Origin of the sequence: Rhodococcus sp. 2G (assembly GCF_001886355.1) — a bacterium.
In the GTDB taxonomy this organism is placed as follows: Bacteria; Actinomycetota; Actinomycetes; order Mycobacteriales; family Mycobacteriaceae; genus Rhodococcus; species Rhodococcus pyridinivorans.
On the sequence record NZ_CP018064.1, the window covers coordinates 115,164 to 230,506 of the forward strand.

Genomic DNA, 115,343 nt, shown 5'->3' on the forward strand with positions numbered 1-115,343 from the left:
TCGACTCCCGGTTCGCAGTATCCCTGAGAAGCGAAATAATAACGTCGTCGACGCGATTGCAGCCCTTCATTCTTCCACGAGAGTCGACCACGAGGGAAACGTATTCTCGCGGTAGTGATCGGCTAATTTCCACAGCTCGCCGCGTAATCCCGGAAACAGAATCGAGATCGTAGTCACAGACGTCGAAGACGATCAATTTCTGCCCAGTCATTGCACCGTACTCAAATCGTCAATTGAATTGATGTTCACATAGTCCTGGACATGGATTGCCTTTGATTCCCGCCATGGCTCGTCGTGCTGGTTTTGAAATCCATCTATAAGTCGGTCAAGCTGGTTCGCGTTAGCCACGAGTGCAGCCCACGCATGGTTATATCGCTCGTCTTCCGCAGGTGGTTTCTCCATGTGCGTGACAACATGCTCATTGGCCGTGTCGAGCTCTATACACCCCTCAGCAGGGCGGGCGCTCGCCGGGATTCCTGCTACCAGAACGCCGATCCCTCCGTCCTGGACATTTTTCAAGGCACCCACAAGGACGGCGTCGGCGGCGGTCAGTATCTGATCCGCGAGCAGATAGATGACAACTCCACTGTCGATCCACTGGCGCGCTGCTGATAGAACATTCACGTTGACGTTCGGTGCGTCTGCCCGCTGGAGGCACATCCCGATCGGCACCTTCGGATACCGCTCGGCGACGTGCGCGAGGGTCGCACCTCTGCTTTCGTCACCAACAATTATTACCCGCGGTGAGAATTCCTCCCCAGAAATCGCATTGAGCCAGGGCTCCAAGACTCGATCAACTACCGCATGACCGGTCGGCAGCAAGTGAAGTTCCTTGGCGTATCTAGCGCCGAACCGAGTCCCCTTCCCCGCTGCGGCAACGATTATGTTCACAACGGTAGGAGGCATTTTGCTCATCGTTGCTACCTTTCGGAGCTAGTACTCTTTTGTATACATCGCCCGGACCAGTCGCCGGCCCGCATTTTGGTCGTCGCGATATTCGGTGCGACGATGCACACACGACGAATTCCTCAGTACTAGCGTCTGCCCCGCGTTGAGCCGTACCCTGGTGCTTGACGAAGGTATTTCAAGCATGTCTTCGATCACTTTGAGACCGATCTCAAGCAGTTCGTTTTCTCTGAAATCTCGCGGCCGCCATACGTCAGTGTCTGCTTGACCGTATCTCGTGATCACAGGCCGCTCACACCCGGGGCGATACGCGAACGCCGGACCAATACGCTCGGCACTGATTCCCTCCAAAGTTGCCCGTTTGGCCAGGATATGCTCCTGGGTGAGCAGTTCGGCAGCCTCGGGATGTTCTTCTGCCAAAGAGAGGAATATTGAGGAAATATCCGCGACGACTGTCTCGCCACCTTCCACCGCAGGGCTAATGCAATGCAGGAGCGTGGTATTCACGACGCCGATCGGCTCGAGGAGTGCGTCAACGTGCCACGGCAGAGAACGCGAGCGAGAAAACGCCGGGTGGACGTTTTTTTTTGGATTCTCCGCTTTGAGTTCTACGTACTGGTTGTTGCCCAGAGAATCTGTTGCATAAATTCTATACAACTCCGGAATGTAAGGACGTCCTAAATTCAACGCTGTTTCGACTGCGTGCAACGCCTCATAAGCCGGGCGGTCGTCTGGGTGCTGATATATTGTGAAGTAGTCGGTCTGGCTGGCAATCTCCATCCCGCCGAAGGCCGTACCTGTCGTTGATTTCGTACGTGTCATTTCCCCTCCTGTTCAACTGTCGCGCTCCCGTCACACTCGGCACAGCCGCAATGCGGCCGCCGTACAGGTATAGACTCAAGGGTCCGCCTCGCCGATTAATACGAACCCTCCCCGCTACAAATCCAAGGCCGCGCTGGTACTCGGGTGCGCTTGTCTATTCACGACAGTGTCACACCCTGCACTTGATCGGTTCACCAACAGTTTCCGTCCACACACGCGGACGCCTCCCCACTCCTTCCGCGCGACATGAGGCCGCGGGCGCGTTCAATTCGGTAGGATTCCCCGGCTGCATGGATCGCAGCGCACTCACAGCGCACATTCGAACTTCAAAAGTTCGAATCCTTCGGAGGACAGTATGTTAAATGTACCGTCACAACAAGTCCTGACTGCGTGCTCCAGACAGGTTGACAGACAACGGAGCGACTCATAGCATCGGGTCCGGTTTGTCCTATCGACTGCACACCCTGGGGAGGGGGAGCGCTATCTTGGAGTTTTTCTCAGCCGTGTAAATTCGACGGGAACCACTATGCTCATAGACGTCGTGTCGTATTCGATCCTCGGAGATCTGAAAGAACCACTTGGACCTTGGTTATTCCGTGCGTCTTGGGTAGGTCGATTCCGAAATCCAACGGGCCTTGGTTCTCTGGCAGCAGTCTACGCCGCGTGGATCGAACTTCACGTTAACTACGGTTCCGGCAAAAGCCGGCCCCGCGTATCGGCGATCCCATGCAGCTATGCGCGTCACCTCGAAGGTGTGTTTGTGCGCCAAGTATCGCGAAGACTATGAATGGTGTGGCTGCGGCACCGTAGCGAGTGGGGACGCGCCTAGACTCATCCCTGCAACGAATTCACCCCTGAATGTGCTGGTCGAACAGCTACGTCTAGTGTTGATCGGCTCGCTATTCGTGCTGCCGCAGTCAGACCGAGGGAGCAACGAGGCGTCCCTTGCTGGCACGTCGTTATCGAAAGAGGGTAATCCCTGATGGATCGCGCTTCCTATGCCGAACGTATCGCCGATGTACTCTCTGGTACGCACGGTGCGAAGGTCGGCTACCCGATCGGGTTGTGTACGGTGGAGGTGCTCCGCACCGCCCAGGTGGGTTCGGGCCTGCTACGCATCACCTTCGGTGGCGAGGAGCTCGATGGATTTCATAGCTATGTGCCCGATGAGCATGTACGTCTAGTGTTTCCTGATGAGGAAGGGGTTCTGCGCCTCCCCCAGAAGGACGAGCTTGTCCTGAAGTGGGGAACCCCGCGACCGGTGACGCGTGACTACACGGTGCGCCGGTTCGACGCAGCCGCTCGCGAGTTGGACATCGATGTCGCGATTCACCCGGGGGGCCTGGCCTCAGAATGGGCGCTAAGAGTGAATCCCGGTGCCCGAGTGCATATTGCCGGACCTGTTGGAGGGCTCGTGGTGCCCAAGACCTACGACAAGTACTTGCTCGCTGGTGATATCACAGCCTTGCCTGCCATCGCCCGTTGGCTAGAGTGGTTGCCACAAGACGCCTCTGGCTGGGCCTTCATCGAAGTCGTGCATCACAATGAGCAGATCCCGCTGGACGCACCCGACGGTGTCGAAGTCCACTGGTTGCACCGCGGCCGTTCGGGGCCGGGGACGGACGGCACATTCGAGAAGCTGGTACGCAGTGTCGAGATACATGCCGATCAGCGAGTCTATGCCTGGATCGCGGGCGAATCCGGCGCGATCAGACCGCTCCGACGTTGGGTGCGTACCGAACTCGGCCTCGGCCCACAGGATTGCCTCATTACGGGCTATTGGCGACAAGGCGTGGCCGGTTACGACCGGGACGAGTGAGCTCGATGACACACCAGCGCCATGTGACGCCACCCCGGCCAAGAGCGCTTAAACCCGTTGATACGCAGCAGAGTGCGTGCTCTTTGGTGATTGTCGGCGGGCTTTCCGTATGGCCCCCGACTGTGAGTTCGCCGGCTACGCGGTGCGTCGCTAGCGTTCGGTCGAACGGAGCAGCGGCTGTGTTCAAAGTCACGGCAGGCGACGGCTCATGACCGGGTTCGGAAGGCCGGTCGTTGTTGTCACTGGCGCGGCCGCCGGTATCGGCGCAGCAATTGCATCAACGCTCGCACCCGACGCGCGGGCCTTGGCACTTTGGGATCAAGCCGCCGGAGTGCATCGCGTCGCGCGCGAACTCGGCGGTGCAACAGAGGCATCCGTGCTTGCAGACGAAATCGACGTGACAGATGGGGCGGTGGTCTCGAAGGCGTTCGACCGGTTGATCTCCGAGTTTGGCCCTGCGCACGTGGTGGTGCATGCCGCTGGAATCATGCTGCCGAGCACGGCACTGGACACGTCCATCGAGGATTGGGCCCACAGCCTCGCGGTCAACGCCACCGGCACCATGAACGTTGCCCAGCGCGCAGCCCGGGACATGGTCGCAACAGGTTACGGGTCAATCGTCGTTGTATCCTCTAATGCCGCAACTACTCCCCGTGTCGGCATGGCTGCATACTCCGCATCGAAGGCCGCCGCCACGGCCTTCACCCGTGCCCTGGCGCTTCAAGTTGCCCCTTACGGCGTTCGGGTCAACCTGGTCTCCCCTGGTTCCACCGACACGGCGATGCTCCGCGGACTCCACGCCACCCGCGAGCCCGTGGGCATAGACGTCGGGAATCCGCCCCTTTCCGACAGTGCACTCACGACCCTGATCGAGGGCGATCCCGACTCCTATCGACTTGGAATTCCACTGCGGCGTATAGCTACTCCCACTGATATCGCCGCAGCTGTCCGTTTCTTGGTTTCCAACGACGCCCGACACATCACTATGCACGATCTGCGGGTCGATGGTGGGGCCAGCCTCGATATGTGATGCGAGAGGATGATCGACATTAGTGACAATCAAGCCGGCCGTGCGCGGCCGACCTTCGTCATGGCTCGGCCCCATCGAACAGTAATCGCGCACGGTCGAGGAGAGCGCTTTGACTCCGCAGCCGAAGCTGCGGCACACCTGCGCAACGGACAGAACGACATGATCGTCGGTGCGCTTCCGTTCGTACCCGATGAGCCAGCCGCGTTATGGGCGCCCGAACGAGTGTCTGTCACTGCCGAAAGGTATCGACCGGCATCATCGAAAGCGTTGCCGCCCTTCGAGTTCGAGGATTCCATCCCATCGCCGGAGGAGCATGCCCGACGAGTCGCATCGGTAGTGGGGAAGTTGTGCGACGAGGAAAACTCGCTGCAAAAGGTAGTGTTAGCCAGGGCAATTCATGCGCGTGCGGAACAACCGGTGGAAGCCGTCGAGCTTCTGGATCGGTTGGTATCTACTGATCCGGCAGGCAATGGATTCCTCGTGGACCTATCCGCTGCGGGTGACCTCTATCGCGGCAAGCACCTGGTGGGCGCCAGCCCCGAAATTCTGATCAATCGAAACGGCTCCGTAGTGTTCAGCCACCCTCTCGCCGGTTCAACCAATCGCGAACCTGATCCCAGAGCAGACCGGGTCGCCGCTGAGATTCTGCTCGGCTCAGCCAAAGACCTGCGAGAGCATCAGTACGTCGTTGATCAGGTCGGACGTTGCCTGCAAAAGTTCTGCGGCAACGTCGACATCTCCGGCCCGAGCCTTACAGCCACGCCGAACATGTGGCATCTCGGCACGACGATCACAGCGACGGTTGCTGACGCTGGCCCCTCGGCCTTGGAGTTGGCCGCGGCTTTGCATCCAACCCCTGCTATCTGCGGCACTCCGACGACGGAGGCAGCCCGCGTGATCGCCTCGCTCGAGGGCCGTCGCGGGTTCTATGCGGGCGCTGTGGGTTGGTGCGACAGCGACGGAAACGGTGAATGGGTGGTCAGTATCCGCTGCGCCGAACTCTCCTCCGATCAACAACGTTTGGTAGCCTACGCAGGTAGCGGGATCGTCGCCGGCTCTGACCCGCATGCCGAATTAGCGGAAACCACAGCCAAATTCCAACGCGTGCTTCGGCCTCTGGGGATCACTGAGGCTTCCGTCGCGGTCACCTGATTGAGCCCAGCTGGCCCCGCCGAAGCCATCGATCGCACCATCATCAGGGAGACATACCATGCCAATCCCCCCAATCGTCCCGTACTCGCTGCCGGACGCTGACGAGCTTGTCCCCAATCAAGTCCCGTGGAGGATCGACCCTGCCCGCTGTGCACTACTCATCCACGATATGCAACGCTACTTCATTTCGGCGTACGACAGCACCGTGGACCCGATGCAAAGCGTACTGGTCAACCTCGCCGAAATCAGAAAGCGCTGCCAGGAATTGAGCATTCCTGTTATCTATACGATGCAACCCGGCAACCAGCACCCCTCCCGCCGTGGCATTCTGGCCGACTTTTGGGGCACCGGCATGACTGTCGGATTCGACACTGAAGTGGTCCCCGAACTGGCCCCATCCGCCGGGGACATTCAGGTGACCAAGTGGCGCTACTCGGCCTTCCAACGCACCGATCTGCGCGACCTGCTGGCCTTCTACAACCGCGACCAGCTTATGGTTACAGGCGTCTACGCCCACATGGGCTGCATGCTCAGCACTGCTGAAGCGTTCATGAGCGACATTCAGCCCTTCATGGTCCTCGATGCCACAGCCGATTTCACGCGCGACGAACACTTGATGGCGCTGAACTACACCGCCCGCCGCTGCGGTGTTGTCCTGTCCTCGGCTGAGCTGTTGGACCAACTGACCGCCGGTTCGTGCGTAACGACTCGTTTCGGCGATTCCAGTCGGTACGTCCGCTGACATGAAAAGTCGGAAGCGAAGCCGGGGAAGCTCCGTCGTCGACGTACCACATGTCGATGCGTCGACAAGCCCACAGCAGCTGCTGTGGCGGACGATGGTCGCGCACCCCCAATACATGGTCCCCGCGGTCACGTTGTCCGCGGCACATCAGGTCGGGGTCATGTTGGTACCGGTAGTGGTAGGTCTCGCCATCGACCGCGGTGTCACCACCGGTGACAGCGCTGCATTGATGGAGTGGATAGCAATCCTCGCCATCGTCTTTGCAGGGTTGTCGTTCAGCTTTCGATATGCCTCTAGGCTCGGTTGGATCGCAATGAATTTCGTCGATCATGGCCTGCGCATGCGGATCTGCGACCGTGCGCTGGATCCGAATGGAATGGGCGGTAAGCGCAGACTCCCCGGGGAGCTCCTCGCGATCTCCTCAAGTGACACACATACGGTGGCGAGAACAAAAGGCGTATTGATCTACCCGATCGGTAACCTTGTTGGGATCTGTTTCTCTGCCGCTGTGCTTCTCACCATTTCCCCGCCACTCGGCATAGCAACATTGGTCGGGGCATGCGCGGTAGTCGTACTCTCCGACCGGATCGGAGGTCCGCTCGCGGCGCGCGTCGGGCAGCAGCAGGGTGCGGCGGCGCTCGCGGCCGGGACTGCGGCGGACCTGATGCACGGGATACGTGTGATCAAAGGCTTGGGCGCCGAGGACACGGCCGTCGACCGTTACCGGGCCCGCTCTGAGCGAGCGCTTGAGGCAACGCTGCACGCGAATAACGCCACTGCGGCATTGTCAGGCACATTGACTGTTTTCGCGGGCGCCTTCGTTGCCGGGATCGCAGTCTTCGCAGGTCTGCAAGCGGTGAACGGGAGCATTGACATCGGCGAACTGATCACGGTTGTCGGCCTCGCCCAGCTGATTACTGAGCCAATGAAGTCTATTGCCAAACTCGCGAGCGTTATGTGGGCTTCCGGCAAGGCATCAGCATCTCGCGTCTTGTCGGTACTACAGGCACCTACGCTCCTTGAGGACCAGGGCGACCGCCCGTATGTGCCGGGCCCGCTGGTGTTACGTCTCGGGGACGCCGACATCGTGGTGCGGCCGGGGATCTTGACCGTGCTGGATTGGGCATCGAGTCAAGTCGCTACCGCGACGTCGGCCCTTGCGTTGAGTGTTTCTTCTCCGCGTGGGATCGCCAGGATTGGCGATACGGATGTGCGCGACATGTTGCCCGAGCAGTTGCGGCAGTCCGTTCTGGTGGCCCCTCACGCCGGTGACTTGTTCGAAGGGACCGTCCTGGAGAACGTGGAATTGGGCGCCAAACCCGAGCGGAGAGTCAGCGCCGATGTTGCGCTGCTGGCAGCAGGCCTAGACGACCTTGTCGCAGACGATGGACTAGACGCACAGGTGGGTGACGCCGGAACTGCACTGTCCGGCGGGCAACGGCAGCGTGTGGCATTGGCTCGGGCCTTGTACGCAGACCCAGATGTTCTAGTCCTCGATGATCCCACTACCGCGGTGGACTCGGCCACCGAAGCTGTCATCGTCGCCCGTGTGGCGAAGCTTCGTGCGGGACGCACCACGCTCGTGTTCACCGGTTCTCCTGCGTGGCATGCTGCGGCCGAGGGGCTGGACGCGTGAGTACCGCTGTCACGGGAACTTCCCAAGTGGTACAGGCGACAGCCGCCACGACCAAGACTTCGCAAACACAGCTCGCTGTCGCCTCGGGGCGCCAGGTGCGCGCTGTTGTCAGTGACGCAGCCCGACCACATATGCTGCGGATCGTCTTCGCGGTGATCATGCTCGTCGGTGGCGCGACGACTGCCTTGGTGACACCGCGCCTCATGGGATCGATCGTCGATCTAGCCAGCAATGGTGATCGGCTCATCGTGTGGACCGGCACCACCGCTGTCTGGTGGGCGGGCGGACTAATGGTCACGGCCACTGCTGCGTCCGCACTGCTCACGTCGTTCGGCTTCATTTTGATGGCGGGGGCCGTGGACCGCGTGATCGCGAGGTTGCGCGAACGCGTCATTGGGAGCGGAATGCATCTGCCGCTGGCCCGACTGGAACGGGTCGGCGCCGGCGATCTCATCGCCAGGACCACCGATGACGTAACAATGCTCACCGAGAACGTCTCCCAGGTACTTCCTGCGGTCACCGGCGCGGGGTTCGCGGTGGCCGTCACAATCATCGGGATGGCGGCGTTGGATTGGCGATTCGTCCTTGTCGGTCTGGTGGTGCTGCCGGTCTACGCGTTTGCGCTGCTCAGGTACCGTCGCTCTGCACCTGGGCAGTATCTGGAAGAACGCCGTCGCCGGGCCAGGCGGGCAGCCGAGTTGTTGGCCTCGTTGCGCGGCTTGTCGTCGGTACGCGCGTTCGCACTTCAGTCCGACCGTCGAGCTCGTATCTGGGAACACTCATGGGCTGTGGTTCGGTTGTCTATTTTGATTAGGGTCATCAACAACCGACTGTTCGGACGGGTCAACTTCGCCGAGTGGATCGGAATGGCGTTACTGCTCGTAATCGGGTTTCACCTAGTGCGCGATGGTGAGGTGTCGGTCGGGGCGGTTACTGCGGCGACACTTTACTTCCTTCGGTTGTTCGGTCCGATCGGACAGCTCCTGCTGGTCGTGGACCCGATCTCGTCGGCATCAGCGTCGCTGCGACGGATGGTCGGCGTGATCGTCGAGACCGCCCAGGTACCAGTCGCGGTCCCACTGGCACACTATCCGGGATCCGAGCCTGGCCCGATATCCGGCCATCTTCGCGCCACGAACGTCCGTTTCTGCTACGGGGACCGTGAGGTGCTCAATGATGTGAACCTCGACGTTACTTCCGGACAGTCACTGGCAGTGGTGGGTGTGTCCGGCGCTGGGAAATCGACGCTTGCAGCGGTCCTTGCGGGTCTGCGAACGCCCACATCAGGGATTGTTCGCTTGGGCGATACCGACATCGCGGATCTCGACCCCGCGGTTCGATCACGATTGATCTGTATGGTCACCCAAGACGTGCACGTCTTTTCCGGCACCCTGCGCGAAGACCTGACGCTGGCCAATCCGGGTGCCACTGACACAGAACTCGACAATGCGCTCCGCGCGGCCGGTGCGGAGGGATGGGTCGCAGAACTCGAAGCGGGGCTGGACACCATGGTCGGTGTGCAAGGTACAGTGCTCACACCGGTACAGGCTCAACAGGTGGCTTTGGCGCGCGTGGCGCTGGTTGATCCCGCCGTCGTCGTACTTGACGAGGCGACCGCAGAAGCAGGTTCGTCGGGTGCCGCGGAGCTGGAATCCGCCGCACTGCGTATTACCCGTGGCCGTACCGCAGTAGTGGTCGCACATCGCCTCGAGCAAGCCGCACATGCCGACGAGGTGATCCTCATGCGACACGGTCGAGTAATTGAGAGAGGCACACACGAACAGCTGATTGCAATGCGCGGCGAGTACGCCCAGTTGTGGAGTGCGTGGTCGTTCGGACGTGGTCAGTCGACCCGGGGTCAGGCCGCGGAAGGTGCCGAGTGAGCCCCACCTTGGACTCGAGCCCACCAGACTCCGCCTCAAATTACTTGTCACAGTTAACAATGTGGCGATAAAGGAAAATAATCACCAACGTTGCCTAGGTATCGGGACGATCTCGCCTCGCACCTCGACCGGCGATAGTCCAGGGGGAAGTATGACCAACGAAAAGGTTACCGACCACGTCCCGTGGCCTGAGGAGACAGCGGAGCTCTACCGCGCAACCGGCTGCTGGGCAGGCATCACATTCGGGCAGATGCTAAGTATGCGTGCTGCCGAACACGGAGAACGTCTGGCTGTGCGCGACCCGGTTCGCGATATCACCTACAAAGAGCTCGACGCCGCTGCTTTCTCGCTGGCAGCTGGCCTGGATGCGCTCGGTCTTCAGACAGGTGACCGTGTCGTGTTGCAGGTGCCCAACACGGTCTACTTCGTCGAAGTCCTATTTGCCCTCTTCCGGCTCGGAGTAGTACCCGTTATGGCGCTTCCAGCGCATAGGCATGCGGAACTAGCCGCCCTGTCAGAAGCTAGTGGCGCGGTTGCGATTATCGTTCCCCACGACACGACCGGCTTTTCTTATGAGGCCCTTGCCTATCGAATCCGTCGTGAGGTGCCGACAATCCAACACGTGATTACCGTAGGCCCCGACGGCGTCCATGCTTCCTCTACGCAGACCGGCCTGTTCGACCTACGGCTGGCGCCGGGGAAACAGCAGCCTGAACCGGCTGCTAATGCTGTTGCTTTGCTCATGCTCTCTGGTGGCAGCACCGGAACTCCCAAACTGATCCCACGCACCCACGATGACTATCTATACAGTGTTCGCCGCAGCGCAGAGGTTTGTGGACTCGGACCATCGAGCGTTTATCTGGCGGTCCTGCCCGCCGCGCACAACTTCACATTGAGCTCACCCGGCATACTCGGGACGCTATGGGCGGGCGGCACGGTTGCGCTGACCGCCGATCCATCACCAAGCGGCGCATTGTCGTTTGCCAGCCGTACCGGAGCAAACCTGACTGCGCTAGTGCCGCCACTGGCAAGGCTTTGGGCAGATACCGCGGAACGATCCGCACAAGTCGATAGCGCGCTCGCTGTTATCCAGATCGGTGGCGCGCGATGCTCCACAGAGCTCGCTGTCCGGATCCGCAGTGCGCTCGGAGTGCAGGTTCAGCAGGTATTCGGGATGGCCGAGGGACTCGTCTGCTACACACCGCTGGACGGACCGGACGATATAGTGCTGAACACCCAAGGAAGGCCGATGTCGGCCCTCGATGAGGTGCGAGTTGTTGATGACCTGGGTGTTCCCGTCAATCCAGGGGAACCCGGCCACCTCATGACCCGAGGCCCGTACACAATCCGCGGCTACTTCCGAAATCCCGAAGCCAATTGCCGGTCCTTCACCACCGATGGCTGGTACCGCACTGGTGACATCGTCAGTGCCAGCCCGGAAGGCAGCTTGACCGTCCACGGTCGCACGAACGACCTCATCAACCGAGGGGGAGAAAAAGTCTCCCCGACCGAGCTCGAGCGTCAGTTGCTCCGGCACCCGGCAGTTGGTGATGTCATCGCGGTAGGTCTGCCAGACGAAACCCTCGGTGAACGCATCTGCGTCTTCATCGTGCCGGCTGGACTCACCGGACCCTCCCTCTTGGAACTGCGAGCCTTTGCACGACAGTCCGGACTGGCCGACTGGAAGCTCCCAGATGAAATTCGAATAGTCAGCGACTTCCCCAAGACGAGAGTCGGCAAGGATAGCAGGGCCGCTCTTCGAAATTCCTTGCGCGGCTGAACAAAAAGTTACAATTATAAGATGTCAACCAACCAAAGGCGGTCCATATGCCTGCAGCTATTTCCCCTGAGCAAATGAAAGAGGATGTCGCATCCGCACTCGGCGTCACACCCAAAGAAATATCCGACGCGACGAATCTCGTGGACGCCGGCCTCGATTCCATCCGTTTGATGCAGTTGGTCGAGAAATGGCGAGCGGAAGGATCCGCTGATGCAGACTTCGCAATACTTGCAGGAACTCCGACGCTAGGAGAATGGGTCGCCGCAATCGTCGGAAAATGAAAACATCTAATTTAGCCGCCAGATCCTGAAGGTCGAAGTCTCGGCTGGCGGGGGCTGTAATCCAGCGGGGTAAGATCGCTGGGGAGTCTTCATCGAGGCTTCTATCGCACGTCTGCACTGTTGTTAGCGTGTACTGCAAGAGTCACTCCTTGCCAGGGGAGCTGTGTGCAGCGGAGATGGACTCGACGCTGTGATTACGGAGGGATGCAGCCGCGGAGGGTATGGCGTCGGGGCGGCGATTGTGCGGTACAGAGACTGCGCAGTTAGATGGGCGAACGAAACCGGAGGATTCAGACTTGACCTTGGATTCCAGGTGCGCTCGCGCAGTTGTCGCGGGGATGGTTCGACTGTGTTCAGTATTGCACTGCCCGTGGATCGCGGAGGCGACAGACGCCGGCGGTGAAGTCAGGGTACGCGCCGCGGTACGGAATACGGTGGCGCAATCGACATGGAGATCAATCGTGCGGTCGAATGTCAGCATGTCGACGTCGATGATCAAGGAGCCGGTCGCGGGGTCGATTCTGTCTCCTACACCGACCGCCCTGTGTGTGCTCAGCTCGAAGCAGATGCCGGCGCCATAGCCGCCGTTGATGGGACCGTTGTTGAGCTGTTCCAGGATCACTCGGACGCCCGGCAAGTTGGATCGAAGCCGTCCTCCGCGGCGTCGACTACCCCTGGCCACGTGGTCGAGGGTGAGTTCTGCGACTCCGCTGCATTGCCTTGCGCGTAGCAGAATCGAGCGGACATCGGCCTGTTTCCATACCTAGTCCTGCAACGACGGTTTGTGATGCCGTCGCTTGTAGTGACTGACGCGGGCTCTGGCTTGGCTGATGCGGCGTCAGTTCGATCAGTTCCACAGGTGGGCGAAGGCGTGCTGCACGGGGCAGGCGATACGATTGAACAGTCGTCGAATCTCATTGACTGTGCATACGCGGCGGTCTCGGAGTCTCACGCCAATACATGCGGTCGATCGGCTACTACTGATGGGCGTCGTACCAGGGACGGACGTCGTATTACTCGTCCCGGTCGTTGCTGACGAGGCTCAGGGAAAATCCCCGGCTGTGCTCAACGAAAATCCCCACCCGTGAGCGGTGTTCACTGTAGCGGTTGCCGGGTCCCGATGGTGGCTTTGCGGAGGTTCTCCGAGCGTGCGTGATGATCGCGCAGCCGGTAGGAATCGCCGTCGAGGTTGAGCACCACCGAACGATGCAGAAGCCGATCGAGCATGGCGGCGGCCACGGTTGTGTCACCGAGGACCTCACCCCATTCCCCGACACCCCGGTTGGTGGTCATGACGATCGAGGTCTTCAGATAGCGTTGCGCAACAACCTGAAACAACGCCGAGGCGGCCTCACCCGGCAACGGAAGGTAACCGAGTTCGTCGATCACCAGCAGGGTCGGGCCGGCGAAGAACCGCATCGTCGTCGCCCACCGACCCTCGATCGCGGCGCGATGACAACGAGCGGCGAGGTCGGCGGCGGTGGTGAAATAGGTGCGATATCCGGCATGGACCGCAGCGCGGGCCAAACCCACCGACAGGTGCGTTTTCCCGACCCCGGGCGGGCCGATGAGCAGCACATTCGTCGCTGTTTCCAGGAACCGGCAGGTCCCGAGTTCGGCGATGAGCCGTCGGTCGAGGTTCGGGGCGACATCGAAATCGAAGTCCTCCAACGAGGCCGGCGTCGGCAGGCAGGCAAAGCGCAGTCGGCCGGCCAGACGCCGGGCCTCGGTGGCGTCGACCTCGATCGCCAGCAACTGCTCGAGGGCGGCGGTCATCGACAGGTTGTCCTTCTGGGCCCGGTCGAGCACCGACGGCAGCGCTTCGGCGGCGTCGTGCAGTTTGAGCACGGCCAGATGACCGCGCAACCGCTGGTAGAGACTGGCCGCCTCGCCGGTATTCGGCGGCGGGATCGGGTCCGTCGTGGCCGGTGTGCTGTTCATGCGAGGGTGTTCCTTCCTCGAGCGGCCCGCTCGTAGGTCGACAGATCGATCACCGTCGAGGCGGAGGTGGCCGGCTCCGGATCGGACTCATCGGACGACGACGCTGCAGCCTCGGTGGTGCTGCGACGCAGTGCTTGTGCCGCCTCGACGGCCTCGGGTCCCGGTGGGATCCGTTCTTTGCGGCGGTGCGGGCGACCACCGGTTCCGGCGGCGGCCATCGCGACCTGTTCGAGCGCATGGACGTGCCCGTGGTCGCGGACCATCACCCCGGCTCCGTCCGGCGCCAGGCGGTGTCGTGCGATGGTGATCTGCGAGGCGGTGACGATCTCGATGACCTGCGATCCCAGCACCCGGGTGACGGTGACCTGCGCGGACGCCAACTCCGGCGGCACCGAATACCGGTTGCCGCGATAGGACACCAACGCCTGCCGCGACACGACCCGGGACTCGGTGAGGATCGCCGGATACGGCACTGTCGGCGGCGGCGACAACGCTTCGGCGGCGGCCAGGGCGCCCACGGTGGTGCGTCCGTCGGCGGTGCGGCGGGGGCGGGTGTCGCTGCGCACCCGGCAGAACTCGTCCAACCTCGCCTGCGCCTGCTCGACGGTGACGTCGTCGGGCAGGGTACGCCACCAACGTTGGGCGGCAGTATGGTTGGCTTTTTCGACGACGCCTTTTCGGTTGCCGGCCCGAGGTGGACAGATCGTCACCGTCACACCGTAGTGTTTCGCGACGCCGGCGAAGCTGGCGGTCATCCGCCCGCTGTCGGGATGACAGACCGTGGTCATTCGGTCGAAGCGCCAACTGCGGGTCAGGCCACCGAGACCACGGCAGATGCGGTCGAGACCGTCGACCAGATGCGGCTGGGTCATCGCTGGCGCCAAGACCCCGCGCCAGCGCCCGGAATGCGCCAGCGAGCCGACCAGCAGATGCGCCATCGATCCCCACCCCCAGGATGCGGGTGGGTTCGGCAGATCTACCCAGTCCCACTGGGTTTCCTCACCGGGTGGGTGTTCGATGACCGCGTTCGCTCGGTCGGTCGCGCCGGCGCAGTGCTCGCACACCGGGCGGAGGTCGCGGTCGCGGATCTGCCGGGTCAGCGTCTGATAGGACATCCGGTAGCCGAGTTCTTCGAGTTCGTCGCACAGGGTCCGCGCCCACAGATGCGGATCTTCCCGTAGCCGGCAGGTGATGTAGTCGACGAACGGTTCGAACGGGTCGGGTTCGGTGCGTTTGCGCACCCCAGGGGTGCGTTCGTTGTTCAGATAGGCCCGGATGGTCTTGCGGTCGCGGCCGGTGTGTCGGGCGATCGCCGAGATCGTCCAGCCTCGTTTGCGCAGGGCGTGTACTTCCACATCGTCCTCCCATGTCAGCATGAGAATGCGGGTCTCCTTCGACTGGCTGATGTGTGGTCAGAGACCATCAGCATCGGAGGAGACCTGCCCTCGTTGGCGGTGCCACACGGGTGGGGAATTTCGATGAGCGTTACTGGGGAATTTCAGCGAGCGCCGTCATTACCGTTCTCGGCCGGCGGGCAACGCTCGTTCGTGTTCCTTGAGGATGGAACGGTCGTCGAGGTGTCGTCCTGCGGCTCTCAACCGTACCGAGGGGTCAGCCGCGGGTCCGTCGTCGGGGACTGGCAGGCCCGGGGCTTTACATCATTTCGGTGCGCTCCTGGGCGCACTCCTGAATGGCGCGGATCGCCTCACGGATCTGCGGGATCTTGCGCAGCAGCATGTCGAGGTCGTCAAGAGCCTCGGAGAATGCGGTCAGTTCCCATAGATCGTCCATAGAGTCCACGCCACCTGGCAGACGGCAACCGATCCCGACTACCGCGATGGGATCGTCATCGCGGACCGGCGCGGAGTCGGAAGCCGCCGCGCGTCTGTCTTGGGTGTCCTTGACGAAAAGGGAGTTGGCCAGCGCGCTGATCGTTGGGTGTTCGAACAGGACACTCGGATCAATGGAGCGGCCTAACGTCTCGGATAGCGCGCCGAGAAGTTCGACAAGGCCGCGAGAGCTGAGGCCGAACTCGAACAACGGGCGATCCACATTAATCTGTGCAACCTTGATGTCGGCACGGCGGGCGACTTCGTCGATCACCCAACCTTGGACCGATTCAGGGGTCCATCGGTCCGCTACTTCAGGTTCTGTGGGGGCTGACGTGTCGACAGACGGACACCACTACCGTATGGTCACCGCCGCGGCGGGCATGTCCGGGCTCGATCAGATCACCGTTGAGGTAGGCGGTGCGGCATGCGTGGCGTTGGATCTTCCCGCTGCTGGTCTTATGAATCGTGCGGGGTGAATCAGAACCACTGCGCGCAGACGTAGACCGTGTTCGGAACTCACCGCTCTACGAATGCACTGTGCGATCTCAGCGTGCTCGGAGACATCCGATGTCCTCGCTTCGGCGACCACTACCGGCTCTTCGCTTTCGACGCCGGTATCGACCGAAAACGCAGCGACGCACCCAGGCCGGACGGTGGGATGAGCTGCTTCTATCGTGAGTTCGACGTCCTGCGGGTAGTGGTTCTTGCCGTCGATGACAAGCAGATCCTTGTGACGGCCGGTGACGAATAGTTCCCCATCTTGGATGAACCCGAGATCACCGGTACGGAGAAACCCTCGCCGGCCATCGGCGAGGTGAGCGTCGAAATCAGCGGCGGTGCGCTCTGCATTGCCCCAATAGCCCGCTGCCACGCTGGGACCGGATACCCAAATTTCTCCTTCCTCGCCGTTCGCGCACTCCGCCACCGGTGCGTCTGTCTCGACATCGTTGCGCTTCGCGATCACTACATCGGTACCGGCAGGGGGTGTCCCTACGCCGACAACCTCGAGGGCAGTCTCCGAACGGCCGGATTCGACCGCCGATGACCGTTGCAGGAAGGACGGCACTGTTCCGATCGTGTTTCCGGTGACCAGCAGCGTTGCTTCAGCCAACCCATACACCGGCTGGATAGCGCCCGGCCGCAGCCCGGCCTGCGCGAACGTTTCAGAGAACTGTCGAAAGGTATTGGACCGCACCGGTTCAGCGCCATTGAAGGCGGCCGCCCAATGAGAAAGGTCTAGGGTTTTCAACCACTCCGGCGAGGACTTACGGACACACAGTTCATACGCGAAGTTCGGCCCCCCGCTGAGATAGGCTTGGTAGGTCGACACCGCGGTCAGCCAACGCTTGGGATCCTGAAAGAAATGAAGCGGAGAGAACAGCACAGAGGTCAGCCCGGTGTAGATCGTATGGAGCACCGCGCAGATCAGCCCCATGTCGTGGAACATCGGAAGCCAGCTAACTGCCAGAATGCCGTGCTGCGATGTCGCCGTGGCCTTGGAACTGTGCATGACCTCAGCAATGGACTGCTGGTTATGCATCAGGTTGCCATGCGTGACCATGACCCCCTTGGGTGCGCTGGTTGATCCGGAGGTGTACTGGAGGAACGCAATCGATTCTGGGTCTAGTTGGGGGCGAGACCAGGACTGCGCGAGGTCGGATTGCACCTGATCGGTCGCGATCCACGTTAGAACTGATAGTTCCTGAGTTTGGTTCTCGGCAGCGGCAATTCCCGCGATCAGACCGCTCGAGGACAGAACGACGTTGATGTCGGCGTCAGCGATAACCTGCCGCAGTCGGCGCATCGAGCGTTCGAAGTTCTGCATTTCCGGCAGTGGTGCCGGAACTGCGATGACACCGGCCGCCAAGCATCCGAGAAACCCGCTGATGAAGTCGAGGCCCGGAGCGTAGAGAAGGAGCGCTCTCTGACCTGCAAGGCCACGTAGCTGTAGATCGGCTGCGATCGCACGTACCTGAAAGTCCAGGTCGGAGTAGGACACGGTTACAGTCGGGCCGTCGACGTCGCCTGTTTCGAGGAAGTGATAGGCCGGGCGGTCAGGGGTCTGCGACGCGCGTGACAACAGAACGTCAACCAACGAGGGGTCCGACAACAGAGATCAATCCTCCCTGGGAGGTAGCTGGGCTGCCTCCCATAAGCGTGTTTAACTGGGGAAAGAGGGTTACGACTTGGTGATATTCGGGCAGCGTTCGCTGTCCGAGATGAGTCGATCGAGAGCTAAGAGATCGACGCGGGCGAGGAGCGGGGAAGCATCCCGATCCCGTGCTCGAGCTTGGGTGGGAGCAAGTAGTCGACGACGACTGCCAAGTCACTCAAGAAGGCTGCTGATTTACCGAGCGCAGGTAAGGAACACAGATAGTTCGTTACATGGGAACCAACCACTACGTGGACTTCAGCCGTGTGATCGTCGTCGGTGGTCACCTTCATCGTGCCGGATGCAGTGTTCATCGTCGCGCCATGCACGGCAAGAACCACTGAGGTTGTCAGTCGACCCGGAGGCATCGCAAGCAAGTCATCAATGCACGCGGCTTCAAACACGGACGCGTACGCCAAGAATGACGCATCCCGGTTGTTGAGTTCCCACCGGGAGTCTTGATTGTGTCCGGACGTGTCCTCAGCCCCTACGTGATCCCAGGGCGCCGACCAGCTTCCGAGGTAATCGAGGCTGCCGTGACGGTACTTCGAGTCAACCAACACGACCCCGGGAGGCCCGATAACGACATGGTCGACGTCGACATTCGTCCCTGGGATTGAACGCGAGTGCAGCACTGTCCATTCCGGCCCAAGAGTTGCAAGCTCCGCTGCCGTCCACTGTTCAGCCTCGATGCCCAACTGCAGGTTGGCCGAGTTCATAGACGGCGGATCAGCGAATCCGGAGAGTGCCGGCGCAAGGTTGCTTCCGGGCTTCATCGGGATGTTCGAACGACGTGATGCGCGCCGCGCAGCCCACCATGTCCCCATGTCGGCTCCTGCAGCGATCACTGCGGCAGGTCCGATGGTCGCGATCACTGCGGAGGCGACCTCGCCCGCGCCGATGCCTAAGACCAGTCCCGCAGGGGCGCACCACTGGGCAATTACCGCAGTGGGTGTACGAGGAAATCGCAGGCGGCGAGCAGTGAGAACAGCAACGGTGCTGGCCACGATCGCTCCGATCGCGACCAGCTGCGCCCATCCGGCATCGAGGCGGGATCCAATCACCACCGTGACAACTGCCGCAACGGCCATGGATGCAACCATTACGGCGGCGCCGTACCAGGCCATTGCGTAGTTCGGGCCTTAACCCCTGACCTTGGACACGGTGTCATTTCGGTTATGCCGCTTCCGCGAGGGTAGCGGAGGCAGCGGCTTCGTAGGCGTTCGGGCTGATATTGCCGATCGCGGAGTGGCGGCGCCGGGTGTTGTAGCGGTTCGCCCAGCGGAACACGGCGCGGTAGGCAGTGGCCGCGTCGGGAAACGCAGAACGGCCTTCGAGGAGTTCACGTTTGAGGGTCGCGTTGAACGACTCGGCGAGGGCATTGTCGGCGGACGATCCGATCGCCCCCATCGACTGGGTCACCCCGAGTTGCTCGCAGAGGGCGGCGTATGCCTTCGAGGTGTAGACCGACCCGTGGTCTGAGTGGAACACCGAACCGGTAAGGGAACCGCGCTCGCGCCGGGCGGCTTCGAGCGCGCCCTCGACGAGTTCGGTGCGCATGTGGTCGGCCATCGCCCACCCGGTGAGCTTCCGCGAGCCGAGGTCGATGCACGAGGCGAAGTACAGGTTCGTGCCGCCCTCGACGGGTAGGTAGGTGATGTCGCCGACGTAGCGGCGGTTCGGTTCGCCGGCGGAGAAGTTGCGGCCGATCAGATCGGGGAAACGCCGTCCCGACTGGTCGGGGATCGTGGTGCGCACGCGACGGCGCAGCCGGACGCCGGCTAGGCCGTGCTCGCGCATCACGCGGGCCACCCGCTTGTGGTTGACCCGCCCGTCCGCGGCCGCACCCTCGTTCAGGTCGGCGGTGATCCTGGGTGCCCCCGAGGCACGGTCCCCGCCCAGCGCCGGGTCCTGCAGCACCCGGATCCGCTCAGCCAGCGCCGCATCCTCGGCTTGCCTCGCGGCACGTCCCGGCGCAGCGGCCAGCCACGCATAGAACGACGACCGGGCGATCTCGATGACCTCGCACAACCGCTTCACGCCCCAGGCGTCCTTGTGGTCCTCGACGAACTGGAAGCGGTTCACCAGTTCGTCTCCCCGGCGAAATACTTCGCCGCCTGGCGGAGGATGTCCCGCTCCTCAGCGAGCTTGGCCTGCTCGACCCTCAACGCGGCGTTCTCCGACTCCAGCCGCGCGATCCTCGCCGTCTGTGACTCGGGCCGGCCTCGGCTCGGCGCGACCGGCGCTGCACCCGCCGTCATGGTCCCCGAGCCCAGCTTGTCGACCCACTCCTTCAACGCGCCCCGAGACACGCCCAGATCCGCCGCGATCCCCTTGAGCGTCGCGCCCGGCGTGGACTCATACAAGTCCACCGCCCGACGGCGGAACTCGTCGGTGTAGTTCTTTCTGGCCATCCTTGGATTCTCGCTTCCCCCAGCAGTGTGCTGGATTCCACGTGTCCAAGATCAGGGGTCAAGCTCCTTCAGACCTGCAGCCGCAAGAACGGTGACGGTCAATACGGCGGCTGCGCTTCCGGTGTCGTCGACGAAGCCGGTGATGATCGAAGCAAGTGCAAGAACAGCTATCCCGATTGCAGCGCACACCACAGTAAGGCGCGCCCACCGGTACCGCATTTGTGCCCGTTGGATGCCACGCAAGCTGCGCGCGGCCGCCTCGACGGGGTCGCTTATGGGGCGAGGGCGAGTGCCCCGGCGACGAATGTTGCTCATGCGGGACACGATAGAAACCACCATTCGGGCATAGGCCTTACTTGCGACATCATCACGGCGTCGCGTTCTATGTGCTGGATTGTTCAGCGCTGGAGGATCGATGCGAGACGCCAGCCTTCGCTGGCGCGTTCAAGGCTGACTACCAGATGGATTGGCGCAAGCTCTTGTGACGAGAACTTCGTTGCGGTTGTTTGCTGCACAGTCACGTAGCGCAGCGCGCGGTCTGTATCGGAAGGCCTCTGTTGGGGACTGATCTCTGCGGTGGCCGTCACCAAGGTGTTGGTGTCTGCCCAACGCTGCCACTCACGCCCGGGACCCGTGGGTGGTTGATAGTCGCGGACGCCGGCTGCCATCTCCTTGCTGAACAGGGAGCTTGCCCTGACCATGGCGTCGTTTGGAGTTTGATCGACTGCCGGAAGATAGGAGTACATCGTCTCAAGGACCGCAACAGCGACCTCGTCTGGATCGTCGACATCGACGGTGGAGGGGTCCAAAGTGGGTAGTTCGCTCGGGATGGTGTTGCTGGGCTGGGGGGTCGAAGTGGCTGTTTCCCCCAAGGGGGACATGCCGTCCTCGCTGGTCCCACACCCCACCAGTGTCAGGCTGGCTGCGATGGCAACGGCGGTCGCAATTCGCGCTCGGCGGGTCATCCATACCTCCGAATATTTTCTGCATTAGCTAGGTCGAAGTTGTTGATGGAGACGGCCTGCCCGAAAGTAGGAGCTTCGATGACCTTCCCATCTCCTACCCAAATCGCAACGTGGCTTGTGCCGTTCGAGAAGACCGCATCGCCCGGCTGGATGTCTTGCGGTGCGATTTCGCGTCCCTGGGTGACCTGCGCGTGGGTGGATCCGTGAGCGGTCGCAGCATTGTTTGATGCCTGCGCGGTGGCGTATTCGACGAGTCCGGAGCAATCGAAGCCCGGCGAGCCTGGGTTTTGAGGGTCAGGGATGCCGAGAGTTGGCCCGTTCTCATCGCCGCCACCCCATACGTACGGTTGCCCGAGTTGCCGCATCGCTGCTTCGACGACGACCCGGCCGAACTCGGATCCTCCGGTGACAGTGGGTGGCGAGTCCGCTGATCCGGGAGTGGGTTGGGCGTACTTGTTCATTTTGGTGCGCACGCTAGGTACGTAGGCCTGCGTCTGTCCGTATGGGGGGATTCCGCCGTACCGAATGACTGCGCCGGGCCCGGCGTTGTAACTCGCAGCCACGAGGTCGAGCAGGTCACCGCGTACCTGACCGCTGTCGATATGCGGTTTGAGGTAGTCGGCTAGATGGCAGGTGTAGTGGCCGGCCGACAGGATCGAATCGTAAGCGTTGAACGGATCCGGGGCTGTGGTCCCCCGTTCGGTTCTGCCGCTGCGATCGAGTCCGGAGTCGCGGCCCCATTGCGTCCACGTCCCTGGCATGAACTGAGTCATGCCCTGAGCGCCACCGGTGTTGACACCGTCCCCTGCGCTGGTGACGCCCGGATCCCATCCCGATTCCTGATCGATGATCGCCGCAATGAACGGGGGTGGGATGTCTGCGCATACGGAGCCTGCTTGCGCGATGATGTCCGCATATTCCGGGGGGACAGCGCCAGGCGCCAGACCCATATTCACAACGCCAACAGAACAATCGGGGTTCGCCCCGGCCGCCATCAACAGGCCGGAGGATCCGGCTTGTGCCTGCTCACTTGCCCACAAAGCTGCGACAGTGTCGACCGCCTGTGTTTCCCAAGCCATGAACTGGTCTTGCAGACTCGCCCGTTCCGGGTGCACACCGACAATCACGTCGGCTACGGGTTTGGTAGCCCAATCCGGGTTCTGCTCGCTGTACGTGCGGAGACGGTTGAAGAACTGGGTGGCGGCGTACTTGGGATTGGTGAGGTTATCGATATTCGATTCACCTAGGGGCCGTTCAGCAAAGATGCCGACCGGTTCGGTGCCGTTACGGGGTTGGGAGATGAAGTTCGTTGCTTGACCTGCCAAGGTGGTGGCAATGACGGCGGCGCGTGCGGCCGGCTCGAGATCGGACTCACGAGCTGCAGCGATGATGGCAGCGACGTTGCCCTGTTGCTCGACGTTGAGTGTCTGCTGCTGCTGTGCGCCGGTCGGGGGGTACGGCCGCATCGCCGCGAGCTCAGCTTCCGACACGTCGGCGCCAGAGTGCCCAGGCTCGGAGCCAGCACCGGGGTTTGGTTCAGCCCCGACTTTGAACTTCGACAACCACGGCATGGGGTCCACACCCTGGCCGGCAGCCCACCCTCCGGGGTACATGCCCAAGTGCAGGTGGGCGCCGGAGCTCCATCCTGAGTTCCCGACATCCGCGATGTGCTGACCGGCTTTGACCTGGTCACCTTTCTGGACGTAGACGTGTCCGTCGTCCATGTGTCCGTACAGGGAGTCGACGACCTGACCGTCGATGTCGTGTCGAATGACCACCCAGTTGCCGTAGCCGCTGGCAGGTCCGGCTTCAGTGACCACACCGTCGCCGACCGCGTAGATCGGCGCACCGTGGATGCCGGGAGCGGCGAGATCTGTGCCGTCGTGGTTGTTCGTGCCGACACCGATATCCCGGTACCCGAAGGAGCTGGTGACCACCATGTTGTGCTCGTCGAGGGGAAGGCCCAGCACACCAGCTGTTCCCCCTGGTCCGCCCTGTGCGATGCGTGGGACGGAGAAGTCAAGGCAGGAGCCGTTCGCAGCGGTTCCGGCGGCCCCCATCGCGCCGGATGCTGCGCCGAGCACTCCCAACAGCGATAGCGCGACCATGAAAGCGAAGGTCACGGCCATAGCGATGAATGCGAGAACTGCGCCTCCGGCGATGAGAAGCCGTCGGGACTTTTTCTGCCGCTCTTCCTTGCTGTCGGTTGGCTTCGGGATGATGCGATACAGAAACGTTGCTGTGCCGCCGGTAGATGCTGTCAGCGCCCCCTCGACTGAGCGGTTGATCGCTTTGCCTGTTGCATTTTTCGCCCGCACCGCCCCCGCATGAACGGATCTCGACGCGGCAGCCACTCCCCTGGGTTGCTCAGAAGCTGGAGGCTCGTGGTGCCGGCTCCTTCGCTGTGCCGAGACGGAGGTATTGCCTTGTGCTGCGACCTTCCGTCCCCTTGAGGGGGGTCGACGACCTGCGAGGTCTCCGTTACTTCTGACGTTGTCGTCGTTGGTCACCGCGGTGCTCCCGCGGTCGGCGGGGGTGCGTCGACCGATGTCTCTGTGACTGCGACAACCTGCGGAAAACCCGACTTGGTCAATGTCAGCGCCACGTCGTATGTCAGTGTCTGGGTTTCGATCTGATCGATACGGTCGTTCATCCCCAGTACGAGTCGGCTGATCGTCACTCGTGTGACGGCTGATTCGCTGTCGTCGCTGATCCAGGTGTCAACGACGTGCTCGACGCGGGAATCGAAGGCCTTCCTCTGCTCATTCCACGTCCAGGACCAGATCCGGTTGATCGATGTCTGCATCTGGCCGATGAATTGTGGAGACGCCACCGAATCCCACCGCGCGAACCATTCTTCAGCGGGATCGAAGTCCCACGGTATGAAGGTGGTCCACCCGACGATGAACCGTTGCGCAGCTGCCTCGGCGGCTTCTGCGGAGGCCCCGCGAATCAGGTCCGGCGACGCGTAGGGATGCTGATGCTCTGGCGGTGTCGCCGGCGTCGTGGTGGTTAGCCCCGAGATCGGGGCGGTCGATGACGGGATCGACGTCGAATCACCATCCGAGCTTGAACAAGACACGACCGTCGTGACTATGCAGGCCAGCGCAGCTAGCGTTACATGCCGCTTCATCGGCGATTCCCGTTCCCATGGCCATTGCGAATGAAACTGAATGCCATTGCGACGAAAGTGAACCCGATACAGGCCACAGCGATAAGAGTGATGGCATTTGCGATCTGCTGCATCGTTGCCGAAGGGTAGTTCCAGGCGGGAATCAGCCCAGCAACTAGACCCAATACCAGGATTCGGAAGCCTCGCTGCGTACGGAAACGCTGTGCGCCGTGACGTAACTCCGCTGGGGTTCGCCTGCCCCATTCACGCGCGGTCGCGGAGACCAAGCGCCAGTATTGTCCCCAGGTGAGGGGCGCAGCGTTCTTGCCCTGTTGGTTCATCTGTGTACCTCCGATGCACGCATTGTTGCGGGCGTCGTTCGGGTGGTTCGGGGTCACAGACGAACGTGGGTGGCCGAGGGAAAGCTTGGGGATTAGAACATGCTGCCCAGGAATGCAGCTCCCGCGATTACGACCAGCATCAAGAGAACGAGAGGTGCCCAGGTGCTGCTGTCGATCCCGCGGATCGGAGGCAGGTTGTTCACGAGTCCGCGCAGGTTCATTGGATCGGAAACGCGATCAAAGCGATTCCGATCAGCTATCTGACCGTCATCGTCATCGTCACCGTCGCTGTCACTTCCGCTTTCGGCTGCAGCGGTATCGAAGTGTGCCCAGTCAGTTGAAGAGGCGGGCATGCGGACCACGGGATGGTGCCCCGTCGCCTTACGCTGCGCCGTCAACACCTCGTTGATCTGGGCCTCTAGGTTGAGCAGGTCAGTTTCGGCGAGTCCGATAACAACCTGGTTGACCGCGGTGCCGTCATCGAATGTCATCTGCAGATCAGCGTCGAACGGATTGTCCTGGTCGTAGAAGATCCCGAATTCGGAACCGGCCACGGTCAGTCCCTGTTGCCGCTGGCGAATCTGCTCGAGCCGTTCACGTAGCTCGTGACCCGTGGGTGGCGGGGACTCGTGGTCGCCGTATCCGAATCCGTTCGGGGTTGTGTGGTTCATTCACTGGCCTCCTGATCGTCCCGGCTCCGGCGATTGCGCAACGATTCCCGGTAGTGGTCCATCGCTTCCTGATGCTCGCGTCGCTGCTGTGCGGCCCGGGCTGCGCCAGCCCGTGCACGAATACCGCTTCGGGCAAGCATTCCTCCACGGCTTTGGCTGGCCGCGACCCAACCATCGCGCGTTTCCTGCGAGATGTACGCGCCGTGGGTGCGCAGCGCCAAACCTCGTGCAGCATCCAGCGCGACCCCGCCGGCCCTCGCCGTGCCTGCGGCTACACGGCCGCCGAGCTCCTCAGCGCCGACGACAATGCGGCTGTTGCGTGCAGCGGCGCTCGCAGCGGCAACTGTGCCGACGGCGCGCTGTTTGGCGGGTTCTACGACCGGGCGTGCCGCGAAGGCTGCAGCGTCGCCAGCCTTGCGGGCGGCAGCCCCGGCCGCCACCCGTGCAGTTCGTCGCGGCGCCGTCGGCGCGGCGGTCTTGGAAAGCGGATCGGGTTGCGAGGGACTGGATCCGTCTTTGTCACGACCGTTGCGGCGGTACCCGGCGGCCGCCATGACACTGGCAGTTCCGAGCGCCCCCATCGTCGCTGCCTGCATCGTTCCTGCAGCATTGACCTGGGTAGCGCCCTCTGGTCGGGCTGCGGCTTCGACCTTCTTCATAGCGACCCACATGCCGATCAGTACCGCCACGCTCCAGAGCAACTTGAATCCAGCGGCGGCGTTCGAACTGAACACCAGACCGAGCATGAAGACCATCAGGGTGCACAAAATCGAGTAGACCGACGCCATCACGATCGCGTAGACCATGTCGTCAATCCAGTTCTTCATCATCTTGCCCTTGCCCGGCAGTGCCGCCCAGGTCAGGCGCAGCGGGCCAAGAATGAACACCACCAGAAGGGCTACGTGCCACCACAGGGCAATCAGAGACATGGCCGCGATACCCACGCACGCGATCACCGTCCCGAACAGAGCGGACAGGGACTTCGCGACGTGAGGCATGGTGCCGCTGCCGGCGAATGCGACCAGCGTGGCAGCCGCATCGTCCGGAGTCAGCGGGCCAACGGACTGTTCGTCGTCCGCCATCCGGTGCAAAGATGCCGCAACGGCGTAGTAGGGGTCGCAACTACTCAACGCCTCGAAGCTGTCGTCGCCGTCAAGGCAATCTGCGCGAGCGCGGTCGATGCTGGGGCCGCCGGTATGCACCAGTAGGTACGACCGCATGTCGCTACAGCCGTTGTAGTTGTTGTAGCAGGGCAGGCCTTCGCCTTCGTCCCCGCGACTGATCACCGATTGACTTTGCGTCGGATCGCGAAAGCGCGTCGCCTCGTCGTCCGGCTCGATTACCGACTCGCCTGCCCTGCCGAATTGTCCGATCGCCCAAGGCTGGTACAGCAAGGTCTCCGCCAGTACACACGAGGTGTAGCGATGCCCGAGGTCAGTCACCTGTCCGTCGTTCGTCGCTGCGGGGGACTGGCACATCATGTCCTGATCTGTCTGCGTGTTCAGGATGTTGAAGATGCCGTCAGCGAAGGCGCTGCTGAGCATTCCACCGACGTGATCACCGAACGCCGCGACGGTGTAGAAGCCATTGCCTTCAGGCTTGGCCCACGATGCGACGGTGACACCGCCGTAGAAGACGCCTGCCACAAGCGCCACCAACAGCGACATGCCGACATCGCCGAGGCCACGACGGACACCACCGTTGTTCATCGCCCGAACCGCAGCGGCGATGCCGGCGATGGTGATCACCACAGCCATCATCAAGACGAAGATGCTGTACAGCTCGCCGACGACGGGAGAGACGCTCTGGTACAGACCTTGGATCGGGTTCTTGGCCTGTGCATACTCCTTCAAGGCAATAGTGGACTGGAGCAGGTAAGCGTTGATCTGCATCAACTGATTGCCGATGAGAGTGGAGATCCACGGCATCATCGCGCAGTTCTCTTCACCGTCCGCGTTGAGTTGCCAGTTCACCCACTTGACGCCGCGAAGCCCACTGATCTCGTAAAGCGTGTAGCTGTCCATCGAATGGTTCGACGCAGTGGCGGCACGATCGAATCGGCCTGCATCCTTCGCGAAGTCGGGTACACCACCGTCGGAATTCTGTACCTTGCCGAGGTTTCGATTCGACAAGAACTGCTCAGGCCCCGATCCGGGCGGCTGACCACTGAGATCCGGCCGCGTAATGGCGCACACGACGTCGGACATCGCACCACTTGCGGCACCCGTAATCTTTCCACCGACCCAAGAGATCGGATTAGCCGAGACCTCAGGAGGAATGGCAACCGAAATCGATCCGAGCAGCACCACCGCGATCACACCCAACGCGATGCCACGTGCGCCTCTTCGAATCCACCGGGACAGACCGGTGAGGGCCTCACGTGTACGCGCGCCCTTGCGATCCCGCCACAGCACCAACGCCAGCGCCGCGATGACACTGACCATGTAGCTATAGCCGGCCGCCGCGGTCCCGGGCCACAGCAACGCAACGGGGAACGATGCCATCACAACCGCATGCCCCACCGCAGTGGTCCATCCGCGGTGAACCCCCGGCGACCGCATCACGTATGTAGCGGCTAGCACCATGAGCAGACCCACCGGGTACAACAACACGACATCGGCATGAGCCATGGCGAAGACGGGACCGACAGCGACGGCGACAGCGCCGACCAGCGCCGTCCACACCGCAGTGGACAGCGCCGCGCCGGTCACCTGCGGAAATCGGCGCGCTCCGTACCAGAGAGCTACCGAGCCCAGACCCACCGCGGACAGTGCGACCAAACCGCGGAGACCCCCGATCGAGAGCAACGCAGCGGCACTGACCAATAGCGTGAGCCCACGCACCGTCCAACGATCGATCGTCGGTGCGTGCCGAACGACGAACGGGTGCAACGCAGCCGCAGTACGAGCTACGGGGCTCATCATCGCCATAAGTTGTTCCTGTCTGGTCTAGGTGGTCAGCAGGGTGTCGAAACCGTCGAACTCGAAGCTGTGGTCATCACCGTCCGGAGCAGTGATCGCCTTGCGGCTGACACCGCTGCGCACCCCTTCGAGCGTCGTCGGGTTGATGGTCCAGTCGTCCCCGTCGTCGGAGATCGGAGTCGACTGAGCATCCGCCATGAGCGTCGCGTTCGTCTCGGAGGCGTTGGACAACTCGACGAACATCTGGTCGACCTTGACCACCGACACTCGGTTATCGACGTCTCTCATTACACACACGCCGTTTCCGAGCTCTCCGCCCTTCGTTGAGGGCAAAAGCCGCCGCGCGAGTTCACTGCGCTCCGCGTCGTCGGCATCGGAAGTGTCCCGTAGCAGCTCAAGAGCCGCCATGGCTTCGGCGCGGCCCTTCTGCATGAACACGAAGACCGTAGAAAATTGATTCTGATCGGTCTCTGCCGCATCGGTCATTGCTCGTTCGATCGCAGCGATGTCCTTCGCTTGCTGCGAGATGAACACCACCACGAAGTTCAGCGAGCGTCCCTGGCGCAGTGCGCGTGCGATCAGGTCGCGACCGGCTTCCATTGCTGTGACGATGTACGCCTCGTCGATGAACAGCGCACGGGGCCGCCGGCCCTGCCTGCCGGTGTGGGGACTCACGGACTCGTGAACGTCACCGAAGAAGTCGTTGATGCGGTGCAGCGCAGTGAAAATGGCCGCTGCCGCGTCACGTTCTTTCTCGCTCCACTGGTTGGGGGATTTGCTCGGGTCCGGCGGTGTGAACTGGAACAGAGTGATCACGGTCCGTCGCTTGCGGATACTGCGGAACCCCGACGTTGCGTCCGCACCTCCGAACAGCAGCCGCGCGTACGGTGCCCGAGCGGCGTTGTCCAATCGCGCATAGAGTGCCTGCATCCGTACGAGTTCCTGCTTGGCATGCAGCCGGGAGTTCCAGTCGTTATTGCTGGCGTCGGCGGCTTTCTGATACAGCTCGATCTCTTCGCCGAGAGCAGATGCCAGTTCGGACAGGCTCGGGATGTACGTTTCACCGCTGGCAGATGCCTTCCGGTACATCTCCTTCAGTTTCTGGAAGCCGGGCTCGAGCTTGTCTCGGTCGGCGCGCTCAGGGATAAGCAACTCGAGCTGTGCGCGAGCGAGGGCTTCCCCCGCTTCGTAGGTATCTGTCAGCGCCCATGCGCTGAGCATTCCCGCCGGACCACCGTAGAGGTTGATGATGTCGGTTTCGGCCCAGAATTCAGCGTTGATGGGCTGGAACCGCGACTGCGGCGTGCCGAGAATCCCGCGGTTGGCGTGCTGCTCGAACTCAGGATCGGTGACCTGGGCGCCGAACGCGATGTAGTAGCAGAACCGTTCGATGTCGTTCTTCGGGTCGGCAGCGACGACCTGGGTGCCGGACTCCGACATCCAGAAGAACAGCATCAGGGCCAGCGACGACTTGCCGCCGCCGGAGGCACCGATGATGCCGATGCCGGCACCGTGGTTACGGGCGACCTGGACGTGGGGATCGAAGTGGACGACAGCGCCGTTGTCGACGCAGTAGCCGATCACCGGTCCGCGCCATCCGAGTACGTGACCATTGCGATGAACCTCGACCGCGTCGCCGACGTTCGGTGACGAGTCCAGGCGGGCCAGCGCCAACGCCTCGATGTCTGTCCACCGCGTGCCGAGGTCGATACCGAGGGTGTAGTCGCACAGGTTGACCTTGCCGACATGAATGGGATCCGGGTCGCCGGGAAGCTGCTCACGTAGCAGGGCGTGCTGGATGTTCAGCGGCTGCTGCAGTTCGATGTCCTTGATCGCGGCCTTGACGTCCTGTACCGCTCGAGCGAGTTCTTTTCGAGACGGTGCTGAAATGGACAGGCGTAGCTGACCTATCATCGCCGGGGAGGGGTTCACATCGAGGTCGGCATCGAGTTCGACTGCATCGCCGTACACTTCGGCGAACTTTGCGTCATCGATCTTGCCTGCTTGCACACGGTCGTCGGCCTCGTCCTTGATGAACCCGATGCGACGCTTGGCCATCTTTTTCCAGGCGTCCGAGGACATGAGCTTGAAGCGCCAACTGACTTCGACTTGGTAGGGAAGCGTGCGAAGTACCCGTCCCCATGCGTTGTGATAGTCGAACGGCATCACGGCGGGGCTGTCCGCGACTACGAGAGTGGTGACATAGGACTTGCGGCGCTCACCACCGTCGTTGGACGGTTCGATGACCTCGACCGCGTCTGAGAGGTTGCGGCCCTCGAAGTCGATGACCTGGTCGAAGAACCCCGCGCGCCAGGGTCGGGTGGACACGTAGTCGCTTTCGATCGGTGGCTGGAAGTTGCCGTAGAGAGGCTTGCGGATGAGCCAAACGAGGTCTGCGCGGCTGATTGGTTCAGCGCCGACCAAGGACAGCCGCGCATGCAGCTTTGCAGCGGCGTCACGGAACGGCTCGAGATCGCTGGATCGGAAATGCTCTTCGGCGACGTGGTCGGCGGAGTTCAGGATCAGAGTGATCGGATCGAGCATCGTCGGTCCCTTGAAGGTGCCGAGACGTACCATCAGGATCCGCCGGGGTTCCGGAGCAGCCTCGGCAACGTGCGGGGCGACCTTGTTGGCCAGCAGTTTCTTGAACAGGCGACTGGGGTCCCAGACCGCGCGATTGAGTTCGGCTTCCCAACGGCTGGTGTCCACAGGTTGGTAACGGACCAGTTCGTGGCACACGATCGACGCTGCCCGACCTTGTTCGGCTTCTGCGTAGGCCAGCAGCTGGCGGTAGAAGTTCGCAGAGCGGTCGAAGGCTTCCTCTTGTTGCGCGTTGGACGCGAAGTCATCCGATGTGCCAGGCAGGAGCACTCCCGTCCACATGCCGTCATCGATGAGGAACAAGCCGTCTTCGGCGTAGCGAACTCCGAGGCGTTGCCGATCGGCGCGTTTGACAGCCTCATTCGTCTGAGGTGCCCTGCGTTTGCGCACCCACACTGTGATGACGCCGGGAATCACACCTGCGGCCACGAGGAGTAGCAGCACCAGAATGATCAATGGTCTTCTCCCTGCCCTGTCGGATGTCTGGTTTATGCGTCGAGTAGCTGGTCGTAGGTGATGCGCGGTGGCTTCTTCTTCGGAACGAACGACTCCCGCCTGGTGGGCTGGGGGTCATAGATCGGCGCTTTCACCGTGCGGCGGAGGTCGATCTTGGCCCATTCGGGACGCCACACGATCGCTACCCAATGCAGATCACCGGGGTTTTTGTTGGCGCCGCCACCTGCGAGCAGGTCGGGGTTCTTGAACCGTTGCGCCCATTGCAGTCGCATCCATTGCAAGGGTGACTCGTCGCTGCCGAAGCGGAGTTGGGCAACGAAGTAGGAAACTGCGAATACGAGTAGCCCGCCAACAGGCAGGACTACGGCCCGCTGGTCGAGTATGCCCCCGAGTGGATATAGCACCACCATGCTGAGTGCTGTGACCGCGCCGGCAACGCCAGCTAGCTGCGCGTCGACGCCCCCGATAGCGACCAGGGAAAAGTCCTTACCGAGCCGCCACATCTTGTTGCGGTGGTTCATCACTCGCGTGCGGTCCATTGCGTAGCGGCCTTCAACAGGCATGGTGCTCCCGTCAGCTATGAGGTCTGGGTGCGGTCATTCGAACTGGACAACGCTGTTGTTGCTGTTCGCGCCGGTGACTTGCTCTCCGGTGTCGACCATGTAGGTGGCCAACACGGGGCCGCCGCCGATGACCAGTCCTGCGGCGAGGACGCCGATGAGCTTCTGGATACTCGACCGCCAGCCGCCTTCCTTGCCGGAAGCGATGGCGATCATGACGCCGATGACGACCATCATCATGACCATGACGGCGACACCGAGAACTCGGATTTCGGTCGTGAAGTTGTTGATGATCGACTGGATGCCGCTCGTTCCGGATTGAGCAAGCAGATCCGTCGCAGTGAGGATGAGCATGGAGGTTCCCTTTCGGTTGGGCCCGGCGTCGGTGCCGGAATGGGATGGTTAGCTATTCGCCGTTGCCGCGAGTCGACGCTGCTCCTGGGACCAAATCGTTCGCCGATCCAATGCCGGATCCGCTACTGGCGGCGCCTCCGCGGTCAACGAGGCCTGCGCGGACGTCGACGACGAGCCACTTACCGGAGTGCCGGACGATCTCGACGCGATATCCGGTGGTCTGGGTGGATTCCGATGACGGTACGTCCCAGGTCACTCGCACCTCTGCCACAGCCACGTTGCCGTCCTCGTAGGAGACGGGTTGGTTTGCGGGGGTGGAGGTCGCGCGGGGGGACCGGACGGTGATCTGGTCGATCTTCGGGTTCGTGACCATGCCACCGAGTCCGGTCTTGGCGCGCGCGACCGCTGAGTCCGCGAGAACAAGGTTGAGCTGACCGCTATCGGAGGCACCCCAGGCTGCGAGGAAGGGTCGGATCAAAGAGTCCTTCGTCTGCGCTGCGAGATTCGGATCTTCCTTGAGGTTCGGTTCGGCTGGGGGCGGGTTGTCCAAGCGCATCGGTGCGGTGACCCCGATGTCTCCGACGATCCGCATGTCGTTGCTGACCTTGCTGGAGCGCACCCACACCGGAACAGACATGCTCAGGTACTGACCGTCGGACACCGACACGGTGAACCCCAGATACGCGGCGTCCCCTTCGGGGAACTCGGTGATCGGGCTGACGGTGCCGTCCCAGACGATCATGGACGGTTCTTGTTGCAGTCCACCGGAAGTCCATCCGCAGCTTTCCGCTGCTCCGGGTGTCCCCATAGCCTGGAGTAACTGTTCGCGACGTTTGACGGACTCGTCGTCACCGTGGGTGAGGCATACATCGAGGTACTGCTGCGCGAATCCCACCGCAGCGTTGACCGGGAAGGTCGTCAAGCGATAGGCGGCGGCTTCTTCGGCAGAAATTGCTCCTTCGGCTGGTACCGATGAGCGACCCAACACCACTCCGGTGATGAGGCCGGCGGCCGAGCAGGCAGCCAAGGCTGTCACCCCGATGGCGAGGGCGCGCCGCCCGCGATTGTGGCGGCCGACGGTCGGTTGCTTACCAATCTTGCCGATGTCGAAGTCTTCGATGGGAACACCGTTGCCGTCGAAGACTTGCGCAGAGCTCGAGTTGGCGTCACTGTCGGAGCTGACGAGGGCCTTGGTTCTGCTGATCAGGGATTTCTTACGGGTCGGTGTGTTGGTGGTCGGGTAGTCGGCAGCCGTGCTGGCCGCGTTGTCAACGTGAAGTTCGGGCGCAGCGATGGCACGTCCATCTTCGTCGACGTAGATACGCTGACCGTTCTCGTCGCGCAGTTCGCTGCCGGCGGCGTCGGATGCGATGAAGTGGCTGTCTTCGGTTTGGAGGACCCACCGGTAGATTCGCTCGCCGTCGATGTCGTACCAGTCGGAGCCGTCGTCAGCGGGATCGGGAACGGGCGTCGCCGGTGGCTGCTCGTAGGCGGGGACTGGATCCGGCTGCGGCTCGGGATCAGGAGACATGCCGAGAAGAGCGTGCAGATGGGGCTGGACCGAGTCTCGAGCAGGATTGAATCGAGCGTAGATGCGTCGCACCGGGATGCGTTTGTCGGTGCGGGCCGGCCGGAATCCGTCCGGTAGGACAACCGCGGCCCGGTCGATCAGCTCAGCGTCCTTCGACACATGCGTCCCTTCCGCCGTTCATCAGGATTGCGCTGGTACGCACATTGACTGGTGTGCGCGCCAGGCGATTCGTTCTCCGATGGACGTCAGCGTAGGACAGCCCGTTCCGGTGGTCCGGCTTCGTCGCGATGACTCAGACTGAAGCGTTCTTGCGGGCCGGTGGTATCCGCGCGGAGCGGTGAGAAGGACACGGGGGCTTCTACAATCGGTCCCAGACGCTGGGTTCGGCCGCCGCAGGCTCTCTGCCGAAATCGTCTTCGGCACTTCGATCAACGTGCGTGAAGTGGTCGCCTTCTGGACCAGCGGCATCGTCGAACGCATCGAACGCGGTGCTGTCCTCGCTGGATACAGCGGTGACGGCGGAGACGGGCTCGATGTCGGCCTTCTCGGTGACCCCGTCGACGATCTCGAAAAGCTTCGAGCTGCGCTTGGAGAGTTCCTCGTTGAGGGCGATAGCGGTGGTGCGAGCTGCTTCGCGGGTGGCGTCGATCAGCTCCGGGTCGCCGGCAAACGGGTTGTAGCCGAGCTCCGGTTCGAATACCGGGACCATCTCGATGATTTCGTACCAGTTGTTCGGCCCTTCAGGGGCCGTGGTGTGCACAGCGGTCAGTTTCGGTGCCTTCGTCACGTACACCATTTCCCACGAATCGCGGTCGAGTGCTTGTGTGGTGCCGAAAGGGATACGGGTGTCCTGTTGCTCGGAACCGCGCACCATCTTCGATTCCGATGCGCCGGTGAAGATTCGCAGGCGGTTGTTCGACACGGCAGTCTCGTTCGTGGCGAACTGCTTGGTGACCTTGCCGGAGAAGCCACAGACGATCTCGTCGTCGGCTTCGGTGTTGAGCTGCAGGGCGAACAAGTGATCAACCTGGGCGAGGAGTCGGTCCAACCACACGCCTTTTCCGTCGTCGACCTGCCGCACGTCGGCAAGCGCCTGCGTGGAGGCCACGACACGGATGCCCATATCGGCGGACTTGTTGAGGAGATTGATGAGCGCTTCGGCGGAGGCGGAGTTCACCGCACTGCCCAGCTCTTCGATCTGGACGATGAACGGTGGCCAGGGGGTGCTGTCCGCGACCCCGGTGTCGAGCGCGAGGTATTGGGAGACAGCGAGTTTGCGGGCTCGCAGGGTTGCGACCGCATTTTGAAGATCAAGCAGGATCATCGTGTAGATCATGGCGGCGAAGTCGGGATAATCCTGCGCCGGCAGACTGATGACCACGATTTCTCCGCGGAGGATCGCTCGGATCAGGTCGATCTGCCCCGCGGGGCTGCGGCCGGTGCCGAACGTGCCGGGAAACAGTGCAGAGGAGTTGACGTATGTCGAGACCAGTTGTCGGGTATTGGAAGCAGCCTGTGCGGTGATGGTGCTTCCCTTCTTCAGTTCGCCCATCACGGCTTGCACCCGGGCGCGCAGTGTCGCGATTCGCTTGCCGGCTTCGTCATCGGACAGGTGCGGGTAGTAGGTGCGAACGGTGCCCACGTTCAGGGCAGCGGCTTGACGTTCGAGTTCGCCGCCCCCGTCGCCGACCACGGAGAGCATGTTCATCAGCGTTTCCAGCGCTGAGATCCGCGTGCGGCCATCTGCGCCGACGGTGCGGTCGTATCCGGTCAACGCGGCGATGTTCCATGCAAGCTCAGTGATCTCCTGTGCCGCTCGAAGGTATGCGGCTGCGTCACCGTCTCGCGGAACCGATTTGAGAAGCATCTCCGTTTTGGACTTGCCGTTTCCTCGGCTGAGTGGGTCGTATCGGGCGGGTACGGGAGGAGCGTAGGGATGAGGTTGCTCGTATCCCCCGCCGTTCTTCGGTGCGAGAGCGAAGTGCAGGAACGAGCGTCCTTCGCGTTCTGCCAGTCGAGCTTTGGACTTGACCAGCGCGTCGTCGCCTTTGATGTCGATGGTGAGGTTGCCTCCCCCTTCCACGTGGACCTGCTGGTCGACGAGGGAGGTCGCGAGGCGTGTCTTGCCGGAACGAGATGATCCGACTATCAGCGCGGCCTTCTTGAACGACTTGGATGGTGTCAGCACGGGGTGGCCGTAATGCCCCACCCCTAGTGCGATGGTCGGTTCGGTGCGGCGGTTACTCAACATGTTCAGGCTCCCGTGTAGTAGCCGTCGGCGATTTTCTGGCGTTCGATGGCGCGTCGTCGACGGTCGAGGAAGCCGACGGGTCGCATGTTGGAGTGCTCGGGGCCCTCGATGCGGCCGCGAAGTGCGCGTGGGCGCGCGCGGAACGCAACAATCACGACGATGGTGACAGTGAAGCCGATCGGGATGCCGAATCCGAGTTGGGTCCCCACGACTTCGAGGATGCTTGCGTCGGAGTGGGTGCGCATCCAGCCGCGTAGTCCGCTGCTATCGGCGGGGAATGATTCGGCGACTGTGGAGAGCCAGGTGCGGGTGGCGAAGGACGTGGACCAGTACAGCCACGTGATCGGTGAGAAGCCGGCGGCTGCGATGCCGAGGACTGCGGTGGCTGCTGCCCAGGTGGCCCAGATGCGGACGCGGACGCGGCGGAGCTCGTAGGCGAGGATCGAGAAGATCGCTGCTGCGGCGACGCCGGGTAGTGCGGCGAGGACGACGACAGCGGACACGGCTGCGAGACCGATGGTGTTGACGGTGCTCGAGGGATTTCGTGTGTCATGCTGTTCCGCGTCGGTTCTTGACCCCATGCGTGGCCGGACCTCCTGGTAGTGGCCTTTTCTCCGATGGTGGGGATCATCGCACGGGGTGTTCGGGGGAAGAGGGGGTCGCAGCAGGGTTCGAGGTACCTCGACGGCGCGCAGGAGCGACGCGCAACCTTTTTCAGATAAGGGCGTGTCGCTGCCGCTCCAAGATCAGGGCACCCCTATCCTTATCGGAAAGCGGTGGCGATGTTGTACAGTCACCACCATCGGAGATGCATGAACCACATTTGGGGGCTTGCCATGGCTGCTGCATGCAGCAGGAACGGTCGGCGCCTTGGACGACGATCCAAAGGCGATCGGCGATTCGTCGCTACCCGAGTTCCCGCGCAGACCATCACGTCGATCAAAGCTATTGCCGAGGACACCAGCACCCCCCTCGGCGACGTAGTCGGCACTCTCCTCCTGCTCGGCGTACGCCACAGCGCGGAGTTGGATGCCGCCATGGATGAACTGATGCCGCTGACCCGCACCACAGGGGACGGCCAAGTCCAGTTCAACCCCTCCAACACTAAAGACAGCATCGTCAACCTCATCGGACGGGCACCCACACCTGTCGTTGAACGCATCGAAGAACTCCGCGACGGGATCTCCCCCGACGGAAAGATCCCGATGCTCCTCGTGTTCTCCGCATTGCTGGCCATCGGCCTGCGGGTCGTCGAGAACACGACGTTCGACTCGGCCCTTTCCGACATGTACGCCCTCGCACTCGACCCCTCGCTCGCCACCACGATGCTCGGCAAGCAGGTCGCGACCCGTAACCGTGAAGAACAGGGGGTGCTGTCACTGGCGATCTAGTTGCCGCGCCGAGTACGGCGCCTGAACAACTTCATCCAGGGGCACCGCCGAGGTCGCGTTCACCAGCTACACGCTGGAACACCGCACCTCCCCGGAAATACATGAGACCCCGCTCTGCCAGGAACCGGGGTCTCATGTGATCTGAAATTAGGTGTCGGACCGAGTTGGCGCTCGGCGACCCGACTGGGGTGCCCCTCCACTGGAAGGACTCACTTGACCAGTGAGCTCCAGGGTACAAGCACGCCCGCGGTTGCGTCCACTGACGCTGCCGTGTCGGCCCCATCCACCCTGTCGAATTCCGACGGATCGGACAGTTTGTCTGCATCCGACAACTCCACACTCACCTCCGACGAGATCTTCAGGATCGTCCGGGGCTGGTCTCCGCGCGCCACCATCCGTGTCGATTTCCACCGAGACCACCGGTATACCCCCAAGCGGATTCCCGACGAGCCGCCGAATACACCATGGGCGCTCTATCTCACGGACCGCAGCGGCCGATTCCACCTGCTCGGACTCGATTTCGACGATCGCCCCGGTACACCGACTGGCGCTGCCCGCCGAGCAGCAGAACAGGTCAGCCGTAAACTGCACCAGCTCGACGTCCCCCATCTGCTGTGCGCATCGGGCGGCCGCAATGGTCGACACCTGTGGATCCGGCTGACTTCCCCTGTTGAGTCTCTCCAAGTCCGAAGGCTCGCTAACGCTCTCACTACCCGCTACGGGAAAGTGTTCGACGCCACACCGCTGCGGAACTCGACCTCGGGCTGTGTCCGCGCTCCGGGCTCCCCTCATCGGTTCGGTGGCCACTCTCAGGCGCTACGGACAGCGGGCCGGCCGGCAGCACGTGCGCTCGAGTGGGCCAGCGAAGGCGCAGATCCCAGCGCTGTCGACGCCCTCCTCGACTGGGCCAGACCCGCAACAGGTCCGACGGAAAACGATGGACGCGACAACCCTAGAAACGTCACTGTGACGAAACAGCTTAGGGTAATCGATCATCAAATCGGCATGATCCCAGGCGCCACCAGGCCACTGCCAGAACACATTCAGCGCCTCGCACAGGCCAACCCCGCGCCCTACGCCGACACATCCCGTATCGCCTGGTCCATCATGCTGTCGGCCGCCCACTCACACTGGTCACTCGAAGACATCACCCGCGCCGCGACCGTCACCCGATTGCCAGGCCTCGAACACCTGCGCAGTGCACCTACCTCCAACGGACACCGCGCTCCCCGCCCAGACCCGAAAGAGCACACAGCCCGACAATGGCACCGCGCCCTCACCGCAGCCGCCGCTGCACCCCCGCCCCCTGAAGACACACCCACCAGCCACGCACGCCAACACGTCCGCGCGGCCCTCACCGCAGCCGAGCAACACCCATTCTTTCGCGGCTCCCCACAAGCGTTCCGCCGCTGGGCAGCACTGGCCGCAATCGCTGACCTGATGTACCGCGCCGATACCGTCGACGACTTCGAACTCGACGTCCGCCGCTGGGCCATCGCAGCCAGCACCACCAAATCCGTACTCGCCAACACCGTGCGGGAACTCATGGACACCGGCTGGCTCATCCGCACACGCCAACACGCCGGCACAAAAGCCGCCGCATACCGCCTCTGCATACCTGCAGTACATGTACGTGGACACAAGGTTTCCCACCCCCCAGAAGCCCTCCCGGAACATGCTCTCGATCGAGCTCGCAACTACCTCTCCCACCTGAATCGTGATGTCTGGCAACACTCGAGCCTCGGACCTACCACGGCAATCGTGCACTGGTGGATGTGCCACTCCCCCACCCTCCGTTCAGAAGGGCTACAGGCCGCAACAGGGCTGTCGCGAAGGCATCTCGACACCGCGATCCGAGTGCTGGAGACGCACCGCCTCGTCCGTCACGGCCAAGCCATCGACCGCGAACGCATCTACCGCGGTGTGGCGACGTTCTTAGGTGTTGACGGGGTGCTGGAGCGCCGCCGTACCCGGTATCGACATGAGTCCCTGGTCTGGGCCTGGTGGTGCGCGGAAGTCACGTGGCGCAGCGCACCGGCTTCAGCTAAGCCCGCGCTGTCGGTCCGCCACACGTACGGGCAGTTCCCCACTCTCGCCGACGGCAGCTGCGACTGGGCAAGCGCGATGCACCGTGTCGCCCAGGTCGAAGCCCTCCGCACGAAAGCTCAATCCGCGTGACCTCGCCCGCACTATCGGCGGCGCACCAGCAGCAGACAGACGCGCAGGATCACTTCTGGTTAGGGAGCGTCCACACCTGGTCCGCCGAGTCGACGTCAGGGAGTTGGCTCTCCAGGAGATCGACGAAGTACAGAAAGGCCGCTCTGCACACCCACAACGCCTCCACGGAAGCCTGAATAAGCTCATCCAGATCGACTGTGCTGAAGGTTTCCCTCGTCGGCCCGGTCGGATAACCAGAGGTCGCGTGCACGATCCGGTGAGTGCCGGCATTCCGCAGCAGCCGAGCGTTGGGATACATGCCGTCGTCGGACAGATCGGCAGCGAGCTCGGCCAACGCAAGAACATGCAGGTATCCGGGATCCCCGTCAGACAAGCTGGGCCGCACCGCATGCGACTTCTTGTCTTGCCAAAACCCGGCGAAGGACACTTTGCCCGGGTCGATGCCCACCTCAAAGTGCTCATTCGCGGCAACCGCGATCTTGTCCAGTACGTCAAGTGCAGAGCGTTGGGCAAGCAACAGCAGCGCAGGCCCCTCACCGTAGATGCCACCGTCGAGGGTATCGGTGTACAGCCCTGAATCATCCGGATGCTGCGAGACCCCGGCTTCGTTCACCATCAGTTGTCCCCGGTAGGCCATTCTCCTCGCCACCAGATACTCGGCTTTCAGCACGTTCATAGCAGCGAAGATCGGAGGAACGGACTCGCCTGGCGTTGACGGCACCACGCCCTCAAGCCCGGCGCTGTCCCAGCGGTCACCACCTCCCCCCAATCCCTCTACCGTTGCCGTCAACGCCAGGCGATGCTCAACGATCCACTGGTGGTACGGGTCCAGTTCGTCACCGACATGACGGAAGTGCCCCTGCCCGCCGACCGGCTCCAACGAATCCCAGCGTTGAGCCACCTGCGCGCCTGCGATTTCAGCGGTGCGAGCACTCAAGGTTTTCGCGATCTGCAGGTATCGGTCGTAGGCCGCAGCGATGTGCCCCAGTTCGTCTCGTCCGTGCTCGAGCCTGCGCCGCAGCAGCTCAGCTGCGTTCCCGGCCGCGTTGCCGTTGGAAGGATCCAACTTCAACGAATCGGAATACGCCGTGTATGCCTCGACCCATCTACCGGAATCGTCCAGGGTATTGCCGAGGTTGCACAGTGCCCGGCTCCGCTGTTCTGCGCTTGCGTACTCCTCGTGGCCGGCCGCCCTAAGGATGCGTCGAACCGTGCGAAGATCGTCGATGTTCTTCAGCCGAAACGACGGGTTGAGCTCTGCGGTGTCTTCACCGATGTCCGCCAACTCGCGAATGTGATAGATAGATGCCTGTCCGGTACCGACGTTGTACATCGCCTCTGCTGCAACGTGTTCAGGCGTTTCCTCGTCATCGATGAGCGATCTCGCCCACGCGACACCCAGTTCGAGACCTTCGATGCTCTCTGCCGCCGCAGCCAAATTGTTCATCGTGGAGGACAGCAAGAACAAGAGCCAGCACCGCTTCTCCGCGTCGACAGTAGACGCTGACACCGTCGCCTGAATCTGTTGCAACGTGCTCATGACGTCGGCGAACCGCGAAAGGCCAACCGTGTCGTTGAGCTCGATGATGAAGCTCTGCAACTCCATGAACTCGGCGTCATTCATGCTCTTTGCCTCCAGCCTGCCAGCGGGCCACGGTGCGCCCAGCGAAGGGCTCAGCCTACGACCACAATCCGACAGCAGGACTTGCTACTGACCGCGTGCACAGGCTCGGTTGCCGGCGCCCATTGCCTGAGACCACACAATGCGGTATCAACAGCTCACGGCGACGAAAGCAGGTACCAGCATGTCGCACAACCGGAAGCAGCCCTCCAAAGGCAAAAAGCTTCAGCAGATGCGCGGAGAAATCGCGCGCATCGAACTGTTCCTCTTCAAGATGAACAACATTCTGAAATACCGGCCGTGGACCGTCCAGGAACAACAACTCGCAGCAGACGCAGGTCAAGCCCCAGAAGGTGGTGTAGGACGGTGATCCCTTCTCCTGTCCTGACTATGCAGCAGGAATCGCGGCAGCAGGTTCCGTAACCACCTCCCCGACACTCTCCGGCGCGGTGCCCACAGCACGACAACGAGCCAGCACCTCGAGCCCGAGATACCGCCGGCCCTCCGTCCATTCATCGGTCTGCTCGGCCAGAACAGCACCGACCAACCTGACGACCGCGTCACGGTTGGGGAAGATCCCCACCGCATCGGTCCGACGTCGGATCTCTCGATTGAGACGCTCGGCCGGATTATTCGACCACACCTGAGTCCACACATCCTTCGGAAATGCGCTGAACGACAACAGATCCTGGCGGGCATTGCCCAGGTGCTCGGCGACCGCCGGGAGCCGGTCCTCGGTGTACTCGACAAGACGATCGAACTGGGCATCGACCGCATCGGCGGTCGGCTGGTCGTAGACCGAATGCAACATCGCCTTGACCGCCGGCCACATGCTCTTCGGACACACACCCATCAGGTTCGCCGCGTAATGGGTCCGGCATCGCTGCCACGCAGCACCGGGCAGGTTCGCCGCGATCGCATCGACCAGACCACGGTGTGCATCGGAGGTGACCAACCGGACCCCGCTCAGACCGCGGGCGACCAGGTCGGCGAAGAAGGTGTTCCATGCCGGCCCGGTCTCGCTGGTGGCCACGTGCAGGCCCAGCACTTCGCGGTGCCCGTCGGCGTTGACTCCGGTGGCGACCATCGCGACTGCGTTCACGACCTGCTTGTTCTCGCGGACTTTCATCGTCAATGCGTCGGCGGCGACGAACGTGAACGGGCCCGCGTGATCGAGTCGGCGTTGCCGGAACGCGGCGACCTGTTCGTCGAGGTCTTCGGCCATGCGTGAGACCTGGGACTTCGACAGTGCGTTGATGCCGAGGGTTTTGACCAGCTTGTCCATCCGGCGGGTGGAGACCCCGGCCAGGTAGCAGTCGGCGACCACGGTGATCAATGCCGCTTCGGCGCGTTTACGGCGTTCGAGGAGCCATTCGGGAAAATACGTCCCGGACCGGAGTTTGGGGACGGCGACGTCGATGGTGCCGACGCGGGTGTCGAGCGGGCGGCGTCGGTATCCGTTGCGCTGGTTGACTCGTTCGGTGGACTGTCGGCCCCATTCGGCGCCGCAGACCGCGTCGGCTTCGGCGGACAGCAGGGCGTTGATCATGGTTTGTAGCAGTTCGCGCATCAGGTCGGGAGACGCGTCGGTCAGGGCTTGGTGCAATACACCCGCAGGGTCGACAATGTGGGGTGCGGTCATCGTGATGACTCCGTTCGAGGATTCTGTGGAAGGTTGACTCGAAGGATCACGCGGTGACCGTTTCACGTCCAGCAGCGACACGCTGTCGGTTGTGGTGCTGGTCACCGGGTTACACCACTCTATGGGGCACTACTCAGACGCAATGGCCCGACACAGGCGGCTGACGGCCCAACTTCACGGGATGTCCCCACCCAGCCCACGCGCATCACGTCGGAAACAACCGCGGTCTCAAACCAAGGGCTATCCCCGAACCGCAGGTTCTGTGATGACCATCCGCAACCGCTGAAGACGACCTCCGCTCGCAGGTCGTCCTTTACCTTAAGGCCACGAGGTTGCGTTCTTCATCGCGACGAACGGGGCAGCGACTGTTCCCACGAACGTATCGCTGCCGTTCACAACGGGCGTTTCCATTGCAGAGAGCCCTCAACCAACATTGCAGTCACGCGCGATTCGAGCTGTTACCGACCTGGCGCTGATCAGCTGGTAACAGCTCGTCGAGCACTCGATCGCTATGTGCGCGGTGACGATAACAGCACCGCAAGCACCGAAAAGTCGACCGAACGGCTCGCTCGCGGTGACCGCCCGAACGCCGGTAACAGCTCAAAATCGGCCTGCGCGCCCGTCAGCCCTACTACGTTGTCGGGCAACAAGGGAGCATGCGGGCCTCGTTTCGGGCTGTTCCCGACGTCTTCCCCAGGCGGTTTACAGCGTCGGATCGATGGTCGAGTCGACCTTAGCGCCGCCCGTTCGGGTGAAGCGGCGTGCCAGTGGACGGTGGCGGCGACAGGTTGAGCTCGGCGCTGGCCTGCCTGGCGAAACTGGTCGCGATCAGGTGCAAGAGGTGTGACGAGCAGAGGTATTCGATGACCAGAAGGTCGAGCGTGCGCACAATGTGATCGACAGTCCGGGTGTTTGCGTGCGTGTCGGGGTAGCCGTAGCATTTGCCGAAAATCGGGCGGATATGGCGTAGTGCCCGGTCGGTGATCCGCTCGGCCTGTTGGGTCGAAACGATCGTCTGTCTCGCCACCGGCTCCTGGCGGGCGCGGCGTATCCGCCCAGCTCGCCGACGATCCGATTCGGGCCAGAACTCGTGTGGGACGTAAGGGCCCGCAACCCAAGGTTGTCAGGAAGTGCAAAGTAGCGGGATCCTGACGACAGGCTGGTGAATTCTCAGGCTCGTGGTGCAGCACTGCTGACGATGCGGTGGATGGTGGAGCGGCCGACGCTGTATTCCTCGGCCAGGTCCGCCAGGCTCGCGTCGTCGGCGGGGTCGTGGTAGCGGCGGTGGATTGTTTTCCGTGCCGTGAGAGGAAGTTTCGGCTGCTTGCCCTTGAGCCTGCCTTTCGCGCGGGCCTTGGCCATGCCCTCGCGGGTGCGTAGGTGGTTGAGGTTGGCCTCGAATTCGGCGACCATGGCCAAGGTTTGCAGGAAGAGCTTGCCGAACGGGTCGTTCCAGTCGTAGATCGAGCTCCCGAGTCCGAACAGCACCTCGCGCTCGCGCAGTTCGGTCAGGGTCTGGCCTGCTTCGGCCATGTTGCGTGCGAATCGGTCGAACTTCGGCGTGGTCAGCACTACCTGTCGCCCGTCGATGGCCGCCGCGGCGGAGGTGACGGCGGCGAGTGCGTTGTCGAGCCCGGCCCGGTTCTTGCGGGTGGTCCCGGAGAACCCTTTGTCGATGAAGATCCGCTCACGCGGCACTCCGAGCGCCAATAGCTGCTCGGTTTGGATCTCGACGTCTTGTTCGTCGGTGGAGCAGCGGCAGTATCCGACGCGGAACGGCTCACCCATGCCGAAAGTGTTCCAGATAGCGGGGGCTGACCGGCACAGTCAGCGGAACACCTCTACGGAACACCGGTGAGCTGGGCCGACGTTGGCTCTGCGTGGTGTTCCGGTGGCCGATCCGGTTACGGAACAGGTCAGGGGGTGTTATCGGTGTGTGGGGGTGTGTTGTGGGTGAGGGCGTGCTGGTGGGCGGTCCGCAGGATGGCCTCGGTGGGAGTGGTGCCGCGTAGCTGGTAGGCGTCGGGTCCGAGCCGGTCGAGGTCCGCCCCGAGCTCACGTGCGTCGATGGGGTGGCGGGCGCAGATGATCAGGAGCCGGGCGTGGGTGGCGTGGGCGAGTTCGGCGGCGTGGTCGACCACACGGTAGGAGCGGTCGGATCCGTCGGTGTCGACGATGATCGTGCGATAGGCCGTCATGACGGGCGTCTTTCACGAGAAGGGAGCGTGTTTTGCGGGGGAAATGGTCGAGATGTATCGGCGGCGTGGTGCGCGGCCGGGGGCCAGTACTGCCAGCACGATCGCCCCGACGGTGGTGAGGGCGGCCAGGGCGAGCGCGGCCTGGCCGCTGCCGTGCACGAACGCGGCCTTGGCGAACTCGGCCAGCGGTGCGGCCACCGGTCCGGCCTGGTCGGCGACCTGCAGCGCCGCGGCCAGGGAATCGGCGACCGGGCCGCGGGCGGGCTCGGGCAACTGGGGCAGGGCGGGCTGGATGCGGTGGGTGTAGCCGGCGGCCAGCACGCTGCCGGCCACGGCGATCCCGATCGCGGCGCCGATCTCGCGGGCGGCGTCGTTGACCGCGGCGGCGACCCCGTGTTTGGCCTCGGGGGTGTCGGCGACGATGGCATAGGTCGCCGGCGCGGTGCACAATCCCAGGCCCGCGCTCATGATCAGCAGCGGCCACAGCAGGTCGAGGTAGTGCGCGGCGAGTGTCAGCCGGCTCACCAGCACCAGCCCGGCGGCGATGGTGAGCAGGCCGGCCACGGTCATCACCCGTAACCCGACCAGGCTCGACAGCCACGGCGCGATCACCGAGATCACGACCAGCGGCACCACCATCGGCGCCAACGCCAGCGCCGAGGCCAGCGGCCCGTAACCGAAGACCAGCTGCAGGTACTGCACAAGCAGCAGGAATACCCCGAAGGTGACCAGGAACTGGATGGTCACCGACAGCGACCCGGCACCGAAACCACGGCGGGCGAACAACCGCACATCCAGCAGCGGCGCCGCCGAGCGCAGCTCGACGACCACGAAGGCCGCCGTCGCGGCCACGCCGACCCCGGCGGCGGCGGCGACGAGCGGGTCGGCCCAGCCGCGCGCGGGGAACTCGATCACGGCGAACACGATCGCCGCGACAGCGACCGCCACCGCCACCGCGCCCACCCAGTCCACCTGCGGATGCTCGCGCTGGCGGGACTCGGCGATGGTGCACGCCAACCCCGCCAGCACCGCCCCGGCCACGGTCAACCCTACGAACACCGATAGCCACGACCATCGTTCGAGCAGCACCCCGGCACCGAGAATCCCCAGTATCGCCCCGGATCCGGCGACCCCGGCCCATATCCCCACCGCCCGGCCGCGATGAGCGGGGGCGAACCCTGCAGTGAGGATCGACAGCGTCGAGGGCATCACCAGCGCGGCGCCTGCCCCGGCCAGCGCGCGCGTCGCGATCAACCAGGCCGGGTCGGACAGCAGCAGCGGCAGCGCCGAGGCGGCGGCGAACACCACCAACCCCACCACCAGCACCACGCGGCGCCCGTAACGGTCACCGACGGCGCCGGCGGGCAGCACCAGACACGCCAGCACCAGCGTGTAGCCGTCGACGATCCAGGTCAGCTGGGCTTGGGTGGCCCCGGTCGCAAGCGCGATCTGCGGCAACGCCGAATACAACGCCGCCATCGCCGCGACCACCAGCGCCACCGCCAGGCACGACACCGCCAGCATCCACCACTGGGCCCTGGTCCAGCGGGCGATCTCGACAGTGTCCGTTCCGGGTGTGGCCACCGGCACCTCCCCGACTTTGAAGACCAACGGTATCTGTACGAGACCATTCGTATCATAGTGGTTGGGGGGTGGGATAGAGTTCACCCATATCAAGAGTTCAACGACACGAATTCGGAGGAAGGCGCGTCCATGACCGACTCAGGCCCGGCGGCGACCGACCCGCTCGCCGCGGACGACGAGCAGGCCGATCCGCGACTGGCGCGCTCACGCAACCGGTTGCTCGACGCGGCCACCCATCTGCTGTCCACCGGCGGTGTCGAGGCGGTCACCGTCGAGGCGGTCACCCGCGTGTCGAAGGTCGCCCGCGCCACCCTCTACCGGCACTTCGGCAGCACCACCCAGCTGCTCGCGGCGACTTTCGAACGACTACTTCCCCAGGTCGACACACCGACCGGCACCGGGCCCGTGCGTGAGCGGCTCCTGGCGCTGCTCGCCAGCCAGGCCGACCTCATCGAACAGGCTCCGGTGCAGATGACCACCCTGGCCTGGCTGGCGATGGGTTCCATCGGCGAGGACCACCCCGACCCGGCCGCGGTCACCTCGCTGCGCGCGCGCGTCATCGAGCAGTACCGCCACCCGTTCGACCAGATCCTCACCAGTCCCGAGGCCCGCGCGATGCTCGGCGAGCTCGACACCACCTTCGCCATCATCGAACTCCTCGGCCCGATCGTGTTCGCCCGTCTCACCGGATTACGCAGCATCGACCACGACGACTGCACCCGGCTCGTCGACAACTTCCTCACCGCCCACCGAACACCCACGCCAGCAGACACCGCTATCGACATCGCCACGCCGTAACCACGGGCCCCGGTTCCGCGCGGTCAGAACAAGGTGTCGCGCACCCGCAGCGGCCGGTACCCGGTCGGGCCCAGCTGGGCCAGCTCGGCGTCGATGTCGACCTCGATCGCGCCGAAGAAGTTGATGTTGGCACTGTGGGCCGGGCTGATGTGGGCCAGGACCTCGTCATCGATACGCTGCCCGGTCCGGCGCATCTGCTCGACAGCGAACCCGTAATACTCTGTGGTCCAGGCGATCACAGCGTTGGTCGTCAAGGTCAGGCACCAGGCCTGCTCGGTCTGGTCCTCGAGGTGGCGCGCCCGGATCATCCCCTCATGGGCATAGAGCAGGTCGCGGCGCAGCGCGTGCAGCGACTCGCCCTTGTTGAGCTGCCGCGAGATCTTGCGCCGGTAGTCCGGATCGGAGAGGTATCTCGCGGCGTAAATGGTGCGCCGCAGCGCCCCGTACTCCTTGAGCGCCGCGGCCAGGGTGTTCTGCCGCCCCGACGCCGACAGCTTGCCGACCAACAGCGACGCGGTGGCGTGCCCGAACTTCAGCGATCCGGCCAACCGCAGCAGATCGTCCCAGTGCTCGGCGATCAAACCCAGGTTGGCCTTGCGGGTCATCAGCGGGCCCGCGTGCGGGAACCGGGCCTCGGCCTCGGCGCGCGGGCCCGGCCGGTACAGGGTGATCCGCCCCAGATCCCGGATCCGTGGCGAGAGCTGCATCCCGAGCAGGTCGAACAACCCGAAGTTGACCAGGGTGACCCCGTGGGTGTCGGTGGCGTGCTCGGTGATCGGCAGATCGGTGGCGTTGCCCAGGATCTCATCGAGCACGTAGTGGGCTTCGCGTTTGGTCGCCACGATGACCTTGGTGCCGTAGGTGGCGTGGGTGTCGCTGACATGGGTGTAGGTCGACAGGCCCTCGCTGGCGAAATAGCGGCTCAACGGCCGCGCCGTGGTCGACTTACCGCGCGTCGGGAAACGCTGCCCGTCGCTCGACGACAGTGTTCCGGCGCCGAACACCGCGGTCAGCGGCAGCCGCTGGTGGTAGCCGACCAGTACCAGGTTGGCCGCGCGCAGGGTCTCCTCGCGCACATACCACTCGTCGGTCCAGGCCAGGATGTCGTAGGTGATTCCGCACGCCTCGGCCATCCGGGTCAACCCCAGGTTCGTCGAGTGCGCCAGCAGTACCGCGATCAGGTTGCGTTTGAGCTCCGGCGTCCGGGTGGCCTGACCGCCGGCGTGGGTGAAGCAGTCCAGGTAGCCGGTGCGTTTGTCCAGCTCGATCAGCAGCGACACGATCGGCGCGAACGGCAGCATTTCGGTCAGCTCGGCCTTGAGCGTGATCGCCTCGGCGGGAACATCTTCCGCGCTCAGCGGCGAGATCACCAGATCCCCGCCCTCGTCCAGCCGGACCGGGCCGTCCCCGCCGGCCAGCACCTCCTCCAGCTCACCGAGAGCGTCGTGCAGTTCGGCGACCACGGTGGCCAGCGCGACGCCAGGATCGGCGGATCGCCCGACCAGGCCGCAGAACTCAACGCGTTGCGGTTCCCACTGCCCGGTGGTGAGCAGGTAGGCGGCCGGGTCGGCGTAACGGCGCGAGCCCGGCACGAACACATCCCCGCTGCGCAACCCGTCACGCAATCCGAGCAGCACACACAACTCCCAGTAGTGCCGATACGCGGTCGCGCTGCCGGATTTGCGGGCCTCGTCGAGGTAGCCGCGCCACTTCATCGGCACGAACCCGGTCGGGGCGTCATCGAAGACCTTGCGCCGCCCGGTCGCGTTCAACTCGCGCAGCATGTTCACCGCGATCAGCAACTCGGTCGCGGCGGTACCGCCGCAGAAGCGCACCGCTTCGAGCACCGCGGGGGTGAACTGACGCAGGTAGTTGTAGGAGGAATCCAACGCCGCCAGATGCCCGTGATCACGCGGCAACCTGGGCTTGGCCTGGGCGATCGCCGCGCGCAGGCGCTCCCACCCGATCTTCTCGCCGCGGATCAGCGCACCGATCTCCTCATCCGGAACGCCGGGGTCGGTGACGATTTCCAACAGATCGTCCAGCAGCGCCTGACGGTCCTCTCCAGTCTTCCCTCGTTCGGCCAGCCGCTGCTGCATCTTCCGTTCGGCAGCACCGAATTTCACCGAGATCGCCTGATCGAACAACGCCACGACCTCATCGAGGACATCGGTGCCGGACTGGGCCAGCACCGTGAGCAGGATCGGATACCGGCGTTGCGGATCCCGACGTTGCAGCGCTTGCGGACTCAGGCGCCGGCCCATCGTGGCCAAAAACCGGCGCCGCTCGGCGGGCAGCACCGACATATCCAGCCGATCAGCGCCCAACCCGCGCAGGAAACCCAGCTTGTCGACCTCGGCGCGGACCGCGGCCGCCGAGGCCTCCACCGGCCCGGTCGACAGCCACCGCAACCGCGAGATCCCCAGCGAAGCGTCGGTGACAAGCAAGCCGTCCAACTCCGCGCACCGCGCCGCAGTGAACTCGTGAGCGAGCCGGTCATAGGTTTCGGTCTGGGCCTGGTGGCGGGCGTGGGCGACCCGCTCGACCACGGTGACCGGGCCTGGCCGGATCACCTTCGCCGAGATCAGATACTCACACGCCAGCCGGAACAGCAGAGTCGGGGAATCGTGCTCCATCGCCCGCGCGAGCAGGAACTCATCGAGCTCCTTGAACTCGAGCGCACCGACCGCACGCCATCCCAGGTACCGCGCGGCCAGGCGCACATGCTCGGTGCGGGTCTTGGCTCGCCTGCCGTAGGCACCGATCACCACCGGATCCAACCGCAACTGCTCGGCGACACGAGCCACCGCCACCGGCGGAGCCGTGACCAGCCGATCCGGCACGAATCCCAGCCACGGCAGCGTACACAACGCGATCGCCAAGCCCAGCCGCTCGGCTGGGCCCCGGCCCCGGCCCGGATCCACGAACGCCAGATCCGCAGGCGTCAGCGTGAAGTACCGGAACAGCTCCTCGCGGCTGATCTCCGGGAATCCCCGCAGTCGTTCCAACTCCTCGTCCGCGAACATCCGCGTCGCCACGACCTCAGCCTCCACCAGCACCGACCAACATCATCATCGGCAGTCAAGCACCAACCAGTCGACAGTGCATGCCGAACTCGAAACCCCGTGCCCACCAGTCGGATACGCCAAATCCGCCCGATTTCCGGCGGATGCTACGGCTACCCCGTGTCTCGAGGGTGCCATCGCCTGCCGTGGAGAAGAAATCTGAGGTACCGGTGAACACGCGGACGATCCCCTGGCCCACTCTTGTCGCTGACATCGTCCTGTCCATCCCATGTCACTGGCTTCGTTTGGACCGCGCGGCCGCGACCGGCTGGGCGCAACTGTCTGTTGGGGCCGCTACCGTCCGTGGCTCGGGTCCTGTTGAGGCAGCTGCAGGTATTCGTCGAGGATCCGATCGACTGTGGTGGTGGGGATGCGCAGAGTCGGTTCGGATGCGGCGATGCGGCGGCGCACATCGGCGAGTAGAGCCAGTTCGCGTTCGAGTCGGGTGCGATCGCGCTCGCCCTTGTTCGTGCCGTCGGCGCTGGGTGTCATCGTTTTCTCCACGGGTTCGGGCGGGGATGGCCTTGGTCGGGCGAAACCATGCTGGCACGTTCGGCGCGGAACGGTGGGGGTGACTTCAGGGTGAAGCCCAGGTGATCCGATCAGGGCTGCGCGCCACTCATCGAGACCCGTTACCGGGCACCCCTGCACCGGAGTCGGCCCGGCGGGTCGGTACGGTCACACCATTCACGAACCGGGGGACGTGGCCCTGAACAAGACCCTCCGCGTCCCGGGTCGAACGATCCGGTGACGAGTGTTCATCGAACACATGTTCTACGAGTCGCTATAGTGAAAGTGCGGCAGGTCGATGGAGGGACGCGACAGCGGACTTCGGGAAGCATCGGCCTGCCGCATCGTCTCCGCAAGAATTCCAGGCATCAAGACCAGAAACCGTCGATACCAGGCACTCCTGCACGGGGAACACCAACCTTGCCGCGCCCCGTTCCGACCCGTCCGCCCCACACGAAGTCGACTTCCAGCACATCCCCACCGGTGGGCACTTCGCCGAGTGCACCCCAACCGCGCTGCCGCCGAAGCCTTCGCCGTCGACAAACTCATCAGCCTCGGAGAAGACCCGCTGAAGCCAGCGAAGCGGTCAAGCTGGCCGGCTACACCACACCTACGCCGTCCGCATCTACTCCACCCACGCATAGATCGTGGATGAAGCACGGAGGCCGCCACTCCTCGAACCCGATGGCCGCCAGGCCACCGAGTCCAGTCGAGAACCCTAGTGAGTTCCGGGCCGAGGCGTGAGGAGTAGCGGCCACCTGCTCGCCGCGGAAACACGCTTATGCCTTCCGAGATCGATCGTCTTGGTAGCTGTCGGTACCAGTGGAATGGGAATGTAGGCGGCGATGATTCCGCCCCGTAATGGGGTTTGAATCCACTCGATCTAGTCGTCTGCGTTGGTATCGACGCAAAATCCGTTGCCGCAGCAGCCCTGGTGCGGGCACTACTGTGTGCTGGTGAATCCGAGCATCTCGAAGGGACTACATGGCAATGGCAACGACGATCGAACGGCCGGACGGCACGAGCATTCACGGTCCAGGGAAGTTGTCAGCGCAGAGGTTGCAGCACGAACTTGCTCTGCGTCGTCGCGCTCATCGGATCCCGAGCCGTCGACGGCATGACGGAAAAGGTGGGCGCCGGCAGCAGCGGCGAGCTGCGGCCGACGCCTGATGATGACCGGCAATGCGTGCAAGGCTCGAGTAGCGGTCACGCATCGGTTCTTTCCAAGGAGGCGTACAGACTTCGTGGCGCCCTTTGGAGAGAACCGATGCCTGACGCACAGCGTGTCCTTCACGTCACCGCAACGGGTGGTTGGAGATATTGGGGAGCAGGTTGTGTCGGCTCTTCGGACGGCCTCGCAGGGGCCGGGACCGATTACTTGAGCCTGGTGAGCACACCGGTGGCATCGAGAACGGCTCCCACAACCCCGATGATCGCGAGCACTGCGACCACAAGAACGGCGATGCCTACAGAGCGGACCAGACCGCTGGCATCCCCCGTCACGACAAGAACGGCCGCGGCGACGAGAGCTACTGCAACCAGCGCGAGGACCGTCCCCCACAGCACCCGCCGCCGTGTCTGCTGCTGCGGGGTGAGGGGGCGAGGATGCGGGCGCGGCGATTCCACGGCGTGACGATGCCGCCCGGACCGATCAGATAGATCGCGGTGTACGAGAAGGCACGTTTGCGGACCTGTGGTGCTGCTGTCGTGAACAACATGAGCGCCTTGCCCTTGGCGTTGTCGGCGTGGTGACGTTGCAGAATGTGACGGACCTCGACGTCGGTCAACACGCTGCCGTCGTGGATGATGCAGCCCCGGCTCGAACCGGTACTGAAGTCGAGCTGTCCCGGTGTATCGGTCTTGTGGGTCCGTGTGCGGCCTTGAGGTCCGAGGTGTTTGAACACCGCAGATGCTGCCTGTTTCCCGTCGATCTGCACCGCGCCGCCTATCTCACTCGAACCGGATTTGTCCCCGCAGAGTATTCGCAGCAGCGGACCGCAGCGTTTCTGCGGCATCTGGTGACGTGGCTTCTGCGTGACGTTCGTACGTTGGCTCCCGACCACAGTTCGACGGTTGCGGTGGGCACTTCCTGATCCAAGTCGGGTCCACGCCGGGTGCTCTCAGCATGCAGAAGGACGTTGCATATCAGCCCTGTGGACGTTGCGTTCGCAAGTGCACGGCCGGCTTCGAGGTGTCACCGTGGCTATCTTCGGAGTGTCGAACTTGCTGTGGTGGACGTTGCGCTCGCAATGTCCGCCCGGGCAGTAGAGCACTCTCGCAGGTTCGGGTGCGTTGCGCGGCGGACTATCTCGTGTTGCGGCGTCGGGGGCGATCGTTGCGTCATGAACGTGGTCGACGTTGCGTCAATGCACGGCTCGCATTGCGCATCAACCACGACGACCGTTGCATCCCTGAGGTCTGTCGTTGCGGGAACCCTCCCGGTGATCGTTGCGAGAGCACCGTGAATCACCCCGTGGGCACCGCTGTAAACACAGGGAGTTCAGGCCCCGTCGCAATGCCCCGACGGTCCGTCGATGACGTCGATAACCACCTGATGTCGCAACGCAGGGTCGCAACACGGAGCGCTGTGACGGACGATCGCCGCAACGTCGACTCCCGCACTCTTCAACACATCACGCCCGCTGCGAGTCGGCACGACCCTCCTGGTACCTGGAGGTCACGACGCGCGCAGAAGTCGATTCCGGCCCTACCGGACGTGTCGTGGACCCCGCTTCCGCATGATGCGCCGCGCGAAACTGCATTGCGTAACCAACACCCGGACAGGTCTTTCGTGGACCAGCGCGGTGGAGCTCTAGATGGCACACGAGCCCCACCGGCCTGGTAGCCGAGACAGTGGCCACGCCCTTCAGAACCACGAACCAAGTCATCGCCAATGGGTGCCCACCTGACGATTCCACCGCCGACAACACCCACAGCACCGGTCGATCTGCTCAACACCACGACCCGCACGCTCTGCGCGACCACTCGGTCAGTGTCCTATCCAGCGACCGTCAGCGACCTGCCGGACGGCAGCAACATCACCGACATCGGCCTTCCCAGCACAGCTATGAACCCTGGTCACCGATGTCGACGACCAGGACCATCACCGCGACGTCACGGACCTGACTCGACCCCTCCGTCGTGCCCCCACCATCGGCGCCTAGCCCCTCACAAGGTGTCTCGACATGCCCCGCGAGCCGCGCGCAACCACGTTCATGAGCCCGGAAAGCACCCCGCGACAGCCCTTTTTCCCGGCAGAAAACTGCGCTGATTCCAGTGCAGATTCAGCAGCGAAACCCGCCCCGGAACCCGGATTTTCGTAGACAACACGACCCGCGAATCGGTGCCCCGAACCAAGCCCTCAACAGCTGTCCTCAGCATCGCGCACCACGATCTCGACGTGCCCCGCACACAATGCGCAGAGCGGCATCACACCGTCACCGGCGCGTGAGCTGCCGGCACCGCTCGTGGTTGTCCCCACTGCGCAACCACCACGCAAACAGGTACAGCGACTGCTTTTCAGCCGGCACTTCCTCAGCCCACAACGACCGCCACCGCGACCACGACCGGTAGTCGCAACGGTACTGCGGCTCCAGCGCACGCTGATCGAGCGCGTACTGAATCCCAGCATCGTCCGACATCGCCTCCACAACCCGCACCGGCCGACGATCATCCTGATTCGACCAATCGAACTTCGGGCCGTATACATCCGGCATCGACTTCTGCAGCAAACCCAACTCGTGCTTCCCCGTCAAAAAATTCGAGCTTCCCTGCAGCAGCACCCGCACCTCCGGCGACACGATCCACCGACAATGACGGAACTGTCCACGCCGCAACCGCAGTGCCTCCACCCCAGAAGCGTCGACGTACTTCTCAGCCTTCGGAAGAGAATCCCGATAGCTATCGACAAGCATCCGAATTCGAGACTCCGACTTCGTCGACACCTCCACCTCGACAGCCGCGAGCTCCCCCGACTCGAGGACCTCAACGAAGTCCGGATACCGCAACCCGGATCGCTGCTGCGAGTACGGCGCAGAGCGATGATCGAAATCCGTGTACACCGGCAACCCGAGCCAGGTGTTCCGCTCACCCACCACCGTGGTCCCATCCGGCCCGGACTCGGTGACCGTCAACGTCGACGGAGAGATACCCGCGGTGTACCCATCAGATGAGTACTTCGCGCCCATCCACTGCAGCAACTTGTGCGACTCCGTTTCGTCGCGCGCCTCCAACATCCGGATCTGACGCTCGGAAATAACCCTCCGCCCCCGAGCCTGAGTCGCTAACGCATGCTCGGCAGTCAGCAACCGGTGCAGCAGATTCGACGGCACCGACATGTGACCACGCAGCGTCGAATGCGACACCGGGAACTCCGCCGACTCCAACCCGATCGTCTGCCCATCCAACGTCGGAACCAACACCGCGCTCGCCCACGGCTGATCCTGATGACGGGTCAACAGCCCCGCCTCCTCCATCAACCGCACCCGATACCGCGCAGTGTTCATCGCGCCGCCATAAAACCAGCGCGCAGCCTGCCGCAGCGACACCACACCGTGCAGCGTCAAGAACTGCAGCAACTCCTCATCAGCCGGCTTACGCCGCCACCCCGACGGCCCCTTCCCACCAGACTTCCCCCGCTTCTGCGGAGGAAGCGCATCAGCCGAAAAACGCCGCCGCGCCCGAGCCTGCCGCCACCGCGTCGGTACCTCTGGCGTAGTCAGCATCTCGTACTCCCACGCCTCAATCGTCGACGCCAACAACCCCACCTTTCACAGCGACAACACGTCCGCCGATGGTAGCCACGACGATTCGGTCGAAGTTGTCGCCGACGTTGTCAACAAACGACAACCCGACCACCCCCACACAAACCGCCTCCACCAGCCCAAACCAGCCAAAAACGTTGTCACCCAACCCCCGCCGAAAACCCTGACTAACCCCCACAACAGCACTGCACACACACCGCAGAATCGCTTCGCTGTCTTCGGTGTGGTGTGCGTGCGTGGTTGATGGGGGTTCCGGCTTCACCGCAGGAGTCGGCCACTTCGTTGACCACCCCGATGCAGTCCACTGTGGGATGTCTCGCTCGCTCGCATCCCTTGTGTTCTGGCCGGGGTGGGTGGCCGAGGGCTCCTGCGCTGTAGCCGGTTGGTGGTGGTCGGGTCGCTGCGCTAGGCGTTGGTGGGTGGGACTGCTGCACGGATAGGTGACATCTGAACTGTGGTGCCGTGAGGCACTGCTGGAAGGATGGACCCCGTGCCCAAGCCCTATCCGAAAGAGTTCCGCGACGACGTCGTCCGCGTGGCCCGCAACCGCGAACCAGGTCAGCACCTGCGGCAGATCGCCGCGGACTTCGGTATCAGCGAATCCTGCCTGACCAACTGGCTCAGGAATGCCGACGTCGAGGACGGCACCAAGCCAGGGACGACGAACGAGGAGTCCAGAGAGAACCGCGAGCTGAGAAAGCGGATCCGGTTGCTTGAGCAGGAGAACGAAGTGCTGCGGCGGGCCGCGGCGTATCTATCACAGGCGAATCTTCCGGGAAAATGATGTACCCGCTCGTCCGCGAGCTGGCCGCCGGCGGGATTCCCGTCGCGGTGACGTGCCGGGTTCTGGGGATCGCGCGCCAGCCGTACTACCGGTGGCTCGCCGACCCGGTCACCGACGCCGAACTCGAGGAGGCGTACCGGGCGAACGCCCTGTTCGACGCCCACCGCGAGGACCCGGAGTTCGGCTACCGGTTCCTCGCCGACGAAGCCCGCGATGCGGGCGAGTCGATGTCGGACCGCACGGCGTGGCGGATCTGTTCGACCAACAGGTGGTGGAGTGTGTTCGGCAAGAAACGTGGCTCGAAGAAGGGCCGCTCCGGGCCGCCGGTGCACGATGATCTCGTCGGCCGCGTCTTCACCGCGGATGCTCCAAACACTTTGTGGCTCACCGATATCACCGAACACAGAACCGAGGAAGGCAAGCTCTACCTGTGTGCGGTCAAGGACGTGTACTCGAACCGGATCGTCGGCTACTCGATCAGCGATCGGATGAAATCCCGTCTGGCTGTCACGGCCCTCGAATCGGCAGTGGCACGGCGGGACTCGGTTGCCGGATGTGTGGTTCATTCCGACCGTGGATCGCAATTTCGCAGCCGGAAATTTGTCCGCGCCCTCGCCCGCCACGACCTGGTCGGATCGATGGGTCGGGTGGGTGCGGCCGGCGACAATGCCGCGATGGAATCGTTCTTTGCGCTGCTCCAGAAGAACGTCCTCGACCGGCAGAGATGGGCCACACGCGAGCAGTTGCGCATCGCGATCGTGACTTGGATCGAGCGGACCTATCACCGCCGGCGACGTCAGCTCCGGCTCGGCAGATTGACGCCTGTCGAGTTCGAGACCATCATGACCACACCAGCCACACAGGCTGCGTGACCGAATCTGTCACCGGATCGTGCAGCAGTCCCGAGCCACCAACGGCAGTGAACGAAACGGGGGGAGTTTGAGGGGGGTTTGGGGGGTGGGTGTGGCGGTTGGTGTGTGTGGGTGGGGTGTGTGTGCGGAGCGGATGGTGGAGTGCAGGTGCTCCCTGCACCTGGTGTGTGGGTGGTGGGGGGACACGGAGTGCGGTGGTCGGTGGTGGCGGGGGTTCTGCGTGGGGCCGGCATTGGCGGGGGTCGCGGCGTCGCGGTGGGGGTGGGGGTGGGTGGATTCCGGGGGCGCTCCCCCGTGTGGCGTTCCCCCAGGGGGAGCGCTGTCCGGAATGGTCGGGTGGTGCTGAAGGGTGGGGTGCACGGCAGGTGCAGGCGGGAGTCGTCGGGTCGGTTGCGGGCGGGGTGGGGGGGGACAAGAACGGGTGGAGAGGTGACCGGGACTGTGTAACCGGTGAACGCTGGGGGCGACCGTGGTCGGGGTCTGTGCCGGCAGGGGCGTTGCGCTGGTTCGTGCAGTGCGGCCGCCGGTGATGCACAAGTCCGGTCGGTGCACCGTTGCGGACCGGTCGTCGAGGGGCTGTGGTCGTGAGGTCGGCGCCGCGGTTCGGTGAGCGCCGGTGGGGACAGCTCGAGTGGTGCGGCCGTCATGTTGCATCGTCGACGGTCGGTGTTGCGGGTGCATGGGTGGTCACGTCGTCACGGGGCGTTGCGTGATGGCCGGAGCGAGGAAGGTCCACGGCGGTGTCGGCAACGGTTGCTCGCCGTGCATCGAGCAGTGCCGGCGGATGTTGCGGGACTGTGGTGGCCCCAGCCCGATCGCGTGGGCGCAACGAGGCGGTGCAAAGGCGCAATGGGTCGGTGGGTTGATGCGTCGATGCGTTGCGTTGCTCCGTGCGCGTGATGCGGTGTTCCGGAGCGATGGCCGCAACGCCGTCGGGATGGCAGCCGGATGGAACCGGGCGGCGGCACGCAACGGCCGGTGTCGATGCCTGACGCGGCTGTGCAACGGGTGGCGGCGATGTGTGACGCGGCTATGCAATGGCCCTTGCGTCGGCGGGTGGGGATGACGGCGTGGGGGCCTCGGTGTGTTGCGTTCCTGGGGGCTTCGGTCACCGCTCGGTGGTGGGCCGGTCGGGTCGGCGCCGGAGCATCGCGGTGAAGGGACTCGCGGCCCTGTCCATCGCCGCGTCGGAGCTGGTTGTCGGAGCTGGGTGGGCGGAGTTTGCCGGTGGAGTCGTCGACTGTCGATGACTGGGCGAGCTGCGGGGCTCTGCGCTGCGCTCTGCGGGCCAGCGGGTGAGGCTGCGAGAGGCGAGGTGATCGGGTCGTCACGGTGTGGGGTTGCACTGCGGTCCGCAATGGGCGCGTCGAGGGCGCTGCAACGCGCCGTCCGGAAGCAACGATGCAGGTCAGCGGTGATGCAACGGGTCGTTGCGGTGGTCGCGGCCGCCCGGGGTAGCGCGGAGTGATCGGCGTGCGCGGGCACCTGGGGGATGGATGGTGCAACGCGTCGAGGCGATGCTCATGCATGCACCGGCAGGCCCGGTAGCGATGTCGAACGGTGTCGGCAACGGCTGGGCTCTGCGCGGTCATCGGCTCGCAATGAGGCGCCGTGGGCAACAGGCACAGGTGGCATCGCTCGAGGCGGCGCAACGGTTCGTGCTCTCGCCAAGAGCGAAGGGCGCAACGCGACGGGGCACTCTAGGTCACCGGTGGCGGTGTTCGTTGTCTGCGCTTCCCGTCAGGGGGACACGATCAGGAGGGGTGAGGACCGTTGCGTGCGCCGCCCTGCAATGCGGTTGTTGCCTCGGTTCGGGGGACAGCTCTCGGCGGTGAGCGCGGGTGCGGCCGTTGCCGTGTTGCGTGCACCGTGGATGTCTGCGGTCGGCGTCTGCAGCGCAGCGTTGCTCGTCACGGGCAGGTGCGTTGCGGTCGAGGGTGCAGTGGCCCGCGTTCTCCCCCGGGGAGAGCGCTGTCCGTTGCCGGGGGGTGTTCGTGGCGACGCCGGATTCGGGGGTCAGCGGTACTCGCAATCGCGGCACCGTTGCGCCGCACGCCGGTCGATCACGGCGCCGGCGTTGGTGGTCAGCACTTCCCCATTTCCCAGTCGAGACCAGGCGTTGGGAACATCGCGGATCTCACCCCATCGGCTCGGATCGCTTTCGTCGTTGTGGGGACAGCCTGGAAGGTGCGCGACGTTCTGCGGGCTGACCAGAATGCGGGCGTGATCTGGCCGCCTGACCTGTGTCGGCCGGCGGGTGTGTTCACACTGCCCCACTGGCAGCTCGCATCGCTCGCACCGTTGCACTGTCATGCCTTCTGCATCGATCACTGGCGAGGAGATGTTTCCTGCCCGTCGCATCCCGATCGGCCGTGCAACGCGGTGGTCCCCCACTCCCCCAGGGGGAGCGCTGTCCGGTGGGGTGTGGCGGGGCGGTGGTTCACCCGAACGACGGATGCCATGGTGCAACTGCACCCTGCGCTTGCTTTCGCTGCAGCCGGGGACATTCGCGCCAACCTAGGGAGGGTGACGGTACGTGGAGCAGATCCGCACCGATCCGATCGCGCACGCGCGTGGTGCCGCTGAAACCGTGTTGCGTGATGCGGCACGACGGGAGCGGAAGCAACGGGAGCGACTCAATGAAGCCATCGATGTCTCCGCTGCCGCGATCGTCAATGCCCGCGAGGCGGGCGTTGCGTGGGAGGTCATTCGGTCTGCGTTCGGTGGAGTGACACGTCAGTCCCTCGTCGAGCGGGTCCGCCGATATGAGGACCGACAGGCCGGTGCCCGTAGCGCTTCCTGGGAAGGCACCCGTATCGACGTCCCCGACGCTGACGGCGCCACTGGCGCCTGGCAGTTCCTCGCCGTCCGTAGGGCTGCGACGGAAGGTGCCGAATTGGTCGCGGCCGCGGTCCGGCGCGCGCAGCTCGCCGACGGCGTCGAGCCCCGCTCGGTAATGACCGCAGTTCGTGATGCCGGGCGAGCAGCGCTGGCGGCTGGTCGAGCGGCGGTGGAAGCCGAGGAACAGTCATGGGGGACACGATTGACGCCGGAGGAAGCGGTGACGATTGCGCGTACTGCGGCCGCCGGGTATCTGCCGCCGACGCCCAAATAGGGACTGGACCGCTGCGCTGGAGTGAATCACGCCCCTTGTAGGGATGACGACGGGCGATCGACCTGTTGCGGCCGAGTCAGTGTTGGCCGGGTAGATCGACCTCGTCCACCGACTTGTCCGAACGCAGACCGCGCCAGCTTGGATGGCGCAGACTTCCGCCGGCGTATTCCCGGTACTCGACCTCGCCGACGAGGATCGCCTCGACCCAATGCGCGGCGTGGCTTTCGCGTCTGGGCGGAGCGACGTCCAGCGGGCTGGTGGGCCGTTCCAGTGGGCGCAGCTGGGACAGCAATTCACGCCGCGTCGTTGCTGTGAAACCTGTGCCGACGCGACCTATGAACACCAGTTGGCCCTCGTTGTTGTGCGCTCCGAGCAACAAGGAGCCGATCCCGCCGGCGGCCCGGCCCGCTCCGGGAATCCAACCGACGACTACCCCCTCGGTGTTGCGGCGCAGTGGAGTCTTGATCCAGCTCGGCGCACGCGTACCCGGAAGGTATGGACTGTTGGGGTCCTTGGCGACGATGCCTTCGAGGCCGTTCTCCCGAGCCACCTCGAGCATGGTCGAGCCGTCGACGTCGCTCCAGAAAGGCGACAGTTGCACCTGCGCACCGGGGGTGATCAAGTCGTCGAGCACGGCTCGTCGTTCGAGATACGGCAGGTCGATGGTGGAGTTGCCGTCGACAGCGAGGACGTCGAACAGGTACATCATGACCGGGATGTCGGAGAGCAGCTGTTCAGTAGGACGCTGGACGTGCATGCGTCTCTGCAGCCGGGCGAAGGACGGTTGCCCCTTGGAGTCGAGGGCGACGATCTCGCCGTCGACGGTGCAGTCCTGACGCCCGAGCGCTGAGATCAGTGGCTCTGCGAGTTCGGGGAACGTGCGGGTGATGTCGTTGCCTGCGCGGCTGGTCAACCGGCACTGTCCGTCCTCGACGGTGACGAGGGCGCGTTGGCCGTCGAACTTCATCTCAAACACCCAATTGCCGCTCGGGGGTTGGTCGAGGGTTGCCAGCATCGGGGACAACGGAGGGGACGAGGTGGCCATGTTCCGAGTCTGCTGCACCAGATCTGTTTGGGTTCGCTGAACTGCACAGGGGGTTCGTGCGGCGGTGAGAGTCACGCGGATGACGACGTTCGGTGCCTGCTTTGACGGTGAGGTGCGGGCTATCTGTGGGGTGACGACTCGTTGTCGCTGGAACGCAGGTTGTTAGCGTGGCGTCGCCCGTGAGCACGCGCCCAAGACGGGTGTTGCTCTTCGCAATCGAGCGGAAAATCAGGAGCCCATGAGCGAGCCCACCCCCGACATCCCTGAGTCTCCACAGCAACCGCACGCCCTTGGACACGGCGTGGAGCAGCCCTATCCGGCCCAGCCGCAACAGCCGTACGCGCATCAGCAGCCGTACGGGGCTGTCCCGCCTCAATGGGGCGCGGCTCCTCCGACTGTGGTGACGCCGCCGAATACGTCGGGGACAACGTTGGCCTACTCGCTCATCGGTGGGCTCATCGGTGGGTTCCTCGGTGTGCTCGCGTGTGGGGCCCTGGTGGCGATTGCGGTCAGCGAGGCCGGGGGTTCGTGGGATTACATCAACGAGGACCGCGTCGTCATGATGATGGTCTTCTTCGGTGTCGGTGGGGCCTTCGCCTGTGGGCTGCTCGGCTTGTTGATCGGCTCGTCGAAAGCTGCCGCCGAACGCCGCCAGTTCCAAGCTCGGTACAGCCTCCAGCCGGTGTGGCCGACGGCGGGTGGCTACGGTCCTACAGGCCAGTACCCGGGCAGCGCGCCGCACCCGACCACTGCGGCAGGTTCCGAGGAGGGGTAGCAGAAGTCCCGTGGGGGACTGGATTGCGTGTGTGTCCGGGGCGGGCCTGCGCTGATACCGCGTCGGCCGGAACCGGTGGAGAAGGTCGGTGCTCTCCCCCACCGGCTACAGACGAGGACACCATGACCATGGACGCCCAGGTCGAGCAGCGTCGACAGGAACGACGCGCAGCAGCGAAGGCCCGCGCCACACGCGATCACCCGCGCCCCACAGAGGCACCGAAGACGACAACAGACGGGGGATACAACACGGCTTCACCGTCACCACACTCGACGGAACACCCACCGATTTCGTGCCCGTGCACCAGCGGGTGGCCTACACCGAAGAAGTCGCTGCGCTGCGCGCTCACGGCTACGAACCCCTCGGGTTCGGGTATGTCCAACGACTCTAACCCTTCCGCTCTCTCCGGGCAGTTCGTGATGCCTGGTGAAGGGCGCAGTCCGAGCCTCCGGTCCAGAGAAGTTCACCGCGAATTCCAGAGCTTTGATGGCGGTCACGTATCCGCGGTCGATCAGGGGTCTACTCGCTGTCCCAGGGCGTGCGTAATCGGTCTGTCCACGCGATGATGTGGGCGTGCAGCCGATGCACTGCCGGCGACGGGTGGCGTGTACCGATCGCCAGGCCGATGGCACGATCCGCGATGCCGGTGGCACGAAGCGTGGTCACTCCGGTGGTTTCGGTCTCGGACGCGGGCAGCAGCGCAATCCCGAGTCCTTGTGCGACCAACGCCCGGATCGTGTCGAACTCGCTGATCTCGAACGCAATGTACGGATCGAAACCAGCTTCCGCACAGCCCTTTTCGAGTTCCTTGCGGATGTGGTAGGAGGACGGACTGGCGATGAAATGCTCGCCGGACAGTTCACCGAGGTCGACGTGCTTGCGGTGCGCGAGCCGGTGGCTGTCCGCAACATGGAGCAGTAGTCGCTGATGTCCCACAACCGTGGCGGGCAGATCGTCCGGAGGCGGGATCATCACGGCGAGGTCGAGCCGGCCCTCACACACCATCTGCGCGAGCGCTTGCCCGTGGGCTTGCACCAGGTGCAGGCGGATGCGGGGAGCGTGGCGGTGGAACTCGGCGAGCATGGAGGGGACGCTGACCGGACCCAGGGTGAGGGGGAATCCGAAACGAACCACGCCACTGTCGGGGTCGGCGTGATTGCGGACAGTGGTGATCGCCTCATCGAGTTCCCGGATCGCCGATTCGGTGCGCTCGTGGAGTTCGCGTCCGGCGGTGGTCAGCGAGACGCCGCGGCCGACCTGCTGGAACAGCGGCACACCGAGGATCTGTTCGAGTGATTTGATGCGGCGACTGAGCGAGGACTGCGGTACCCGCAGCCGATCGGCGGCGTGAGTGATGTGCCCTTCTCGGGCCGCGGCATCGAAGGCGGTCAGAAGTGGGACGACCGACACCGTTTCGTCCGACAAGAACCAATCCATATTCGGATCATAATACCCATAAAGTCTCATTGGACGGATTGATCGTCGTCGCGCACGCTGGAAGTACCTACGAGACGAAAGCAGGTGCGTCGCCGTGACTCTCCGTCGATCGAGCAATCGGACAAGGCAACTCGACCCCCACTACGATGCCGTGTTGATCGGTGGGGGCATCATGTCGGCGACGTTGGGGGCGTTGCTCACCCGACTCGAGCCCGACTGGTCGGTGCTTGTCCTCGAACGCCTCGACGGCCCGGCCCAGGAGAGCAGCGCGGCATGGAACAACGCGGGTACCGGCCATGCCGGACTGTGCGAGCTGAACTACATGCCCGAGCCCACCGACCCATCCCGAGCCGAAGAGATCGGACGGCAGTTCCGGCTCTCCCGCCAGTTCTGGGCCGCGCTCGTCGAAGCCGGGGAGCTGAACGCATCGTTCGTAAATGCGACACCGCACATGAACGTGGTGTTCGGCGACCGAGATGTCGCCTACCTACGCCGGCGTTACGAGACCTTGCAGCGCTCGCCGCTGTTCTCGGCCATGGAGTACAGCGAAGACCCCGAGGTCATCGCTCGGTGGGCGCCGCTGGTGATGGAAGGCCGCGACGACACCGGTCCGATCGCCGCGACCCGCTACGAGGCGGGCACCGACGTGGATTTCGGTGCCCTGACCCATGACCTGATCCGCGGTATGCGCGACCGGGGCGCCGAGGTGCGGACCGGACACGAGGTGACCCGATTGCGCCGCGTCCCGGACGGCTCATGGACCGTTTCCGGCCGCTCCGGCACCGGCCGCTTCTCGGTGCGTTCGCGGTTCGTGTTCGTCGGCGCCGGCGGGTACGCGCTCAAACTTCTCCAGAAGGCCCGCATCCCGGAAGTACGCGGCTATGCGGTCTTTCCCATCGGCGCCCAGTTCCTGCGCACCGACAACCCGGATCTTGTATCCCGCCACCCGGTGAAGGTCTACAGCCAGGCCGACGTCGGCGCCCCGCCGATGTCGGTGCCGCACCTGGACAAACGGGTGATCGAGGGACGCGTAGCCCTGATGTTCGGTCCCTACGCCACCTTCAGCACACGTCTGCTCCGGCATGGGCGGCTCACCGACCTGTTCACCACAATCCGGCTTGCGAACCTGGCACCGCTAATCGCAGTCGGGATCCAGAACATGGGGTTGGTGCGCTATCTCCTCGGGCAGCTCCTCGCCTCCCGGGGTCGGAAGTTGCGGCAACTGCGCCGCTTCCACCCCGCTGCCCGCGAGGGCGACTGGTCGTTGATCGACGCAGGCCAACGGGCGCAACTGATCAAGCCTCATCCTCGCAGGGTCGGGGTGTTGACCTTCGGTACCGAGGTCGTCACCGGCGCCGAAGGCTCTATTGCAGGTTTGCTTGGTGCCTCGCCCGGTGCCTCGATCGCTCCGGCGGCGATGGTCGACGTGTTGACCACATGTTTTCCCGACCGAATTGAGCACTGGCAGGCGACACTTCAGCAATTGATGTCGGGTCTCGAGCATCCAGGTGACGCCGATCAGTCAGTGGCCGATGCCGTGCTCTCCCGGACCGGAGACATTCTCGGCGTTAGGTAACAATGCTCTTGTTCCTTCTCGGAACGACAGCGGGGGCACGAACCCTTTGGAGTTCGTGACTCTGCTGGTCAGAGTTCGTGGACTGCTCTCCGTGCAGCTCGCGACACCCGGTCGGCAGGCTTTCCCATTTCCGCGTTCCAGAGCTTTATCTGACCAGCGCCAAAGCCGTCCTGAAAGTGACAGCGGAAGGGCAGGCCGTCGCTGAGTGCACCAGTGGCAGAAACCCGGTGTGGGTCTGCTCATTCAAGGGAGGGTCGCAGTGTGACTCCGGACCCTCCATTATGTCGCGGTTGCCCCCGCAAGGCGCTTCTATTGCCCGAGCCAATAGACTGACAGGGTGTGTTACGGGTGGAGGAACGGGGCGGAGGTAGCGTTCTTCGTCCTGTCCTGGCTCGTCGCTGCGGCCGTGCCGGTCGCATCGATGTCCACCGGGGACAGTTCAACGTTGCTGGCGGGCCTGTTGGTTGCGGTCGTTGCCGTTGCAGCGCTTGTGCTCGTCACTTGTGCAGATGACCCCCTGTTCTCCTTCAGTCGGAGCATTCGCGGTCCGACGAGCGAGGAACAACGCCGACGCGGCGAACTCCGCCGACACTCTCATCCCGACACCGCGGGTCGGCCCCGTCCACGAGCACCCGGGTCCCGGTAACGGGGACCCGCACGCGATCTGTCCTGTCGGCCTCGGCGGGGCGTGGACTCGAACGAGGTCGCTGCTGCACGGTCCCCATCCTCATATGTCTTGTTCCTCGAGGATGACCGGAGACCCCTGTTCATGCCCATCCCTGATTCACACGGCGTACCGGCCGTGTCCATTCGCAATGCCCACCGTTGGTTCGGTGACCTGCCTGTTCTGACCGGCGTCGACTTCGATGTCGCCTCCGGCCGATGCTGCGCCGTCGTCGGCGCGAACGGCGCCGGCAAGTCGACCCTGTTGCGATGCGTCGTCGGCGCAGACCGACTCGACGCCGGTGTCATCGACATCGACGGCACACCCGTGGACGAGACTTCCCGGGCCTTCCGGCGCAAGGTCGCCGCGGTTCTCGGCGATGTGCCCGTCTTCGCCCACCTCACAGCCCACGAACACCTGCAACTCGTCGCAACCGGCCACGGGGTGCCCGACCCGTTCGACGCGGCGACACAGGCATTGGCCGAGGTCGACCTACTCGCGGTGAGCGACCGGCTTCCGGTGACCTTCTCGAGCGGGCAGCGTCGCCGGTTGGCGTTGGCCTCAGCGTTCGTCCGGCCCCGCACGCTGCTGGTTCTCGACGAACCCGAACAACACCTCGACACCGCCGGTCGCAGCTGGCTCGCAGCTGTCCTCGCGTCCGAGAAACAGTCGGGCCGAACCGTGCTGATGGTCTCGCACGATGCGGAATTGGTGGACGCGGTCGCCGATCAGGTCGTGGACGCCGACTCATGGTGATCACCGACAACCTCCCTTCCGTGCGGTCGATCCGCACCCTGATCCGGCACTTCGAACGACGCCACGCACCGGCCACCGGTCGGGCAGCGACCCTCGTGCTGGGGGCGCTGGGCCTGTACGTCGGTGCCGGCCTGCTGTGGTGGCTGTTCACGCTGCCGCCGACCGTGCTCACCGCCTCGAGCGTTCTGGTCACCGGGCAGCCGTGGACATCGACGTGGGGATGGGCCGTCGCCGCGGCCGCGGTGGCAGCCGGGGTCGCGGCCGGGCGGGCTGTGGGGCCGGTGACCATCAGTGCTGAACTCGGCTTCTGGGTGAGCTCGACACTGCTCGACCGCGGCGCTCTGGTGCGCAGCCGGGTGGTTGTCGTACTCGGCTGCGGCGCCCTGGTCGGTGCGCTGGCCGGACGCCTTGCAGCGTTCGCCGCGGAGTTGACGATGTGGTTTGCGTTCACCGTCTTGACGACGCTGACCGGAGTCGTCGTCGTTGCGCTCTGCGTTCTCGTTCAGTGCCGACTGCTCGCGCCCGGCACTGTGACCATCCTGAGCCGGATCTGTGCCCTGGGGTCGGTAGCGGCGGTCTTCACGGCGACAGCCGGAGTCGATGTTGCGCTGCCGACCCGCTGGTGGCCCGTCGCCGCGGTCGGGGCACTGGCCGCAGCTCTGGCGGCCGTGGCCGTGCGGTCGTGCCACAGGATCGCAGCTGCGGAGCTTGCGGCCGGAGCCGAGACCACAGTGGCTGTGTCCGCGTCGGCGACCGCCTTGGACATCTCGGTGCTGCTGGGCGCGCTCGAGCACGCATCGTGGCGACGCATCGGACGCCGACGCACCCGCTCGTTCTCCGGTGGGCTTGCCTGGGCGCTGATCCGATCCGATGTGCTCCGTCACGTTCGCAGACCGGTCTCTCTGTTGCTGGCGTTCTGTGCCATCGGAGCGGCGGGTATTGCACCGATGGTGGCAACACCACCGGCGGTGGCCGTGCTATACCTCGCCGCGGTCTTCATCGTGGCGATGATCTTCAGTGCGGGGCTCCGGGATGTCTTCCGCGACCGCGATTTCGGTGCCGTGCTCGGTGTCGACGACCGGCGGATACGGTGGCCGCTGACCGTCGTGCCGGGTGTGGCCGCGGCACTGGCGGCCATATCTATGACACTCCTGACCGATAGCACGGTCACAACGTTGGCGATCGGCCTGGTCGGGGGCTGCGCAGCCGCGTACCGAGTACGCACCCGACCGTCGATCCGGTACGACGGTTTGATCCTGGAAACCGCCGTGGGACAAATCCCGGTCGATCTGCTCCGGCAATGGCTTCGCGGACCGGACGTGCTGCTCGCCGCGGCATGGTTGGCTGCACTGTTCAGCTGAGTGCCGAGCAGGAAAGTGTTGGCCGGTGGTGCAGTCGGCTTACCTCGGGTGACATAAGCATGGTGTCGGATCACTGTAATTGACGGGTGAATTGGGCCGGCCGCCCATGTCCAGAGCTGCCTAACCGACCTTGCGGAGCGTAGATGGTGGTCCTGCGACTTCGGACGAGACAACAGCACAAATCCGATTCCCTGGGGTCACCAGCATCCATAGCGCAGCGGACGTGCCGATCAATTCACGTTGGACTAGCCGATCCAACGAAACGGGGTCACGAACCCTTTCGAGTTCGTGACCCCGTCCGTCGCAGTTCATGGAACTGCTCCCCTCCCCCAGGATGAAGAAGCGTGTTTCTACGGTCGGCGGGCCGATCAGGGGTGGACTGCCTGGTCGGCCCGCCGCTGCATCTGTGGCTGCGCGGCCACTTCGACCGAAAGGGCTGATCGATGTCCGCGATCGCACTCGGAAATTCTGGTCGCCGCTGGGACCGGGCTGTTTCACCTCCTGGTGCGGGGATCCGGGACCGGGACGAATTCGATGCCTGCAGCGCAGGCGCGCAACCACCGTTCGTCTACACCAGCCAGTGGGCCATCGCGAAGGTGTACTCACAGCGCGCTGCGGACGTGGTGGCCACCGCTGTGGCCACCGCTGTGACCACCGGTGTGGCCATCGGCGTGCTCGACTGGCTGCTCTCGCGCTGGGGTGCTGTCCGCCGCGGTGTTCGGCTGTGCCGCACCCGCGGTGGGCTCCTCACATCGTCGACGGGTCCACACATTGGCCTTCGACACGAAGAGGATCCCCGATGACCGAATTGCTGTCTCAGCGGCTGCGTGCCGCCCGCACCAAGAACGATCTGATGGCGCTGCGTGACGCCGTGGCCGCCGAGGTGAACAGCGGCAGCCCTGTAGGTGTTTCGGATGACGACGTGGCCTGCGCCGGTGCGCAGGGCCCGGATGCACTCAGCAGCCTCGTCGCCGAGTCCGCGGCGTGGCGTGCCATGTCGGCGTTGCCTGCGTTGCTGCCCTATATCGACGGTGAGTGCGACGACTTCGAATCGGCTTTGGCTGATCTGCTCGCTGACCTGCGTCATCTCGCCGACCTGCTCGGTGTCGACTGGGGTGAGGCCGAGTATCGAGGGCAGGGATATCACGGTGAGGAAGCTGTCGCTTCCCGCTGACTCGGTGGGGCGTGGACCCGGGGTAGAGGCTTCACCTCGAGTCCCCGCTCCCCCAGGGGGAGCGCTGTCCGGCTGACCCGGCCATGGATGGAAGGGTCGCCACCAGCGTGGACACCTCTGGATGCGCGGACGACAGGACCGGTCGCGCTGCCGAACTCCCGCACAGACACCCGTGTCTGCCCATTCACCAGAAGCCGCCGCTTCGTTCTCCCCGATCCCTGTCCGGACCTGTTGCCGGCGACCTGCGGCAGGGCTGGGGGTGCTTCATGTTCGGTGCCGCGCTCGAAAAGTGCCGGGAACAAGCTGATCTCGTCATCAACGGACACGAGCCCCTGGAGGCAGACATGCAGGCACTTCGGATTTCGACGGACGCGAACGTTTCTCGTATCGACCTGGTGGAGGGTGGCCGCAAGATCAGCGACGGTCTGCGCGCGGAGATCGGCTGCCAGTTCTTCGATGTGGTGTCGTTGCCGGACGGCAACGGTGGGCGCATCGATATGTGGCTCGACGACGAAGGTATGTACGGCGTGGGAGTCAACCCCGCTGCCAGCTTCGTCGCCCGCCGTTTGGCCCCGGCGGTGCAGCAGTTCTTCTTCGGCAATGTGGTGTTCGCATCGTCCGACGACGAGGGCGAGACCATCGCACTGTCGGACCGCCAGGTCCACACGATCCTCGAGGCGCTCGCTGTGGCTGCCTGCCCCGATCCGGAGCAGCGCGCCGACTGGGTGGCTGTGGCGGCTCGCCGGTTCGGGGTTGCCTCCCCCACCCGGGTCTGACCCGCGATTCCTCGTTGTTCTCCGCGCCCGGCTTCCCCTGGGTGCGGAGAACAACGGGGGTGTTGTTCGACGTAGGTGCCGTGTGCGGCGCTGTCCGCCAGCTTTCTGTCGTGTCCGTTGACGTCATCGAAAGAGCTGGTGGCAGCGCTGTTCACGGTGCCGCGCCCGTGGGTGCCTCAGATGAGGGTTAGTGGCGTATCCACTGTTCGACGATGAGGGGTTACCCATGAATCTCACGGATCTGCCGCACATGACCTGGACCGAGTTCTCGCGCACCGCGCTGCCGAAGTTGAAGGCTGGGGCGCGCGAGGACAGCCCCCAGTACGTGTTGTGCCCGTACGACAGCATGGAGAAGTTTTATCGGCGCGTTGTGGTGGTCACCGACACGGTGAGCGTGCCGACGGTGGTGCGTGCCCCGCGTGCACGGTCGAATCGGAAGCCGGCCGCGGTGGCGTTGCCGGACCTCGCCGCGCTGACCTTGCCTCTGGCGCAGTCGATTGTGCGTGTGGGCACCGACTACATCGTGCTTCGGCAGCTGTTCACCGATGCGCTGGTGCGGGACCGGTTTCCCAGCGGTGAAGAGTCTGTGCGGGGCGTGGCGGCGGCCTGATCGCTGCTCGCGCTGCGTGTTCGGGGCAAACGATCGTTGCTAGTGTGTCGTTATCGGTGTTTGCCTCACCGGATCGGAACGGCCGCAACGCACATGTGCGTTGCGGCCGTTTCTTGTGTCGGAAGGGATGCCCATGACTGGGGACTCAGAGCGGGCTCGAAGAATGCTGGTGGTCTACGGCTGGAGCCACAGGTAGCCGCTGGTTCCCCAGCTGGGTCCGCCGTTGAGATAGGTGTTGGCGGTTGTGGTCAGCAGGCTCAGGCCCTGTCCGGGAGTGACCACGGTGGTGGTGCGGCCGTCGGCGATGGTGACCGGGTGGGTGTGGGTGAACGGGGCGATGCCGTTGATCCAGGTGATGTTGGTGGGCACTTCGCAACCGGGGATCGATCCGTAGGTGCCGTTCGGGGTGAAGATCACCTCGGCCTGGTCGGGGCGGCCGGGGACGTGCTCGAATGCGACGTCGATGCTGCCGTGGCACTGCCCGGACGGGATCGGCACGATGGCGGTGCCCGTGACCTGCAGGGTCTGTACTGGAGCGGCTGCCGAGGTTCCGGTGGTGACCAGTGCTGCGCCGGCGGCGACAGCGAGGGCGGAGGCAGCGAGGGCCGCTGCGCGGGTGATGCGTCGGCGAATCGACATGAACGAGGTCCTTTCGATGGGTGGTCGGAAGGTCACCGTACTGACGGCGGTTCTGCTCTTCGGTGCGCTTATCGGCTCCGCAGCGGGGGTGGGCCTGTCCACCGGCGTGGTCCGTGCCGGCATGAACGGCGATGGATCCGCCTGCGTGAGTGCGCAGGTCCGGTGCGTGTGTCGTGCAGGTGCGGGCTCCGTGGGTGCCGCGCTGTGTCTGGCTTCGGGAGAGAACTGGTGCGTACCGGTTGTCGAGGAAGGGAGTTCAGCGATGAAGGAGATCAGCCGACGTGGGGATGCGCTGCAGGCCGTTGCGAACGTGGCGGCACGTCTCGAGGCGCTGCAGCCGTTTCTCAGCTACGGCCCGAATTTTCGGCCGCGGGTGGCCGACGAGCTCGCTCGCGCGCACCGTGCCTGGCACATCGAGGCGGCGGGGTCGTTCTTGGTGACCGCTGAGATCGCGGCGGGGCTGCGGCCGGAAGCGGATTACCGTGACCGCTGCGCGCCGGAGGTGTTCGACAGGTCTCCGCAGGTCCTGGCTGCTGTGGTCTGAGCGGGGGGAAGGGCACCGGTGGGTGCGGGGTGAGTAACTCCTCTGCACCCACCGGACGCACGGCGACTGTGTTCGTGGGGACAGGATCTGCTCAGTTGCACCGACCGGTAATGCTGTGTCAGGCACAGTATCTGTGTGGTCGGTGTAGGCAATACACCACATATGCGGTGAGCTGCGTAAATAGTCTATTTTTTGTCTCTGTTCTTCGCCTTTTGGGTCGAGCGCGGTGGAACGGTCGGGGAGTTGTCCCGAGGGGACATGCGGCGGATGTGCGCGGGAGTGGTGAGCCCGGGTGTGACGGTCGGGTCTGCTACCTTCACGATCAGAGCCACGTTGCATGGCTGACCCCGACGTTGCCGACCGGTGCCCGCATCACCACTTCGGCCGCGCCTGAGGGCGAGGTCCCCCGGATCTGCAACCCTTGCTGACCGTCACATCCGTCCGTGGTGGATGCGGGACGCCGCGACGGCCATGTGATCGGAGCCCGCCATGACCAAGAACTCCGCCCGTAAGAAGGCTGCTCGCGCCTATCAGGCCGCGCATCCCGGTACGACCTTTCCGGAGGCCATGCGTGCGGTGGCTCGCGGCGAGGACCCGACCTCTGCTGCCGACAGTGCCGCGCAACCGCAACCCTCCCGGGCAGGTGTCGACCCTCAGGTTCGGGATCAGGTGATCGCCGCTTTGACCGCTCTGGCGCGCAGTGTCCGCGAAGACGGCAGCGCAATCGATTTCGCTGACGAACTCGCCCGCATCCTTGCCAGCGTCACTGCGAATGTCGGTTCGGTCGAGAAGCTCCTCATCGGACGCCCAGGCTCGTGGGAGGCCGGCCTCGTCGCTCAACTCGTCAACGGCACGGTGATGGAGGAGGACTTGCCACGGTGGCGAACTGTGCCTGTCCGGGTGGTGCTGGACCTCGACGATCACTGGTACTACGCGGGGCTCGAGCAGGTCTACGACGAGGACATCGACGCGCTTGAACGGCTCCGCGGCGAAGACGTCGGCGACCCCGCTCGGGATCAGGCGTTGGTGGACGAGATCGATGCGATCGACGAACTCGTCGATCAGGACCGTCGGTCCTATATCGAGGCGTGGACCGGGCATGCGCGAGAGGCCGCACTCGAACTCGGTATCGAGGTGCCGATCACGGTTGTCGTTGGGGAGGACACGCGTTCGTACGAGGATCTTGATTCGGTCACCGACCACATCGAACGACGGGCCCGTGAGCGAACCCCGCATCCGGTGGTACCCGAACTCGGAGAGTTGGTGAGGCGGAGGAATCATTCGCCGGAGGATCTTGCGGGGCGTATCCGGGCAGCGGGGAGGAGCTATCGCGAGCGGGTCGCTGATCGGTAGAGCAGGGCTGTGGGGTGGGGGCTGTCGTCGAGTTGCTGTCCTCGTCGGTGTGCCCCCGCCATGGTGATACAATTTCGTATAACACCAGTTGAGGAGATGGTTCCTGTGTCACTTGCATACGAACCGGAGATCGGACGCCGACTACGAGCGGTGCCCGCCCGCAACGAACTGGCCAAGATCCTCAAACTCCGCGCCGTCCACGACGCCGTGCAGGCCGGCTGGCCTCAGCGCCGCATCGCCGAGGCGCTCGGCGTCGAACAACCCGAGGTCAGCCGCCTGGCCAAAACAGCACGGCTCACCCCGCACGTCTGCGAGCGCAGCCCGCGTTAGGTGCTGCTCGAACACGCCGCCGGCGTAATCGACCACGCGGCGATGATGCGCGAACTCGAGAAGTGGAACTACACCTTCGGCACCACCGACCCCACCGGAGAGACCTACCTGCCCGGCACCTGGGATCAGATCGAACGCGCCGGAGATCTGTTGTCCGACGAGGACTACCAGCACCTACTGAAGATCACCGCCGCCCGACGCAACGCCGCAGGGCGCGCGTAGTGGCGGACCTGCGCGCAGCCACAGCTGCAGTCCTCGAGCGCATGTGCGCGGCCGGTGGCACCCTCGACCGAGGCGGTGCCACCGCCTCACACCGGCTCTACGCCAGCGACCCGCATCGGCGTCGCACCGTCGACCGGCTCATCGAGCGCTACCTCGCCGAACAGCACAACGTGGTCCTCGAAGGCCAGTTCTGCGCCATCGCCACCGCCGGGGTACCCGGCGCCGGGAAATCCACCAGCATCAAACGCCACGGCCTCGCCGGGCAAGGCTGGCGCGTTCTCGACGCCGACCGCGTCAAAGACCACCTCATCCGCGACGCCCTCGACACCGGTATCTACCGGAGCATTCTCGAGATCGAACTGCCCGACGGCGGGACCATCATGCCCCGCGAGCTGGCCACCCTCGTGCACACCGAATCGACGAAGGTCCTCGACGCCATGCAAGAGGTGTGCATGCAGCGCGGGGAGAACATCGTCATCGAAGGCACCTTCAGCTGGCCCGGACTCGGCGAACGCCTGTTGCGGCAACTCGGCGCCGCCGGCTACGAACGCTTCACCATCATGGACGTCGAAGTCCCCCGCGAACGCGCCCAACAGCAAGCCCTGCAACGCTGGTGGGACGGCCGCCAGAACTCCGAGGACGGTCTCGGAGGCCGGTTCACTCCCGCCGCGGTCATCGCCGCGCTGTATCCAGGCGATGGCACCGGCACGATCTGCGCCGCCAACGCCCGTGCCGCCTTCGACCACCCTCTCACCGCCGAGATCCACTCGGTCGAACTGCTCGTCGACGACTACACCAGCGGCGAGCTGATCCAACGAGTCGCCACCCGCTGCGACGGCATCCTCAGCTACGAATCGGCCACCGAACACTCCGACACCTGAGAGCAACCGCTCGTCCGCGGAAATCACCGCAGCCGTCTGCGTCGGGAACCGCGCTGTTCTCATCGTCGTTGTGCGTGTGCACTGCTCATCGATTCCAGGAGAAACGCTTTGACCGAATCCGACCCGTTGTGGCACTACACCGATGCAGGTGGTCTGCTCGGCATCCTCGGGAGCAACCCGGAGCCGCGAGAATCCGGTGTCGTGGGTCCGCAGAAGTGCCAGCCGTCGTTTCGCGCAACAGCGGTCGAGTACCTCAACGACAGTCGGGAATTGATTCACGGCCTGGGAATCATCAAGAAGCAGGTGCTTATTCCCCGTGCCGAACAACTGGAGGCGATCGACTACCGGTCGGATGAGCCTCACCGGGTCGTCAACTCGAAGGAAAAGGCCGACTTCCTGCGCAAGCTCTGCGAGACGATCGACAGGGTGGAGCAGCGCACCTACAGCAACCACATCCACTGCTACGTCACATCGTTCTCCGAACACAAAGATGTGCTCAGCCAGTGGCGCGCCTACTGCGGTGGACTCGACGGATTCGCCATCGGCATCCGCAGGGATGCGCTCCCCGACCACCAGGAGGCGAAGGCCAAGAAGGTGCTGTACGACGACAACCCCACGTCGTGGACAACAGTGACCGACTACGTGAAGAGATGGGTGGATAGGCGTCTCCACCGCACAGAAGCCCCCGAGACCAGTCCCGGAATGCTCGACCAGTGCATCCGGGAGTTGTCCCGCTATGCAACGCAGTTCAAGCACAACGGCTTCCGCGAGGAAGGGGAATGGCGAGTCATTCACCTCGGCATGAGCGAGGGACCGACCTACCGCAACCGCGGAGCGAAGCTCATCCCGTACGTCACCTGGTCACTGCCCGCCGACGCCGTCGTCGCTGTCCGGGTCGGCCCCGGACCGAATCAGCACGAGAACTACCTGGCAGCCCAGGGAGCTCTGCACGCGTTCGGCTACACCACGGCCGCGAAGAACCTGACCGTCTCCCCCACCCCGTACCGATAACCGCCGTCGGTCAGGCGACGTACCGGGCCGCACGAGTTCGGTTCAGGCGTCGCCGGCCGCGGAGCCGTTGAGCACTGGGTATTCGCCGCTGAGGACTGCGGCGATCCGGGCGGCGAGCTCGTCGGCCTCGCGTTCGACCTCATCGAGTGCGTCACCCACCCCGCTGAGCAACGTCTGCGCATCCGCGCGAGCCCGCAACCCGGATCGCACATCCCACTCCCCCAGCTCGGGTTCGGGGACGCTGTCCACCATCGGGTCGTCGTCGACATTCCAGTCCGGTTCGTCGTCCCAGCGGCGTCGGCGCCGGCTCCCGGTGCCGTCGAGTCGGGCCGTGAGGATCTCGGCGATGGTGGTGGCGCGTAACCCGCGGGGCTGGCCTGCGTGCTGCAGGGAGCCCATACCGAGACCGCCCCAGCGATCGATCGGCAACAGCAGTGGTCCGTCGTCGCGGATCGGCGGCAGCGGGGCGTAGGACTCGACCGACGTGTCGGTGAGGGGCCGGGCTTTGATCAACGCTTCTTCCAATGCGTCGTTGATCAGCCATTTGTCCATGAACGCCAGCAACCGTGCCCATCGCAGGAACACCGCAGCCGGGCAATACCGGGGATCGTCTTCCGGGGCGGCGCTGATCCATATGCCCCCGACCTTGATCTGCAAGGCTGCGTCGATGACACGGGCATCGCTGCGCTGGAGTCGTTCCATCTGCCGGTAGGAGATGCCCATCGCCTCGGACAGCACGATCAGTAGTGCGTCTCGGCGGCCGAACAAACCCGACGGCCAACCCGCTGTCGGCAACGCAGCGACCACCGCTGCAGCAGGGTTGTCTGCCCACGGCAACGGCGGGGACATGACAGAGGCCGAGGTGGTGGTCTTCGCGGGTACCGGCGCGGCGGCACGGGCGTGAGCTGCGCGCACTGCTGCGAGGCGTTTGCGTTGCGTCTGGGCCGCGGCGGGATTGGCGCGCAGGAACCCGATCAAGGTGTCTCGGGTGGCGGGTATCGCCGGAACTCCCATTCCGGCGCACCAGTCCGCGTAGAGCGCGTACTGCGATCGCAGATGTGCAGGTAGTGCCCCTTCGAGCCTGTCCGTCTCCGCGCGTGCCGGCATGGCCAAACGATAGCCACTACCTGCGACTCTTCTGGTCGGGGCCGACAGATGTCAACGATGTGTGCCGTACACCCGAACGGCGTTTGGCACAGTTGTTCTTGTCAGCGCGAACACCATCGCGTTGACAGAAGGAGAAGTGTTTCCGACATGCCGATCTGCGATCCTCCCCCCTTCGCAGTTCGGCGGCGCCGCCCCGCAAGTTATCCCCCCGATTGCGGGTCGGCGCACCGGCCGGAGCTGTACCCCTGACACAGTTCCGGTCCGCCCGTCCTTTTCTGCACCTCCCCGCAGAGAAGGACGGGAACTCCCGCAAGGCGCCGGGATGCTGTGCCCTCCCCCCCTGCACAGCATCCCGGCGTCCCCGCCCCCTCGCAGCGACTCCCCGGCTGCGAGGGGCGGATCCGTTTTAGGGCATCGACAGGTCAGAAACCGAGTTGGGTGACGGCGTTGTTCTGCGCCGGAGTGCGTTCACGTGCATAGATCTCCACAGTCGCCGCAGACTTGTGGCCGGTCTGGCGCATGATCGCGTGCGCGCTCGCACCGGCGGTGAGTGAGTCGGTGACGAACCCCGCCCGCGGTGAGTGCCCCCCGAGCTGTCGTACTTCGTCCTCGGTGAACCCCGCGCTGCGGGCGCGCGAACGGATCACCTCATGGATCGCGGCCCCCGACAACCGGGTATCTCCCACGTTGCCGTGCTTGTCGATCTTCCGGAACACCGGTGCCTGCCCATCGGCCGGCGTCACCCGCTGATCTCGGCAGACGTGCTGCGTGAACGGTGCGGCGTTGGCCAGGACCCGGATCACGGCGGCTCGGCCACCGTCGTCGAATGCGGTCACCACCTGCAGCCACCGCTGGTAGGCGCACACCGGGCACCGGTGATGGTCCGTCCCGAACGGTGCAACCTTGACCTGTCCACCGCCGTCCTGGTCGGTCTTCGACACGCGCACCGTGAGGTGCAGACCGTCGACGGGGTGCCTGCGCACATCGGTGAACCGCAGTTCGGACAGCTCCGAACGGCGGAACGCGCCGGCGAACGCCAGCCACAGCAACGCCGAGTCGCGACGTTCGCGCAGGTGCTCGGGCCAGGTGGTGGCTGACGCGCGCGCTGCGGTCACCATCGCTTCGATGTCGGTCATGCCGAGGGCTTCTCGGCGGCGCGATGTGCGTCGGGGGTCTCGGGCGGCGGCGCGTTGGAGTCCGGACAGTGTCGATGCGACGAGCTGGCTGGCCCCGGGCGGCGGTTCGTTCGCGGCCCGGTGGAAGTAGTTGATGGAGGCGACCCACCGACGCAGGGTGCTCGGTGCGGACGGTTTCGCATGGAGGGTCGGATCAGCGGCTTCGGTCAGGTATGCGGCGACGGTTTCCGGTGCTGCCGGCAGCGCGGGCACCGAGTTCGCGGCGCACCACCGGGCAAACCGGTTCCAGTCCGATCGGTAGGCGCGGGTGGTGGCCGAGGACTGGGACTGCTCGATTGCCGCGACGACGCGGGCTTTGGCGTCGTCGCCTCCGCGACCCCACACGCCGACCTGTCCGCCTTCGGGTGCGACGGTCGATACAGCAGTGATGCTCGTCAGCGGTGGCACGTCCATGTCCGAAACCGTATCGGGGCCTGCCGACTCCGCCCGCTACCGCGACGGGTGGAGTGTCGGTAGGCCACAGCATCGGTAGGCCACAGCATCGGTAGGCCACAGCATCGGCAGGTCACAGCATCGGCAGGTCACAGCATCGGTAGGTCACAGCATCGGTAGGTCACAGCATCGGTAGGTCACAGCATCGGTAGGTCACAGCATCGGTAGGTCACAGCATCGGCAGCACCCCGAAGGCCACGAGATTCCAGATCAGGTGGGCGCTGACGGCAGGCCAGATCGAGCGGGTGGCCAGCACCAGCGGGTAGATCACCGCACCGAACAGCCCGGCCATGATGACGTTGAGCCAGCTGTAGTCGGCATGGATCATGCCGAACGCGACGGTCGACAGCAGCCAGCCGCCGCCGACGGCCACGGCTGTCAGAGCCGTGCGGGAGCGGCCGGTCACCGCGTCGCGAAGCTGCCAGCACACCAAACCGGGGCTACGGAAGACGAGTTCTTCCCAGAGCACCCCGAGGCCAACAGCAACGATGACCAGGCCGACGGGCATGCCTGCGTACCAGCTGCTTCGAGGATCGGCGGTGTGCGTCGGCAGCACGCCGAGAAGCTGGGCGAGGAGTGGAACAAGAACATGCACCTGCGTATAGATCCAGGCTGCCGGGACGGCGAAAACGAACACCACGGCCTGTAATGCCCGATACCGAGTTCCTATGCGAGGCAGCTCGAACCCCGAGTACTTCAGGGCGTGCGCCAGGTAGAGCCGCCATTGTCTGAACCATTCGCGTGGCTGGACCGACGGCAGCACCATCACGAGTGTGGGTATGGCGCCAGCCGCGATGATCACCGTTGCCAGGAGCGCGACGAGGGTGACCGTCAGATTTGCTTCCGGCCGAAACCAGTCGGCCAGCAGACCACATGTGATGCCCCCCAAACACAGCGCCAGCATGGTGAATGCGGCGATCGAGCCAGTGGGTATCGGGGTGGGGCGCACGGGGGTCGGTGTCATGGTGTCGATCTCAGCATCGGCCTCCGACATGTGCGGAAAGTTCCTGATAGAGCCTGAATGAACATAATCGATGCAGGTCAACAGGTCTGTGGTGTACAGCATGCACAGATGGTCTGTGCAGCTTTGCTGCTCTGTTATTCGTGACGAGCCGTGCAGGCGACAGGCTCGGTGCCCTGTCCTGGCCAGAGTGGGTCTCGCGGCCGCGCGAAGGAAGGTCGAGCAGCGCCACCCGGGGACATGCCGGATGCCCTGAAAGAGGGCGTCGCGCACGGTCATCACCGGAACGGTGATCGTTACCTTGCCCGGCATGTGCCGATCGATCGAAGAGGGGGGCCGGCGATGCCCCAGCTGTGGGGGTTACGCCGCGGCCGCCCGCGCGAACAGCAACCGGGCCCGCAATCGCAAAGTGCGGTCCCTGGTGGTGGCTCACCTCAAGCAGCAAGGTCTGTTCGACACCGCCGCAGCCGTCCAAGGAGCCGCCCCGAGCATGCTTCCGGAACTGATCGACAAGCTCGGTATCGATGAATCGGCGTTCGGCGGCCTCACGTTGCCCAGCACCCACTCGCACCCGCCGTCGGCCGCGGACATCCTGGCGATCGCCGCGGCCGAGCGTGACGCCATGAGCAGCCCGGAACGGGCCGCGCTGGAGCAGGCCCGCGCGGAACTCGAGGCAGCCAAGGTCGAACAGCGGGAAGCGAAACGTGCCTACTACCGGGCGCGACGTGCCGCGATGGAAGCCACCCGCAACGGCGATCCCCACGAGATCTCCCTGGCCGAGGCCGAACGCGACAAGCTACGCGCGCTCTACGTCGCTGCGAACGATCGTCTCGGCGAAGCGAAATCGAACCTGCTGATCGCCGAATACGACTACCACGGCACCGTCGACGAACACACCCGCGACGAGTACCTCGCGGAACTGTCCCCCGCCGACCAGGACATCATCGCCGCGGCCGCCACCGCGCAGCACCTGCAGACTGCGGTCGAGACTCTGGTCACCAACAACCCCATCGCCATTTCCGATGTGGACCGCGACACCAGCATCTACACGGCCGGCACCTTCACCGCTGCCCTCAGCAACGGCGACGACACCGTGGAGGGGCGACTGCTCGACGGTGGAACAGCGATCTACCGATCCGGATACGGCGAGTTCCTCGTCCTGCAGGATCCTGGCAACGGCGTGTACGTGCCGGTGGCCACGGCTTTCTCCAAAGCAGACGCGGTTGCGAAGGCCAACCGCGTCCCGATCTTCACCGGCCTGACCAATCCGGGTCCCGATGCGGACCCGCTGGACAAGCAACGAGCTGAAACCAACAGAGTTGCCGTTCTGGCACTGTCCAAAGCTGCTGCGGTCGACGGCGATCTCAGCGATGCCAGCGCACGCCTCACCGCGCAGCTCGATACCGCTGCCGAGGAGTTCGCCGAGGCACTGGGTGGGGCCCGGGTCCGCAACGAGGTTCATCAGGGAGCGAGCCGGCACCGCAAACGACTACGAGAACAAGCTGCCGAGGACGCCGGTGCGGCGGCGCGGGCGGCTGCCCTGGCGGCCGGTGCCAGCGCTGAAGACGCCGAGGTTGCCTACCGGAAGGCTCGCCGCGCCAAGCTCGGCACCCCCACTATCGGTGGCGGCGTCATTCCTCTGTTCGACCACAAGATTCCACCGGAGTCCCTGGGTGATGAGAAGTACGCGAGCTTGACCCGGTCGGGGATCCGCGCGTTCGGCAAGGAGACCGCTGGCGACTATGCAGTGATCTCCTCCCGGCTCGGCAACCCCACAGCCTGGGGATTCGCCACTACATCGGGCACCGTACAGACCTCGTCGATGACGCAACTGACCAGCGACTTCGAGCCGTACATGAAAGAACACATCGATTCGAATCAGCGCAGCGCACTGCGGGCATACACCGGGCACTCGTACCGTGCCCTCAATGCAGCGATCACGGGCCGCGACAAGAACCCTTCTCCGACAACCAAGTCCACAGTTGCCACCTTGACCACCACGTTCGAACAGTTCGCAGAGAAGAACACCAACACAACTCCGATGACGGTGATGCGCGGTACCCGAGTGCCCAGTGGCTGGAAAGGTACCGCCGATCAGTATCTGGATTCGGCGTTCACGGTCGGCGCGAAGATGCAGATGGGCAAGGTCACCAGCGCTACCACCCGCGCGCAGACCGCGGTGTCCTTCGCCCAATCCGAAGGGACACCCACCCATCCGGCCTATCTGATGGTCATCCGCACCCGTCATGGGATGCCGGTCTCTTCGCTGTCCGCTCACCCTGGTGAGGACGAGGTGATCATCCCTCCAGGATCGGACCTGCGATGTGTGCACGTCGACAAGGCCGGCATCAACGGCATTCCCACCGTGTATCTGGTCGCCGAGGACATCGTCGCCGAGGCCGACGAGGGAATCACCGTGTGAGCCCACTCGAACAACGATGTGCCGCACTCGCATTGCCGGGATCTGACACTGATGGACGTCAATCACCTACTCGCTCCCTCGGAGGCCACACATGAACTGTTCCAACTGTGGACAACGCATCGAACGCATCCCGTTCGGTGGCTACAAGCACGTCGGCTCCGCCCCCTTCAGCCTGTGCGGCGGCAAGATCGTCGAACCGGTTCGATCCGACACCGCGACGACCGACACCGGAGTGTCTGCGATGGTGCAGCGCTCGTAGTCGACTACCGGGGCGGATCTGTCGGACCTAGCGGTGACCATCAATCTCAGTCGGTGACCGCTGCCGGTCACCGGTGGGGTCACACACCTGGACGGTGTGTGACCCCACACGTGATGAAGAACGGAGAACATCTATGAGCGTGGACGGGTTCGTGTTCGTCGACCTCGAAACAACGGGCACTGTCGCATCCGAGCACGAGATCCTCGAAATCGGGTTCGCGCTGTACTCGGCCGATCTCGAACCGCTCGAACGGCTGGTGCTGCTGCCGATCACTACGGCCACCTCCGCTGTGATCGAACGAATGAGAACCGACCCCACCTTGGAGTTCGTGGGCCGGATGCACACTCACAACGGTCTGCTCGCAGAGCTTGAAGCGGCCATCGATGCATCCGAGGCGCTACCTGCAGATTTGAGTGGCTACCAAGACGTCATCGTCGACACTCTGCTGCGGTGGGGGGTGGATGGATCTACCCCACTCAGTGGCTGTTCGCACCGGATGGACCGCGAGTTCCTGGCCCGGTGGCTGCCGAAAGTCGACACGATGTTCTCCTACCGGATGATCGATGCGCGGTCGTTCTGCGAAGCAGGATTGATCCTCGACGCCGAACGTACGACCGACCGGCTCAAGCTGGTCGACGAGTACGGGCAGTCGAACCACCGCGTCGCCGAGGACATGCACTATGCAGCGAATCTGTTGCGGGTGTTCCACGACCGAGCCCCGATCCCCTTTGTCGAAGAACATGCTGTTCTGAGCTGACCGTCGAGACGGCACATGCTGGCCCTGCGCTCCGACTGGTTCGGTGGCGCGGGGCCAGCATCACGTTCGGCCCCCAACATGGTGCTGTCCGAAGTCAGGGTCGTCGACGTGTGGCGGTGCTGACGCCGGCGCGGGTGGTGCCGCACCGAATCAGCCCCAGCGACACCATCGAGCCATGACTGAGAACACCATCGGATCAGCCCCGAGTGCGACCGTGACCGACACTCCGACAACGGTATTCACCGAGCAGCAAATCCTGCACTTCAACCGATTCCTGGACCGCGTCGACCGCGACATCGAGGACCTTCTCGCCGATCAACGGCGCGTTGTCGGATACGGTTTCGCCGCCGCTGTACGGTCCGCTGTTCCCCACGCGACGTCGGCGACTGCGCTGCTCACGCCCGCCGGCCAGATCGGGGTCGTCTACGCGATCAGCGACGGCAACCTCGTGCAGGTGCCCGGACCGGTCATCGGCACCGATCTGCGGCAAGGGCTGCTGTCGGTGATGCGTCGCCTGCCGACGGGCTTGGGAGGCGGGCCGTGGCATCGTGGCGGCGGCACGCTGAATCTCGCGTTCACGCCCGAGATCATCGGACAAGCACCGATCCCTTTCACCACGATCCAGGACCTTCTCGTCGATGCTCTCGAGCGGGTCACGAACCGCACCATCCGCAGGATCGTGATCACCACGGAACTGTGGGACAACGGCTACCACTTCGACGACACCCTTGAGGTGGACTTCACCGACGGCGACGGCGACGAGATCTACTACGAGAACCTCTGCGACTACACACCCGAGTTGCGTGAGCACACAGGTGATCTCGGACCGTGCACTGTCGTGACCATCACCCGAACCGCAGACGGCATCACCATCGACTGACCGTTACCCAGCCATGGCCGGGGACTGGATCCCGGTCGCCACATCAGAAAATGAGGAGATTCGATGACCACCACCAGCGCTGCAGCCCGCGTCATCAACCGTAGGGGCACTGAGATCCGCATCGGCCAAACGTGGGCCGACAACAGCCCCACCCGAGACCCGATCCGCCACTTCACCATCACCGACCTCGAAGCCACCTACGGCAACGTCCAGGCCGTCTGCCACATCACTCACGGCATCGACCGCATCACCGGGGAGAAGGTGTCGCTCGACCGCGTAGTCCGCATCGACATCGACCGTATGCACCCCACCCGCACCGGCTATCGTCTGACCTCCCCCGACGAATCATGACCATCCCGGACAACGCACAGCACGTGCGAGCACCGTGACCGATCAACCTTCGCTTGTCGAGGCGACGGCCCATGGGGTCGTCGCCTCGACATATCGGCACTACAGGGGCGGATCGTCGTCACGTCGTCATGCTGGTCGAGACGAAATGCCAGCATGAGCACCCTCGCCACTGCCAGATCCTCCCGACCTCTGTCCACGCCTGGCATGACCGTCACCACGTCGACATCAGCCGACCACCGCTGCCCCGCCCCCGAACCGCCCCCGCCACACTATGGGCGAACCGACGAAGGAGAAAAGACATGGCCGAACACACGGTCGGACAACACACCATCACCGACGAACAGCTCGACATCATCCGCCAGGCAGTCACCGAAGGCCGCACACCCACGGACATCGCGAACTCACTGGCGCGCATCGCCGATCTCGGAGAGAGCACCACAATGTTCCTCGAAGCTGTGGCGTCCACCATCGCAGAAGGCAAGCCGCTTCCCTGGGAACACTCCTGACCGCTACACCCATACCGTCCCGGTTGTGCTGCGAAACTACCTGGGTATGAGGGTGTTTTCGCAGCACAACCGGGCAATGCTGACGTGGTCGACACCGAGGTGACAGCCGCCCTCGTGTCTCGCCCGAATCAGGCTCAGCCTGTCCGCCCCACGCACCTGGCTCCGAGCCGAAAGACCAGGTGGATGCCGGTGCACCCGGTCACGCGCCGGCAGCGTTCCGTGCCGCACGGTTCAGACCTCCCAGCGATGGTGGTTCTCGTCAACGAACGGAACACCGAGGAGAACCCGATGACCATGACCCCCACCGACGAGATCACCGAGGACAACTTCATCGCCACCGCACTGCACAACGCGGTTGCAGACACCGACGGTGTTCTGGTGGTCTTCCACAACGGCAACTTCGCCGGAGGCCCCACCGACCAGATCGATGCCTACGCAGCGGCCCTCGAAGAGGTCTACGGCGAAAACCAGATCGCGCACATCTTCGACGCCGACACTGTTGCAGGCTGGATCGCCGCCGGTGAACAGGCTGGTGACTGGCACGTCGCCATCGAGCACTACCGCCGCGCCATCGCGGCCTAACAGACCCCGGTAGGTCACCACTGAGGCTGCCCCCTGGGAGGGGACACCCTGACAATGGTTCGTACAAGAACCAGAAGGGATGTTCACATGGGACGCCAGTCTCACTACCCGGAGGAGTTCCGTCGGGACGCGGTCGCGTTGTATCGCGCGGCCGCCGGTGCCCGCACCTACGCGGCGGTGGCTGCGGACCTGGGTATCAGCGGCGAGACGCTGCGGACCTGGGTTCGCAAGGACAACGCCGTTGGTCGAGGTGCGGCGGACCGTGGAGCCGGCGGCGGCGAACCCCCAGCCGAGGAGTTGGCGCGCCTGCGAGCGGAGAACGCCCGGCTGCGCAGTGCGGAGAAGGAATGGCAGCTCGAACGGGAGATCCTGCGCCGGGCAGCGGCCTATTTTGCGCAGGAGATGAAGTGAAGACCTGCCGCTGGGACTTCATCTCCACCCACCGCAGCGAGTTCGGTGTGCAGCGGCTGTGCCGGGTCCTCGGCGCGTCCCGGTCCGGCTACTACCGGCACCTGGCCACCGCCGATGCGCGCACCGAGCGTGCCGCCGAGGAGGCCGCGACCGTGGCGCAGATCCGCCGGATCCATACCGAGCATCGCGGCGGGTACGGTGCACCCCGCATCCACGCCGAACTGCGCGAGCTGGGGGTGTGCATCAACCGCAAACGGGTCACGCGGTTGATGCGTGGCCACTGCATCGTCGGTCGGCATCTGCGCCGTGGCCGGCGCACCACCATCCCCGATTCGCAGGCAGCGACGGTGCCCGATCTGATCGGTCGAGACTTCACCGCCGACGAGCTCGACAGCCGTTGGTGTGGCGATATCACCTACATTCCGGTGGGGTCGTCGTGGTTGTATCTGGCGACGGTGATCGATATCTGTTCGCGTCGGGTGGTGGGCTGGTCCATCGCCGAGCATATGCGTACCGAGCTGGTCACCGATGCACTGCAGATGGCGGTCGACTCCCGTGGTGGCGGCGTGGACGGAGTGATTTTTCACAGCGATCACGGAGCGCAGTACACCTCGACCGCATTTTCGGATTTCTGTGCTGCGCATGGGATTCGACAGAGTCGAGGTCGTGTGGGGTCGAGTTACGACAACGCCCTGGCGGAGTCGTTCTTCCAGAGCCTGAAACGTGAATGGCTACATGGCCGAGGACCGACATCGAAAGCGCGAACGCGTCTGGAGTTGTTCGAGTGGTTGTCGTACTACAACCGGCGGCGACGTCATTCCGCGTTGGGTTATCTGACACCGATCGAGTTCGAACGACGAATGACCGCATCGGCTACGCTCACACTCGCGGCATGAAATCTGGTGTCCACTCTCAAGGGGCAACCTCACCACCTCGACTTCCCCAGTGGTGACCTACCGGTCCACTCCCCCACCGGGCCGCGCCATCTGGCGCGGCCCGAATCGTTTCTCACACCCACCTGTCCGCCCGCCGGACACAGAGAGCGCAACCCTGACCTGTGTCCCCAAAACCGTGTGCCGCGCAGGTCGTGTCCTGCGGCCAGTGTGAAGGCACAGCAGACCCCTATCGACCGACCCGTATCAGGAGATCGCCCATGCCCTTGTCATCCGGCCACACCAACGCTGTCGCGACCCTCACCGTTCGTGTGGCCGACCGCAGACACTCGCCTGTAGGCCTCGCCACCATCCGCACGATCACCATCGCTGGGACATGCCCCCGCTGCGGCGGCCCTCGGGGCGAGCCCTACCCCCACAACTTCTATGACGACGGGGCTTGGCTGGTGGCCGACTGCTGGGACAACCCCTGCGGCCATGTCGACCTGTACAACGCCGTCCTGGCCGAAGCTGAACGCGGTCCTCGCACATGACCTGCGGTAATCAGGGCCGAGGTCCCGTGTCGTCCGTAGCGTCGTCGGGCCACCACTCCCCTCCCCCACCGCTGGTGCGTCCACTGAACCGTGCCGCACTCGATGACGGAAACCGCGATGGTCCGCCCGTCCCTGTTGCCACTGCGAGTGGGAGAACCATGACCGACCTGACCTACACGCGCTCCGCTTTCCCCGACCGCACGTGCCTCGAGCACCTTGCGGATCTCCTCGATCGCCGGAGCGAGACCAACACCGGAGAGTGCGTCGACCAGGCGTACGAATACGCCGACGCCGCCCGCTTCATCGCCGAGGACTTCGAACAGATCACGGCTACCTGGATCGGCACGACTGCCGAACTCGAGGAACTGAGACAGTTCGCCGCCACACACGGGCGCCCGCTTCCGGAGCTGGTGAGCATGCCGCATCTCTCAGGGCAGACCCGCAACGTAGACGACGTCATTATCCCGCAGACCTGCTCGAAGGAGCGTTCATGACCACCACACCCGCCCCCGCCGAGACTTCCGCTGAGCTGTACCCCCTCCAGGTCGAACTGCACGAGCTGTTCAAGGAACAGCGCCAGCTCCAGGAGCGAATCGACGCGGCGGCCATCGGGGCACTGAAGGAATACACAGCGCGGCGCTATCCGACCGCTACGACGCTGATGCTGGACTCGAACGGCAATCCCAACGAATACCTGCCCGTTGCTGTGCACACCGGTGCTGGCGAGGACGTCGTCGACGAAAACGCCGTCGCAGCAGATGAGACGCTTTTCGAGCTCGTCAGGACAGTGCCGATGCAGCTGATCCGCTACGACCGGACCAGCAACCTGTGGAAGATCGCTCTGCGCTGAGCGCACACGATGTGAGATGGCCCCGGCACGACTTGTGCCGGGGCCATCTTCCATAGGTAACGGATCCAGTACCGAACCCGGTATTGCGTAGGTGAAACGTTTGCGTCGTCTGCCCACCGCTGCTCTGTTCGTCACCCTCGTGCTGTCCGGGTGCGGTGGCAACAGCAACGAACAGTCGGACGCACCGACCACCACGCCGACTACGACGGCATCGACTACGACAGCTGCGACCAGCAGCACCACGACTCCCCCGCCGCCGACCACGACGGTCGCGGAGACAACCACCGTCGAACCGATCGCGACGTACACCGAGCCGACCGTTGAGTCCCCGGCCGCAGTCCCGGTTGAGGAGCCGTCCATCCTGCACTGCAACCCGGGAGGCTTCGGTCCGATCGAGACGTACTGGTCCGATGGCACCGTGACGGGGTGGTCCGAATACTGCCAGGGGGTCCTTGAGCAGACCATCGCCGACGAAGTCGCCGCAAACACCCCGGTGTGCGACGGCACCGTCTGCCGGTACCCCTCGGGTGCGACCATGCCGGACCCGGCCGCGCCGAAGACGCCGTCCCCGTGGGTCCAGGACCAGATCGATTGGTTCGACTGCATCGACGCCGGCAACAGCGAGGACTACTGCCGCCAGGCCCTCAACTGAGGAGTCGTCGGGACCGCGGCGGGCGCGTTCGGGGACTCGGTAGTCCCCGGCCACCCGCACCGATGCCTCAGGTGAGCCGATCGGGAGGCTCCCGGCTACCCGATCCAGCCCGAAAACACGGTGAGCAGCACCTTCACGGGTTCAACTGCGGTAATGGAAATTATCGTCGGTGAGCGACCAAACTGTTCAGCCCAACAAGAACAAAGACTCCCGACTCAAAAAACCGCAGGTCAGGTTGTCGATGCACCGAAGATGAGCGAGATAGGCGGGGGCAGATCAACTGGGCCGACCGCAGCTTATAAGCGCTCTGAGCTGCGGTTTTCCTGGAATGACACCTTGACCGGCGCTCTCGTATCATCGAGCCTCTGTCAATCTGTAGCGGCGTGTCCTGTCAATCTTCACTGCATCGCGACATCTGTCCTTCGAACCAGATGCGGTTGCAGTCACGGTGGGACCCGATCGAGCTCTTAGGCAGACTCCCCCGAGCAGCGATCAGGACTAGTGGCCTCAGGCCCCTGTGACCGACGATGTCCCCCGTTGGCGTGCAACAAACCGCTCCGCAGGTCGTTGCGTGTTGAGGAAGGGACGCACTGAGGCCGGTGCAACGCCCACTCGGACGTTGCACCGACCCCGTCGTGGTCCTCTGGAATCGAGATCAGCTCTGAGGGCTGCAATGCCTACGTGGCACCGATAAGCCCGGCCTCGCGAGGCGCGTTGCTGCCAGCAGAGCCGTCACTGAGGTCCGGCAACGGCGGAACACTGAACCCGGCAGCCATTGCAGCGGCTTCGGCCTTCCTGTAGCGGCGCATTGCGGTGCTCGCTGCCCGCGCTCCGGTCAACTCGGCCAACTCGGCGAAGGAAACGTCGGGCCGATTGATCTTGAGCTTTGCGGTCTGCTTCACGGCTTCCTCAAGATCAGCGTTCTCGATGAACTGGAGCAACTCCTCGACGGTTCGGTGCTCGTTGCGCGACTCCGCGGTGTCCCCGAAGGCCGGTGCACTGCGCTTGTCGAACTTTGCGGCAATGTCCTCCTCATCGAGTTGCGCAATACGGGAGGCAACACGTTCAGCGAATGGCACGCGGGGTGCGTCCTCGTCGTTGCCCGTTGCGCGGTCATCCTCCGGCGTTGCGGACACGGTGCCGTTGCTGTCCGCAATGCTGGTGGCTACGACGTGCTCGGGCATTGCGTCCCCAGCAGCGTCGAGGGCCGTTGCAATCTCTTCGGTGGAGCCGACCGCACGGTCAGGCGTCTCGGGGATGAAAGACGACACCGACTCCTCGGCCGCAATGCGAGTGGTCGCGCTACGGCTGCTTGCCGCTGGGGGCGCCGGGCGGGACGTGGTGTCGACCGTTGCGGCCACGGGTCCGTGGTGATTCAGCGCTGCGGAACTGCCTCGTGCACGGACCGTTGCGTTGTCGTCGGCAGGATCTGGCGTTGCGTTGCTGGCATGAGTCGTCGACATTGCATTGCGCGACTCGTCGGCCTGCGATGCAGCGTTTACACGCCCGGAGAAGCGGGCGTTGCGCATCGGTGTCGTTGCAGCGGTCGTGGGACTGTCCATCGTCCGGTCCGCACTCGCAATGGCTCGTGTTGCGTTGCTGACGGGGGTGGTCGGTGTTGCGTTGCCGGCGGGGACGGTGGGTGTTGCGTTGCCGGCGGGGGTGGTCGGTGTTGCGTTGCCGGCGGGGACGGTGGGTGTTGCGTTGCCGGCGGGGGTGGTCGGTGTTGCGTTGCCGGCGGGGACGGTGGGTGTTGCGTTGCCGACGGGGGTGGTCGGTGTTGCGTTGCCGGCGGGGGTGGTCGGTGTTGCGTTGCCGGCGGGGGTGGTCGGTGTTGCGTTGCCGACGGGGACGGTGGGTATTGCGTTGCCGGCAGCCACGGGAGTGACTTCGGTTGCGGCGCTCTCCCCGTCCGCATGCTGGTGCACCATTGCCGTGTACTCGGAGTAGGCCGTGCCAATAGCCTTCACGAGGATGCCGATGCCGTGGGTGAAAAGAAGCATCAGTATCGGAGGGATGACCGCGATTACTGCGGCCCCCATGGGCGCGAGTGGTGCAAAGCCTGGATCAAATCCGTCGGCCATCTCCCCCTGGAGATCGTGGACTGCTTTGTAGGCGTGGAAGGCGTTTCCCACCACGCTGATGCACACCGCTGCAACGAGCAGTGCCACGAAGAAGTTCTTGCCCTTGGAGCTACCGCCGATCTTGTTCAGCACGACTACGGCGATCGTTGCTCCTACGATCGCACCGTCGACGATGGCGGGAAAGATCCACGTCCATCTCTCGCTCACCATGCCCTGAAGCGCCAGATCTCGGAGGACGTCGAAGGACAGGATGAAGGCCCCGGTCGTAAGGCCGACTGTGATGAGGACACAAAGCAGTAGCGCTGCCATCAGGCCGTATAGCTGGATACGTGCGGCGCGGATCGTCAGATTGGTCATCGACTGGGGGTTCCTTTCGCGGTTTCCCTGTCCTGGAGCGTCCGACGGCCTGTGCCCGGTCGGAACTTTTCGTGCGGGGCATCGGCGTCATTGCCGCGTCGACATGCAAAATCGCTGGTAGAAGTGTTGCGCAAGGTCGTGTTCCTAGAGGTTGATGCCTTCAGCTGGAGGCGCGAATGGCTTCCCGGAGTTGTAGTCCCGCTCGATCCGAGAACACAGCTGATCGATGGCCACTCGGATGAACTGCTGCTGACTGGTGATTCCGGTACGGGCCTGCGTGTGCAGGAGGGTTGCAACCATTCGCTCTTTGAGTTCGACGTCGATCGACAACAAGATGTCGGTGGTGGCTGTTTTGCGCTTCTTCGTACGCCGACCTGCTTCCGCGGCTCCCGATTCCCGATCAGTGGCTTCGGAGATGTCTGGTCGGGCCGGGTCGGTGCTGGAGGACTCGAGCGAATCCTGCTGATCCGTTCCCGAAGGCACCGGCGGATCTGGGTGGGCCGGGCGTTTGGGTGCTGGATACGAGGTCATCGGCGCGACACCTTCCCGAGGATGGCGACAAACTGTGTGTGAAGCTGTTCGGCCCATGTGCGCTGAGATGCAGCATCGGAGTACCGCGCGAGCTCAGTTGCGTGACTGAAGGTCGGGACCAGAGCGTTTCGCCCGAGCACATTCTTCGCGGGTCGATGACCAGCGAAAACGTGGTCGTAGCGGCGGAGGATGTTGTCGAGGGCGCTCTTGAGTGCGTAGTGCTCTGCGCAGGCATCAGCTCCAGAGAGGGGGGTTGCGTGCAAGCTTTCGCTGCCCCTCGGAGCGACGCGACCGGGTTGCCGGCTCGTCACGGAGGCGAGGGCTGACCCCTTAGCGGTTGAGCCCGCGCATGCGAGTTCGATCGTTGTGGTCGTCTTCCTCACCTCGTCTTTGGTGTTCGCCCCCGCCGTGATGGCCATGCCCGCTCCCGTCGCTACCCATATGGGCACTAACTGCCCATATTGATCTTGTTAGCTTAGTACCCAAGGTTCCGGGCTCTCGGCGGGATGTCGCGCCCATGCTCTCGCTCCCGGAGGTTGCTGCGGACAACACGATCGGGGCTGACCAACGGGGGTAAGCGGTGGAACAGAGATCCCTATCGTGTGGCTGTCCGCCCCAACCGCACCGCAGGAGTTATTCATGGCCCCCGACGCACATCGCCCGCGCATCGTTGTCACCAAGACTCAGCTGGCCGAGCTCAAGAGGTGGGCCAACATCGTCTTCGGAATCATCACTGCCATAGGAGTGGTGCTGGTTCTCGTGGTCAGCTCGGACACGTGGGCGCTGGCGGTCGCAGCCGTGGGCGTGGCCGGCCTCGCGGGGATACACCTCGTCAGCCGGACTCCCCTGCCGCCGCACGGTGCTGGCGACCGTGCGGACGGTTAGAGCGGGCCGGCGGTACGCATCGGTGTTGCCGCCTAAGTGACGCTCCCTGCATTCACGGTCCCGTGTGCGAGAGGTCACCCCCTGCTCGACGGTCGGGGCATCCTTCACGCGCGTTCCCGCAGCTCAGCGACGCAATGGCTCTGAAATCAGCTCTCCCGCACGAAACGCGCTTCTGGTAGGTGGTAGTGCAGAAACGGGTTTAATTGCGTCTGCGTCGCTCCTGGGTGGCATTACGGCGATTTGGGGTGTTTTAAGGGGGTGGAGAACGGCCCCTCTCCCCCGAGCCGGCGTAAGGCCGCAATTTTGGATGGGCCACCGGTCGTCAGTCGAATCATGACGAGACCGGCCCCCAAAAGCAGCGGCGCTCCCGTCGGTCATGGGCAAAATCAGGCACCTCTCCCCCACTCCCGGACTGGTCTAGGAGGTCCGCAATCGATCAGTTTGTGAAGGTCTTGGAGGGCGAATCGGGAGTGCGAACCATGCTGTGAGCGCGGTGCTCCCGTGTCCGGGATGCGCGTGCAGGGTGCCTTTCTTCTGCTGTCAATGAGTCCCGACTGGACCTGTTCGACGAGGCCCCGTAGACCCCCCAAGATCATCCGTGAACTGTGGGGCACGTCAGGGGCAGGGGATCCAAATGGGGACTCAAGGGCAGAGCTGTGGCGCCGAAGATGGCACTTCATGCCAGAACGTATGCAGCCGAAATTCGACAGCAAACCACATATCCGGGAGTGAAAACGACCTCGAAGTTGGCTCGGGAGAGCGGTACCACCAGCTCATCTGGACGGGATATTAAGACGTCAGGAATCCGCAAGGGCCAGTTCTCAGCCCTCCTTCGACGCATTAAGAGCGGGTACAAAAATGCCGATAGCGGATCAATTCCGTCGACTGCCAGGCGATGGTGCCGGCCGAATCGGGTTTGGCTCATCCACTTCACTGATTCTCTTTGGAAGAGTATTTGGGCCGCACCCGGTAGGAGATGTCACCAGATTGCATGCCTAGATGGCCGGCCGACCTCCCCTCCAATGTGGATAACAGGAGAACGAGAGGGAGGTCTGAACGCCTCCACATGCGAACTAGCGCAGTAGTACGCAGGGGCATGATTCGTGAAACCGGAGATTTCAGCCGACCGGATCTACAGGATTCCGATCCCCCACTGGCGCTAGCTGACAGGTCGTGGGGGTGTCCAAAGCAGCTCGATTGCGAGGTTCCAGTCATCGCGGTCTAGGTACTTGCGGGACATGAGAATGTGAACTGAGCTGCAGTTATTAACACAAAAGTATTGCTAACACAGACCCCATGTGCACAGCATGTCTAGTTGGTAAGACAGATATTTAGTCTGGTGTGGAACAAACAGCCCGACGGTGCACTACATGAGATGCATATGTTTGGTTCTAGACAGATCAACTGTGTTATAGATGTGATGCAGTTCAACTGTAGTGAGCATGTTTGCTGTTGTGTCAGTCTGAACCATCTATCGTGTGTGGAACATATAGGACAGAGACAACATCAAAAACATGCATCATTGGTTGAACATTATGCCTGTCTATGCAGTGGGATGCTTAGGATCATTGCTGTCTGTATAGGAAGGTGCGTATTAGATACACACATACTGCTGACTGTACATGTGATTAATGCAGTACGCGTACTGTTTCCTCAACAGATGACAAGTTCTAAACGTGTAGTCAATGTGAAACATTGTATAAATATTGTACGGGTCATCCATGTGCCGAATATGGCATGTCATGCACTGCTCATGCATTAAAGCAGGCGTGTAAATCTGATATATGAAGCCAATGCAGTCTGGGTCGAATGTGTGACACAGCTTGGCTTGCTGGTCAGTGTTCGCAATCAGACACGTGCCACACATGCATACCTTCATGAACAAGCTCACCGTTGTACACCTCATGCACGAACACGCAGCGTCGTCCTGACAGCGCAGATCCACTGGATGGAATGTTGTGCATTGAGAGTAAGGGCTACACGGATGGTGTTGAGAGACCAGACAGGATGCGGTGTCTGTGGCAGCTGATGTCTCCTGCTACAACAGATACTGAAGAGTGCACGCGTGTCGTGGACTGCACAGAAACCACGACTTGTATGCTCTGCCAATACGGATCCTGCCTGCACAGGTGCCTGCCTCACTGAAAAATGGGCATCGTGTGGGCCAGACAGAAAGGGGGTGCGATGGCCAGCCTTGGTGAAAGTCGCGCCAACTACCGCGCCAAGACCGTGGCTACCTTGTGCTCGAAGGGTGGCGTCGGGAAGAGCACGCTGACGGCTCAGATCCTTGACAACGCTGCTCGCTTCGGGCTTCGCGTCGCTGGTGTCGACCTGGACCCCAACGGATCGCTTTCCAGGATGACCGGGACGCTCGCCCCGGTGGGGGAGATTTCGATTCGTGAGGTCCTCGAGGGGTCGATCACACCTCAGGCCGCTACGCGCAAACCACTTCAGTGGCAACCGGAAGTCGTGGCCGATCGAGCCTGGGCGAAGGGCGGCCCGCTCATTCCCGGCGGGGAAGTCCACATCGTTCCAGCGCCCGACCGGGGACTGGATGCAGTGACGTCCCGGTCAGGGACCGAAGCCGAGCACGCACTCTTCGAAGCGATCACCACGTCGGGGTTCGGCGAGTACTACGACATGATCATCGTTGATCCGCCCGCCAGCACGGCGTCCACGTTCCACCTCGCATTGAACGCTGCGCAGCACCTTGTTTTCCCTCTCCAGACAGAGTCGGCGGCATTGTCCGGACTTGTGCTGACCATCGAGTCAGCGATCAAGTTTTCGAGTAGTACAGGCCGGCCTGTAAATGGCATCGGGGTAGCGGCAACCATGATGGACGGCCGCACCACCGAGCACACGGAAACTCTTGCAGCAGCCAAGGAATGGATGCAGGAGAAGTTTCACGGCCAGTTGCCCGTTCTCGAACCTCCGGTACCTCGTCGTACGACGGTTCCGGAAGCGGGCGCCGAGATGCTTCCTGTTGCGCGCGTAGCGCGGGGGAGTAAAGGTGCACAGCTCACCGCGGCCTACTCTGCGATCGCGTTGGCTGTTGTAGCCAGTGTGGTGCCGGAGAAGACCGACGCGATCTTCGATGCGTTCGAGGCGGCAGATCTCCCCGCAGAGCTCGCCGAGGTTGTCTTCGCGAACTTCCGTGCATCGGAAGATCCTTCGGCCTCTCTCGAAACCCCCGCGAACTAGGAAGGAACTTCCCATGGCACGACCCAAAGTGGATCGTCTGGGCCTGGCAAAGGCGGGCACGCTCGGAACCAGCCTGGCAGCGTTCGCTGATGCCCCGGCGGCGCCGGCTCCGGAAAGCACGGACATCACCTCTCCCAACCCGTCGACCAACCCGCTTGACCAGCAGGAAGACGACATCGTCGATGACTTTGACGATGACTACGAGGACGAAGACGAGGACGACGATCTGAGCTCGGAGGAGGTGGCAGAGGCCGCACCGAGCCCTCGGAAGGGGAGGGCGGCAGCGCGAACCAAACGTTCCGCTCACATCCAGATGAAGACCTTCCCGATGCTCAAGTCGACAGTGGACGCGGTCTCCGATGCCTCGCTCAACTGGCATATCTCTGATCCGAGTCGGATGAAGAAGTTCGGCGGTACAGCGTCGGAGACGGCCTTCGTCCAAGCACTCCTGCTGTTCGCAGTCGATCGGATCAACAGGAACGAGAAGGATGCCCAGCGTCTGCTCCGGTACTTCCCGGAGAATGCGCGTATCCGAAACAAGTAGACGATCACATGATCACAAGGTGAGGGGCCGGTCGAACTCGACCGGCCCCTCACGCTATCTACCCTGTGACCTCGTCCTTTGTCTCCCGAACGTGCGTCTTGCGATGCGTGGCGCCGCTCCGACAGAACCTGGCATGCGAGTATGCCAACCATCGGAGATCAACAGTCAGCGCACATCAGGGAGCATCGAACGTGATCACACTGCGCCTCCACCGCCACGCACGCGCATGCCTCGACGCCGTGGCCGAACGCACAGACCGCCCACTTGGCTGGATCCTCGGCGAAGCTGCTATCGAAGCCATGCGGGCAACAGCCCACGCGTCAACGGATGACCATGCCATCGCGGTGCTCGGCCCGTACCTGGCGAGCCCCGCACGGACGGAAGAGGCCCGCATGACAACGACATTGCCCAGTCACTGCGAGTACGCAGTAGAACTCCTCGGAAACGTCTACACCCGGTGTTCGGGCGCGCCCGTCTCGACGGCCGCCGTCGTCCGAGCCGCGTGGTCCCGCTGGCTCGACGTGGCCACAGTCGAGGACATCACGTTCAGACTTGGAGCAGTCCGCCCAGCAACAGCCGTACTGGCGGCAGTTAGCGCAGGTGTGGCATGAACTGCGTGTTCACACCAACCCTGACCGTCGCGGCGTCCGCGTTGCTCTTGTCGGCAAAATGCGCGCCGAACACAACGTTCGGGCCCGAGGACGCCGAAGCGTTCCTGCCCACCCGGTTGCGATACACCGAACTGGGGCCGAAGTCCGCGGTCGTCACCCCCCGGCAGGCGTGGGAGGAACTGGCGGCCGCGGGACGAGTGGTCGGCGACTTCATCGCCTGGCGCCTCGTTGACGTAACAACGGGGGAGTGACATGAGTGACCCTCGACCAAAGCTGGTCCGCCCTAACAGAGCCCGCGGTAAAACCGGGTTCTTCGTCCCGGTAGTCAAGGACTTCTGGAAGGAGATGGCAGCCGAAGGGTGCAGCTTCTCCGAGATCGGATACTTCGCCCTGATTCTGACGTCGAAGGCAACCACTCCGGTCGGCAGCCTGTACCTGCAGCACGAGTGGGGCGACATCGAAGGCACCAACCCGGACCATGCAGAGAAGTCGCTCGACTCTCTCGAACGCCGGGGAAAGATAGTCCGAGATGGATATTACATTCTCGTGAGGTCGTGGATTCGGCGAAATTGCTTCACCAATCCGAACTATTTGAAGGCCGGTCTGTACCCGCTGCAGAACGATATCGACAGTCCGCTGCTCCGATTCGTTATCGGATCAGAATTGCTACGACTGGATTTATCGAGTCTCGAGCCTACGAAGGCACAAAATCTCCATGCGAGTGCCAGTTTGTTGTGGGCGGAAATTACTGAGTCTGAACTTCCGCCACCCAACGCGATGACCGGTGACCTCAACCATCCCAACGACTACATGATCGGAGCCCTTGCAACGATGCCAGGGATCGACTCCGCGGCGGCCGAACTCGACCGTCGGAACTGGTGTGTAGTGAAGGAAGAGCTGCGCGTGCCTCTGCAGAAGGCGCTGGCGCAGGTTCGCAACGTCACACCGTTCCAGGCCCGGATACACGCCCAGTAAAGCTCCCGCCACGCCGGCTCGGAAGGCCCACGGACATGTTCCGTGGGCCTTCTCTGTGCCCTATGCAGACACGAAAATCGGCCCAAAAATCGGTGGATGCCCCTTCCGATACCCCTGTGGATACCCTATCCACTTCGCGAAAAGTGGATACCTGTACGGATACCCTTGCGGATACCCTATCCACCTGTATCGGCGCAGGTCAGAGTTGGGATGGATAGGGTATCCACTACCCCTATGGATAGTCGCGCTCGCGCGTGCGTGCGCGCGCGCGAACAAGATCACAACAACTAAAACCCCACCTCCCTACGGTCGGTGGGGGTGCAGGGGGAGGGATGGCACGGGAGAGCCCGGGCACAACCTCGCCGCTGCGCGCCGAGGCCTCGATGCGCCGGCCGGCGCATCCCGTGATCGGATCGACGCCAGGAATCGGGATGCCAGCCCTACAGCCCTCCAGGAGGCTCTGGAGGGTTCATTTCCAACCCGGGTATGCAAACAGGGCCGAAAATGCGCCACGCGGCCTCTCAGCCCTTGTTTCAGGCGGTCTCTGTCCAGGCGCGATCTCCCAACCTGAGCTCAAGCCCCAAGATCGGAGCGGCGCAGTTCACGACGACCCGTCGCACGGGCGCTCGATCCAGTCCCCACAACTCGGCTGCCGCACACCCGAAACAGCCCCTCTAGCGTGGTCCGCGAAACCAGTCGAATGCATACTTCACGCAAGGGAGAAACAATGTCTGAAATCAACGAAGACATACTCGCCCAAGCGCTTTTTGCGGCCCTCGAAAAACGGCCCCAGATACTCAACGAATTTGCCGATCGAGTCGCCTCTCTGGTTATTGCTGCTATGCGCGAAGAATCCATACCAGAGGGGACTGGATCGCGCTCTACTCATGCCTGGAAAGCGCCTCCGGAACGCATCGACGAACTGATCACATGGGTGGAAGAGACCGGAGCGCGGATCATCGACGGCGCCCCTGAGACATGGGCACTCGCAGTGGTTGCCGCCAGTGGAGCTACGCGCCCCGAGGATGTGTTCACCTGGGCGTTCAGCGATACATGCCCAACCAGTTACTGGCGACGTAACCGGGTTCCGATAGCTGCTCCCGCTGCGACAAAATCCGGCGCTGCCAAGGCGGGGCTCTACACACAGATGCTGGCCGAGTTCCGCGCAGCTCAAACAGCCGATGGTGCACTCGCCGTGGCAGGAATAGATCGGCTGATCGAAACCGTGGCCGAACAGATTCGCTTCTACGGGCTAGTTGACCAGGTCAAACCCACTCTGGCGTGGAGACGAAACGCGCTGGCGATCCTGAGGTCCTGCGACGGGACTGATCCGGGGGAGGTAATCGTGTGGGCGATGCGCAGCCGAAACCACTGGCGTTCCAACATTCAGGGAGTTCCAGCTGAGCGCACCTTCCGCAAGATTCACGGGGACTACGTGGCAGCAGGCGTGGGATTCAACCTCCGCCGCGATGGTGGCGAGCACGCCAAAGCCATCGAGGAACTGACTCATGGATGGGCTTGCTACCTCGCGAAGCTGCTTGAACGCCGAAATATTCCAGTTCGACCTGTGTCGCATCGGTCTGTCTGGGAGCTCCTCACTGGCGGGGACGGAGGCCAACCTGTTCCGGAAGTCCAACTGCAATCTGTCGTTCGGTGGATCCTCGACCCCCACGCCGGCCGCGCACGCTTCTACACCAGTGGTGACGACTTTCCACCACCAAGCAAGGTTCGGAAGGCGCTGGTCGACATGGCTACTGACGGCTCACACTCCCGAGCCGGGCAGTCACGCGTCGCCACTACAAACGCGCTCGCAGGCGACGGTATGGCCACTGTCGGTTCGACAACAGTGACTGTGGAAGGAATCTGATGAAGTTTGCTCTCTCCGGTGGCGACATCGTGAAAGTGGGATGCAGTGGTTGCGGAGCCTCGGTAAGTCGAATGTCTGGACTGCCGGGCCGCGCCCACGACTGGAAAGACCACGTGGTGTGTAGCAAGTGCCGAAACGACGATCCGGCAGAGACGTGGGCAGCTGAGCTTGACGCTCAGGCGCAACTCCGTCTGCAGCAGCGGATTCTCGATTTCGATGCGACCGCCGGTTATGAGACCGCAAGTCTTGAGGCTGACGATGTTCGGGCAACCCGCTGGGCGCAGGCGGCACGACAGGCCCTACGGGCGGCCGAGACCGATCCGAAATCGAGAACTTGTCTGATGTTCTTCGGCCCGACTGGAATCGGGAAGACCTGGGCAGGCTTTGCCATCTGTAATGCTGCCGCTCGTCAGTTCGGCGCCGACAGTGTGCGCTTCGCAACTGAGGAGTCGCTGCTCGGCGGTGACGTCGCACCGTGGGAGTTGCGGTCTCGTATTCAGGGATGGCTGCGTGGCGCGTCTGCGGTACTCATCGACGACATCGGCGTCGCCAATCGCCGTTCCGATCACGTGCAGGTGGCATGGAAGGAACTGTGCTCTCAGATCGCAGCGCATCCGCGTGAGCTGCTCGTCGTTGGGACGACGAATAGGCAGGGGTGGAACGGTGATGCCGGGCTTACCGCGTGGATGGGCGCCCAGTCGACTTCTCGTCTTCGGCAGTGGTCTGTGGACTGTTCAACCGGCTGGTCGGACCGACGAACTGGCGTAGTGCACGAACGGTGGCGTGATCACCTGACCGGGGGACCGGAACGGTAACCGTCACCATGGTGTGCACGACAGATCAGGAGGTGGAGACCGCATGACGGGTAGGGCTGATCCCTGGGGCGACGGCGATGCTGGCGTTGAGGCCGGCAATCCGTGGGACGATCGGTCGCTCGATGAAGCGGCGTGGACTGAGTCGATCCATATGGAACCTGATACGTCCGACTGGCAGCACACTCCTCGACCTGTCCAGCGTCCCCCGCGCCCGGTTGACAGTCCGGGGAAGCCGAGGCCTACTCGAGGCCAGGTCGGGACTCGACCAGAAGTCCATACGTCCTCGGGAAAGTCGGATAAGAGCCGTAAGGGATGGCGGTCTCTGTTCAGGGGACGTGGCATCAGTGCAGGTAGAAGCGAGACCGATTCACTGAAAGCATCAGTGAGCAGGCCTCTGCCTCGCGCCAAAACCGTCGCTTTCATCAACGAAGGTGGAGGCACGGGCAAGACGACGAGTGCTCTACTGCTCGGTTTGACGCTGGCCCTGTATCGGCCGGGTCCTATTGTCGCGGTTGATGCATCCCCCGGATGTGGCGATCTGGCGAATCGTGCCCCTGCTCCTGACGGCCCGGTGGGAACGGTCCGCACCGTGGTCAGCAGCGCTGAACGGATTAGCAGTTACGAGCAGGTGCGCGCACATACGAACGTGCTGTCCGGTGGTCTGGAGTTGCTTGCTGCCGATGCGTCGATGTCGAACGACGCCGTTTTCACCGGTGCGGCGTACACGCGGTTGATGGGTGTACTGCGACAGCACTATGACCTCGTGATCACGGACTGCGCGGCCGGCATGGTCTCGGATGTGGTCCCCGCGGTTCTCGACGATGCTGACTTGGTGGTCATCGTGTCTGAGGGCGGTGATGGTGTCCGTTCGTCGACATGGACGGCCAACTGGATGTTGGAGCATGCGCAGCGGAACCCGCGTTACAAGCAGTTGCTCGACGATGCTGTCGTCGTGGTCAATTCGCGCCATGACCGCACCAATGCCAACACCGGGAAGATTGTGGACTTCTATCGGGGCATCGTCCGCGCGGTGGTTCAACTGCCCTTTGATCAGCATCTCGAGGGCGGCAACATCATCGAGATGAACAAGCTCGCAGACGCAACTCGCCATCAGTTGATGAAGCTCGCTGACGCCGTGATGTCCTCAGCGGCCATGGAACGCTAACGGAATTTGTGGTTCGCGGCGGCGCTCCGCGGTAGGCGGTGGGGGTGCTGCGGGGAAGTGACCCCGCAGCACACCTGTCCTACTGGGTCTCGAAGCGAGGAAGATCCCGCATCACGGTGCCGGAGTCGGTCTTCCATACATTGCAGGTGAACACCATGGTGGCGGGATTGACGCCGTAGGGGCTGTTGCCTTGGGAGGTACCTGTGACGGTCCACTTGCCGTTGGTGGCCGTGGCCTTCACGTCAGCGAGGGTGGCAGGTACCTGTTCGACCGTGTACTGATCGTCGATGTGTTCGTTGCAGATGTCGATGGCGACCTGTTCGGACAGGGGTGCTTCGCGGTCGAAGGTGGCCTTGAACCCAGGATCGTCGCCGCAGCGGGCGTTGTCGTTCATCTTGAACTCGTGTTGTCCCTTTCTCAGGCCTGTCTGGGCTGCTCCCAATGCCCCTACGGTGACTTTCGCGTTGGCCAAGCGGTTTGCTGCAGCGTCGGGGTTGTCATCGATCGCGCAGTCGAACCGGACGAAGTAGCCCCCGTCGGGGTAGTTGTCGAGGAAGTCCTGTCGGATCTTCTGCCAGGCGAGGTTCAGCGACTTGGAATCAGCCGTTTCGACGAGTGCACGGTAGTTGCGTTCGGTGTCTTCGACCAAGGTGTATTGCGCGATAACAGGCTGCACGGTCGGGGTGGCGGCTGTTGTGGTCGCTGAAGGGGGAGCGGCGGGCGAGACTGTTTCGTCGGCGTTGGTTGTGGCGCTGCTGCATCCGACGAGGGTTGCCGTAGCCAGTGTGAGTAGTGCGAGGCAAGACCGATACGCGTACATAAGGGTGATTGATCCTTTCGTCCGGTTAAGTATCGAAGGGCGGAAGTCGATCTTGAACGCGGGTGGGCGAAACGGAATGCCCCTGTCCTGCGCCACAGGCCGTGCTCTACGAGCAGTCAACACCGGAGTCCACCGTGAGGCGAAGCCATCCCGCGGAAGCTGTAAGTCGACTTTCAACTGGTGGGCAGAAGCGGATCCAAGTTTGCCCAGACGGTGTAGGCAACCCCCGATTCGTCCACCGAGGTAAACGGCCGGCCGGTTCCGGACCGCGCAAGAAGACGCTCGGGATACTCGCAGGCAAAGGTGGTGATGCTTTCCTCGACCGCCTGAACGATGTGAGGCGCCTGGCCTTTCTTGTCGGCTGCTCGGATTGAGCCCCGTGAAGTGGTGTAAACCGTTGTGCGCGTTGCGCTGTGAGGCTGTGTTGATTATGCCGTAAGGGGCGTCTGCTCGTCCACCACCTCTCCGGGACGGGCGGGTCGGACTGCGTCGAGGACGGTCGGTGCCGGCGGGGACAGCAATGTCATCGACTCTTCCGACAGGTAGCGACGATCACTGACCTGCCATTCCTCGTGTGCTTCGATGAGCACACAGGTGGCCAGCCGCAACAGTGCGGTGGGGTTCGGGAAGATCCCGACTACGTCGGTTCTGCGCTTGATTTCCCGATTGAGCCGCTCGATCGGATTGGTGCTCCAGATTTTCTTCCAGTGCGCCTCGGGGAAGTCGGCGAACGCAGTGATCTGTTCCTTGCACTCGATCAGCATCGCTGCCACCGTCGGGAATTGCGACTCCAAGGTGCTGGCGACGGTGTCCACGTGGTCGCGCACCAGCATCCCGGTGGGCTGGGAGAAGATGGTGCGTATCGCCGCGGCGACCATCTCGAACTGGCCTTTGGGGATCCGGGCGGCGACGTTGCGCAGGAAATGCACCCGGCACCGCTGCCACGCCGCCCCCACCAACACCTTGTCGATCGCGTTCATCAGACCGCGGTGGTGGTCGGAGATCACCAACTGCACCCCGTGCAGACCACGTTCGCGCAGGCTCCGCAGGAATTCGGCCCAGAACACCTCGGTCTCGCTGTCGCCGACCGCGCAGCCGAGGACCTCCCGCCGGCCGTCGGCGGCGACACCGGTGGCGATGACCACCGCTTGGGACACGACCTTCGCGCCCTTGCCGCGGTTGTCCCCACCGACGCGGGCCTTGCAGTAGGTGGCATCGAGAAACACGTACGGGTAGGCGTGGACATCGAGTTCACGAGTGTTGAACGAGCGGACCTCGTCGTCCAGGTCCCCGCAGATCCGTGATACCTCGGACTTGGAGATTCCGGTGTCGGCACCCAGTGCGACGACCAGGTCGTCGACTTTGCGGGTCGAGACGCCGTGCACGTAGGCCTCCATGATCACCGCATGCAGGGCCTGGTCGATGCGACGGCGTGGGTGCAGCAGCGACGGGAAGAACGAGCCGTGCCGAAGCTTGGGAATCTTCACCGTCACGTCGCCGCTGGTGGTCGAGACAGTCTTGTCGCGGGTACCGTTTCTGCTGGTGGTGCGGGTGTCGGTCCGTTCGTAGCGTCCGGCACCGATATGGGCGGTCGCCTCGGCGTCGACCAACGCTTGCAGAATCGTGGCGAGCAGGGTGCGCATGATGTCGCCGCCGTCGGCGGTGCGTAGCGACTCGGTGAGCTCGAGTAGGGCAGACTGGTCCAGGGCCATCGCGGTGTCTTTCTCGTGTGAGTTTCTTGGTCGTTACCCACACAGCTTCACGCGGTGGCCCTTCTACGTTCAGGACCGACACGGTCCCGATTCGGGAGCCCGGTTTCACACCACCCCAGGGGACTTACCCGCTGCTCGTGATAGGCCGAGTGTGTTCATGCGGTGGTGCAGGGCTTCTGCTCCGTCCTGCGTTGCGAGCACGAGAAGGATCTGCGGGGTGGTCAATCCGAACTCCTCACACGCCTCAGCGATTTGGGTACTAGGGGTGACGACACTGACCCACGTTCGGAGAGGGAGAGCAGAGGTACTGGTCATACCCACGATTGTGGGAAGTGCCTTTCGGGCGTGCGGCGTGAGCGGCATGCCACGGCCGGAACGCGTGACATCAGAATGGGAGTGGGCTCCATCGCCCATCCTCACCCGAGCGAACTGAAGGGACTTGTAGGAGTGCAGATGTCCGTCGAACACCGAACCCGTCTACGGGAGGCGGCGATTCGGTTGGCATCCGTGGGGGTCACCACGCCCGCGATGGCCGCAGCCCGGGATAGAAACGCATTGGACGACACTGCGTGGCCACCCCGGCTGACAGTGCAGCTCCTCGTCGACGTGCGGGCACATGCATCCACCCTCTGGCCGATGGGAGTCACAGTTCAAGACCTGCCGCCGATACCGGCCCATGCACCACCGCCTGGGGCTGCGCCGGCGCGGCAGGCACATGCGGTAGTTGACGGAAAGCTCGCCTCAGTGACTTCCTCCGCTGTGCACACCCGCACCCGCCCCGCAGGTCCCCACCAGGCTCGCCGCACGCCGGAATCCGCGGCACCGTGGGGGACCGGAACTCGAGTTGCCGCAGCTCCGACCCCATCGCAGGCCCTGGCCGCTGCAGGCTTCGACGTGTCGATCCCGCAGGCGCCGACAGCGCACTCCGCTGCGGCAGTGCTCACCCAACAAGGAGCGGGCGATCCCTTGCTGTTCGATGGGTTGCTGGACTCGTTGAGGGGAGTGCCGGTAGATGACCTCGATGGGGTCAGCGCCAAGGTGCGCGACAAGCTCGTCGCCGGTGGTGTCGGGACCGTCTACGACCTCTTGATGCGCGTTCCACTGCGCTACGTCGACCGCACCCAACTCGTGCCGCTGCGTCAGCTTCGCTCCGGCTTATCGCAGGTCACGTTCATTGCCCGTGTGCTGGGTGTGACAACGAACTGGGAAAAGCGTTACGTGCGATTCCAACTCGGGGACGAAAGCACCCGAGTCTCCGCGATGTTCTTCAACGCGATGTGGATGGGTAAACGATTCCGGCGTGGTGACCTGCTGCTGGTCCAGGGCGACGTTGGGGACTTCAACGGCGCATTGCAGATGACCTCACCACTTCTGGAACCGATGAGCGAGTCCACAGCACCGCTGCTCGCGATCTACCCGCAATCGCAGAAACATGAGGTCGATACGTGGATGCTGCGCCGTGCCGCGGTCGATGCACTTCGTCGAATCCCGGAGCTGGATGACCCGATTCCCTCGAACTTGCTGGCTCAACGGAAGCTGCCGTCGCGGCTGACCGCGCTACGCGCTGTCCATGTCCCCGAGTCCAAACAGCACGCAGAGAAAGGCCGGGACCGACTGGCCTACGACGAACTCCTGCGGTTGCAGCTTGCCCTCGGAGTGCTTCGAAACGCACAAGCCGCCGAAGCCGGCATCGCCCACAAGCCCACCGGGCGACTGCTCGATGCATGGTTGGCTGGCCTGCCGTACACCCCCACCGGTGCACAGCAGCGGGCGATAGCCGATATCCGCACCGACATGACCGCCCCCCGACCGATGAATCGGCTGCTGCAGGGAGACGTCGGCGCCGGAAAGACCCTCGTCCTTGCAGCCACTGCGTTACTGGCAATCGAAGGCGGCTTCCAGGCGGTCCTCATGGCCCCGACCGAAATTCTCGCCCGGCAACACTTCGAAGAGATCGCCGAAGCATTGCGACCTCTCGGCGTGACCGTCGACCTGCTGGTGTCCCGGAACCTGCCTCGCTCCCGCAAAGCGGTCTTGACCGACCTGGCGTCGGGAGCCGTGAACCTTCTGGTGGGCACGCATTCGGTGCTGTCGGAGCCGGTGGTGTTCGCCAACCTCGGAGTGGCGTTGATCGATGAGCAGCACCGGTTCGGTGTCGACCAGCGTGCCGTCCTGGCTGCGAAAGGCCCGGCGGGAGCGACACCAGATGTTCTGCAGGCCACCGCTACGCCGATCCCGAGAACTGCAGCGATCACGACCTACGGTGATCTCGAACTGTCGATCCTCGACGAGAAGCCACCTGGCCGCACTCCCACGGTCACCGACTGGGTCGAGAGTGCAGACACCGCAGATCCCCAGGCCCAGGTGTGGCGTGCTGTGCGAGAGCAGATCAGCCAGGGGCGGCAAGCCTTCGTGGTGTGCCCGTTGGTGAAGGTGTCCGGGCAGGAATCCGAGACGAAGATGGCGGCCGCGGCGGAGGAGACGCTCGCCGAGCTCGCGCAGGGGGCACTGGCTGGGATGCGGCTGGGTTTGGCCACTGGCAAGCAGAAGCCGGACGAGCGCAACGAGACGATGCGCGCGTTCAAGGCCCACGAACTCGATGTGCTGGTCGCTACGACCGTTATCGAGGTCGGGGTGTCCGTACCGAACGCGACAGCCATCGTGATTCTCGATGCCACCAAGTTCGGGCTCGCTCAGCTCCATCAGCTCCGCGGCCGAGTGGGTCGCGGACGATGGCCGGGGCAGTGCTGGCTGGTCGGGGAGACGAATAGCGAAGACGGTATTGCTCGTATGGCTGCAATGTGCGAGACAGACGATGGCTTCGTTCTGTCCGAACGAGATCTGCAGATCCGTGGTCCGGGTGCGCTTACGGGCTCTGCACAGGCCGGCCGGGATGCGGGGCTGCTGGTCGCCGATCTGATTGCCGACGCAGACATCCACCTGGCTGCCCGCGAAGACGCCCACACCATTTTGGAGCGGGACCCCCAGTTGTTGCGCAGTCTCACGCTCAAACGAGAGGTAGAGGCTGCTCTGGGGGACGAGGCCCACTATTTGACCAAGAGCTGACCGGGTCTCGTCGAGTAGCAGGCCCGTAGTTACAGGTCGAACAGGGGAACTTGACTCGCGTGAGCTTCGGCTTCGTTGTCGCGGACGAAGCGTTCAGCCATCGCCTGAGCGACGCTCTCCTTACATCCGAGCTCGCGGCTGATCTCGCTCCAGCTGTATCCGTCTTGCTGCATTTGCCACGCTGTGTGATGCAGTTCGTGGTCGATAGTCAACGTTCCCCCTTTTGGTGCGCCAGTAGTAGCTGGCTATGAGGTGGAATCGGGTACACGGCCAGTAAGCGCCACCTACTGATTCTGCAAGCTTCGTTTGACACCGGTTGTCGGCTTCAGCGGAGACCAGGGCGTTCGATGGGCAATTGGATGTCGGTCTCGTTCGACACCACCGGTCCCGCAGTGCGCCAGACCTCGGTTGGCGGCGCGAGGTTACCGACTACTTGCGGTTGACGGCCGAAGGTGCAGCCGGCGTCCTTTCAGGAAATGCTCTTCGGAGAACATCAGCGTCACCGAGAAGGGGCCCCGACAAGAGGGCCTCGTCCACCGAGACGGCACCTGCGGCGAGGCCGACGACGACGTCCGCCTCGGCGGTCAGGACGGTATCGGGCGGATGGTCGCCGGCGACGACCGCGCTCGGACCTTCGTCGTCGATCCGGAGGACGATGAGGAGGCCGTTAACATCGAATCCGAGCTCCACGGCTGGCGATGCCTTCCTGCCGCGGAGCATGGCCGGCAGTGCCAGCGTCAGCCAGCGCGGCCGGAACGCGTCCTCGCCCCGCCCGGTCGCCAGCAGCGGAGCGCCCCACCGTCCGAGACCCTCCATCGGCTCCCTCAGCTCTTCGCCCCAGGGCGTGAGGCCGTAAATGACGCCCGGGTCCCCCAATCGTCGTTCCACGACACCGGCTCCCTCCATCGTCCGGAGACGCTCGCTCAGGAGGTTGCTCGCAATGCCGGGAAGGGAGGACTTCAGCTCGCTGTACCGCAGTGGCCCAGCTAGCAGTTCGCGCACGATGAGGAGGTTCCACCGGTCACCGACGATGTCCAGTGCCCGGGCCAGGCCGCAGAACTGACCGTATGTGCGTCTGGGCGGTGGCTTTATGTTCTCCATGCTGGTTGATATTATCAACTAGCGATTTCGGAGTCATCTCCGGTTCGACGAGGTCAGAAGGGGTTGTGTCATGGAGATCAGCTGGTTCGAGGCAGCGCTCGCGTTCCTGGCAGGCATGGTCGTGGCGTTCATCTGGTACCAGAAGGGCCCGATCGCGAACGCCTGGGAGCGGCTGACGGGCGTCACGCCGGACCGCTCGCGGCCGGCCCGGTTAAGGAACATGACCCAGCTGGCCATCGCGAACCTCGTGACCGCCCTCGGACTCACCGTGGCAATCTCGCTCGCGGCGGCAACGACGGGGAATGCATCCATGGGGATGGCGCTGCTGGTCGGGTTCGCGGCGTGGCTGACGTTCTCGGCCAGCACGCTGCTGCAGCACAACGCCTTCGAGCTGAAACCCCCGATGCTGACCGTCATCAACACGAGCTACCAGCTCGCCATGTTCCTCGCGATGTCGATCGTGATCGGGCTGGTGTGACGCGCGTGAGCCGTGTCGATCACCTCGCCCGGCACCCGACGTGGCTGATGCGTCCGAAGATGTTCGCCTCCGAGCCGTACTCGGCAGGACTTCTGGTCGTGCCGTGAGTCGTGGTCCAGCAGGATCGCGCGTCGACCTCTACGCCGCGATCCGACGCGATGCCAAGACGGGTTTGTCGAAGCGGGCATTGCAGCGCAAGCACGGGGTCGGGTACCGCACCGTTGCGGCAGCCTTGGCCTCCGCGTGGCCCAAGGAGCCCAATCCGCCACCGAAGCGAGGGTCGCGGCTCGATCCCTACCGGCCAGTGATCGATGGCTGGTTGCGCGAGGATCTCGACGCGCCGAGGAAGCAGCGGCACACCGCGAAGCGGATCTTCGACCGGCTCCTCGCCGAGTACGACGCCAGTGGGGTCGTTTCGTACGGGATGGTGCGCGACTACGTCGCGACTCGTCGGCGAGAGATCCGCATCGAGTCCGGACGGGAACCGGTCAACACGTTCATCCCGCAGACTCACCTGCCTGGCCGTGAGGCCGAGGTCGACTTCGGCGAAATCGTCGTCCGGCTCCGCGGAGAGCTGGTGACCTGCACCCTGTTCAGCCTGCGCCTGTCCTACTCCGGCAAGGCCGTCCATCGCATCAGCGCCTCAGCCGGACAGGAGGCGTTCTTCGAAGGACACGCCCACGCCTTCCGGATCCTCGGCGGGGTCCCGACCGGGAAGATCCGCTACGACAACCTCGAGGCCGCCGTCGCGAGCGTGATCGGGTTCAGTCGCCAGCGGGTCGAGGCGGATCGGTGGACGGCGTTCCGCTCCCACTACGGGATCGAGGCATTCTACTGCCAGCCCGGGATCACTGGCGCACACGAGAAGGGCGGCGTCGAGGGCGACATCGGCTGGTTCCGCCGCAACCACCTCGTCCCCATCCCAGAAGCCGACTCCATCGAGGAGGTCAACACGATGGTCGACGCCTGGAACCGCTCGGACGAGGACCGCCGGATCGCGAACCGTGCACACACCATTGGCGAGCATTTCGCCACTGAGCAGCCGATGCTCGCTCAGCTACCGATTGAGGAATTCGAGACCGGCCGCTGGTTCACCCCGCGGGTCGACAGGTTCGCTCAGGTGAGCGTCCGGATGAATAAGTACTCCGTGCCCGCTCGCTACGTCGGTCGCCAAGTCCGGGTCCTGCTGCATGCCAGCGAGCTGATCGTCTACGACGGCCAGGCGGTGGTGGCGCACCACGAACGGCTGATGACCAAGGGCGGCGTCCAGCTCGACTTGGACCACTACCTCGAGGTCCTCCTCCGCAAGCCCGGGGCTCTGCCCGGAGCCACCGCCCTCGAGCAAGCCCGGAAGGCGGGCCGGTTCACCCCGCTCCACGACGAGTGGTGGGCCTCGGCCTGCAAGACCCACGGCGATTCCGAAGGTACCCGCGCCCTGATCGAGGTTCTGCTGCTGCACCGACACCTCCCGCATGAGCATGTCGTTGCTGGGCTGGCCGCCGCTCTACGAGCGGGAGGGCATACCGCGGACGTCGTTGCTCTGGAAGCCCGCAAAGCCGAAGACAGCACCCACGACAACGGCGGCGCAGTCGACTCCGGGGAGTCGGCTCGAAGCGAGACCACCGGGATCGCGTCGCTCACCGAGCGACGGCTGCGCAAGCCGCTACACGTCGATACCCGACCGCTGCCGACCGTCGACCAGTACGACCAACTGTTACGCCGCCCCTCACGCGCCCAGGACTGAAGGAGCCCCACATGACCCGCCGCCGAGGCATGACCGAGGAAGCCGCCAACGCATCCATCGACCAGGCGTGCCGCATGCTGCGGCTGCCGACCATCCGCCAAGGCTTCGCCGACGGCGCAGACCGAGCGGCGGCCGAGCAGATGTCCTACCGCGGGTTCCTCGCCGAACTCCTCCTCGCCGAGTGCGACGACCGGGCACGACGTCGCTCGGAACGACGGATCAAAGCCGCCAAATTCCCCCGAGAGAAGTCGCTGCGGGCCTTCGAGTTCGACGCCAACCCCAACATCGACCCCGCCACCATCCACACCCTCGCGAAGTGCGAGTGGGTCATGAAGGGCCAGCCCCTCTGCCTCATCGGCGACTCCGGCACCGGCAAGTCCCACCTCCTCATCGCGCTCGGCACGGAAGCCGCCATGGCCGGCTGCCGCGTCAAATACACCCTGGCCACGAAGCTCGCCAACGAACTCGTCGAGGCCGCCGACGAGAAGATCCTGTCGAAGACTATCGCCCGCTACGGCCGCGTCGACCTGCTCTGCATTGATGAACTCGGCTACATGCAGCTCGACAGGCGCGGAGCCGAACTCCTCTTCCAGGTCCTCACCGAACGCGAGGAGAAGGCATCCGTCGCGATCGCGTCCAACGAGTCGTTCTCCGGCTGGACCAAGACCTTCACCGACCCGCGACTCTGCGCCGCCATCGTCGACCGCCTCACCTTCGGCGGCACCATCATCGAGACCGGCACCGACTCCTACCGCCTCGCCCACACCAACCGCCAACTCGCGCAGCAGTAGACGGCCGCGAAGTGGTGTCGAGTGAAGCCGACATTCCTACCCCACTCAGAGCCCGAGTGGTGTCGAACGAGATCGACGAGCGGTGTCAGACGAAGCCGTCATAGCCAACCTACAGGTCGAAATGGCGTTGACACGCCGAGCGCCACACGAGTTGGTACAGATTTGTGAGGAGTTACTGCTGCGTATCCTGGTCGTTCAGGACTCCGAGCAAGTGGGCTTCGGCTGCGACTTGAGCGATCGTTTTGGGATTGGTGACGTGGGGCCCGGTGGTGAACAATCCGCCGCGGTCTCCGTTCGGGTACGTCAGTAGCCAACCTTCTCTCCCGTAGCCGTACTCGCCGGGATCCACATGTTCGATGGTGTATTCGTCACCGGCGTCGTTGACTTGGGCGTAGAAGAAGTCATGGCCGCGGTTGGATTGCTTTCTCCAATCAAGCCGTGTGCGTTCGTACTTGACGCTTTTTCCCATGATCCCATTTCCTCGCTCTGCTGTGCTGAGTGTGCGGGCGACGACGCTTTCTCAGGAGCGTAGCCAGATCAACGTCTGTCCGGGAGGATGCCAGTCGATCTGTGAAGTCGTCGATACGGGACACCCTCCGTGGGGAGTTGAGTAGCCGCCTGCGGGGGGTCGCTTCGAAGGTTTCGGCGCAGTTGCTGGGGGTAACGGATGGGCTCCGCAGAGCAAGGGGGAGTGGAGATGTGGAGGTCCTGGAATGCAGTTGTCGCGGTCTGTGCGCTGGGAGTGGCGATGGCGGGGTGCAGTAGCAGTGACGATGAGGCTCCAGACGCCGTCGACGACCCAGTAGCGGCACTCGAAGCGGCTGCGACCGAGTGGTCGGAGTCCTTCTTCTCGGGTGACTCCTCCGAGGCATACGATCTTTTCACCGCGGACTGCAAGGACACCTTCTCTCCGGACGAGTTCAAGGCCTTGTCCGACTTCAACCGCGCCGATGGCGCTTCTCGGACGCTGACGGACGTCACCGCCCGGGTTGACGGTGACCGAGGAGCTGTCGACTTGGTGTACGAGAACGCGGACAGCGACACGAACATGCCCTGGGTATTGGTCGACGGAGAGTGGAAGACGAGTGACTGCACTCTCCGCGAGTGAGCGTCAACCACCAGGTGCTTCGGTCTGCGCCTTGCGGAGGGACGCAGGGGAATGCGGGGGTAGTTCGCACATATGTTCTATCCGCGCCTTATAATGAGATCGCAGCAGGTCGATGGAAGGATGCTCACGGCGGACTTCGGGAAGCATCGGCCTGCTGCGTAGCTTCAGCGTGCAGCGCTACTGTCCGGAGACTGCTCAAGGGCTGCTATGGATAGTCCATGGCACCTTCCGCCGGCTGGCAGCAAGACCCGAAGGACCGGAACTTCGAGCGCTATTGGGACGGCGAGCAGTGGACCAACCAAACGCGGCGCCGCAGCAATGCTCGAGATTCCCATCCTCGCGTAGAACAACCGCCAGCGACGGTTCCCCGGATGTCTCTCCGTTGGCTTCTTGGCATCGCCGCGGTGTTCTTCCTGTCGGGAGCGCTCAGCTTGGCGTCGATTGGCAACTTCGGAGGTTGCCTCTCATTTACGGCCGCGAGTGCAAGCTGCCTGATCCCCAGCATTCTCCAGCCATGGCTGGTGACACGAGGCCGTCCACCGCTCCGCGCAACGCGGTGGCTTCCCATTGCGGTGGGATTGATGGTCATCGGCATGATCGGCGATGCCACCCAGGTGACGATGTCACCTTCCGCGCGTCAGAGCGAGACCGACAAGCGCGTACAGCAATCCGAACGAAAAACAACGCCTCCCTCTCCCGAGTCCACTGCAGCGCCCGAACCGGTCCAAGAGTTGGAACTGTTGGACTGCGCCCCTCCGACCGTAGAAGTACTGGAAATTGAGTGGGAGCACCCCGCTACCGCAACCGATCCGCAGAACGTCTTTCGTCGCACCATGACTGTCCGCATAGTGAACCACAGCCAGCACAGCATCAGGACTAGCGGTGCAGGATTCAACATGGCGTGGCGAACGCCAGATGGTCGTGTCGTCAACATGGCTGAGGACATCTTTGACGGCAAGAGGTCGTGGATGTCATGGGATTCGGTTCCGGGCTCCAACAACCTCGAGCCGGTATCCGATCGAGTCGAGGGTCAGGGCAGTGTCGAATATACGAGATCCTTCGGCTCCTACGCTGATATCTATACGGACGGAACCGAACCGTGGGTTCACCAGCGTCATGTGTTCTACGAGTTCGACAACCCGGACCTTGAGCGTGCCTGCGAGGAACAACGGGCACGGCTTGGGCAGGCTCGACAGGCCGATGGGCATACCGAGATTCGGTGATCCGGTGTGAGCGTCACCTGCTCGCCGCCAGGCAGAACTGTTGGATGCGGGGGAGAGGACCACGATAGGCAGGAAACAGTTGGGTGCCGTCTGCTCGAACGGGACTGCCGTGGTCGTACATCTGACGGATGCCGGCGCATGCATCCCGCAAAGCAGCAGCGACATTGCGCGACTTGGAGCGCCGCTGCTGCAGCGGGGCGTACACGACCACGGTGTTCCCGTGGATCGAGACACCGGGGCCGGATTCGCGTGGGGGAAGACCGTTCATGCTGCGTCGGAACTCGTAGTCGAGCACCGCTAGCAGATAGAGAGCCTGGTCCGAATCTGGTTCGTCGTCGAGAACGATCACGAGCAAGTCCTTGTCGAGATCGCACCGCTCAGGATTGTCTTCATCGATCGACTCGACGAGGCCACGGCTTCGCCATGCCGGCAGGGTCACGGTTGGTGAGTTCACAATGCACTTCCCAGTTGCAGGGGTCGAATGTCAGAGAGTCCGAATGCTCGCGCGACGACGTCGGTCACTACCTCGAAGTCGTCGACGTTCGTGCACGCCGCGGTGAGCGTTGCCGCCGCCATTTCTGCGCCGAGGCCGGCATCGAGAATCTGCTGAGTTGCAAGTAGATCCGCCATCTGCGGGCGCCATACAGGAAAGCCGCCGTCTGCCATCGAGTTGACGTGCCGCTCGAGTAGATTGCGGCCAATCTTCACCAGTCGCCCATCGATTCCGGCCGCTTCCGCGATCGTGTAGTCCGTCTCCACGGTGATTTCGAACGGGAAGCGACGTTTGATTGCGTCATCGAGCGGGCGAACGCCTTGGCCTTCTTCGTTGTAGGTGATGATCAGACCGAATCCTGGACTGGCAATGACCGGCGGCTGGTCGGGCCGGTCGTCGAGGACGAGCTGGCCTCTCGAGTCAGCTATCGATAGCAGCGCCGCGATGGTTTCCGACGGGGCCCGATTGACCTCGTCGAACAGCAGCACCTTGCCCTCTTTCATGGCGCGTGTCAGTGGACCGTCGCACCAGATGAAGCTGCCGTCGGGGTGGGGCTGGTAGTGGCCGGCAAGCGCCGACACGGTGAGGTCGCCATGGCCCTGGATGGTGATCAGGTCGGAGCCGAACGCTGCGGCGGGGAGGGTGGTCTTTCCGGCGCCGGGCAGGCCTTTGAGCCGGATGTTCATCACTCCGCGCAGCTTGCGCAGCACCAGGTAGTCGGGCATGCCTGCGATGGATCGAGGCCAGTAGCGGCGCCCGTCGGGCAGTAGTACCCCATCGGCATCCTCAGCAGGAATCGGCATCAGTGCCCGCGCATCAGCCGGGGTTCCGAACGAGGTGGTCGTAGCGCCACGGACCGGATCATTGCTGATGGTGAGCGCTTGGTCGGCGGCTGCGAGGGGATCGTCGACGACGGTGCCGGAGGTGGTGGCGAGCATGGCGAACAACGACCGTGGGTTCACCGGGAGCGTGTCATCAGCCCCGTAGAAGCAGACCTGGGGCGGACGAAGGACGTGCTCTGAAGTGGAGACGGTCGTCGAACCATCCGGGATGTAGTAGTGCTGGAACAGCTCGGCGAACACCCGTTGCGGGTTTCGAGTCGGTGGTTCGTCGCGAAGGATCAACGTCGCGTCCTCGAACTGGGCATTGCTG

103 protein-coding genes (2 of these 103 cut by a window edge) are annotated in these 115,343 nt (G+C 63.7%); 54 read left to right on the plus strand and 49 right to left on the minus strand.

Annotated elements, in window-relative coordinates; all coding sequences use genetic code 11:
• The 3 genes in view from BO226_RS27440 to BO226_RS25390 are tightly spaced (at most 18 nt apart) and all read right to left on the minus strand, a layout consistent with a single transcriptional unit that may run on beyond the window.
• A protein-coding gene (locus tag BO226_RS27440; RefSeq protein ID WP_156895416.1) for a hypothetical protein crosses the window boundary here: on the minus strand, positions 1-211 show its 5' end (the start). 1,088 nt of this gene lie to the left of the window's left edge; 211 of the gene's 1,299 nt are visible here — the first part of the coding sequence; it begins with the start codon at positions 209-211; its stop codon lies off the left edge, out of view.
• Positions 208-915, minus strand: coding sequence for a hypothetical protein (locus tag BO226_RS27445; RefSeq protein WP_156895417.1), 708 nt, complete (start codon positions 913-915; stop codon positions 208-210). Before BO226_RS27445 ends, BO226_RS27440 begins: the two co-directional genes overlap by 4 nt.
• An 18-nt stretch (positions 916-933) precedes the next feature.
• Positions 934-1,728, minus strand: a complete 795-nt coding sequence (locus BO226_RS25390; protein ID WP_083543781.1) for a TauD/TfdA family dioxygenase — start codon at positions 1,726-1,728, stop codon at positions 934-936.
• A gap of 982 nt (positions 1,729-2,710) precedes the next feature.
• On the opposite strand from BO226_RS25390, the gene BO226_RS25395 reads away from it, so the two are divergent.
• The 8 genes from BO226_RS25395 to BO226_RS25430 all read left to right on the plus strand — a co-directional run bounded on the left by BO226_RS25395 (position 2,711) and on the right by BO226_RS25430 (position 12,051).
• A complete protein-coding gene (locus tag BO226_RS25395) occupies positions 2,711-3,547 on the plus strand; it encodes a siderophore-interacting protein (RefSeq protein WP_071936645.1) in 837 nt (278 codons plus the stop codon).
• Positions 3,548-3,755: 208 nt separating this feature from the next.
• Complete coding sequence (locus BO226_RS25400; RefSeq protein WP_071936646.1) at positions 3,756-4,577, plus strand: SDR family oxidoreductase; 822 nt, start codon at positions 3,756-3,758, stop codon at positions 4,575-4,577.
• A 9-nt stretch (positions 4,578-4,586) separates the two neighbouring features.
• Complete coding sequence (locus BO226_RS25405) at positions 4,587-5,729, plus strand: isochorismate synthase (RefSeq protein WP_071936647.1); 1,143 nt, start codon at positions 4,587-4,589, stop codon at positions 5,727-5,729.
• Positions 5,730-5,787: 58 nt separating this feature from the next.
• Positions 5,788-6,471 (plus strand): isochorismatase family protein, encoded by a 684-nt coding sequence (locus tag BO226_RS25410; protein ID WP_071936648.1) that lies wholly within the window; start codon positions 5,788-5,790, stop codon positions 6,469-6,471.
• Positions 6,472-6,586: 115 nt separating this feature from the next.
• Complete coding sequence (locus BO226_RS25415; protein ID WP_269666667.1) at positions 6,587-8,107, plus strand: ABC transporter transmembrane domain-containing protein; 1,521 nt, start codon at positions 6,587-6,589, stop codon at positions 8,105-8,107.
• Positions 8,104-9,990, plus strand: coding sequence for an ABC transporter ATP-binding protein (locus tag BO226_RS25420; RefSeq protein WP_156895418.1), 1,887 nt, complete (start codon positions 8,104-8,106; stop codon positions 9,988-9,990). The genes BO226_RS25415 and BO226_RS25420 overlap by 4 nt, the downstream gene beginning before the upstream one ends.
• Positions 9,991-10,141: 151 nt before the next feature.
• Complete coding sequence (locus BO226_RS25425; RefSeq protein WP_071936651.1) at positions 10,142-11,770, plus strand: (2,3-dihydroxybenzoyl)adenylate synthase; 1,629 nt, start codon at positions 10,142-10,144, stop codon at positions 11,768-11,770.
• 47 nt (positions 11,771-11,817) lie between these two features.
• Positions 11,818-12,051: a phosphopantetheine-binding protein gene (locus tag BO226_RS25430; protein WP_071936652.1), complete on the plus strand. Its 234-nt coding sequence runs from the start codon at positions 11,818-11,820 to the stop codon at positions 12,049-12,051.
• Between the two features lie 142 nt (positions 12,052-12,193).
• On the opposite strand, the gene BO226_RS27450 is transcribed toward BO226_RS25430, so the two are convergent.
• From BO226_RS27450 to BO226_RS25515, 18 genes are all read right to left on the minus strand, one after another.
• Positions 12,194-12,673: a hypothetical protein gene (locus BO226_RS27450; protein ID WP_156895419.1), complete on the minus strand. Its 480-nt coding sequence runs from the start codon at positions 12,671-12,673 to the stop codon at positions 12,194-12,196.
• A gap of 473 nt (positions 12,674-13,146) precedes the next feature.
• Positions 13,147-13,992 carry an IS21-like element helper ATPase IstB gene (gene istB / locus BO226_RS25435; protein ID WP_071936653.1) on the minus strand — a complete coding sequence of 282 codons (846 nt, stop codon included), beginning with the start codon at positions 13,990-13,992 and terminating at the stop codon, positions 13,147-13,149.
• On the minus strand, positions 13,989-15,368 hold the full coding sequence (locus tag BO226_RS25440) for a Mu transposase domain-containing protein (protein ID WP_071936654.1): 1,380 nt from the start codon (positions 15,366-15,368) through the stop codon (positions 13,989-13,991). Before BO226_RS25440 ends, istB (BO226_RS25435) begins: the two co-directional genes overlap by 4 nt.
• Before the next feature lie 277 nt (positions 15,369-15,645).
• Positions 15,646-16,095 carry an acyl carrier protein gene (locus tag BO226_RS25445; RefSeq protein ID WP_071936655.1) on the minus strand — a complete coding sequence of 150 codons (450 nt, stop codon included), beginning with the start codon at positions 16,093-16,095 and terminating at the stop codon, positions 15,646-15,648.
• 123 nt (positions 16,096-16,218) lie between these two features.
• Entirely contained in the window at positions 16,219-17,934 is a 1,716-nt protein-coding gene (locus tag BO226_RS25450) for a fatty acyl-AMP ligase (protein WP_071936656.1), read from the minus strand.
• A 125-nt stretch (positions 17,935-18,059) separates the two neighbouring features.
• Complete coding sequence (locus BO226_RS26870; protein WP_198040693.1) at positions 18,060-19,067, minus strand: nuclease-related domain-containing protein; 1,008 nt, start codon at positions 19,065-19,067, stop codon at positions 18,060-18,062.
• Between the two features lie 85 nt (positions 19,068-19,152).
• Positions 19,153-20,390, minus strand: a protein-coding gene (locus BO226_RS25460; RefSeq protein ID WP_102031462.1) for an IS3 family transposase whose coding sequence is annotated in 2 segments (ribosomal slippage) — positions 19,153-20,078 and positions 20,078-20,390 — 1,239 coding nt in all. Because the reading frame shifts where the segments join, the coding sequence is not laid out codon by codon here.
• A 51-nt stretch (positions 20,391-20,441) separates the two neighbouring features.
• Positions 20,442-20,705, minus strand: a complete 264-nt coding sequence (locus tag BO226_RS27455; RefSeq protein ID WP_156895421.1) for a hypothetical protein — start codon at positions 20,703-20,705, stop codon at positions 20,442-20,444.
• 83 nt (positions 20,706-20,788) lie between these two features.
• Positions 20,789-21,355, minus strand: coding sequence for a hypothetical protein (locus BO226_RS25470; protein ID WP_071936658.1), 567 nt, complete (start codon positions 21,353-21,355; stop codon positions 20,789-20,791).
• Positions 21,352-23,709 carry a peptidoglycan DD-metalloendopeptidase family protein gene (locus tag BO226_RS25475; protein WP_156895422.1) on the minus strand — a complete coding sequence of 786 codons (2,358 nt, stop codon included), beginning with the start codon at positions 23,707-23,709 and terminating at the stop codon, positions 21,352-21,354. The genes BO226_RS25470 and BO226_RS25475 overlap by 4 nt, the downstream gene beginning before the upstream one ends.
• A 152-nt stretch (positions 23,710-23,861) precedes the next feature.
• Positions 23,862-24,488 carry a hypothetical protein gene (locus tag BO226_RS27460; protein WP_156895423.1) on the minus strand — a complete coding sequence of 209 codons (627 nt, stop codon included), beginning with the start codon at positions 24,486-24,488 and terminating at the stop codon, positions 23,862-23,864.
• Between the two features lie 412 nt (positions 24,489-24,900).
• Positions 24,901-25,479: a hypothetical protein gene (locus BO226_RS25485; protein ID WP_071936661.1), complete on the minus strand. Its 579-nt coding sequence runs from the start codon at positions 25,477-25,479 to the stop codon at positions 24,901-24,903.
• Entirely contained in the window at positions 25,476-28,409 is a 2,934-nt protein-coding gene (locus BO226_RS25490) for a hypothetical protein (RefSeq protein WP_156895424.1), read from the minus strand. The genes BO226_RS25485 and BO226_RS25490 overlap by 4 nt, the downstream gene beginning before the upstream one ends.
• Positions 28,410-28,427: 18 nt before the next feature.
• On the minus strand, positions 28,428-31,457 hold the full coding sequence (locus tag BO226_RS25495; protein WP_071936663.1) for an ATP-binding protein: 3,030 nt from the start codon (positions 31,455-31,457) through the stop codon (positions 28,428-28,430).
• Between the two features lie 32 nt (positions 31,458-31,489).
• A complete protein-coding gene (locus BO226_RS25500; protein ID WP_156895425.1) occupies positions 31,490-31,996 on the minus strand; it encodes a hypothetical protein in 507 nt (168 codons plus the stop codon).
• 57 nt (positions 31,997-32,053) lie between these two features.
• Positions 32,054-32,371, minus strand: a complete 318-nt coding sequence (locus tag BO226_RS25505) for a hypothetical protein (RefSeq protein WP_071936665.1) — start codon at positions 32,369-32,371, stop codon at positions 32,054-32,056.
• 52 nt (positions 32,372-32,423) lie between these two features.
• Complete coding sequence (locus BO226_RS25510) at positions 32,424-34,061, minus strand: conjugal transfer protein (RefSeq protein WP_071936666.1); 1,638 nt, start codon at positions 34,059-34,061, stop codon at positions 32,424-32,426.
• 199 nt (positions 34,062-34,260) lie between these two features.
• Positions 34,261-35,769, minus strand: coding sequence for a hypothetical protein (locus tag BO226_RS25515; RefSeq protein WP_156895426.1), 1,509 nt, complete (start codon positions 35,767-35,769; stop codon positions 34,261-34,263).
• 69 nt (positions 35,770-35,838) lie between these two features.
• On the opposite strand from BO226_RS25515, the gene BO226_RS27465 reads away from it, so the two are divergent.
• A complete protein-coding gene (locus tag BO226_RS27465; protein WP_138846191.1) occupies positions 35,839-36,042 on the plus strand; it encodes a hypothetical protein in 204 nt (67 codons plus the stop codon).
• A gap of 113 nt (positions 36,043-36,155) precedes the next feature.
• Here BO226_RS27465 and BO226_RS25520 read toward each other — a convergent pair whose 3' ends face one another.
• Entirely contained in the window at positions 36,156-36,734 is a 579-nt protein-coding gene (locus tag BO226_RS25520) for a hypothetical protein (RefSeq protein ID WP_071936668.1), read from the minus strand.
• A gap of 231 nt (positions 36,735-36,965) precedes the next feature.
• Between BO226_RS25520 and BO226_RS27470 the strand changes: the two genes are divergently transcribed.
• Together BO226_RS27470 and BO226_RS27475 are read left to right on the plus strand one after the other, a co-directional pair.
• Positions 36,966-37,544, plus strand: a complete 579-nt coding sequence (locus BO226_RS27470; protein WP_156895427.1) for a hypothetical protein — start codon at positions 36,966-36,968, stop codon at positions 37,542-37,544.
• 213 nt (positions 37,545-37,757) lie between these two features.
• Positions 37,758-39,722 carry a hypothetical protein gene (locus tag BO226_RS27475; protein ID WP_156895428.1) on the plus strand — a complete coding sequence of 655 codons (1,965 nt, stop codon included), beginning with the start codon at positions 37,758-37,760 and terminating at the stop codon, positions 39,720-39,722.
• 49 nt (positions 39,723-39,771) lie between these two features.
• Here BO226_RS27475 and BO226_RS25545 read toward each other — a convergent pair whose 3' ends face one another.
• Complete coding sequence (locus tag BO226_RS25545) at positions 39,772-41,346, minus strand: LA2681 family HEPN domain-containing protein (RefSeq protein WP_071936673.1); 1,575 nt, start codon at positions 41,344-41,346, stop codon at positions 39,772-39,774.
• Positions 41,347-41,527: 181 nt separating this feature from the next.
• Between BO226_RS25545 and BO226_RS27480 the strand changes: the two genes are divergently transcribed.
• Positions 41,528-41,713 (plus strand): hypothetical protein, encoded by a 186-nt coding sequence (locus tag BO226_RS27480; protein ID WP_156895429.1) that lies wholly within the window; start codon positions 41,528-41,530, stop codon positions 41,711-41,713.
• A gap of 18 nt (positions 41,714-41,731) precedes the next feature.
• Here BO226_RS27480 and BO226_RS25550 read toward each other — a convergent pair whose 3' ends face one another.
• From BO226_RS25550 to BO226_RS25570, 5 genes are all read right to left on the minus strand, one after another.
• Positions 41,732-42,985, minus strand: coding sequence for an IS256 family transposase (locus BO226_RS25550; RefSeq protein WP_012477009.1), 1,254 nt, complete (start codon positions 42,983-42,985; stop codon positions 41,732-41,734).
• A gap of 733 nt (positions 42,986-43,718) precedes the next feature.
• The gene (locus tag BO226_RS25555) at positions 43,719-44,012 is read right to left on the minus strand and encodes a hypothetical protein (RefSeq protein ID WP_071936674.1); all 294 of its coding nucleotides are present in this window, start codon (positions 44,010-44,012) and stop codon (positions 43,719-43,721) included.
• Positions 44,013-44,155: 143 nt separating this feature from the next.
• Complete coding sequence (locus BO226_RS25560) at positions 44,156-44,773, minus strand: recombinase family protein (protein ID WP_006553200.1); 618 nt, start codon at positions 44,771-44,773, stop codon at positions 44,156-44,158.
• Between the two features lie 128 nt (positions 44,774-44,901).
• Complete coding sequence (locus tag BO226_RS25565) at positions 44,902-45,183, minus strand: universal stress protein (RefSeq protein WP_225623914.1); 282 nt, start codon at positions 45,181-45,183, stop codon at positions 44,902-44,904.
• Positions 45,184-45,195: 12 nt separating this feature from the next.
• Positions 45,196-46,767 (minus strand): MFS transporter, encoded by a 1,572-nt coding sequence (locus BO226_RS25570; protein ID WP_039583601.1) that lies wholly within the window; start codon positions 46,765-46,767, stop codon positions 45,196-45,198.
• Between the two features lie 129 nt (positions 46,768-46,896).
• Here BO226_RS25570 and BO226_RS25575 point away from each other — a divergent pair, with 129 nt between their 5' ends.
• A complete protein-coding gene (locus tag BO226_RS25575; protein ID WP_039583585.1) occupies positions 46,897-47,565 on the plus strand; it encodes a TetR/AcrR family transcriptional regulator in 669 nt (222 codons plus the stop codon).
• 23 nt (positions 47,566-47,588) lie between these two features.
• On the opposite strand, the gene BO226_RS25580 is transcribed toward BO226_RS25575, so the two are convergent.
• From BO226_RS25580 to BO226_RS27490, 6 genes are all read right to left on the minus strand, one after another.
• Complete coding sequence (locus tag BO226_RS25580) at positions 47,589-50,603, minus strand: Tn3 family transposase (RefSeq protein ID WP_039583599.1); 3,015 nt, start codon at positions 50,601-50,603, stop codon at positions 47,589-47,591.
• A gap of 321 nt (positions 50,604-50,924) precedes the next feature.
• Positions 50,925-51,122: a hypothetical protein gene (locus BO226_RS25585; RefSeq protein WP_071936675.1), complete on the minus strand. Its 198-nt coding sequence runs from the start codon at positions 51,120-51,122 to the stop codon at positions 50,925-50,927.
• Positions 51,123-52,514: 1,392 nt separating this feature from the next.
• Positions 52,515-52,706, minus strand: coding sequence for a hypothetical protein (locus tag BO226_RS27485; protein ID WP_198040694.1), 192 nt, complete (start codon positions 52,704-52,706; stop codon positions 52,515-52,517).
• The gene (locus BO226_RS27815; protein ID WP_198040695.1) at positions 52,670-52,930 is read right to left on the minus strand and encodes a hypothetical protein; all 261 of its coding nucleotides are present in this window, start codon (positions 52,928-52,930) and stop codon (positions 52,670-52,672) included. The genes BO226_RS27485 and BO226_RS27815 overlap by 37 nt, the downstream gene beginning before the upstream one ends.
• Before the next feature lie 1,647 nt (positions 52,931-54,577).
• Positions 54,578-55,705: a hypothetical protein gene (locus BO226_RS25595; protein ID WP_156895431.1), complete on the minus strand. Its 1,128-nt coding sequence runs from the start codon at positions 55,703-55,705 to the stop codon at positions 54,578-54,580.
• 175 nt (positions 55,706-55,880) lie between these two features.
• Positions 55,881-56,165, minus strand: coding sequence for a hypothetical protein (locus BO226_RS27490; RefSeq protein ID WP_156895432.1), 285 nt, complete (start codon positions 56,163-56,165; stop codon positions 55,881-55,883).
• Positions 56,166-56,393: 228 nt separating this feature from the next.
• Here BO226_RS27490 and BO226_RS25605 point away from each other — a divergent pair.
• Together BO226_RS25605 and BO226_RS25615 are read left to right on the plus strand one after the other, a co-directional pair.
• Positions 56,394-57,559, plus strand: a protein-coding gene (locus BO226_RS25605) for an IS3 family transposase (RefSeq protein ID WP_112320133.1) whose coding sequence is annotated in 2 segments (ribosomal slippage) — positions 56,394-56,666 and positions 56,669-57,559 — 1,164 coding nt in all. Because the reading frame shifts where the segments join, the coding sequence is not laid out codon by codon here.
• Positions 57,560-60,095: 2,536 nt separating this feature from the next.
• The gene (locus tag BO226_RS25615; RefSeq protein WP_071936679.1) at positions 60,096-60,674 is read left to right on the plus strand and encodes a hypothetical protein; all 579 of its coding nucleotides are present in this window, start codon (positions 60,096-60,098) and stop codon (positions 60,672-60,674) included.
• A 76-nt stretch (positions 60,675-60,750) separates the two neighbouring features.
• Here BO226_RS25615 and ligD read toward each other — a convergent pair whose 3' ends face one another.
• Complete coding sequence (gene ligD, locus BO226_RS25620) at positions 60,751-61,719, minus strand: non-homologous end-joining DNA ligase (RefSeq protein WP_071936680.1); 969 nt, start codon at positions 61,717-61,719, stop codon at positions 60,751-60,753.
• 238 nt (positions 61,720-61,957) lie between these two features.
• On the opposite strand from ligD, the gene BO226_RS25625 reads away from it, so the two are divergent.
• Positions 61,958-62,494, plus strand: a complete 537-nt coding sequence (locus BO226_RS25625; protein WP_071936681.1) for a hypothetical protein — start codon at positions 61,958-61,960, stop codon at positions 62,492-62,494.
• 519 nt (positions 62,495-63,013) lie between these two features.
• On the opposite strand, the gene BO226_RS25630 is transcribed toward BO226_RS25625, so the two are convergent.
• Positions 63,014-63,931, minus strand: coding sequence for a LysR family transcriptional regulator (locus BO226_RS25630; RefSeq protein WP_198040696.1), 918 nt, complete (start codon positions 63,929-63,931; stop codon positions 63,014-63,016).
• A gap of 94 nt (positions 63,932-64,025) precedes the next feature.
• Here BO226_RS25630 and mqo point away from each other — a divergent pair, with 94 nt between their 5' ends.
• The 7 genes from mqo to BO226_RS25670 all read left to right on the plus strand — a co-directional run bounded on the left by mqo (position 64,026) and on the right by BO226_RS25670 (position 70,848).
• On the plus strand, positions 64,026-65,507 hold the full coding sequence (mqo, locus tag BO226_RS25635) for a malate dehydrogenase (quinone) (RefSeq protein ID WP_071936682.1): 1,482 nt from the start codon (positions 64,026-64,028) through the stop codon (positions 65,505-65,507).
• Positions 65,508-65,928: 421 nt separating this feature from the next.
• Positions 65,929-66,153, plus strand: coding sequence for a DUF6412 domain-containing protein (locus BO226_RS28305; protein WP_232238175.1), 225 nt, complete (start codon positions 65,929-65,931; stop codon positions 66,151-66,153).
• Between the two features lie 156 nt (positions 66,154-66,309).
• On the plus strand, positions 66,310-66,927 hold the full coding sequence (locus tag BO226_RS25645) for an ABC transporter ATP-binding protein (RefSeq protein WP_083543806.1): 618 nt from the start codon (positions 66,310-66,312) through the stop codon (positions 66,925-66,927).
• A complete protein-coding gene (locus tag BO226_RS25650) occupies positions 66,921-68,288 on the plus strand; it encodes a DUF6297 family protein (protein ID WP_071936684.1) in 1,368 nt (455 codons plus the stop codon). Before BO226_RS25645 ends, BO226_RS25650 begins: the two co-directional genes overlap by 7 nt.
• 799 nt (positions 68,289-69,087) lie before the next feature.
• Positions 69,088-69,462 (plus strand): hypothetical protein, encoded by a 375-nt coding sequence (locus tag BO226_RS25660; protein ID WP_071936686.1) that lies wholly within the window; start codon positions 69,088-69,090, stop codon positions 69,460-69,462.
• 344 nt (positions 69,463-69,806) lie between these two features.
• Positions 69,807-70,238, plus strand: a complete 432-nt coding sequence (locus BO226_RS25665; RefSeq protein WP_156895433.1) for a DUF3846 domain-containing protein — start codon at positions 69,807-69,809, stop codon at positions 70,236-70,238.
• Positions 70,239-70,488: 250 nt separating this feature from the next.
• Positions 70,489-70,848, plus strand: a complete 360-nt coding sequence (locus BO226_RS25670; protein WP_156895434.1) for a hypothetical protein — start codon at positions 70,489-70,491, stop codon at positions 70,846-70,848.
• 174 nt (positions 70,849-71,022) lie between these two features.
• Here BO226_RS25670 and BO226_RS27495 read toward each other — a convergent pair whose 3' ends face one another.
• Positions 71,023-71,487: a hypothetical protein gene (locus BO226_RS27495; protein ID WP_071936688.1), complete on the minus strand. Its 465-nt coding sequence runs from the start codon at positions 71,485-71,487 to the stop codon at positions 71,023-71,025.
• 262 nt (positions 71,488-71,749) lie between these two features.
• Here BO226_RS27495 and BO226_RS27500 point away from each other — a divergent pair, with 262 nt between their 5' ends.
• The 6 genes from BO226_RS27500 to BO226_RS25700 all read left to right on the plus strand — a co-directional run bounded on the left by BO226_RS27500 (position 71,750) and on the right by BO226_RS25700 (position 75,828).
• The gene (locus tag BO226_RS27500) at positions 71,750-72,031 is read left to right on the plus strand and encodes a hypothetical protein (protein ID WP_138846211.1); all 282 of its coding nucleotides are present in this window, start codon (positions 71,750-71,752) and stop codon (positions 72,029-72,031) included.
• Between the two features lie 489 nt (positions 72,032-72,520).
• Positions 72,521-73,384, plus strand: coding sequence for a hypothetical protein (locus BO226_RS25685; protein WP_071936690.1), 864 nt, complete (start codon positions 72,521-72,523; stop codon positions 73,382-73,384).
• 105 nt (positions 73,385-73,489) lie between these two features.
• Positions 73,490-73,714 carry a hypothetical protein gene (locus tag BO226_RS28310; protein WP_232238156.1) on the plus strand — a complete coding sequence of 75 codons (225 nt, stop codon included), beginning with the start codon at positions 73,490-73,492 and terminating at the stop codon, positions 73,712-73,714.
• Positions 73,715-73,936 (plus strand): hypothetical protein, encoded by a 222-nt coding sequence (locus BO226_RS28315; RefSeq protein ID WP_232238157.1) that lies wholly within the window; start codon positions 73,715-73,717, stop codon positions 73,934-73,936.
• The gene (locus BO226_RS25695) at positions 73,936-74,817 is read left to right on the plus strand and encodes a zeta toxin family protein (protein WP_071936691.1); all 882 of its coding nucleotides are present in this window, start codon (positions 73,936-73,938) and stop codon (positions 74,815-74,817) included. The genes BO226_RS28315 and BO226_RS25695 overlap by 1 nt, the downstream gene beginning before the upstream one ends.
• 108 nt (positions 74,818-74,925) lie before the next feature.
• Positions 74,926-75,828, plus strand: coding sequence for a DUF2971 domain-containing protein (locus tag BO226_RS25700; protein WP_071936692.1), 903 nt, complete (start codon positions 74,926-74,928; stop codon positions 75,826-75,828).
• Positions 75,829-75,870: 42 nt separating this feature from the next.
• Here BO226_RS25700 and BO226_RS25705 read toward each other — a convergent pair whose 3' ends face one another.
• The 3 genes from BO226_RS25705 to BO226_RS25715 all read right to left on the minus strand — a co-directional run bounded on the left by BO226_RS25705 (position 75,871) and on the right by BO226_RS25715 (position 79,629).
• Positions 75,871-76,935, minus strand: a complete 1,065-nt coding sequence (locus BO226_RS25705) for a hypothetical protein (protein ID WP_071936693.1) — start codon at positions 76,933-76,935, stop codon at positions 75,871-75,873.
• Positions 76,936-77,357: 422 nt separating this feature from the next.
• The gene (locus BO226_RS25710; protein WP_071936694.1) at positions 77,358-78,524 is read right to left on the minus strand and encodes a tyrosine-type recombinase/integrase; all 1,167 of its coding nucleotides are present in this window, start codon (positions 78,522-78,524) and stop codon (positions 77,358-77,360) included.
• 208 nt (positions 78,525-78,732) lie between these two features.
• Positions 78,733-79,629 (minus strand): CPBP family intramembrane glutamic endopeptidase, encoded by an 897-nt coding sequence (locus tag BO226_RS25715; protein ID WP_198040683.1) that lies wholly within the window; start codon positions 79,627-79,629, stop codon positions 78,733-78,735.
• A gap of 304 nt (positions 79,630-79,933) precedes the next feature.
• Between BO226_RS25715 and BO226_RS25720 the strand changes: the two genes are divergently transcribed.
• From BO226_RS25720 to BO226_RS25775, 11 genes are all read left to right on the plus strand, one after another.
• A complete protein-coding gene (locus BO226_RS25720) occupies positions 79,934-81,946 on the plus strand; it encodes an ADP-ribosyltransferase domain-containing protein (protein ID WP_198040684.1) in 2,013 nt (670 codons plus the stop codon).
• A gap of 91 nt (positions 81,947-82,037) precedes the next feature.
• The gene (locus tag BO226_RS27505) at positions 82,038-82,205 is read left to right on the plus strand and encodes a hypothetical protein (RefSeq protein WP_156666243.1); all 168 of its coding nucleotides are present in this window, start codon (positions 82,038-82,040) and stop codon (positions 82,203-82,205) included.
• Positions 82,206-82,338: 133 nt separating this feature from the next.
• Positions 82,339-82,962: a hypothetical protein gene (locus BO226_RS25725; RefSeq protein ID WP_071936696.1), complete on the plus strand. Its 624-nt coding sequence runs from the start codon at positions 82,339-82,341 to the stop codon at positions 82,960-82,962.
• Positions 82,963-83,137: 175 nt separating this feature from the next.
• On the plus strand, positions 83,138-83,842 hold the full coding sequence (locus BO226_RS25730; RefSeq protein WP_064257492.1) for a hypothetical protein: 705 nt from the start codon (positions 83,138-83,140) through the stop codon (positions 83,840-83,842).
• A 63-nt stretch (positions 83,843-83,905) separates the two neighbouring features.
• Positions 83,906-84,193 carry a hypothetical protein gene (locus BO226_RS25735; protein ID WP_064257493.1) on the plus strand — a complete coding sequence of 96 codons (288 nt, stop codon included), beginning with the start codon at positions 83,906-83,908 and terminating at the stop codon, positions 84,191-84,193.
• Positions 84,194-84,492: 299 nt separating this feature from the next.
• Positions 84,493-84,699, plus strand: coding sequence for a hypothetical protein (locus BO226_RS25740; RefSeq protein WP_064257494.1), 207 nt, complete (start codon positions 84,493-84,495; stop codon positions 84,697-84,699).
• 288 nt (positions 84,700-84,987) lie between these two features.
• On the plus strand, positions 84,988-85,281 hold the full coding sequence (locus BO226_RS25745) for a hypothetical protein (protein ID WP_138846223.1): 294 nt from the start codon (positions 84,988-84,990) through the stop codon (positions 85,279-85,281).
• A gap of 87 nt (positions 85,282-85,368) precedes the next feature.
• Positions 85,369-86,588 (plus strand): IS3 family transposase gene (locus BO226_RS25755; protein WP_156895435.1). Its coding sequence is split into 2 segments (ribosomal slippage): positions 85,369-85,624 and positions 85,624-86,588, totalling 1,221 coding nucleotides; the frame shifts between segments, so codons are not numbered across the junction.
• 688 nt (positions 86,589-87,276) lie between these two features.
• The gene (locus BO226_RS25765; protein WP_064257496.1) at positions 87,277-87,612 is read left to right on the plus strand and encodes a hypothetical protein; all 336 of its coding nucleotides are present in this window, start codon (positions 87,277-87,279) and stop codon (positions 87,610-87,612) included.
• A complete protein-coding gene (locus tag BO226_RS25770; RefSeq protein ID WP_064257497.1) occupies positions 87,609-87,968 on the plus strand; it encodes a hypothetical protein in 360 nt (119 codons plus the stop codon). The genes BO226_RS25765 and BO226_RS25770 overlap by 4 nt, the downstream gene beginning before the upstream one ends.
• A 91-nt stretch (positions 87,969-88,059) precedes the next feature.
• Positions 88,060-88,620, plus strand: a complete 561-nt coding sequence (locus tag BO226_RS25775; RefSeq protein ID WP_071936699.1) for a hypothetical protein — start codon at positions 88,060-88,062, stop codon at positions 88,618-88,620.
• Between the two features lie 677 nt (positions 88,621-89,297).
• Here BO226_RS25775 and BO226_RS28610 read toward each other — a convergent pair.
• Both BO226_RS28610 and BO226_RS25785 read right to left on the minus strand, forming a co-directional pair.
• Positions 89,298-91,061, minus strand: a complete 1,764-nt coding sequence (locus BO226_RS28610) for a DUF2637 domain-containing protein (RefSeq protein ID WP_071936700.1) — start codon at positions 91,059-91,061, stop codon at positions 89,298-89,300.
• Positions 91,062-91,205: 144 nt separating this feature from the next.
• On the minus strand, positions 91,206-91,592 hold the full coding sequence (locus BO226_RS25785) for a hypothetical protein (RefSeq protein WP_175428182.1): 387 nt from the start codon (positions 91,590-91,592) through the stop codon (positions 91,206-91,208).
• Positions 91,593-92,231: 639 nt separating this feature from the next.
• Here BO226_RS25785 and BO226_RS25790 point away from each other — a divergent pair.
• The 8 genes from BO226_RS25790 (at position 92,232) to BO226_RS25825 (ending at position 101,655) form a co-directional block, all read left to right on the plus strand.
• Positions 92,232-92,477 (plus strand): hypothetical protein, encoded by a 246-nt coding sequence (locus BO226_RS25790; RefSeq protein ID WP_156895436.1) that lies wholly within the window; start codon positions 92,232-92,234, stop codon positions 92,475-92,477.
• 2,184 nt (positions 92,478-94,661) lie between these two features.
• On the plus strand, positions 94,662-95,678 hold the full coding sequence (locus BO226_RS25800) for a ParA family protein (protein WP_064257502.1): 1,017 nt from the start codon (positions 94,662-94,664) through the stop codon (positions 95,676-95,678).
• 13 nt (positions 95,679-95,691) lie between these two features.
• Entirely contained in the window at positions 95,692-96,222 is a 531-nt protein-coding gene (locus BO226_RS25805) for a hypothetical protein (RefSeq protein WP_064257503.1), read from the plus strand.
• A 616-nt stretch (positions 96,223-96,838) separates the two neighbouring features.
• A complete protein-coding gene (locus tag BO226_RS25810; protein ID WP_138846232.1) occupies positions 96,839-97,084 on the plus strand; it encodes a hypothetical protein in 246 nt (81 codons plus the stop codon).
• A gap of 1 nt (position 97,085) precedes the next feature.
• Positions 97,086-97,808 carry a hypothetical protein gene (locus tag BO226_RS25815; RefSeq protein ID WP_156666246.1) on the plus strand — a complete coding sequence of 241 codons (723 nt, stop codon included), beginning with the start codon at positions 97,086-97,088 and terminating at the stop codon, positions 97,806-97,808.
• 727 nt (positions 97,809-98,535) lie between these two features.
• Entirely contained in the window at positions 98,536-99,675 is a 1,140-nt protein-coding gene (locus tag BO226_RS27510; RefSeq protein WP_156666175.1) for a hypothetical protein, read from the plus strand.
• Positions 99,675-100,490: an AAA family ATPase gene (locus tag BO226_RS27515; protein ID WP_156666176.1), complete on the plus strand. Its 816-nt coding sequence runs from the start codon at positions 99,675-99,677 to the stop codon at positions 100,488-100,490. Before BO226_RS27510 ends, BO226_RS27515 begins: the two co-directional genes overlap by 1 nt.
• A gap of 382 nt (positions 100,491-100,872) precedes the next feature.
• Entirely contained in the window at positions 100,873-101,655 is a 783-nt protein-coding gene (locus tag BO226_RS25825) for a MinD/ParA family ATP-binding protein (RefSeq protein WP_071936705.1), read from the plus strand.
• A gap of 79 nt (positions 101,656-101,734) precedes the next feature.
• Here the strand turns inward: BO226_RS25825 and BO226_RS25830 are convergent, their stop codons facing one another.
• Together BO226_RS25830 and BO226_RS25835 are read right to left on the minus strand one after the other, a co-directional pair.
• Positions 101,735-102,571 (minus strand): hypothetical protein, encoded by an 837-nt coding sequence (locus tag BO226_RS25830; protein ID WP_156895437.1) that lies wholly within the window; start codon positions 102,569-102,571, stop codon positions 101,735-101,737.
• A 332-nt stretch (positions 102,572-102,903) separates the two neighbouring features.
• Positions 102,904-104,187, minus strand: a complete 1,284-nt coding sequence (locus BO226_RS25835) for an IS256 family transposase (protein WP_071936707.1) — start codon at positions 104,185-104,187, stop codon at positions 102,904-102,906.
• An 894-nt stretch (positions 104,188-105,081) separates the two neighbouring features.
• On the opposite strand from BO226_RS25835, the gene BO226_RS25840 reads away from it, so the two are divergent.
• Positions 105,082-107,253 (plus strand): ATP-dependent DNA helicase RecG, encoded by a 2,172-nt coding sequence (locus BO226_RS25840; protein WP_175428172.1) that lies wholly within the window; start codon positions 105,082-105,084, stop codon positions 107,251-107,253.
• Positions 107,254-107,282: 29 nt separating this feature from the next.
• Here the strand turns inward: BO226_RS25840 and BO226_RS25845 are convergent, their stop codons facing one another.
• On the minus strand, positions 107,283-107,465 hold the full coding sequence (locus tag BO226_RS25845; RefSeq protein WP_064257295.1) for a hypothetical protein: 183 nt from the start codon (positions 107,463-107,465) through the stop codon (positions 107,283-107,285).
• A 217-nt stretch (positions 107,466-107,682) separates the two neighbouring features.
• On the minus strand, positions 107,683-108,354 hold the full coding sequence (locus tag BO226_RS25850; RefSeq protein WP_071936708.1) for a winged helix-turn-helix transcriptional regulator: 672 nt from the start codon (positions 108,352-108,354) through the stop codon (positions 107,683-107,685).
• A 70-nt stretch (positions 108,355-108,424) separates the two neighbouring features.
• Here BO226_RS25850 and BO226_RS25855 point away from each other — a divergent pair, with 70 nt between their 5' ends.
• From BO226_RS25855 to istB (BO226_RS25865), 3 genes are all read left to right on the plus strand, one after another.
• Positions 108,425-108,832: a DUF1761 domain-containing protein gene (locus BO226_RS25855; protein WP_071936709.1), complete on the plus strand. Its 408-nt coding sequence runs from the start codon at positions 108,425-108,427 to the stop codon at positions 108,830-108,832.
• Between the two features lie 103 nt (positions 108,833-108,935).
• Positions 108,936-110,576 (plus strand): IS21 family transposase, encoded by a 1,641-nt coding sequence (gene istA / locus BO226_RS25860; RefSeq protein ID WP_071936710.1) that lies wholly within the window; start codon positions 108,936-108,938, stop codon positions 110,574-110,576.
• Between the two features lie 11 nt (positions 110,577-110,587).
• On the plus strand, positions 110,588-111,367 hold the full coding sequence (istB, locus tag BO226_RS25865) for an IS21-like element helper ATPase IstB (RefSeq protein WP_071936711.1): 780 nt from the start codon (positions 110,588-110,590) through the stop codon (positions 111,365-111,367).
• A 172-nt stretch (positions 111,368-111,539) separates the two neighbouring features.
• Here the strand turns inward: istB (BO226_RS25865) and BO226_RS25870 are convergent, their stop codons facing one another.
• Positions 111,540-111,836: a hypothetical protein gene (locus BO226_RS25870; RefSeq protein ID WP_071936712.1), complete on the minus strand. Its 297-nt coding sequence runs from the start codon at positions 111,834-111,836 to the stop codon at positions 111,540-111,542.
• Positions 111,837-112,034: 198 nt separating this feature from the next.
• Here BO226_RS25870 and BO226_RS25875 point away from each other — a divergent pair, with 198 nt between their 5' ends.
• The gene (locus tag BO226_RS25875) at positions 112,035-112,475 is read left to right on the plus strand and encodes a hypothetical protein (RefSeq protein WP_064257296.1); all 441 of its coding nucleotides are present in this window, start codon (positions 112,035-112,037) and stop codon (positions 112,473-112,475) included.
• A 218-nt stretch (positions 112,476-112,693) separates the two neighbouring features.
• Positions 112,694-113,698: a DUF2510 domain-containing protein gene (locus BO226_RS25880; RefSeq protein ID WP_071936713.1), complete on the plus strand. Its 1,005-nt coding sequence runs from the start codon at positions 112,694-112,696 to the stop codon at positions 113,696-113,698.
• 13 nt (positions 113,699-113,711) lie between these two features.
• On the opposite strand, the gene BO226_RS25885 is transcribed toward BO226_RS25880, so the two are convergent.
• Both BO226_RS25885 and BO226_RS25890 read right to left on the minus strand, forming a co-directional pair.
• A complete protein-coding gene (locus tag BO226_RS25885) occupies positions 113,712-114,152 on the minus strand; it encodes a hypothetical protein (protein WP_071936714.1) in 441 nt (146 codons plus the stop codon).
• Positions 114,149-115,343: the 3' portion of an ATP-binding protein gene (locus BO226_RS25890; protein ID WP_083543791.1), read on the minus strand. Its footprint extends 125 nt past the window's final position; only the last 1,195 of its 1,320 coding nucleotides appear in the window; its start codon lies beyond the right edge, outside the window — the gene reads right to left on this strand; its stop codon occupies positions 114,149-114,151. The genes BO226_RS25885 and BO226_RS25890 overlap by 4 nt, the downstream gene beginning before the upstream one ends.

Excerpts from the sequence above, each read along its gene's own strand:
- BO226_RS25770 (WP_064257497.1), top strand. The coding sequence starts at position 87,609 with ATGACCACCACACCCGCCCCCGCCGAGACTTCCGCTGAGCTGTACCCC.
- BO226_RS27445 (WP_156895417.1), bottom strand. The coding sequence starts at position 915 with ATGAGCAAAATGCCTCCTACCGTTGTGAACATAATCGTTGCCGCAGCG.
- BO226_RS25410 (WP_071936648.1), top strand. The coding sequence starts at position 5,788 with ATGCCAATCCCCCCAATCGTCCCGTACTCGCTGCCGGACGCTGACGAG.
- BO226_RS25520 (WP_071936668.1), bottom strand. The coding sequence starts at position 36,734 with ATGGGGTCAAGAACCGACGCGGAACAGCATGACACACGAAATCCCTCG.
- BO226_RS27515 (WP_156666176.1), top strand. The coding sequence starts at position 99,675 with ATGAAGTTTGCTCTCTCCGGTGGCGACATCGTGAAAGTGGGATGCAGT.
- BO226_RS25485 (WP_071936661.1), bottom strand. The coding sequence starts at position 25,479 with ATGAACCACACAACCCCGAACGGATTCGGATACGGCGACCACGAGTCC.
- BO226_RS25405 (WP_071936647.1), top strand. The coding sequence starts at position 4,587 with ATGATCGACATTAGTGACAATCAAGCCGGCCGTGCGCGGCCGACCTTC.
- BO226_RS27495 (WP_071936688.1), bottom strand. The coding sequence starts at position 71,487 with ATGTCGATTCGCCGACGCATCACCCGCGCAGCGGCCCTCGCTGCCTCC.
- BO226_RS25725 (WP_071936696.1), top strand. The coding sequence starts at position 82,339 with ATGAGCGTGGACGGGTTCGTGTTCGTCGACCTCGAAACAACGGGCACT.
- BO226_RS25395 (WP_071936645.1), top strand. The coding sequence starts at position 2,711 with ATGGATCGCGCTTCCTATGCCGAACGTATCGCCGATGTACTCTCTGGT.
- BO226_RS25650 (WP_071936684.1), top strand. The coding sequence starts at position 66,921 with ATGGTGATCACCGACAACCTCCCTTCCGTGCGGTCGATCCGCACCCTG.
- BO226_RS25430 (WP_071936652.1), top strand. The coding sequence starts at position 11,818 with ATGCCTGCAGCTATTTCCCCTGAGCAAATGAAAGAGGATGTCGCATCC.
- BO226_RS25390 (WP_083543781.1), bottom strand. The coding sequence starts at position 1,728 with ATGACACGTACGAAATCAACGACAGGTACGGCCTTCGGCGGGATGGAG.
- BO226_RS25730 (WP_064257492.1), top strand. The coding sequence starts at position 83,138 with ATGACTGAGAACACCATCGGATCAGCCCCGAGTGCGACCGTGACCGAC.
- istB (WP_071936653.1), bottom strand. The coding sequence starts at position 13,992 with ATGAACAGCACACCGGCCACGACGGACCCGATCCCGCCGCCGAATACC.
- BO226_RS25880 (WP_071936713.1), top strand. The coding sequence starts at position 112,694 with ATGGCACCTTCCGCCGGCTGGCAGCAAGACCCGAAGGACCGGAACTTC.
- BO226_RS25660 (WP_071936686.1), top strand. The coding sequence starts at position 69,088 with ATGACCGAATTGCTGTCTCAGCGGCTGCGTGCCGCCCGCACCAAGAAC.
- BO226_RS25875 (WP_064257296.1), top strand. The coding sequence starts at position 112,035 with ATGGGCTCCGCAGAGCAAGGGGGAGTGGAGATGTGGAGGTCCTGGAAT.
- BO226_RS25515 (WP_156895426.1), bottom strand. The coding sequence starts at position 35,769 with ATGCTTCTCAAATCGGTTCCGCGAGACGGTGACGCAGCCGCATACCTT.
- BO226_RS25685 (WP_071936690.1), top strand. The coding sequence starts at position 72,521 with ATGACCAAGAACTCCGCCCGTAAGAAGGCTGCTCGCGCCTATCAGGCC.
- BO226_RS25850 (WP_071936708.1), bottom strand. The coding sequence starts at position 108,354 with ATGGAGAACATAAAGCCACCGCCCAGACGCACATACGGTCAGTTCTGC.
- BO226_RS27500 (WP_138846211.1), top strand. The coding sequence starts at position 71,750 with ATGAAGGAGATCAGCCGACGTGGGGATGCGCTGCAGGCCGTTGCGAAC.
- BO226_RS25400 (WP_071936646.1), top strand. The coding sequence starts at position 3,756 with ATGACCGGGTTCGGAAGGCCGGTCGTTGTTGTCACTGGCGCGGCCGCC.
- ligD (WP_071936680.1), bottom strand. The coding sequence starts at position 61,719 with ATGGCCACCTCGTCCCCTCCGTTGTCCCCGATGCTGGCAACCCTCGAC.
- BO226_RS25585 (WP_071936675.1), bottom strand. The coding sequence starts at position 51,122 with ATGACACCCAGCGCCGACGGCACGAACAAGGGCGAGCGCGATCGCACC.
- BO226_RS25740 (WP_064257494.1), top strand. The coding sequence starts at position 84,493 with ATGGCCGAACACACGGTCGGACAACACACCATCACCGACGAACAGCTC.
- BO226_RS25735 (WP_064257493.1), top strand. The coding sequence starts at position 83,906 with ATGACCACCACCAGCGCTGCAGCCCGCGTCATCAACCGTAGGGGCACT.
- BO226_RS28305 (WP_232238175.1), top strand. The coding sequence starts at position 65,929 with ATGTCCACCGGGGACAGTTCAACGTTGCTGGCGGGCCTGTTGGTTGCG.
- BO226_RS25470 (WP_071936658.1), bottom strand. The coding sequence starts at position 21,355 with ATGACCCGCCGAGCGCGAATTGCGACCGCCGTTGCCATCGCAGCCAGC.
- BO226_RS25575 (WP_039583585.1), top strand. The coding sequence starts at position 46,897 with ATGACCGACTCAGGCCCGGCGGCGACCGACCCGCTCGCCGCGGACGAC.
- BO226_RS25625 (WP_071936681.1), top strand. The coding sequence starts at position 61,958 with ATGAGCGAGCCCACCCCCGACATCCCTGAGTCTCCACAGCAACCGCAC.
- BO226_RS25550 (WP_012477009.1), bottom strand. The coding sequence starts at position 42,985 with ATGACCGCACCCCACATTGTCGACCCTGCGGGTGTATTGCACCAAGCC.
- BO226_RS25630 (WP_198040696.1), bottom strand. The coding sequence starts at position 63,931 with ATGGATTGGTTCTTGTCGGACGAAACGGTGTCGGTCGTCCCACTTCTG.
- BO226_RS26870 (WP_198040693.1), bottom strand. The coding sequence starts at position 19,067 with ATGGCCGTTGCGGCAGTTGTCACGGTGGTGATTGGATCCCGCCTCGAT.
- BO226_RS27465 (WP_138846191.1), top strand. The coding sequence starts at position 35,839 with ATGAGGTTGCTCGTATCCCCCGCCGTTCTTCGGTGCGAGAGCGAAGTG.
- BO226_RS27510 (WP_156666175.1), top strand. The coding sequence starts at position 98,536 with ATGTCTGAAATCAACGAAGACATACTCGCCCAAGCGCTTTTTGCGGCC.
- BO226_RS25425 (WP_071936651.1), top strand. The coding sequence starts at position 10,142 with ATGACCAACGAAAAGGTTACCGACCACGTCCCGTGGCCTGAGGAGACA.
- BO226_RS25705 (WP_071936693.1), bottom strand. The coding sequence starts at position 76,935 with ATGCCGGCACGCGCGGAGACGGACAGGCTCGAAGGGGCACTACCTGCA.
- BO226_RS25670 (WP_156895434.1), top strand. The coding sequence starts at position 70,489 with ATGACCTGGACCGAGTTCTCGCGCACCGCGCTGCCGAAGTTGAAGGCT.
- BO226_RS25545 (WP_071936673.1), bottom strand. The coding sequence starts at position 41,346 with ATGAATGACGCCGAGTTCATGGAGTTGCAGAGCTTCATCATCGAGCTC.
- BO226_RS27455 (WP_156895421.1), bottom strand. The coding sequence starts at position 20,705 with ATGAGCAACATTCGTCGCCGGGGCACTCGCCCTCGCCCCATAAGCGAC.
- BO226_RS25505 (WP_071936665.1), bottom strand. The coding sequence starts at position 32,371 with ATGCTCATCCTCACTGCGACGGATCTGCTTGCTCAATCCGGAACGAGC.
- BO226_RS25800 (WP_064257502.1), top strand. The coding sequence starts at position 94,662 with ATGGCCAGCCTTGGTGAAAGTCGCGCCAACTACCGCGCCAAGACCGTG.
- BO226_RS25500 (WP_156895425.1), bottom strand. The coding sequence starts at position 31,996 with ATGGACCGCACGCGAGTGATGAACCACCGCAACAAGATGTGGCGGCTC.
- BO226_RS25870 (WP_071936712.1), bottom strand. The coding sequence starts at position 111,836 with ATGGGAAAAAGCGTCAAGTACGAACGCACACGGCTTGATTGGAGAAAG.
- BO226_RS25490 (WP_156895424.1), bottom strand. The coding sequence starts at position 28,409 with ATGGCGATGATGAGCCCCGTAGCTCGTACTGCGGCTGCGTTGCACCCG.
- BO226_RS25815 (WP_156666246.1), top strand. The coding sequence starts at position 97,086 with ATGAGTGACCCTCGACCAAAGCTGGTCCGCCCTAACAGAGCCCGCGGT.
- BO226_RS25785 (WP_175428182.1), bottom strand. The coding sequence starts at position 91,592 with ATGACCTCGTATCCAGCACCCAAACGCCCGGCCCACCCAGATCCGCCG.
- BO226_RS25715 (WP_198040683.1), bottom strand. The coding sequence starts at position 79,629 with ATGCTGTACACCACAGACCTGTTGACCTGCATCGATTATGTTCATTCA.
- BO226_RS27460 (WP_156895423.1), bottom strand. The coding sequence starts at position 24,488 with ATGAAGCGGCATGTAACGCTAGCTGCGCTGGCCTGCATAGTCACGACG.
- BO226_RS25765 (WP_064257496.1), top strand. The coding sequence starts at position 87,277 with ATGACCGACCTGACCTACACGCGCTCCGCTTTCCCCGACCGCACGTGC.
- BO226_RS25415 (WP_269666667.1), top strand. The coding sequence starts at position 6,587 with ATGGTCCCCGCGGTCACGTTGTCCGCGGCACATCAGGTCGGGGTCATG.
- BO226_RS27480 (WP_156895429.1), top strand. The coding sequence starts at position 41,528 with ATGTCGCACAACCGGAAGCAGCCCTCCAAAGGCAAAAAGCTTCAGCAG.
- BO226_RS28610 (WP_071936700.1), bottom strand. The coding sequence starts at position 91,061 with ATGACCAATCTGACGATCCGCGCCGCACGTATCCAGCTATACGGCCTG.
- BO226_RS25565 (WP_225623914.1), bottom strand. The coding sequence starts at position 45,183 with ATGACGGCCTATCGCACGATCATCGTCGACACCGACGGATCCGACCGC.
- BO226_RS27470 (WP_156895427.1), top strand. The coding sequence starts at position 36,966 with ATGAACCACATTTGGGGGCTTGCCATGGCTGCTGCATGCAGCAGGAAC.
- BO226_RS25805 (WP_064257503.1), top strand. The coding sequence starts at position 95,692 with ATGGCACGACCCAAAGTGGATCGTCTGGGCCTGGCAAAGGCGGGCACG.
- BO226_RS27505 (WP_156666243.1), top strand. The coding sequence starts at position 82,038 with ATGAACTGTTCCAACTGTGGACAACGCATCGAACGCATCCCGTTCGGT.
- BO226_RS25790 (WP_156895436.1), top strand. The coding sequence starts at position 92,232 with ATGGCCCCCGACGCACATCGCCCGCGCATCGTTGTCACCAAGACTCAG.
- BO226_RS25710 (WP_071936694.1), bottom strand. The coding sequence starts at position 78,524 with ATGGACGTGCCACCGCTGACGAGCATCACTGCTGTATCGACCGTCGCA.
- BO226_RS25440 (WP_071936654.1), bottom strand. The coding sequence starts at position 15,368 with ATGCTGACATGGGAGGACGATGTGGAAGTACACGCCCTGCGCAAACGA.
- BO226_RS25835 (WP_071936707.1), bottom strand. The coding sequence starts at position 104,187 with ATGGCCCTGGACCAGTCTGCCCTACTCGAGCTCACCGAGTCGCTACGC.
- BO226_RS25560 (WP_006553200.1), bottom strand. The coding sequence starts at position 44,773 with ATGGGTGAGCCGTTCCGCGTCGGATACTGCCGCTGCTCCACCGACGAA.
- BO226_RS25855 (WP_071936709.1), top strand. The coding sequence starts at position 108,425 with ATGGAGATCAGCTGGTTCGAGGCAGCGCTCGCGTTCCTGGCAGGCATG.
- istB (WP_071936711.1), top strand. The coding sequence starts at position 110,588 with ATGACCCGCCGCCGAGGCATGACCGAGGAAGCCGCCAACGCATCCATC.
- BO226_RS25745 (WP_138846223.1), top strand. The coding sequence starts at position 84,988 with ATGACCATGACCCCCACCGACGAGATCACCGAGGACAACTTCATCGCC.
- BO226_RS25665 (WP_156895433.1), top strand. The coding sequence starts at position 69,807 with ATGCAGGCACTTCGGATTTCGACGGACGCGAACGTTTCTCGTATCGAC.